General features: G+C 70.9%; 122 protein-coding genes, 2 other RNA genes and 1 pseudogene (2 of these 125 running past the window's edge). 72 read left to right on the forward strand and 53 right to left on the reverse strand.

Going from position 1 to position 107590, the window contains the following annotated elements:
• A protein-coding gene (locus tag GNT64_RS04165) for a type VI secretion system-associated FHA domain protein (RefSeq protein WP_156678367.1) crosses the window boundary here: on the forward strand, window positions 1–12 show its end. Its footprint begins 915 nt before the window's first position; only the last 12 of its 927 coding nucleotides appear in the window; its start codon lies beyond the left edge, outside the window; its stop codon occupies window positions 10–12.
• Between the two features lie 45 nt (window positions 13–57).
• On the opposite strand, the gene GNT64_RS04170 is transcribed toward GNT64_RS04165, so the two are convergent.
• Window positions 58–2058 (reverse strand): serine/threonine-protein kinase, encoded by a 2001-nt coding sequence (locus GNT64_RS04170; protein ID WP_156678368.1) that lies wholly within the window; start codon window positions 2056–2058, stop codon window positions 58–60.
• Window positions 2059–2196: 138 nt separating this feature from the next.
• Here GNT64_RS04170 and GNT64_RS04175 point away from each other — a divergent pair, with 138 nt between their 5' ends.
• Window positions 2197–3543, forward strand: a complete 1347-nt coding sequence (locus GNT64_RS04175; RefSeq protein ID WP_156678369.1) for a peptidoglycan DD-metalloendopeptidase family protein — start codon at window positions 2197–2199, stop codon at window positions 3541–3543.
• A 4-nt stretch (window positions 3544–3547) separates the two neighbouring features.
• Here GNT64_RS04175 and GNT64_RS04180 read toward each other — a convergent pair whose 3' ends face one another.
• Window positions 3548–3826, reverse strand: a complete 279-nt coding sequence (locus GNT64_RS04180) for a hypothetical protein (protein ID WP_156678370.1) — start codon at window positions 3824–3826, stop codon at window positions 3548–3550.
• A gap of 174 nt (window positions 3827–4000) precedes the next feature.
• Between GNT64_RS04180 and GNT64_RS04185 the strand changes: the two genes are divergently transcribed.
• Window positions 4001–5002, forward strand: coding sequence for an LLM class flavin-dependent oxidoreductase (locus tag GNT64_RS04185; protein ID WP_156678371.1), 1002 nt, complete (start codon window positions 4001–4003; stop codon window positions 5000–5002).
• A 225-nt stretch (window positions 5003–5227) separates the two neighbouring features.
• Here GNT64_RS04185 and GNT64_RS04190 read toward each other — a convergent pair whose 3' ends face one another.
• From GNT64_RS04190 to GNT64_RS04220, 7 genes are all read right to left on the reverse strand, one after another.
• Window positions 5228–5992, reverse strand: a complete 765-nt coding sequence (locus GNT64_RS04190; RefSeq protein WP_156681416.1) for an ATP12 family chaperone protein — start codon at window positions 5990–5992, stop codon at window positions 5228–5230.
• On the reverse strand, window positions 5989–6228 hold the full coding sequence (locus tag GNT64_RS04195) for a hypothetical protein (protein WP_231639248.1): 240 nt from the start codon (window positions 6226–6228) through the stop codon (window positions 5989–5991). The genes GNT64_RS04190 and GNT64_RS04195 overlap by 4 nt, the downstream gene beginning before the upstream one ends.
• On the reverse strand, window positions 6225–6899 hold the full coding sequence (locus tag GNT64_RS04200) for an HAD-IA family hydrolase (RefSeq protein ID WP_156678372.1): 675 nt from the start codon (window positions 6897–6899) through the stop codon (window positions 6225–6227). The genes GNT64_RS04195 and GNT64_RS04200 overlap by 4 nt, the downstream gene beginning before the upstream one ends.
• A gap of 163 nt (window positions 6900–7062) precedes the next feature.
• A complete protein-coding gene (locus GNT64_RS04205; RefSeq protein WP_156678373.1) occupies window positions 7063–7662 on the reverse strand; it encodes an FMN-binding negative transcriptional regulator in 600 nt (199 codons plus the stop codon).
• Window positions 7662–8786, reverse strand: coding sequence for an RluA family pseudouridine synthase (locus GNT64_RS04210; protein WP_156678374.1), 1125 nt, complete (start codon window positions 8784–8786; stop codon window positions 7662–7664). The genes GNT64_RS04205 and GNT64_RS04210 overlap by 1 nt, the downstream gene beginning before the upstream one ends.
• Window positions 8783–9160, reverse strand: a complete 378-nt coding sequence (gene crcB, locus GNT64_RS04215; RefSeq protein WP_156678375.1) for a fluoride efflux transporter CrcB — start codon at window positions 9158–9160, stop codon at window positions 8783–8785. Before crcB ends, GNT64_RS04210 begins: the two co-directional genes overlap by 4 nt.
• A 176-nt stretch (window positions 9161–9336) precedes the next feature.
• On the reverse strand, window positions 9337–11190 hold the full coding sequence (locus GNT64_RS04220; RefSeq protein WP_156678376.1) for a DUF885 domain-containing protein: 1854 nt from the start codon (window positions 11188–11190) through the stop codon (window positions 9337–9339).
• Between the two features lie 68 nt (window positions 11191–11258).
• Here GNT64_RS04220 and GNT64_RS04225 point away from each other — a divergent pair, with 68 nt between their 5' ends.
• The 6 genes and pseudogenes from GNT64_RS04225 (at window position 11259) to GNT64_RS04250 (ending at window position 17474) form a co-directional block, all read left to right on the forward strand.
• The gene (locus GNT64_RS04225) at window positions 11259–11999 is read left to right on the forward strand and encodes an enoyl-CoA hydratase/isomerase family protein (RefSeq protein ID WP_156678377.1); all 741 of its coding nucleotides are present in this window, start codon (window positions 11259–11261) and stop codon (window positions 11997–11999) included.
• Entirely contained in the window at window positions 11996–12721 is a 726-nt protein-coding gene (locus GNT64_RS04230; RefSeq protein ID WP_156678378.1) for an N-formylglutamate amidohydrolase, read from the forward strand. The genes GNT64_RS04225 and GNT64_RS04230 overlap by 4 nt, the downstream gene beginning before the upstream one ends.
• A 46-nt stretch (window positions 12722–12767) precedes the next feature.
• Window positions 12768–14489, forward strand: a complete 1722-nt coding sequence (gene ilvD, locus GNT64_RS04235) for a dihydroxy-acid dehydratase (RefSeq protein ID WP_156678379.1) — start codon at window positions 12768–12770, stop codon at window positions 14487–14489.
• A gap of 61 nt (window positions 14490–14550) precedes the next feature.
• On the forward strand, window positions 14551–14910 hold the full coding sequence (locus GNT64_RS04240; protein WP_338420409.1) for a hypothetical protein: 360 nt from the start codon (window positions 14551–14553) through the stop codon (window positions 14908–14910).
• Between the two features lie 44 nt (window positions 14911–14954).
• Window positions 14955–16278, forward strand: a pseudogene (locus tag GNT64_RS22265) (NAD(P)H-hydrate dehydratase).
• Window positions 16275–17474, forward strand: a complete 1200-nt coding sequence (locus GNT64_RS04250) for a class I SAM-dependent RNA methyltransferase (RefSeq protein ID WP_156678380.1) — start codon at window positions 16275–16277, stop codon at window positions 17472–17474. Before GNT64_RS22265 ends, GNT64_RS04250 begins: the two are co-directional and overlap by 4 nt.
• Here GNT64_RS04250 and GNT64_RS04255 read toward each other — a convergent pair.
• The 4 genes from GNT64_RS04255 to GNT64_RS04270 are packed head-to-tail and all read right to left on the reverse strand — an operon-like array spanning window position 17471 to window position 19415.
• On the reverse strand, window positions 17471–17830 hold the full coding sequence (locus tag GNT64_RS04255; protein WP_156678381.1) for a DsrE family protein: 360 nt from the start codon (window positions 17828–17830) through the stop codon (window positions 17471–17473). The two genes, GNT64_RS04250 and GNT64_RS04255, sit on opposite strands and share 4 nt — an antisense overlap.
• Window positions 17818–18570 (reverse strand): molybdopterin-synthase adenylyltransferase MoeB, encoded by a 753-nt coding sequence (moeB, locus tag GNT64_RS04260; protein WP_156678382.1) that lies wholly within the window; start codon window positions 18568–18570, stop codon window positions 17818–17820. Before moeB ends, GNT64_RS04255 begins: the two co-directional genes overlap by 13 nt.
• A gap of 27 nt (window positions 18571–18597) precedes the next feature.
• A complete protein-coding gene (dut, locus tag GNT64_RS04265) occupies window positions 18598–19080 on the reverse strand; it encodes a dUTP diphosphatase (protein ID WP_156678383.1) in 483 nt (160 codons plus the stop codon).
• A 2-nt stretch (window positions 19081–19082) separates the two neighbouring features.
• Entirely contained in the window at window positions 19083–19415 is a 333-nt protein-coding gene (locus GNT64_RS04270; protein WP_156678384.1) for a DUF6481 family protein, read from the reverse strand.
• Between the two features lie 166 nt (window positions 19416–19581).
• Here GNT64_RS04270 and GNT64_RS04275 point away from each other — a divergent pair, with 166 nt between their 5' ends.
• Window positions 19582–19797, forward strand: a complete 216-nt coding sequence (locus GNT64_RS04275) for a hypothetical protein (protein ID WP_156678385.1) — start codon at window positions 19582–19584, stop codon at window positions 19795–19797.
• On the opposite strand, the gene GNT64_RS04280 is transcribed toward GNT64_RS04275, so the two are convergent.
• On the reverse strand, window positions 19746–20591 hold the full coding sequence (locus GNT64_RS04280; RefSeq protein WP_156678386.1) for an N-formylglutamate amidohydrolase: 846 nt from the start codon (window positions 20589–20591) through the stop codon (window positions 19746–19748). The two genes, GNT64_RS04275 and GNT64_RS04280, sit on opposite strands and share 52 nt — an antisense overlap.
• A gap of 17 nt (window positions 20592–20608) precedes the next feature.
• Here GNT64_RS04280 and GNT64_RS04285 point away from each other — a divergent pair, with 17 nt between their 5' ends.
• From GNT64_RS04285 to GNT64_RS04300, 4 genes are read left to right on the forward strand one after another with little or no spacing between them, the layout of a single operon-like run.
• On the forward strand, window positions 20609–21538 hold the full coding sequence (locus GNT64_RS04285) for a transglutaminase family protein (protein ID WP_156678387.1): 930 nt from the start codon (window positions 20609–20611) through the stop codon (window positions 21536–21538).
• Window positions 21532–22347 (forward strand): transglutaminase-like domain-containing protein, encoded by an 816-nt coding sequence (locus tag GNT64_RS04290; protein ID WP_156678388.1) that lies wholly within the window; start codon window positions 21532–21534, stop codon window positions 22345–22347. Before GNT64_RS04285 ends, GNT64_RS04290 begins: the two co-directional genes overlap by 7 nt.
• 13 nt (window positions 22348–22360) lie before the next feature.
• Window positions 22361–24409 (forward strand): M3 family metallopeptidase, encoded by a 2049-nt coding sequence (locus tag GNT64_RS04295; protein WP_156678389.1) that lies wholly within the window; start codon window positions 22361–22363, stop codon window positions 24407–24409.
• Window positions 24410–24440: 31 nt separating this feature from the next.
• Window positions 24441–24776, forward strand: a complete 336-nt coding sequence (locus tag GNT64_RS04300; protein WP_156678390.1) for a phasin family protein — start codon at window positions 24441–24443, stop codon at window positions 24774–24776.
• A gap of 273 nt (window positions 24777–25049) precedes the next feature.
• On the opposite strand, the gene lexA is transcribed toward GNT64_RS04300, so the two are convergent.
• The 7 genes from lexA to GNT64_RS04335 form a co-directional block, all read right to left on the reverse strand.
• Window positions 25050–25712: a transcriptional repressor LexA gene (gene lexA / locus GNT64_RS04305; protein ID WP_156678391.1), complete on the reverse strand. Its 663-nt coding sequence runs from the start codon at window positions 25710–25712 to the stop codon at window positions 25050–25052.
• Between the two features lie 67 nt (window positions 25713–25779).
• A complete protein-coding gene (locus GNT64_RS04310; protein WP_156678392.1) occupies window positions 25780–26964 on the reverse strand; it encodes a molybdopterin molybdotransferase MoeA in 1185 nt (394 codons plus the stop codon).
• Window positions 26961–27431 carry a cyclic pyranopterin monophosphate synthase MoaC gene (gene moaC, locus GNT64_RS04315; RefSeq protein ID WP_156678393.1) on the reverse strand — a complete coding sequence of 157 codons (471 nt, stop codon included), beginning with the start codon at window positions 27429–27431 and terminating at the stop codon, window positions 26961–26963. The genes GNT64_RS04310 and moaC overlap by 4 nt, the downstream gene beginning before the upstream one ends.
• Entirely contained in the window at window positions 27428–28222 is a 795-nt protein-coding gene (gene trpC / locus GNT64_RS04320; protein WP_156681419.1) for an indole-3-glycerol phosphate synthase TrpC, read from the reverse strand. Before trpC ends, moaC begins: the two co-directional genes overlap by 4 nt.
• A 197-nt stretch (window positions 28223–28419) precedes the next feature.
• Window positions 28420–29181 carry a hypothetical protein gene (locus tag GNT64_RS04325; protein WP_156678394.1) on the reverse strand — a complete coding sequence of 254 codons (762 nt, stop codon included), beginning with the start codon at window positions 29179–29181 and terminating at the stop codon, window positions 28420–28422.
• Between the two features lies 1 nt (window position 29182).
• The gene (locus tag GNT64_RS04330; protein WP_156678395.1) at window positions 29183–29365 is read right to left on the reverse strand and encodes a hypothetical protein; all 183 of its coding nucleotides are present in this window, start codon (window positions 29363–29365) and stop codon (window positions 29183–29185) included.
• A gap of 87 nt (window positions 29366–29452) precedes the next feature.
• On the reverse strand, window positions 29453–30100 hold the full coding sequence (locus GNT64_RS04335) for an alpha/beta hydrolase (protein WP_156678396.1): 648 nt from the start codon (window positions 30098–30100) through the stop codon (window positions 29453–29455).
• Window positions 30101–30201: 101 nt separating this feature from the next.
• Here GNT64_RS04335 and GNT64_RS04340 point away from each other — a divergent pair, with 101 nt between their 5' ends.
• The 8 genes from GNT64_RS04340 (at window position 30202) to GNT64_RS04370 (ending at window position 35362) form a co-directional block, all read left to right on the forward strand.
• Window positions 30202–31269, forward strand: coding sequence for an aminotransferase class V-fold PLP-dependent enzyme (locus tag GNT64_RS04340; RefSeq protein WP_156678397.1), 1068 nt, complete (start codon window positions 30202–30204; stop codon window positions 31267–31269).
• Window positions 31266–32357 carry a cysteine desulfurase family protein gene (locus GNT64_RS04345; RefSeq protein WP_156678398.1) on the forward strand — a complete coding sequence of 364 codons (1092 nt, stop codon included), beginning with the start codon at window positions 31266–31268 and terminating at the stop codon, window positions 32355–32357. Before GNT64_RS04340 ends, GNT64_RS04345 begins: the two co-directional genes overlap by 4 nt.
• Window positions 32354–32689, forward strand: coding sequence for a 2Fe-2S iron-sulfur cluster-binding protein (locus tag GNT64_RS04350; RefSeq protein ID WP_156678399.1), 336 nt, complete (start codon window positions 32354–32356; stop codon window positions 32687–32689). Before GNT64_RS04345 ends, GNT64_RS04350 begins: the two co-directional genes overlap by 4 nt.
• A 31-nt stretch (window positions 32690–32720) precedes the next feature.
• Window positions 32721–32814, forward strand: an RNA gene (gene ffs / locus GNT64_RS04355) — signal recognition particle sRNA small type.
• Between the two features lie 45 nt (window positions 32815–32859).
• Window positions 32860–33102: a ribbon-helix-helix domain-containing protein gene (locus GNT64_RS21505; protein WP_197277279.1), complete on the forward strand. Its 243-nt coding sequence runs from the start codon at window positions 32860–32862 to the stop codon at window positions 33100–33102.
• Window positions 33083–33373 carry a type II toxin-antitoxin system RelE/ParE family toxin gene (locus GNT64_RS04360; RefSeq protein ID WP_197277280.1) on the forward strand — a complete coding sequence of 97 codons (291 nt, stop codon included), beginning with the start codon at window positions 33083–33085 and terminating at the stop codon, window positions 33371–33373. The genes GNT64_RS21505 and GNT64_RS04360 overlap by 20 nt, the downstream gene beginning before the upstream one ends.
• Window positions 33374–33416: 43 nt before the next feature.
• Window positions 33417–35042, forward strand: coding sequence for a DNA polymerase III subunit gamma/tau (locus tag GNT64_RS04365; RefSeq protein WP_231639250.1), 1626 nt, complete (start codon window positions 33417–33419; stop codon window positions 35040–35042).
• Entirely contained in the window at window positions 35039–35362 is a 324-nt protein-coding gene (locus GNT64_RS04370) for a YbaB/EbfC family nucleoid-associated protein (protein WP_156678402.1), read from the forward strand. Before GNT64_RS04365 ends, GNT64_RS04370 begins: the two co-directional genes overlap by 4 nt.
• Before the next feature lie 157 nt (window positions 35363–35519).
• Here GNT64_RS04370 and GNT64_RS04375 read toward each other — a convergent pair whose 3' ends face one another.
• Both GNT64_RS04375 and GNT64_RS04380 read right to left on the reverse strand, forming a co-directional pair.
• Complete coding sequence (locus GNT64_RS04375; RefSeq protein ID WP_156678403.1) at window positions 35520–36164, reverse strand: histidine phosphotransferase family protein; 645 nt, start codon at window positions 36162–36164, stop codon at window positions 35520–35522.
• 80 nt (window positions 36165–36244) lie between these two features.
• Window positions 36245–36643, reverse strand: a complete 399-nt coding sequence (locus GNT64_RS04380; RefSeq protein ID WP_156678404.1) for a M67 family metallopeptidase — start codon at window positions 36641–36643, stop codon at window positions 36245–36247.
• A 24-nt stretch (window positions 36644–36667) separates the two neighbouring features.
• Between GNT64_RS04380 and GNT64_RS04385 the strand changes: the two genes are divergently transcribed.
• Together GNT64_RS04385 and rpoH are read left to right on the forward strand one after the other, a co-directional pair.
• Window positions 36668–37624, forward strand: a complete 957-nt coding sequence (locus GNT64_RS04385; protein WP_156678405.1) for an RluA family pseudouridine synthase — start codon at window positions 36668–36670, stop codon at window positions 37622–37624.
• 93 nt (window positions 37625–37717) lie between these two features.
• Window positions 37718–38626 (forward strand): RNA polymerase sigma factor RpoH, encoded by a 909-nt coding sequence (gene rpoH / locus GNT64_RS04390; protein ID WP_156678406.1) that lies wholly within the window; start codon window positions 37718–37720, stop codon window positions 38624–38626.
• A 78-nt stretch (window positions 38627–38704) separates the two neighbouring features.
• Here the strand turns inward: rpoH and GNT64_RS04395 are convergent, their stop codons facing one another.
• Entirely contained in the window at window positions 38705–39526 is an 822-nt protein-coding gene (locus tag GNT64_RS04395) for a transporter (RefSeq protein WP_156678407.1), read from the reverse strand.
• Between the two features lie 60 nt (window positions 39527–39586).
• On the opposite strand from GNT64_RS04395, the gene mtgA reads away from it, so the two are divergent.
• The 12 genes from mtgA (at window position 39587) to GNT64_RS04455 (ending at window position 49114) form a co-directional block, all read left to right on the forward strand.
• Window positions 39587–40294, forward strand: a complete 708-nt coding sequence (gene mtgA, locus GNT64_RS04400) for a monofunctional biosynthetic peptidoglycan transglycosylase (protein ID WP_156678408.1) — start codon at window positions 39587–39589, stop codon at window positions 40292–40294.
• A gap of 98 nt (window positions 40295–40392) precedes the next feature.
• Window positions 40393–42729, forward strand: a complete 2337-nt coding sequence (locus tag GNT64_RS04405) for a chemotaxis protein CheA (protein ID WP_156678409.1) — start codon at window positions 40393–40395, stop codon at window positions 42727–42729.
• Window positions 42726–43160: a chemotaxis protein CheW gene (locus tag GNT64_RS04410; RefSeq protein WP_156678410.1), complete on the forward strand. Its 435-nt coding sequence runs from the start codon at window positions 42726–42728 to the stop codon at window positions 43158–43160. Before GNT64_RS04405 ends, GNT64_RS04410 begins: the two co-directional genes overlap by 4 nt.
• Before the next feature lie 112 nt (window positions 43161–43272).
• Window positions 43273–43638 (forward strand): response regulator, encoded by a 366-nt coding sequence (locus GNT64_RS04415; protein WP_156678411.1) that lies wholly within the window; start codon window positions 43273–43275, stop codon window positions 43636–43638.
• 68 nt (window positions 43639–43706) lie between these two features.
• Complete coding sequence (cheB, locus tag GNT64_RS04420; protein ID WP_156678412.1) at window positions 43707–44747, forward strand: chemotaxis-specific protein-glutamate methyltransferase CheB; 1041 nt, start codon at window positions 43707–43709, stop codon at window positions 44745–44747.
• Window positions 44738–45589: a CheR family methyltransferase gene (locus tag GNT64_RS04425; RefSeq protein WP_231639253.1), complete on the forward strand. Its 852-nt coding sequence runs from the start codon at window positions 44738–44740 to the stop codon at window positions 45587–45589. Before cheB ends, GNT64_RS04425 begins: the two co-directional genes overlap by 10 nt.
• A gap of 63 nt (window positions 45590–45652) precedes the next feature.
• Entirely contained in the window at window positions 45653–46546 is an 894-nt protein-coding gene (locus tag GNT64_RS04430; protein WP_156678413.1) for a DMT family transporter, read from the forward strand.
• Window positions 46543–47253 (forward strand): N-acetylmuramoyl-L-alanine amidase, encoded by a 711-nt coding sequence (locus tag GNT64_RS04435; protein ID WP_156678414.1) that lies wholly within the window; start codon window positions 46543–46545, stop codon window positions 47251–47253. Before GNT64_RS04430 ends, GNT64_RS04435 begins: the two co-directional genes overlap by 4 nt.
• Window positions 47254–47261: 8 nt before the next feature.
• An RNA gene (rnpB, locus tag GNT64_RS04440) (RNase P RNA component class A) lies at window positions 47262–47626 on the forward strand.
• 54 nt (window positions 47627–47680) lie between these two features.
• A complete protein-coding gene (locus tag GNT64_RS04445; RefSeq protein ID WP_156678415.1) occupies window positions 47681–48214 on the forward strand; it encodes a J domain-containing protein in 534 nt (177 codons plus the stop codon).
• A gap of 7 nt (window positions 48215–48221) precedes the next feature.
• Window positions 48222–48539, forward strand: coding sequence for a hypothetical protein (locus tag GNT64_RS04450; RefSeq protein ID WP_156678416.1), 318 nt, complete (start codon window positions 48222–48224; stop codon window positions 48537–48539).
• A 263-nt stretch (window positions 48540–48802) separates the two neighbouring features.
• The gene (locus GNT64_RS04455; RefSeq protein WP_156678417.1) at window positions 48803–49114 is read left to right on the forward strand and encodes a hypothetical protein; all 312 of its coding nucleotides are present in this window, start codon (window positions 48803–48805) and stop codon (window positions 49112–49114) included.
• Between the two features lie 25 nt (window positions 49115–49139).
• Here the strand turns inward: GNT64_RS04455 and GNT64_RS04460 are convergent, their stop codons facing one another.
• The 8 genes from GNT64_RS04460 to GNT64_RS04495 form a co-directional block, all read right to left on the reverse strand.
• Window positions 49140–49526, reverse strand: a complete 387-nt coding sequence (locus GNT64_RS04460; RefSeq protein WP_156678418.1) for a SecDF P1 head subdomain-containing protein — start codon at window positions 49524–49526, stop codon at window positions 49140–49142.
• Window positions 49526–49942, reverse strand: coding sequence for a SufE family protein (locus GNT64_RS04465; RefSeq protein WP_156678419.1), 417 nt, complete (start codon window positions 49940–49942; stop codon window positions 49526–49528). Before GNT64_RS04465 ends, GNT64_RS04460 begins: the two co-directional genes overlap by 1 nt.
• Before the next feature lie 80 nt (window positions 49943–50022).
• Window positions 50023–50256, reverse strand: coding sequence for a hypothetical protein (locus tag GNT64_RS04470; protein WP_156678420.1), 234 nt, complete (start codon window positions 50254–50256; stop codon window positions 50023–50025).
• 9 nt (window positions 50257–50265) lie between these two features.
• Window positions 50266–50520 carry a hypothetical protein gene (locus tag GNT64_RS04475; protein WP_156678421.1) on the reverse strand — a complete coding sequence of 85 codons (255 nt, stop codon included), beginning with the start codon at window positions 50518–50520 and terminating at the stop codon, window positions 50266–50268.
• Window positions 50521–50603: 83 nt separating this feature from the next.
• Window positions 50604–50987, reverse strand: a complete 384-nt coding sequence (gene pspC / locus GNT64_RS04480) for an envelope stress response membrane protein PspC (RefSeq protein ID WP_156678422.1) — start codon at window positions 50985–50987, stop codon at window positions 50604–50606.
• A gap of 28 nt (window positions 50988–51015) precedes the next feature.
• Window positions 51016–51291 carry an envelope stress response membrane protein PspB gene (gene pspB / locus GNT64_RS04485; RefSeq protein WP_156678423.1) on the reverse strand — a complete coding sequence of 92 codons (276 nt, stop codon included), beginning with the start codon at window positions 51289–51291 and terminating at the stop codon, window positions 51016–51018.
• 1 nt (window position 51292) lies between these two features.
• Window positions 51293–51964: a phage shock protein PspA gene (pspA, locus tag GNT64_RS04490; RefSeq protein WP_156678424.1), complete on the reverse strand. Its 672-nt coding sequence runs from the start codon at window positions 51962–51964 to the stop codon at window positions 51293–51295.
• A gap of 34 nt (window positions 51965–51998) precedes the next feature.
• A complete protein-coding gene (locus GNT64_RS04495; RefSeq protein ID WP_156678425.1) occupies window positions 51999–52520 on the reverse strand; it encodes a TonB family protein in 522 nt (173 codons plus the stop codon).
• A 182-nt stretch (window positions 52521–52702) separates the two neighbouring features.
• Between GNT64_RS04495 and pspF the strand changes: the two genes are divergently transcribed.
• Complete coding sequence (gene pspF / locus GNT64_RS04500) at window positions 52703–53731, forward strand: phage shock protein operon transcriptional activator (protein WP_156681421.1); 1029 nt, start codon at window positions 52703–52705, stop codon at window positions 53729–53731.
• A gap of 313 nt (window positions 53732–54044) precedes the next feature.
• The gene (locus GNT64_RS04505; protein ID WP_156678426.1) at window positions 54045–54671 is read left to right on the forward strand and encodes a superoxide dismutase; all 627 of its coding nucleotides are present in this window, start codon (window positions 54045–54047) and stop codon (window positions 54669–54671) included.
• A gap of 39 nt (window positions 54672–54710) precedes the next feature.
• Here the strand turns inward: GNT64_RS04505 and GNT64_RS04510 are convergent, their stop codons facing one another.
• Both GNT64_RS04510 and GNT64_RS04515 read right to left on the reverse strand, forming a co-directional pair.
• Window positions 54711–55979, reverse strand: a complete 1269-nt coding sequence (locus tag GNT64_RS04510; protein ID WP_231639255.1) for a polysaccharide biosynthesis/export family protein — start codon at window positions 55977–55979, stop codon at window positions 54711–54713.
• Between the two features lie 66 nt (window positions 55980–56045).
• Window positions 56046–56708, reverse strand: coding sequence for an ABC transporter ATP-binding protein (locus tag GNT64_RS04515; RefSeq protein WP_156678427.1), 663 nt, complete (start codon window positions 56706–56708; stop codon window positions 56046–56048).
• A gap of 134 nt (window positions 56709–56842) precedes the next feature.
• Between GNT64_RS04515 and GNT64_RS04520 the strand changes: the two genes are divergently transcribed.
• Window positions 56843–57976, forward strand: coding sequence for a glycosyltransferase family 4 protein (locus GNT64_RS04520; protein WP_156678428.1), 1134 nt, complete (start codon window positions 56843–56845; stop codon window positions 57974–57976).
• A 45-nt stretch (window positions 57977–58021) separates the two neighbouring features.
• On the opposite strand, the gene GNT64_RS04525 is transcribed toward GNT64_RS04520, so the two are convergent.
• The 6 genes from GNT64_RS04525 to GNT64_RS04550 all read right to left on the reverse strand — a co-directional run bounded on the left by GNT64_RS04525 (window position 58022) and on the right by GNT64_RS04550 (window position 65523).
• A complete protein-coding gene (locus GNT64_RS04525) occupies window positions 58022–59197 on the reverse strand; it encodes a KpsE/RkpR family capsule polysaccharide export protein (RefSeq protein ID WP_156678429.1) in 1176 nt (391 codons plus the stop codon).
• Window positions 59198–59270: 73 nt separating this feature from the next.
• Entirely contained in the window at window positions 59271–60086 is an 816-nt protein-coding gene (locus GNT64_RS04530) for an ABC transporter permease (protein WP_197277281.1), read from the reverse strand.
• A 3-nt stretch (window positions 60087–60089) separates the two neighbouring features.
• On the reverse strand, window positions 60090–61343 hold the full coding sequence (locus GNT64_RS04535) for a glycosyltransferase family 4 protein (protein WP_156678430.1): 1254 nt from the start codon (window positions 61341–61343) through the stop codon (window positions 60090–60092).
• Window positions 61340–62563, reverse strand: a complete 1224-nt coding sequence (locus tag GNT64_RS04540; RefSeq protein WP_231639256.1) for a capsule biosynthesis protein — start codon at window positions 62561–62563, stop codon at window positions 61340–61342. Before GNT64_RS04540 ends, GNT64_RS04535 begins: the two co-directional genes overlap by 4 nt.
• A gap of 65 nt (window positions 62564–62628) precedes the next feature.
• Window positions 62629–64350, reverse strand: a complete 1722-nt coding sequence (locus tag GNT64_RS04545; protein ID WP_231639257.1) for a capsular polysaccharide export protein, LipB/KpsS family — start codon at window positions 64348–64350, stop codon at window positions 62629–62631.
• A 153-nt stretch (window positions 64351–64503) separates the two neighbouring features.
• On the reverse strand, window positions 64504–65523 hold the full coding sequence (locus GNT64_RS04550; protein ID WP_156678432.1) for a phytanoyl-CoA dioxygenase family protein: 1020 nt from the start codon (window positions 65521–65523) through the stop codon (window positions 64504–64506).
• A 170-nt stretch (window positions 65524–65693) separates the two neighbouring features.
• Between GNT64_RS04550 and GNT64_RS04555 the strand changes: the two genes are divergently transcribed.
• The 5 genes from GNT64_RS04555 (at window position 65694) to GNT64_RS04570 (ending at window position 70150) form a co-directional block, all read left to right on the forward strand.
• Window positions 65694–66701 carry an SGNH/GDSL hydrolase family protein gene (locus GNT64_RS04555; RefSeq protein ID WP_156678433.1) on the forward strand — a complete coding sequence of 336 codons (1008 nt, stop codon included), beginning with the start codon at window positions 65694–65696 and terminating at the stop codon, window positions 66699–66701.
• Window positions 66698–67942 carry an SGNH/GDSL hydrolase family protein gene (locus tag GNT64_RS04560; RefSeq protein ID WP_231639258.1) on the forward strand — a complete coding sequence of 415 codons (1245 nt, stop codon included), beginning with the start codon at window positions 66698–66700 and terminating at the stop codon, window positions 67940–67942. Before GNT64_RS04555 ends, GNT64_RS04560 begins: the two co-directional genes overlap by 4 nt.
• Window positions 67906–68121 (forward strand): SGNH/GDSL hydrolase family protein, encoded by a 216-nt coding sequence (locus GNT64_RS21785; RefSeq protein ID WP_231639260.1) that lies wholly within the window; start codon window positions 67906–67908, stop codon window positions 68119–68121. The genes GNT64_RS04560 and GNT64_RS21785 overlap by 37 nt, the downstream gene beginning before the upstream one ends.
• 293 nt (window positions 68122–68414) lie before the next feature.
• Complete coding sequence (locus GNT64_RS04565) at window positions 68415–69812, forward strand: MBOAT family O-acyltransferase (RefSeq protein WP_156678434.1); 1398 nt, start codon at window positions 68415–68417, stop codon at window positions 69810–69812.
• Window positions 69813–69823: 11 nt separating this feature from the next.
• Entirely contained in the window at window positions 69824–70150 is a 327-nt protein-coding gene (locus GNT64_RS04570) for a hypothetical protein (protein WP_231639262.1), read from the forward strand.
• 121 nt (window positions 70151–70271) lie between these two features.
• Here GNT64_RS04570 and GNT64_RS04575 read toward each other — a convergent pair whose 3' ends face one another.
• Window positions 70272–71003 carry a fatty acid desaturase CarF family protein gene (locus GNT64_RS04575; protein ID WP_156678435.1) on the reverse strand — a complete coding sequence of 244 codons (732 nt, stop codon included), beginning with the start codon at window positions 71001–71003 and terminating at the stop codon, window positions 70272–70274.
• A 65-nt stretch (window positions 71004–71068) separates the two neighbouring features.
• Between GNT64_RS04575 and parC the strand changes: the two genes are divergently transcribed.
• Both parC and GNT64_RS04585 read left to right on the forward strand, forming a co-directional pair.
• A complete protein-coding gene (gene parC / locus GNT64_RS04580; protein ID WP_156678436.1) occupies window positions 71069–73318 on the forward strand; it encodes a DNA topoisomerase IV subunit A in 2250 nt (749 codons plus the stop codon).
• A gap of 71 nt (window positions 73319–73389) precedes the next feature.
• Entirely contained in the window at window positions 73390–75174 is a 1785-nt protein-coding gene (locus GNT64_RS04585; RefSeq protein WP_197277282.1) for a putative bifunctional diguanylate cyclase/phosphodiesterase, read from the forward strand.
• On the opposite strand, the gene GNT64_RS04590 is transcribed toward GNT64_RS04585, so the two are convergent.
• Genes GNT64_RS04590 through GNT64_RS04605 form a run of 4 tightly spaced genes read right to left on the reverse strand, consistent with a single transcriptional unit; the run spans window position 75150 to window position 78112 of the window.
• Entirely contained in the window at window positions 75150–76352 is a 1203-nt protein-coding gene (locus tag GNT64_RS04590) for a CCA tRNA nucleotidyltransferase (RefSeq protein WP_156678437.1), read from the reverse strand. The two genes, GNT64_RS04585 and GNT64_RS04590, sit on opposite strands and share 25 nt — an antisense overlap.
• The gene (locus GNT64_RS04595) at window positions 76349–76969 is read right to left on the reverse strand and encodes a CoA pyrophosphatase (RefSeq protein WP_156678438.1); all 621 of its coding nucleotides are present in this window, start codon (window positions 76967–76969) and stop codon (window positions 76349–76351) included. The genes GNT64_RS04590 and GNT64_RS04595 overlap by 4 nt, the downstream gene beginning before the upstream one ends.
• Window positions 76966–77538 (reverse strand): DUF1285 domain-containing protein, encoded by a 573-nt coding sequence (locus GNT64_RS04600; RefSeq protein WP_156678439.1) that lies wholly within the window; start codon window positions 77536–77538, stop codon window positions 76966–76968. Before GNT64_RS04600 ends, GNT64_RS04595 begins: the two co-directional genes overlap by 4 nt.
• A 55-nt stretch (window positions 77539–77593) precedes the next feature.
• Window positions 77594–78112: a GNAT family N-acetyltransferase gene (locus GNT64_RS04605; protein ID WP_422396617.1), complete on the reverse strand. Its 519-nt coding sequence runs from the start codon at window positions 78110–78112 to the stop codon at window positions 77594–77596.
• Window positions 78113–78465: 353 nt separating this feature from the next.
• On the opposite strand from GNT64_RS04605, the gene GNT64_RS04610 reads away from it, so the two are divergent.
• On the forward strand, window positions 78466–79257 hold the full coding sequence (locus GNT64_RS04610) for an SDR family NAD(P)-dependent oxidoreductase (protein WP_156678441.1): 792 nt from the start codon (window positions 78466–78468) through the stop codon (window positions 79255–79257).
• Entirely contained in the window at window positions 79254–79664 is a 411-nt protein-coding gene (locus GNT64_RS04615; protein WP_156678442.1) for a dihydroneopterin aldolase, read from the forward strand. Before GNT64_RS04610 ends, GNT64_RS04615 begins: the two co-directional genes overlap by 4 nt.
• Before the next feature lie 10 nt (window positions 79665–79674).
• Here GNT64_RS04615 and GNT64_RS04620 read toward each other — a convergent pair whose 3' ends face one another.
• On the reverse strand, window positions 79675–80520 hold the full coding sequence (locus tag GNT64_RS04620; RefSeq protein ID WP_231639264.1) for a hypothetical protein: 846 nt from the start codon (window positions 80518–80520) through the stop codon (window positions 79675–79677).
• A gap of 241 nt (window positions 80521–80761) precedes the next feature.
• On the opposite strand from GNT64_RS04620, the gene GNT64_RS04625 reads away from it, so the two are divergent.
• The 4 genes from GNT64_RS04625 (at window position 80762) to GNT64_RS04640 (ending at window position 83371) form a co-directional block, all read left to right on the forward strand.
• Window positions 80762–81427, forward strand: a complete 666-nt coding sequence (locus GNT64_RS04625; RefSeq protein WP_156678443.1) for an energy transducer TonB — start codon at window positions 80762–80764, stop codon at window positions 81425–81427.
• A 76-nt stretch (window positions 81428–81503) separates the two neighbouring features.
• Complete coding sequence (locus tag GNT64_RS04630) at window positions 81504–82262, forward strand: MotA/TolQ/ExbB proton channel family protein (protein ID WP_156678444.1); 759 nt, start codon at window positions 81504–81506, stop codon at window positions 82260–82262.
• Between the two features lie 138 nt (window positions 82263–82400).
• Window positions 82401–82883, forward strand: a complete 483-nt coding sequence (locus GNT64_RS04635) for an ExbD/TolR family protein (RefSeq protein WP_156678445.1) — start codon at window positions 82401–82403, stop codon at window positions 82881–82883.
• Window positions 82884–82942: 59 nt separating this feature from the next.
• Window positions 82943–83371, forward strand: a complete 429-nt coding sequence (locus tag GNT64_RS04640; protein ID WP_156678446.1) for an ExbD/TolR family protein — start codon at window positions 82943–82945, stop codon at window positions 83369–83371.
• A 262-nt stretch (window positions 83372–83633) separates the two neighbouring features.
• Here the strand turns inward: GNT64_RS04640 and GNT64_RS04645 are convergent, their stop codons facing one another.
• Window positions 83634–84452, reverse strand: a complete 819-nt coding sequence (locus tag GNT64_RS04645) for a glycosyltransferase (protein ID WP_156678447.1) — start codon at window positions 84450–84452, stop codon at window positions 83634–83636.
• 155 nt (window positions 84453–84607) lie between these two features.
• Between GNT64_RS04645 and GNT64_RS04650 the strand changes: the two genes are divergently transcribed.
• Window positions 84608–85216 carry a L,D-transpeptidase family protein gene (locus tag GNT64_RS04650; RefSeq protein WP_197277283.1) on the forward strand — a complete coding sequence of 203 codons (609 nt, stop codon included), beginning with the start codon at window positions 84608–84610 and terminating at the stop codon, window positions 85214–85216.
• Between the two features lie 47 nt (window positions 85217–85263).
• On the opposite strand, the gene GNT64_RS04655 is transcribed toward GNT64_RS04650, so the two are convergent.
• Window positions 85264–86583: a DEAD/DEAH box helicase gene (locus tag GNT64_RS04655; RefSeq protein WP_156678449.1), complete on the reverse strand. Its 1320-nt coding sequence runs from the start codon at window positions 86581–86583 to the stop codon at window positions 85264–85266.
• 201 nt (window positions 86584–86784) lie between these two features.
• The gene (locus tag GNT64_RS04660; protein WP_197277284.1) at window positions 86785–88269 is read right to left on the reverse strand and encodes a glycosyl transferase family 90; all 1485 of its coding nucleotides are present in this window, start codon (window positions 88267–88269) and stop codon (window positions 86785–86787) included.
• A 120-nt stretch (window positions 88270–88389) separates the two neighbouring features.
• Between GNT64_RS04660 and GNT64_RS04665 the strand changes: the two genes are divergently transcribed.
• From GNT64_RS04665 to GNT64_RS04720, 12 genes are all read left to right on the forward strand, one after another.
• Complete coding sequence (locus GNT64_RS04665) at window positions 88390–88956, forward strand: NifU family protein (RefSeq protein ID WP_156678451.1); 567 nt, start codon at window positions 88390–88392, stop codon at window positions 88954–88956.
• Between the two features lie 58 nt (window positions 88957–89014).
• Window positions 89015–89650, forward strand: coding sequence for a malonic semialdehyde reductase (locus GNT64_RS04670; RefSeq protein WP_156678452.1), 636 nt, complete (start codon window positions 89015–89017; stop codon window positions 89648–89650).
• A 6-nt stretch (window positions 89651–89656) separates the two neighbouring features.
• Complete coding sequence (gene tsaB, locus GNT64_RS04675; RefSeq protein WP_156678453.1) at window positions 89657–90283, forward strand: tRNA (adenosine(37)-N6)-threonylcarbamoyltransferase complex dimerization subunit type 1 TsaB; 627 nt, start codon at window positions 89657–89659, stop codon at window positions 90281–90283.
• Window positions 90280–90750, forward strand: coding sequence for a GNAT family N-acetyltransferase (locus GNT64_RS04680; protein WP_422396618.1), 471 nt, complete (start codon window positions 90280–90282; stop codon window positions 90748–90750). The genes tsaB and GNT64_RS04680 overlap by 4 nt, the downstream gene beginning before the upstream one ends.
• A 114-nt stretch (window positions 90751–90864) precedes the next feature.
• Entirely contained in the window at window positions 90865–91278 is a 414-nt protein-coding gene (locus GNT64_RS04685; protein ID WP_156678454.1) for a Ros/MucR family transcriptional regulator, read from the forward strand.
• A gap of 136 nt (window positions 91279–91414) precedes the next feature.
• Window positions 91415–91837, forward strand: a complete 423-nt coding sequence (locus GNT64_RS04690; protein WP_156678455.1) for a Fur family transcriptional regulator — start codon at window positions 91415–91417, stop codon at window positions 91835–91837.
• 31 nt (window positions 91838–91868) lie between these two features.
• Window positions 91869–92579: a lysophospholipid acyltransferase family protein gene (locus GNT64_RS04695; protein WP_231639266.1), complete on the forward strand. Its 711-nt coding sequence runs from the start codon at window positions 91869–91871 to the stop codon at window positions 92577–92579.
• Window positions 92576–93907 (forward strand): tRNA (N6-isopentenyl adenosine(37)-C2)-methylthiotransferase MiaB, encoded by a 1332-nt coding sequence (gene miaB, locus GNT64_RS04700; RefSeq protein WP_156678457.1) that lies wholly within the window; start codon window positions 92576–92578, stop codon window positions 93905–93907. Before GNT64_RS04695 ends, miaB begins: the two co-directional genes overlap by 4 nt.
• 103 nt (window positions 93908–94010) lie before the next feature.
• Entirely contained in the window at window positions 94011–95006 is a 996-nt protein-coding gene (locus GNT64_RS04705) for a PhoH family protein (protein ID WP_156678458.1), read from the forward strand.
• A gap of 156 nt (window positions 95007–95162) precedes the next feature.
• On the forward strand, window positions 95163–95675 hold the full coding sequence (ybeY, locus tag GNT64_RS04710) for an rRNA maturation RNase YbeY (RefSeq protein WP_156678459.1): 513 nt from the start codon (window positions 95163–95165) through the stop codon (window positions 95673–95675).
• Between the two features lie 62 nt (window positions 95676–95737).
• Window positions 95738–96634 (forward strand): hemolysin family protein, encoded by an 897-nt coding sequence (locus GNT64_RS04715; protein WP_156678460.1) that lies wholly within the window; start codon window positions 95738–95740, stop codon window positions 96632–96634.
• 10 nt (window positions 96635–96644) lie between these two features.
• Entirely contained in the window at window positions 96645–97967 is a 1323-nt protein-coding gene (locus GNT64_RS04720; protein WP_197277380.1) for a PQQ-dependent sugar dehydrogenase, read from the forward strand.
• A 12-nt stretch (window positions 97968–97979) separates the two neighbouring features.
• Here GNT64_RS04720 and GNT64_RS04725 read toward each other — a convergent pair whose 3' ends face one another.
• Window positions 97980–98405 (reverse strand): VOC family protein, encoded by a 426-nt coding sequence (locus GNT64_RS04725; RefSeq protein ID WP_156678462.1) that lies wholly within the window; start codon window positions 98403–98405, stop codon window positions 97980–97982.
• A gap of 39 nt (window positions 98406–98444) precedes the next feature.
• Between GNT64_RS04725 and GNT64_RS04730 the strand changes: the two genes are divergently transcribed.
• The 5 genes from GNT64_RS04730 (at window position 98445) to trmB (ending at window position 102803) form a co-directional block, all read left to right on the forward strand.
• Window positions 98445–98960: an acyl-CoA thioesterase gene (locus tag GNT64_RS04730; protein ID WP_231639268.1), complete on the forward strand. Its 516-nt coding sequence runs from the start codon at window positions 98445–98447 to the stop codon at window positions 98958–98960.
• Window positions 98960–100471, forward strand: a complete 1512-nt coding sequence (gene lnt, locus GNT64_RS04735) for an apolipoprotein N-acyltransferase (protein WP_156681429.1) — start codon at window positions 98960–98962, stop codon at window positions 100469–100471. The genes GNT64_RS04730 and lnt overlap by 1 nt, the downstream gene beginning before the upstream one ends.
• 73 nt (window positions 100472–100544) lie before the next feature.
• Complete coding sequence (metK, locus tag GNT64_RS04740) at window positions 100545–101750, forward strand: methionine adenosyltransferase (RefSeq protein ID WP_156678463.1); 1206 nt, start codon at window positions 100545–100547, stop codon at window positions 101748–101750.
• 60 nt (window positions 101751–101810) lie between these two features.
• The gene (locus GNT64_RS04745; protein WP_156678464.1) at window positions 101811–102008 is read left to right on the forward strand and encodes a hypothetical protein; all 198 of its coding nucleotides are present in this window, start codon (window positions 101811–101813) and stop codon (window positions 102006–102008) included.
• 102 nt (window positions 102009–102110) lie between these two features.
• Window positions 102111–102803: a tRNA (guanine(46)-N(7))-methyltransferase TrmB gene (trmB, locus tag GNT64_RS04750; RefSeq protein WP_156678465.1), complete on the forward strand. Its 693-nt coding sequence runs from the start codon at window positions 102111–102113 to the stop codon at window positions 102801–102803.
• A gap of 69 nt (window positions 102804–102872) precedes the next feature.
• Here trmB and GNT64_RS04755 read toward each other — a convergent pair whose 3' ends face one another.
• Both GNT64_RS04755 and ald read right to left on the reverse strand, forming a co-directional pair.
• On the reverse strand, window positions 102873–103511 hold the full coding sequence (locus GNT64_RS04755; RefSeq protein WP_156678466.1) for a glutathione S-transferase family protein: 639 nt from the start codon (window positions 103509–103511) through the stop codon (window positions 102873–102875).
• Between the two features lie 108 nt (window positions 103512–103619).
• On the reverse strand, window positions 103620–104708 hold the full coding sequence (ald, locus tag GNT64_RS04760) for an alanine dehydrogenase (RefSeq protein ID WP_156678467.1): 1089 nt from the start codon (window positions 104706–104708) through the stop codon (window positions 103620–103622).
• A gap of 127 nt (window positions 104709–104835) precedes the next feature.
• Here ald and GNT64_RS04765 point away from each other — a divergent pair, with 127 nt between their 5' ends.
• Window positions 104836–105282 carry an Lrp/AsnC family transcriptional regulator gene (locus tag GNT64_RS04765; RefSeq protein ID WP_197277285.1) on the forward strand — a complete coding sequence of 149 codons (447 nt, stop codon included), beginning with the start codon at window positions 104836–104838 and terminating at the stop codon, window positions 105280–105282.
• Window positions 105283–105362: 80 nt separating this feature from the next.
• On the forward strand, window positions 105363–106895 hold the full coding sequence (locus tag GNT64_RS04770; RefSeq protein ID WP_156678469.1) for a sensor domain-containing diguanylate cyclase: 1533 nt from the start codon (window positions 105363–105365) through the stop codon (window positions 106893–106895).
• A 105-nt stretch (window positions 106896–107000) separates the two neighbouring features.
• Here GNT64_RS04770 and epsC read toward each other — a convergent pair whose 3' ends face one another.
• Window positions 107001–107590 carry the 3' portion of a serine O-acetyltransferase EpsC gene (gene epsC, locus GNT64_RS04775; protein ID WP_156678470.1) on the reverse strand. The gene runs 361 nt beyond the window's last position, so the window shows 590 of its 951 coding nt (coding positions 362–951); the start codon falls outside the window, past its right edge; the stop codon is at window positions 107001–107003.

Below are 107590 nucleotides of genomic sequence, written 5' to 3' on the forward strand. Positions count from 1 at the left end.
AAGGCGCGGTGAGGCGCGCCCGGCGGGGCGTCACCGTCGTGCGGCTGCACCCGGGGTTCAGCCGTTCGGCACCTCGTCCACCATCTTGAACCACACCATCTCGGTCTGCCAGTCGTTGGTGGCGGCGACGGTGGCGAAGTTGCGCTGCCACTCGGCGGTGCGGGAGCCTGCGCCCGCCTCGAACAGCTTGCTCGGAAAGCCGCCCTTGCCGGTCAGCAGCAGCACGCCGGACCAGCCGGAATGGTTGATGTCCACCTGGATGCGATAGGTGTCGCCGCCGAGATCGGCGATCGGGCCGCCGCCGGTGACGAAGCTGGCAAACTCCGCGCGGTTGCCGGCGATCTTCGATATCTCGCCGTTCGGCTCGATGCCGTAGAGCGCGAAATCCTGCTTCGGATCGCCCATCGCCAGGTTGATGACGGCGCGGGCGCCGTTCTGGCCGGGATAGGCCGTTTCCGGACCGAGCGGCGCCATCTCGAACTTGCGCTGGGTGACGGTGAGGTGCTGGCGGCCGGTGGCGCGGATCAGGCGGAATGCGTCGATCGCGCCGCATTCCGATCCGCTGATCGGCGCGACGTCGGCGAAGTCGGTCGCGGCGACCGGCACGCCCGCATCGGCGGCGGCCCTGGCGACGGCGGCCTGCGCCTCGCCCGGCTTGCCGGCCACGCCGGTGAGGGCGAGGGTGACGCCGTCGCCCCCTTCCGCGACATTGGCGAGGTCGAGCCAGGTGCAGGCGATCGTCGGCAGCGCGGCGGCGACGGCGGCGCGGGCCTTGTCGGCGGGGCTGCCGGCCGTGGCCACGACGGCGGCGGACTTCGGGGCGGCGACCGGCGCGGCATCGTCGCCGCCGCCGAAGGCGAGGAAGGCACCGCCGGCCAGCAGCGCCACGAGCCCCGCGGCGAGACCGCCGAACAGCGGCAGACGGCTGCCGGAGGCGGGCTTCCGCTCGAACCGATCATTGGCCGCGGGCGCCGGGGCGGGGCGCCTAGCGGGCGCGGCGGCGGCCCTGGCGGCTCCCTCCGGCGCGGCCGGCGGCTGGGCGACCGCCACCGGCGCGGCCGGCGCATCCAGCGCGGCGAGCACCTCGTCCATTGAGCGGAGGCGCCGGGCGGGGTCCGCCCGCAGCATCTGCTCCAGGATCGGGCGCAGCTCGGCCGGCGCGTCGCTCAGGTCCGCGCCGGTGCGGCGCTTGTCGATCGCGCCGACGAAGGTGGTGCCCATGTCCACGTTGCGGCCCAGCGCCACCGCGAGGATGACGAGGCCGAGACTGTAGACATCGGACCACGGCCCCACCTCGCGATCGAAATCGCCGAGCTGCTCGGGCGCGACATAGCCGAGCTTGCCGGCGAAGCCGTCACCGATGATCGTCTTCTGGCCGGGATCGAGATCCTTGGCGATGCCGAAGTCGATGATCCGGGCGCGATCCAGCCGGCCATGCTCCAGCAGCACATTGTCAGGCGACATGTCGCGGTGAATGGCGCCGAGCGCGTGGGCGGCGCGCAGCCCCTCGGCCAGGCGGCGGGTGAGGCCGCGCAGGTCGGCGACGCCGGGGCTCAGCTCGCCGAGCACGTCGGAGAGGTTGCGGCCCTCGATGAACTCGGTGACGATGTAGAGCACGCCGAGCTGCGGCTCCTGCGCCAGCACGCGATACTGCACCAGCGCCGGGTGGGAGAGGCGGGTGAGCGTGCGCGCCTCCTTGCGGAACATCGCCTGCACGTTGGGATCGGCGGCCATCGCCGGCAGGATCACCTTGATCGCGACGGGCTCGTCCGAATTGACGTTCACGCCCTCGAACACCTCGCCCATGCCGCCGCGGGCGATGAAGCGCTTCACCTCGAAGATGTGGTTGAGCACGTCGCCGATCTGGATGCCGGCGCCGCCGGTACGCGGCGCCATCGGCGTAAAGGTGCCCGCCGGCATCGCCGTGCCCTGCGGCGGCGATGGTGGTGGAGGCGACGGCGGCGCGGAGGCGGGCGTCGCGGGCGGCACCGACGCGGGCGCACCCGGGCGGAACACGGTCCGATCCTCGTCCGGTGGCGTCTCGTCGCTGTCGCTCATCGCTTCATCCCGTTGCCCGTCCAGCAGTAGACCGTGATGCCGCCCGGCCGCAATCATCCGCTGCGCGGCGCCATCGCGCGAAAGCCGGTTCCACGCGCCGGGCGAGAACGCTAGACCGATCGCGCGGGAGGGCGGCACATGGCGGACGCGGGCGGCGCATCATTATCCTATGATCCGCGCACGTGGGTGCCGGCCGGGTCGGGCGCTGTCCCGATCGATGCCGGCGGGGCGCCGGCCGCCGCCGCGCCGCAGTGGCGAAAGCTCTCGCTGGCGATCGGCGTGGCGCTGCTGGTCGCCTTCGCCGGCTTCATCGCCTGGCGGCAGCGGACGGCGCCGGCTGGCGCGACCGGAAGCGGATCGGCGGCGAGCGCGGCCGAGCCCGGCGCATCGAAGACCCGCCAGACCAGGCGCACACTCGTACTGGCCGGCGCCAGCGAGTTGCGGGCGGCGCTGCTGGCCAATGGTGTGGGCGCGGCGGAAGCGGCGGCAGCGGCCCAGGCGACGCAAGGCGCGCTGAAGGCGGACAGCGAGGTGCGCGCCGTGCTGACCCTGGAGCCGGCCGCCGGCGGCTGCCGCCTGGCGCGGCTGGAGGCGTCAAACCCCGACAGTTCGGGCGCGGTCGCCACCCCGCGAGGCGACGGCGGGTTCGACGTGTCGAAGGTGGCGCCGCAGCTGCACGCCCGCATCGTCGTGAAGCGGGGGCGGATGGATGCGGACAGCTTCTACTCGTCGGCGGTGGCGGCCGGCATATCGGACAGCCTGATTCCCGAATTCGCCAAGGCGCTGGCCTTCGACTTCGATTTCCAGCGTGAGGTGAAGCTGGGCGACGCTTTCGAGGCGGCGTTCGAGCAGGAGATCAACGCCAGCGGCCAGCCCGTCGGCGCGCCGCGCCTGCTCTATGCCGAGCTCAACACCGCCAACAAGTCGAGCGCGGTCTACCGCTTCACGCCGCCGGGCGGCAAGCCGGACTGGTTCGATGCCAGCGGGCGCAGCATCGTCCGCGCGCTGATGCGCACGCCGGTGGATGGCGCGCGCGTCTCCTCCAAGTTCGGCTTCCGCCTCCATCCGGTGCTGGGCTTCATGAAGCTGCACAAGGGCACGGATTTCGCCGCGCCGATCGGCACGCCGATCTTCGCCGCCGGCAATGCGGTGGTGGAGTGGGCGGCGATGAAGGGGCCGAACGGCAACCTGACGATCCTGCGCCACGAAAATGGCTGGCAGACCTACTATCTCCACCAGAACCGCTTCATGCCGGGCATCGCCCCCGGCGCGCACGTGGCGCAGGGGCAGCAGATCGGCGAGATCGGCACCACCGGGCGTTCGACCGGGCCGCACCTGCACTATGAGGTGCATATCGCCGGCGAGGCGGTCGATCCGCTCGGCATCCAAACCGAGCAGGGCAGCACGCTGACCGGCCCGGCGCTGGTCGCCTTCGCAAAGGAACGGGACCGGATCGACGTGAGCCGGGCCGGTCAGGCCGGGTGACGGCTCAGCCCTTGCGGCCGCGATTGACGTAGAGCAGGGCGGCGGCGACCGCGGCGGAGCCGATGCCGATCGCCGCCCCCACGCCGACCCGCTGCCAAGTGAGGTTGCGTGCGGAGGCGTCCGCCTCGGCCGCCGGATCGTTGGCGGCCGGAAAGGGCGGCGTCGCCGGCGCGGGCGGCGGCGGTGTCAGCGGCGCGACGCCGGCGGAGGTGCCGCTGGCGGGTGGCGGCGGCGTGGGCCGGCCCGGCACGGCATCGGCGGGGAAAGTGGGTTCGTCGGTCATGGCTCCGCTCCGCTCAGCATCTGTTCGGGTCGGTAGCGGAACGAGCCGACCGGCCTTCGGTTGCGGACCGGCGGGCAAGTTTGCGCGCGGACGCGGCGGGTTGCGACGGAGCGGGCAGGCGTTGCCCTTCCATCCGGCGCGCGGCTTCCTAGATGATGAGTCAAGGAGACGCACATGGTAGCCGTTTCGATCCTCGATCTCGTCCGCGTGCCGGAGGGTGGCGACGTGAAGCTGGCGCTCGATCGCGCACGCGACCTGGCCGGCCACGCCGAGCGGCTGGGCTACACCCGCTTCTGGGTGGCCGAGCACCACAACATGCCGGGCATCGCCAGCGCCGCCACTTCGGTCGCGCTCGCCCATATCGGCAGCGGCACGCGCACGATCCGCATCGGCGCCGGCGGCATCATGCTGCCGAATCACGCCCCCTACATCATCGCCGAGCAGTTCGGCACGCTCGCCAGCCTCTATCCGGGCCGCGTCGACCTCGGCCTCGGCCGCGCGCCGGGCACGGACCAGATTGCCTCGCGGGCGATGCGGCGCGATCCGATGGCATCCCACCAGTTCCCGCAGGACGTGCAGGAGCTGCAGGCTTTCCTTGCGCCGGCCCAGCCGAACCAGCGCATACGCGCCGTACCGGGAATGGGGACGGAGGTGCCGCTATGGATCCTGGGGTCCAGCACGTTCGGCGCGCAGCTGGCGGCGGAGCTGGGGCTGCCCTATGCCTTCGCCTCTCACTTCGCGCCCGATGCGCTGCTGCCGGCGCTGGACCTGTACCGGCTCGGCTTCAAGCCGTCTGCCCAGTTGCAGGCGCCCTATGCGGCGATCGGCGTGAACATAATCGCCGCCGAGACGGACGCGGCGGCCAGGCGGCTGGCCACGACGCAGCAGATGTCGTTCGCCGACCTGCTGCGCAACGCGCGCGGCCTGAGCAAGCCGCCGATCGACGATATCGAGAGCTACTGGGCGCCCGCCGAGCGCGCGCAGGCGCAGCGGATGCTGGCGCGCAGCATCGTCGGCTCGCCGGCCACGGTGCGGGAGGGGATCGCCCGGCTGGTGGCGGAGACGCGGGCGGACGAGCTGATGATCGTCTGCGACGTATACGATCACGACGCGCGCAAGCGATCGCTGGAACTGATCGCCGATGCCGCCGGAGAGGGTGAGCGCGAGGCGGCTTAAGAAGGGCGGACGGACACTAGGCCGGATCGACCTTCAGCGAACCAAGTCGATTCGCTCGCATTTCATGCGCACCGCTCATCCTGAGGAGCCATTGAGCCTGTCGAAATGGCGTCTCGAGGGACTCGGGCCGTCCTTCGATACGGGTCTTCGCCTTCGCTCAACCACTCCTCAGCATGAGCGGACATGCAAAATGCTGAATGTCGATCCGGCTTAGCCCATCTGTCGTCATCCTGAACTTGTTTCAGGATCCATACGGGTCATAGCGGCCTGGTGCGATGTCGCGGGTAAGCGGCCTTGTTCGGCCGCCAGCGCCACGAAGCGCGCGGCGGCGAGGAAATCGCGTTCGCGGGCTGCGCGGGCATCCGCGGCCAGCGCGTCCTCGCCCCACTGTTCGACCTGCCAGAGTTCGTCGAGATGCGTGGTGGCGAAGGCGGCCTCCGCCGCGATCGCGCCTTCGATCAGCGCCAGCGCCGTCACCAGCGATCCGCCGATCGTCACCAGCGGCGACAGGCCGGCGAGGGCGAAGGCGTCGCGCGCCGCCACCGCCTCGGCCAGGCGGGCGACGGTGGCGGGCGGCTGCGGGCGGTGGATGATGCCGGTGACGATCGTGAAGGTGACGTCGTAGCGGTGCCGCGCCCAGTCCAGCAGCGCATCCCATTCCGCCGCCTGTCGCGCGACCAGCGACGCCGGGCTCTCCGCCCGGTAGCAGAGCAGGTCGGTCTCGGCATAGCCGGCCAGATCGCGGACGAAGGTGTCGCGCGCCGGCCCGACACGGTCGATCGCGGCATTGGCGAGGCCGGTCAGCGGCATGGCGCGCGGATCGATCACGTCCCCCTGCGCCCGCCACTCGCCGGCGATCGCCTCCGCCAGCGCGGCGGTGGGCAGCGCCAGCGGCGCGCGCGCCGGCGTCCTCACCGCGCGCCCGTCGAGGCGGATGGCGTGGCCGTCCGCCTCGCCTGCCACCGTCACTTCCGTGTAGAAGCGCTTCATTTCGGCGTCGACCATTGGCCGGCGAGGATCTTCGGCAGCACCAGCGCCTGGAACAGGCCGATCGCGAACACCGGCAGGCCGATCAGCACGTCGCCGCCCACGCGGACCAGATCGCCGAGCAGGATCCAGAGGCCGAAGCACATCAGCACGATGCCGCTGACCTTTGCGGAATTGAGGATGGCGAAGCGGACGCGGGCGAGCCGCTCCTGTTCGCTCGGCGGCAGGCCGGGTGTCATGGCAGGCGCTCCAGCAAGGCGGGAAGATCGGCGGCGTGATCGACGACATGGTCGGCGCCCTCGGCGAACAGCTCGGCCGGTGCATGATAGCCCCAGGCGACGCCCACGGCGACCGCGCCGGCGGCCTTCGCCATGGCGATATCGTAGCTGGTGTCGCCGATCATCACCGTCGTCTCGGGCGCGGCGCCGGCTTCGGCCATGGCCTGGAACAGCATCGCCGGGTGCGGCTTGGACGGGTGGCGATCGGCCGTCTGCAAGGTGACGAAGCGATCGGCGAGGCCGTGATGGGCGAGGCACAGGCCAAGACCGCGATCGGACTTGCCGGTGGCGACGCCCAGCAGCCAGCCGGCGGCGCATAGATCGGCGAGCGCCCGCGCCACGCCGGCGAACAGCGGCTCCGCGACCAGGCCGGCGCCGCGCCGGCGCTGGAAGGCGCGCTTATAGTCGCCGGCCATCGCGGCGTGCAGATCGGCGGTGCCGGCCGGATGCAGCATCGCCACCGCCTCGACCAAGCTGAGGCCGACGACGCGGCGCGTGGCCGCCGCGCCCGGATCGGGCAGGCCGGCGGCGACGAAGCAGTCCGCCATGGCGGCGCAGATCGCCGCCTGACTGTCGACGAGCGTGCCGTCGCAATCGAACACGGCGAGGCGGTTGGGACGGTCGGCTGTCATGCGGGCGATGCGTCCCGACGGGGGAGCGGCGATCGGCAATGCCGGCAAAGCGGCATGTCGGATGGGCGCGCGTGACGTGGGTTGGTGCGACGCCGCGCGCGCCCTCCACCACGCTGCGCGCGGTCCCCCTCCCTGTGCCGGGGAGTTATGAGGGTGGGCCGCTTCACCGATCGGCGCCGATCAGGGCTGCCATGTCTTCCCGGCCGATCGCCCGCAGGCCCGCGATCACGCCGGCGCGCTGGGTGGCGGACTTGTTCTGGGAGAGCTTGGCGGTGCCGCGCCACTCGGCGACGTCCAGCTCGAAGGTGGCGATAGCGCCGAGCATCGCGGCGAACCGGCCCGGCCCCATCTTGTGGCGCGTCCAGGCCGGCTTGGGCGCCAGCTTCACCTCGTGCGCGGCGCTGATCGCATCGAGCTGGCCGGGCAGCGCGTCGTCGGGCAGCCGGCGGATCGTGCCGTGCGCCTCCACCGCGACATAGTTCCACGTCGGCACCTGATCGGGCGCGTCGTACCAGTCCGGGCTGACATAGGCGTCCGGCCCGGCGATGCTGGCGATGCCGCGCGCCCCGTCCAGCCCGGCGAATGCGCGGTTACGGCGGGCGAGGTGGAAGCGCAGCCGGCCGTCCGCCGTCACCTCCACCGGCGCGTGGGCCACAATCGGTCCGTCGGCGGTGCAGGCGAAGATGTGGGCGAAGCCGCGATCGGCGGCGAAGGCGCGGCAGGCGGTCGCATCCCCGAGACGGAAGGCGGGATCGGGGTGCATCAGGCGCGACCCCGCCCGCGCCGCTCGCCCTTGCGCTCCTTGCGGCGAGCCTTGGCGGCCTGGCCGATCGCCCGCTTCCGTCCCTCGGCCGTCTCGGAAAATTTCGGCTCGTCCAGCGGCAGTTCGCCGCGCTTCGGATCGAAGCCGAGCAGCTTCACGCTCTCGGCGAAGTGGGCCGGCGGCTCGGCGGTCACGTCGATCTGGCCGCCATCGGGTGCATCGACCCGCAGGCGGCGGGCGTGCAGGTGCATCTTGCGGCTGACTCCGCCCGATAGGAACGCCTCCGGCCCGCCATATTTGCCATCGCCGACGATCGGGTGGCCGATCGCCGCCATGTGGACGCGCAGCTGGTGGGTGCGGCCGGTATGGGGTTGCAGCTCCACCCAGGCGGCGGTGTTGCCGGCCCGCTCGATCACGCGGTAGCGGGTGCGGGCGGGGCTGCCCTCCTTCTCGTCGACATGCATCTTCTCGCCGCCGGTGCCGGGCTGTTTGGCGATCGGCAGCTCGATCATGCCGTCCTCGATCGAGGGAACGCCGGCGATCAGCGCCCAGTAGACCTTGCGCGCGGTGCGGCTGCTGAACGCCTTGGCGAAATGGCCGGCGGCAAAGGCCGATCGGGCGACGAGCAGCACGCCGGAGGTGTCCTTGTCCAGCCGGTGAACCAGCTTGGGCCGGCCCGGCGCATCGAGGGTGAGCGCGTCGAGCAGGCCGTCGACATGGCGGTCCGTCTTGGTGCCGCCCTGCGTGGCGAGGCCGGGCGGCTTGTTGATGACGATGGCGTGGCGATCCTGGTGGATTACCAGATCGCGCATGAAGGCGGTGTCCTCGTCGGAGAGGGGCGGCCGCTCCTTCTTCGGGCGGGCGGTGGTGGTGGTGGCGGTGGCGGTGGCGATCACCTCCGCCGGTGGCACGCGGATGCTCTGGCCGGCGGCGAGCCGGTCTCCGGGCGCCGTCCGCGATCCGTCGACGCGCAGCTGGCCGGTGCGCGCCCAGCGCGAGACGATGTTGAAGCTGGTTTCCGGCAGGTGCCGCTTGAACCATCGATCGAGCCGGATGCCGTCATCCTCATAGCCCACGGTGAAGGTGCGGCCATCGTCGGCCCTGGTCGGAGAGTCCTCGGTCATCCGATCGCCCTAGCGAGTATCACGCCCAGCGCCAGCATCGCGATCGATCCGACGCCAGAGGCGAGGCCGTAACCGATCGCGAGCGCGACCTCGCCGCGCATCAGCATCGCGTAGCTTTCCAGGCTGAACGACGAGAAGGTGGTGAAGCCGCCGAGGATGCCGACGCCGACGAACAGGCGCAGCGGCTCCGCCGGCAAGGCGGCGCGGCCGAGGATGCCGGCGAGCAGCCCCATCAGCAGCCCGCCGATCAGGTTGACCGCGAAGGTGCCGGCGGGAAAGCCCGGGCCGAACGCGCGCAGCGCCACGGCGGCGGCGGCGTAGCGCAAGCCCGAGCCGATCGCACCGCCGGCCATGACGAGGAGGAGAGGGGGCATGGACGCTTCTACCGGGATGTTGAACCTCCGCCCATCCTGAGGAGCCGCTGAGCCTGCCGAAGTGGCGTCCCGCATGAACCTTCGAGACGGGACTTCGCCTGCGCCCAGCCCCTCCACGGGCCGGGCGGTCGTGGATCGGCCGGCAGAGTAGCCTCATCATGCGCGGACCGCCACCTTCAGCCGATCCGCCTGGCCACCAGATCGAGCGGCATCGGCCCTCGCGACAGCACCAGCGCGTGGAAATCCTGCCGGCGGAAGCGGCGCTTGCGGCGCGCCATCATCCGCCCGCGCAGCTCCAGCAGCCGCAGCTGGCCGAGCTTGTAGCCCAGCGCCTGCCCCGGCCACGCCATGTAGCGGCGCACCTCGGCGATCACGCGGCTCTCGGCCACGCCCGTCGCGTCGCGCATATAGGCGACGGCCCTCGCCTCGCTCCAGCGGTGGAAGTGGAGGCCGGTGTCGACGACGAGGCGGACGGCGCGGAACAGCTCGTCCTGCAGGCGGCCGAGATTGCCGAGCGGATCGGTGCGATAGCAGCCCATCTCGGCCGCCAGCCGCTCGCAGTAGAGCGCCCAGCCCTCCTGATAGGCGTTGAAGCTGGCGATGCGGATCAGCAGCGGCTGCTCGCCCAGGCCCAGCGCCACCGCATTTTGCGTGTGGTGGCCGGGCACGCCCTCATGATAGCTGAGCGTGGGCAGGCGGAAGCGGGCGACGGCGGCCATGTCGCGCAGGTTGATCCAGTAGGTGCCCGGCCGCGTGCCGTCGAGCGAGGGACCGTCATAATAGCCGCCGGGCGCGCCCGCCTCCGTCGCCACCGGCACGCGGCGAACCTGAAGGCGCTGGCGCGGGATCAGGGCCGGCGGCAGGATCTCGGGGTAGCGCGCCTCCATCTTCGCGACGAGGCCGCGCAGATAGTCGAGCAGTTCCTCGCGGCCTTCGTCGCTGTCGGCGAACAGGTGGCGCGGATCGTGCGCCAGCGCGTCCATCCGCGCGCCGACGCTGCCGCGGGAGAGGCCGCGCAGGCGCAGCAGCCGCTCCATCCGCGCGGTGATGCGCTGCACCTCGGCCAGGCCGATGCGGTGGATCTGCGCGGGGCCGAGCGCGGTATCGCCGAGCGAGCGGACGTTGGCGGCGTAGAACTCGTCGCCGCGCGGCTGCGCCCAGAGGCCGGCTTCGGCCCGGCCGCGCGGCACCATCGCCGTCACCCGGCCGAGCAGCGCCGCATAGGCCGGCCGGGCGCGCTGCTGCAGCGACACGGTCGCGCGTTCCAGCGCCTTGTCACGCAGGCGTGCATCGAGGCCGGCCGCCTGCATCCCCTCACGCAGGGCCAGCAGCAGCGGATGCCGCTCGGCCGGGCCGGCGAGGAAGGCGGCGATCACCTCGCGCGCACCCTCCAGCAGCACGCGCGGCGGGCGGCAGCCGGCCGCCTCGTCCGCCGCCAGCTTCGCCTCGACGCCGGCGAAGCCCGCGGGAAAGCCGTCGAGCTTGGCGATCCAGGCGTCCACCGCCGCCGGCGAGGAGACCGACTGCTGGCCCTGCATCGTGCCCGGCGTATCGATCATCGGGCCGGAGATCTGCGTGACCAGATAGGGCACGTGCCCGGAGAAGTTGAACGCGTTGATCCGCCCGTAGGGGATGTCGGCGGCGCGCACGGCATTGTCGATCACCGCGCCGGCCGTGGCGAGATCGAGCGCGGCATTGGCATCGCCGGCGCAGGCGATGCGCGTGAGATCGGCGCGGGCGCCAAGCAGCGCCGCGCGCCACATGGCCTCCCCCTCCGGCGAATAATCGTCCATCCGCCGGGCGAGCGGCCCGCCATCCAGCGCGGCGGGCACGCCGGCATAGACGCCCGCCTCCGGCGTCAGCGCCAGCAGCCGATTTGCGATAGCGTCCAGCGGCGTGCGGATCGGGCAGGGCGGCGGCGCGGCGGCGGGCGCGGGGCCGGGCGGCAGCAGCGCGGCGAGGCCGGCGCCGCCGATGGCGGCCACCGCCTCGCGTCTCGTGCTGCCGCCCGTGCCGGCCATGCTGCCCATGCGCCCCGTTTCCGTCTTTTTGTCCCCGCCGTCGTGACATCCGGCGCGCGCGGCGGCAACAGGGGGCGATGTTCGATCTGACGACAGACGGCCGCGTCGCCCGGCTGACGCTGAACCGCCCCGCCGCGCGCAACGCCATCCCGCAGGCTGGCTGGGCGGCGCTGACGGCGCGGCTCGGCGAGATCGGCGCGGCGCGGGTGCTGATCCTGGACGCGGCGGGCAGCGCCTTCTGCGCCGGCGCCGACCTGACCGATCTGGCGCGGCTGGCCGGCGACGCGGGCGCGGCCGGCCGCTTCCGCGCGACGATGGGCGCGGCCACGGCGGCGATCCGCGCCTTGCCGATCCCGGTGATCGCGGCGATCGACGGCGGCTGCTTCGGCGCCGGCGTTGCGCTGGCGATGGCCTGCGACATCCGCATCGCCGGCCGGGGCGCCGGCTTCGCCATCCCGCCGGCGCGGCTGGGCATCACCTATCCGTTCGGGGATGTGGCGCGGCTGGTGGCGCTGGTCGGGCCGGGGCAGGCGGCGCGGCTGCTGCACGGCGGCGGCACCATCGACGCGGACGAGGCGGCGCGGATCGGCCTGGTCGAGCAGGCGGTGGAGCATGCCGGCGAGGCGGCGGCCGCTTTGGCGCAGGCGATCGCGGCGAACGCGCCCGCCAGCGTTGCCGCGCTGAAGGGGATGATCGCGCGCGCCGGAGAGGCGGGCGACGCCGTCACCGACGCGCTGTTCGACGATTCGTTCGCCGGCCCCGCCTTTGCCGAGGGGATCGCGGCGATGCAGGGGCGGCGCCGGCCGGACTTCGCATGAGCCAGGCGATCGTCGCCATCCCCGGCGATGCGCGCAGCGGGCTGCTGCTGATCGGCGACCATGCCTCCGATCATGTGCCGCCCGACATCGATCTGGGCGTGCCGGCGGCGGTGATGCGCGCGCACGTGGCGGTGGATATCGGCGTGGCGCCGCTGGCGCGCGCGCTGTGCGCCACGCTCGGCTGCCCCGGCGTGCTCGGCGGCGTGTCCCGGCTGGTCATCGACCTTAATCGCGAGGAGGATGCGCCCGGCCTGATCCCGGCGGCGAGCGACGGCCATGTCGTCGCCGGCAATGCCGGTCTCGACGCGATAGCGCGGGCGGCGCGGATCGATCGCTTCTGGCGGCCCTATCACGCCCATCTTGCCGAAACGATCGCACGGACGCGGCCGGCGCTGCTGATCTCGCTCCACAGCTTCACGCCGCGCCTCGCCACCGCGCCCGAGCCGCGACCGTGGGAGATCGGCATCCTCTACAATCGCGACGAGCGCGCCGCGCGCATCGCCATCCCGCTGCTGGAGCAGGCGGGGATCGTGACCGGGGACAATCTGCCCTATTCGGGCAAGGTGCTGAACGCGACGATGAACGCGCATGGCGAGGCGGGCGGCATCCCCTATCTGGGCATCGAGGTGCGGCAGGATCTGATCGGCGACGCGGCCGGCGTGGCGCTGTGGGCGGAGCGGATCGCGCCGGTGATCGCCGCCACCCGCGATCGGTTGCGCTGAGCGCATCAGCGCGTAAAGACGCGGGGGCCGACCCGAGGAAAGCCCGATGACACGATCGTTCGACAAGTCCCGCCTGCCCAGCCGCCACGTCTCGGTCGGCCCGGAGCGGGCGCCGCACCGCAGCTATTATTATGCGATGGGGCTGACGGAGGAGGAGATCGCCCGGCCGTTCGTGGCGGTGGCCTCCGCCGGCAACGATTCCGCCCCGTGCAACACCACCCTGGACGCGCAGGCCGACGTCTGCCGCGAGGGCGTGATCGCCGGCGGCGGGATGCCGCGCCGGTTCAACACGATCACCGTGACGGACGGGATCGCGATGGGCCACCAGGGCATGAAGGCCTCGCTCGTCAGCCGCGAGGTGATCGCGGATTCGGTCGAGCTGTCGGTGCGCGGCCACTGCTACGACGCGCTGGTCGGCTTCGCCGGGTGCGACAAGAGTCTGCCGGGCATGATGATGGCGATGCTGCGGCTGAACGTGCCGGCGATCTTCGTCTACGGCGGATCGATCCTGCCCGGCCGCTACCAGGATCGCGACATCACCGTGGTGGACGTGTTCGAGGTGGTCGGCCGCTACTCGGCCGGCGCGTGCCCGATCGAGGAGGTCCACGCGATCGAGCGGGCGGCGTGCCCGGGCCACGGCGCATGCGGTGGCCAGTTCACCGCCAACACGATGGCCTGCGTGGGCGAGGCGATCGGATTGTCCCTGCCGAACAGCAACATGGCACCCGCTCCTTACACCACGCGCGACCAGATCGCGCATGCCGCCGGCGCGCAGGTGATGGAGCTGATCGGCCGCAACATCCGCCCTCGCGACATCTGCACGCGCGAGGCCTTCGTCAACGCCGCGCGCATCGTGGCGGCGACCGGCGGATCGACCAACGGCGCGCTGCACCTGCCGGCGATGGCGCATGAGGCGGGCATCGACTTCGACCTGTTCGACGTGGCCGAGGCTTTCAAGTCAACGCCTTACATCGCGGACCTGAAGCCGGGCGGCAAATATGTCGCGAAAGACATGTACGAGGCGGGCGGCATCTACATGCTGATGAAGACGCTGATGGCGGAGGGGCTGCTGTTCGGCGACTGCCTGACCGTCACCGGGCGCACCCTGGCCGAGAATATCGACGAGGTGACGTGGAACCCAGACCAGAAGGTGATCTACGACGCGAAGGCGCCGATCACGCCGACCGGCGGCGTCGTCGGCCTGCGCGGATCGCTGGCACCCGACGGCGCGATCGTGAAGGTGGCGGGCATGCACCGCCTGCAGTTCGAGGGGCCGGCGCGGGTGTTCGACTGCGAGGAGGATACGTTTGCCGCCGTGGAGGCGCGCGACATCGCGGAAGGAACGGTGATCGTCATCCGCTACGAGGGGCCGAAGGGCGGGCCGGGGATGCGCGAGATGCTCTCCACCACGGCCGCGCTCTACGGGCAGGGGATGGGCGAGAAGGTGGCGCTGATCACCGACGGCCGCTTCTCCGGCGCCACGCGCGGCTTCTGCATCGGCCATGTCGGGCCGGAGGCGGCGGACGGCGGGCCGATCGCACTGGTGGAGGATGGCGACATCATCGCCATCGACGCCGAGGCCGGCACGATCGACCTGAAGGTGGCGGATACCGTGCTGGCCGAGCGGCGGAAGGCGTGGACGCCGCGCGCGACCGACTATCAGTCCGGCGTGCTGTGGCGCTATGCCCGCAACGTCGGCCCGGCGTGGCGTGGCGCGGTGACGCACCCGGGCGGCGCGGCGGAGACGCACATGTATGCCGACATCTGAACATCGCTCCCGGATCGCGGCGGGCCTGTGGGGTGCGGGGCGTCGTCGCACCGTTCCACTGATGCTGCTGGCGGCCGGGCCTCTGCTGCTGCTCCCGGCCGGGTGCGGATCCAAACCGGCGGATCCGTTCGCCACGGCGGAGGCGGACAGGATCGAGTGCCGCATCGGCACTGCCACCGACTTCGACCGGACCTGCGCGGTCGAGCGAACGGCGGGGCCGGACGGGCTGATCCTGACGATCCGCCATCCGGACGGCGGCTTCCGCCGCCTGCTCGTGACCAGGGACGGACGCGGCGTGATCGCGGCCGACGGCGCCGAGCCGGCGACCGTATCGGTGGAGAGCGGCGACGGCATCCTCGTGAGCATCGGCGGGGACAATTACCGGCTGCCGGCCACGGTGAAGCCGGCCGCCGCCCGGTGAGCGACACGGCCCCGGCGTCGCGCCCGATCCTCACCGCCGCCGCGATGCGCGCGGCCGAGGAGCGGGTGATGGCGGCCGGCACCTCCGTGCACGTGCTGATGGAGCGGGCGGGCGCCGGCGTGGCGGAGGCGGCGTGGCGCTTCGCCGGAACGCCGCCGACGCTGATCCTGTGCGGGCCGGGCAATAATGGCGGCGACGGCTACGTCGCCGCGCGCCCTGGCGGCGCGCGGCGTGCCGGTGCGCGTGGCCGCGTCCGACGAGCCGCGCACCGAGGCGGCGCGGGTGGCGCGGGAGGGTTGGCACGGCCCGGTCGAGTCGCTGGCCGATGCCCGCCCGGCGGCACTGCTGATCGACTGCCTCTACGGCACCGGGCTGAAGCGCGGGCTGGAGGAGGCGGAGTGGGCGCGCCTGGGCGCGCTGGCCGGCGCGGCGCGGACGTGCATCGCCGTGGACCTGCCGAGCGGCGTGGCGAGCGACGACGGCGCGCTGCTGTCGCCGGTGCCCGATTACGCGATGACGGTGGCGCTGGGCGCGATGAAGCCGGCGCACCGGCTGCAACCGGCGGCGGCGCACTGCGGCCGGGTGGTGGTGGCGGGCATCGGCCTGGGCGCGATCGAGAGCGACCTCACGGAGATCGCCCGGCCGCATCTGCCGCCACCCGGGCCGGCCGATCACAAATATACGCGCGGGCTGGTGACGGTGGTGGGCGGTGCGATGCCGGGCGCGGCGCTGCTCTCGGCCGGGGCCGCGCAGCGCATCGCCGGCTATGTGGTGCTGACGGGCGGGCAGGGCGGTGGCGCGCTGGCGCTGGTCCACCGCGACGGGCTCGGCGACAGGAGGATCGGCGCGGTCGTCGTCGGCCCTGGTCTGGGGCGGGACGATGCCGCCGCGGCGCTGCTGGACGAGGCGCTTCGTTCCGGCCACCGGCTGCTGATCGATGCGGACGCGCTGATGCTGCTGGGCACGCCCGGCCGGCTGCGCGCGCTGGCGCAGGTGCCGGTGCTGACGCCGCACGAGGGCGAGTTCGGCAGCCTGTTCGGTGCTCTGCCCGGCGGCAAGCTGGAGCGGGCGCGCGCCGCCGCCGCGCAGGCCAACGCGGTGGTGGTGCTGAAAGGGGCGGACAGCGTGGTCGCTCATCCCGACGGGCGCGCCGCGATCGCGCCGCCGGCGCCCGGCTGGCTGGCGAGCGCGGGGACGGGCGACGTGCTGGCCGGCATCATCGCCGCCCTGATGGTGCGGCACGATCCGTTCGACGCGGCCTGCGCCGGCCTGTGGCTGCATGCCGAGGCGGCGCGCCGGGCGGGCGCGGGGCTGATCGCCGACGATCTGCTCGCGCATCTGCCGGCCGCGCTGGCGGCGTGCGGATGACCGCCGCCACGCCTGTGGTGCGGCTGGCCGGGCGCGGCGACGGCGTGACCGAGGACGGCCGCCACCTGCCGCTGACGGCGCCCGGCGACACGATCGACGATTACGGCGTCATCGCGCGCGGGCCGCACCACCGCGAACCGCCGTGCCGCCACTTCCCGCGCTGCGGCGGCTGCCAGCTCCAGCATGTCGACGACGCCGCTTACGGCGACTTCATCGCCGACCGCATCCTGGGCGCGTTGCGCGCGCAGGGGCTGGCGGATCCACCGCTGGCGCCGCCGCACCTCTCCGCCCCGCGCACCCGCCGCCGCGCCGCCTTCCGCGCCGAGAAGCAGGGCAGGCGCGTGATGATCGGCTTCAACGAGGAAGCGAGCCACCGCATCGTCGACATGGCCGAGTGCCACGTGATCGCGCCGGAGCTGTTCGCGCTGGTGGCGCCGCTGCGCGCGCTGCTCGCCACGCTGCTGCGCGACAGGCGCGCGGCCGGCGTGCAGATGACCGTGACCGACCAGGGCGTCGATTTGGCGCTGGACAAGGTGACGGCCGAGGGCCTGGCCGCCGACGAGGCGCTGACCGCCTTCGCGACCCGCCACTGCCTCGCCCGCCTGAGCCTGGACGACGGCTACGGTCCGCAGGCGCGATGGGAGCCGGAGCCGGTGACGGTGCGCTTCGGCGGCGTGGCGGTGGCGCTGCCGCCGGGCGGCTTCCTGCAGGCGACGGCGGACGGCGAGGCGGCGCTGCTGGCGGCGGTGCGCGACATCGTCGGCGAGGCGGGGGCGGTGGCCGATCTGTTCGCCGGCCTCGGCACCTTCGCGCTGCCGCTCTCCGCCGGCGCCCGGGTGCTGGCGGTGGAGGGCGCGCGCGATCCCGCCCTTGCGCTGAAGACGGCGGCGGCGCGCACGCAGCGGACCCTGCTGGTGGAGCATCGCGACCTGTTCCGCCGCCCGCTGGAAGGCAGGGAACTCGCCCGCTTCGACGCGGTGGTGCTCGATCCCCCTCGCGCCGGCGCGCGCGAGCAGATGACGGCGCTGGCGGCCTCGCCGGTGGCGCGCATCGCCTATGTCTCCTGCAACCCGGCCACGTTCGCGCGCGATGCGACGGCGCTGGTGGAAGGCGGCTACCGGCTGGAGCGGATCATGCCGGTCGGCCAGTTCCGCTGGTCGACCCATGTCGAGCTGGTGGGCGCGTTCGCGCGCTAGGCGCAGAGCAGCCGATCGTCGCCGAGGCCTTGCAGGAGGCTGACGAGGCCGCCCTGTTCGATGCGCGGATCGAGGCTGGCGGCGTCCAGCCCGGCGAGGTGCAGGCCGGACTGGCAGGCGACCAGCGTGACGCCGAGCGCGAGCGCCTCCTCCAGCAGCAGAGCGAGGGCGGGCAGGCCGGCGGCGGCGTGGGCGGCGTCTCCGGGCACCTCGCCTCCACGCAGCAGGGCGACGGCGGCGCCTTGCAGGAACAGGCGCGCGCCGCCGCCGAGCGCCGCCTGCGCCGCCGCAATCGAGAGGGCCGTGCGGAACCGCTCCGGCGCCGCGTCGGCGACGATGATCGTCAGACCGCGCATGTGGCGCAGCCGGGATCCTTCGGCAGCTTCAGCGTGCGGAAGCGCAGCGAGAGGGCGTCGATCAGCAGCAGCTTGCCGGCGCTGTCCTCCCCGAAGGGCACGATGGCGCGCAGCGTCTCCAGCGCGGCCAGGCTGCCGACGATGCCGGTCAGCGCGCCCAGCACGCCCTGGTCGGCGCAGCTCGCCTCCGCGCGATCCGGATCGTGGCCGACGAAGCAGCGGTAGCAGGGACGCCCGGCCTCCCACCCGCGATAGACGGCCAGCTGCCCCTCGAACGGCCCGACCGCCGCCGAGACCAGCGGGATGCGCAGCGCCAGCGCGGCATCGGCCACGGCCAGGCGGGTGGCGAAATTGTCCGATCCGTCGACGATCGCGTCGTGGTGGCCGAGCGCATCGGCGGCGGTGGCGGCATCGATGCGGATGGCGACGGATGTGACGGCGACGTCCGGGTTGATCCGGGCGATCGCGGCGGCGGCGGCATGCGCCTTGAGCCGGCCAACATCCTCCGTGGCGTAGATCGTCTGGCGCTGAAGGTTGGAGAGGGAGACGGCGTCGTCGTCGAACAGGGTGATGCGGCCGATGCCGGCGGCGGCGAGATACTGGAGCAGCGGCGAGCCGATGCCGCCCGCGCCGACCACCGCCACGGCGGCGCCGAGCAGCCGCGTCTGCCCCGCGCCGCCGATCTCGCGCAGCACGATGTGGCGGGCGTAGCGATCGAGCTGGTCGTCGGTCAGCGGCATGAGCCGGCCCTCAGCGGCGGACGCGGCTCAGCGATGGCCGGTCGAGCCGAAGCCGCCGAGGCCGCGCGCCGTCTCGACGGTGAACGTCTCGACCAGGGCGAAGTCCGGCCGGACGACCGGCACGAAGACGAGCTGGGCGATGCGATCGCCGGGTTCGATCGTCAGCGGGTCGCTGCCGGGCGGGGTGCGCAGCCATGCGCTGATGAAGATCTGGTCGGCATAGTCGGCGTCGATCGTGCCCACGGCCTGGCCCAGCACCAGCCCCTTCTTGTGCCCCATGCCCGACCGCGCGAGCAGGAAGGCGGCTAGGTGCGGATCGTTCATCAGCACGGCGATGCCGGATGGGATCAGCACCGCCGGCGCCTGCGGTTGCAGGGTGAGCGGCGCATCGATGCAGGCGTGCAGATCGATTCCGGCGGACATCGCCGTCTGGTAGCGCGGCAGCCCCCAATCGTGGAGGCGCGGATCGAGCACGCGCAGCTCGATCGTCGGCCGCAGCCGATCGGCCATGCCTATTTGCGCGCCTTGCGGGCGGCGTAGCGGGCATCCCGCGCGGCCTTCTGCTGGATCAGCCGCTCCTTCTCGGCCTCCTCGGCGGCGCGCGCCTCGGCCTCCTTGGCGGCGAGGGCGGCCAGCTTCTCCTCCTCGGCGGCGATCTTGGCCGCCTCGCGCGCGGCCCGGCGTTCCGCCTCGCGCGCGGCCTTGGCCTCCTCGGCGGCGCGGCGGGCGGCGATCGCCGCCTCGTCCGGCTGCGGCTTCGCCTTGAACCGCTCCAGCATGGCTTGCTTGGCGGCGGCGGCGGCGGCGGCGCGATCGGTGAAGCTGGGATCCTTGTGCTTGGCCATGGAGAGTCGACGTCGCTTTCTTGTGTCAAAGGGCTCTGACGCCCGCCTACGGAATAGATCGGGCCTGTGGCAACCTTTTCAAGCGCGCGCGGGCCTTTCGGCCCGCCACGGGAACGATCGCCGCCGATCGCGCGCTTTGCCGGCGGAACGCAGCGGGGCGCGCACGGTGACGGACAGAACCCTCGAAAAGATCGCGATCGTGGCGGCGGAGGGCGGCCGCGGCCACCAGATCGTACTGTGCTGGATAAGCGGCGATGGCGGTCGCGTGGCGGAGAAGCTGCCCGAGACGTTCGACAGCGAGGAGGCCGCGCGGGCACGCGCCACGGCTGACTATGGCATGGGGCCGGAGGCGGGCGCCTCGCCGATCGGCCGACGGCCCTGAACGGCGGCGAGCAGCGCGTCGGCGAAGCGATCGGCCCAGAGCGCCACGCCGCCGGGCGCGGCAAGGCGATCCTGACGGAACTCCACCTCCACATAGGGCAGGCCGCGCGGATAGGCGTGGCGCGGCACGCTGTGATCGGTGCCGTCCATGCGATAGGGCTCGTTGTCGCCGACGACGAAGCCGCCCTGGGCGATCAGCGCCGCCAGCGTGGCGCGAGCGAACGAGGGATCGCCGCCATCGTGCAGTATGCCGATCTCCCACGGGCGGGCCGAGCCGGCCATCACCGGCGTGAAGCTGTGCAGCGCGACGAGGATCGTCGCCTGACCGCGCGCCTGCCGCGCGTCGATCGTGGCGGCGATCGCATCCTGATAGGGCGCGTGGATCGCGGCGACGCGGGCGGCGCGATCGGCGGCGGAAAGCATGGCGTTCGCCGGAATGGCGGTGCCGTCCGACATCGCGGGGATGGCATCGGCCGCGTCGGGCCGGCGGTTGCAGTCGATCACCAGCCGAGAGTAGATCTGGTGGACGAAGGTGGCGTCGAGCAGCGCCGACAGCCGATCGCCCAGCGCGCGCACGCCGATGTCGCAGGCGATGTGGCGGGCATGGTCCGCCTCGTCGATGCCCAGCCGGCCCAGCGCGCGCGGCACCGCGACGCCGGCATGATCGCCGGTGAGAAGGAACGGCGAGCGGCCGCCCGAGTTGACTATGCCGACCGGAGGGGGGTCGCCCGACGCCAGCAGTCCGCCGATCGCGGTGGCGGCCGGCGATGTCGCGTTCGTCCCCGGATTGTTCATGTGCGGAACTCGCCTCGATGCCGGTGCTGACGATCAGCCATGTCACGCATTACAAATATCGCCAGCCGGTGGCGTTCGGCGAGCATCGCATCATGGTACGGCCGCGCGAGAGCTATGACCAGCGGCTGATCGAGGCGCGGCTGGACATCGATCCGCCGCCCGCCAACCTGCGCTGGCTGCACGACGTGTTCGGCAATTCGGTGGCGATCGCCCGGTTCGACCGGCGAGCCACGGCGCTGCGCTTCGCCAGCTTCGTCCGGCTGGAGCATTTTCCGGTGGCGCGCGAGCATGTGGACGTGGAGGCCTATGCCAGGCGCTATCCGTTCACCTACTCGTCGGAGGACATGCCGGACTTGCTCCGCTCGATCGAGCGGCAGCATCACGATCCTCATCGGGTGATCGACGGCTGGGCGCGCCGCTTCGTGGCGGAGAGCGGCGCGACCGATACGGTGGCGATGCTGAGCGACATGACGGCCACGATAAAGCGCGACTTCACCTACGTGCCGCGGCACGAGAAGGGCACGCAGACGCCCACCGAGACGCTGAAGAAGATGCAGGGCACCTGCCGCGACTTCGCCGTGCTGATGATCGAGGCGGTGCGCGCCCTGGGCTTCGCGGCGCGCTTCGTCTCCGGCTACGTCTACAATCCCTCGCGCGGCGAGGGGCGGGTGGGCGGCGGCAACACCCATGCCTGGGTGCGCGTGTTCCTGCCCGGATCGGGCTGGGTGGAGTTCGATCCGACCAACGGGATCGTCGGCAATCGCGGGCTGGTGCGCGTGGCGGTGGCGCGGGACCCCTATCAGGCGGTGCCGCTGTCCGGATCGTGGAGCGGCATGCCCTCCAGCGCCGCCGGCATGGACGTGAGCGTGGAGATCCACCTGGAAGACGCGCAAGACTTTGCAACGGCGGCGGTGCAGGCCGTCGCAGGAAGGGGCGACACATGCTGATCCGCGCCGGTTACGAGATTCGCTTCGACACCGAATATGAGACGCCGATGCTGGCGATGCTGAGCATCCACCCCTCGCGCAACAAGGATCTGCGCACGGCGCAGCGCATCGTCGCCGCGCCGGACGTGCCGATGTACGATTATTTCGACCCGTACGGGAATGTCTGCACCCGGCTCTCCGTGCCGCCGGGCGGGCTGACGCTCTCGGCCGATTTCACGATCGAGGATGACGGCCTGCCCGATGCGACGCCGCCGTGGGGGCCGCCGGTGCCGGTGGACGAACTGCCCGACGACATCCTGATGTACCTGCTCGGCAGCCGCTACTGCGAGACGGACCGGCTGATGGCGACGGCCTGGGGCCTGTTCGGCCACCTGCGCGACGGGCGGGAGAAGGCGGCGGCGATCGCCACCTTCGTCCACAACCATGTGCGCTTCGGCTACGAACATGCCCGCGCCGACCGCACCGGCTGGAACACCTATCAGGACCAGGCCGGCGTGGAGCGGGATTTCGCGCATCTGGCGATCACCCTCTGCCGCTGCATGAACATCCCGGCGCGCTACTGCACCGGCTATCTCGGCGATATCGGCGTGCCGCGCCGCGACGCGCCGATGGATTTTGGCGCGTGGTGCGAGGTGTATCTGGGCGAGGACTGGTACGTGCTCGATGCGCGGCACAACCGCCCGCGCATCGGCCGCATCGCCATGGCCTATGGCCGCGACGCCACCGACACCGCCCTCACCACCGCATTCGGCCCTGCCGCGCTCGCCGAGTTCGTGGTAACGACGGAGGAAGTGACCGACACGAACTGAACGGGAGGGGATCGTGGACAACAGGCTGCTCGCGCCATGGACGGCCCCGCTCGGCGCGCCGCCCTTCGCCGACATCGACCCGGCCGATTTCCTGCCCGCGCTGAGCGTGGCGATCGACGAGAACCGGCGCGAGATCGCCGCCATCGCCGACGATCCCGCGCCGGCCGACTTCGCCAACGTGATGGCGGCGCTGGAGCGATCGGGCGAGCGGCTGGGCCGCATCCGCCGCCTGTTCTGGACGCTTTCCAGCGCGCAGGCGAGCGACGGCATCCGCGCGATCGAGGCGGACGTATCGGCGCTGCTGACGGCGCACGGCACCGCCATCAGCCACGATCCCCGCCTGTTCGCGCGGGTGAAGGCGGTGTGGGAGACGCGCGACACGGCCGGCCTCACGCCCGAGCAGCGCCGGCTGGTGGAGACGAGCTACAAGGGCTTCGTGCGCGGCGGCGCCGGCCTGTCGCCGGCGGACAAGGCGCGGCTGGGCGCGATCGACCAGCGACTGGGCCTGCTCTCCGTGCGGTTCGGCCAGAACGTGCTGGCCGCCACCAACGCGTGGGAGATGCTGATCGACGAGGACGATCTGGCCGGCCTGCCGCTCTCCGCCCGCAGTTCCGCCGCCGCCAGGGCCGAGCGGCGCGGCGCGGCCGGGCGCTTCCTCTTCACGCTCGATCGCGGCGACTATGAGACGGTGCTGACCTATTCCGCCCGGCGCGACCTGCGCGAGCGGATGTGGCGCGGCTTCACGGGCCGCTGCTCCGGCGGCGAGCATGACAACGGGCCGCTGATCGCAGAGATCGTGGCGCTGCGGGCGGAGAGCGCGCGGCTGCTGGGCTATGCGACCTATGCCGACTACAAGCTGGACGACAGCATGGCCGCCCGGCCCGACGCCGCCGAGGCGCTGATGATGCGGGTGTGGGAACCGGCGCGCGCCCGCGCGCTGGACGAGGCGCGCGAGTTGCAGGCGCTGATCGACGCCGATCACGCGGAGGATGGCGACGGCTTCGCGCTGCAGCCGTGGGACTGGCGCTTCTATGCCGAGCGGGTGCGCTGCGAACGCTACGCCTTGGACGGCGCCGCCTTTGCCGAGCATCTGCGGCTGGGCGCGGTGCGACGGGCCGCCTTTGACGCGGCCGGCCGGCTCTACGGCCTCCGCTTCCGCGCGCGGCCGGACCTGCCGGTCTACCATCCGGACGTGGACGCATGGGACGTGGTGGATGCGGCCGGCGCCGACGTGGGCCTGCTCTACACCGACTATTTCGCCCGGCCCGAGAAGCATGGCGGCGCGTGGATGGGCAGCCTGCGCACCCAGGAGAAGCTGGACGGAAGCGTGCGGCCGATCGTCTACACCGTCGCCAACTATGCGAAGGGCGAGGGCGGCGACGCCCGCCTCTCGATCGACGAGGCGCGGACCCTGTTCCACGAGTTCGGCCACGCGCTGCACGGCCTGCTCTCCGACGTGACCTATCCCAGCCAGGCCGGCACGTGCGTGGCGCGCGACTTCGTGGAGTTTCCGAGCAAGTTCATGGAGCATTGGATCGTGGCGCCGGAGGTGCTGCGCGGCTTCGGCGTGCCGGACGGGCTGATCGCGGCGCTGGCCCGGGCCGACACCTACGGCCAGGGCTTCGCCACCGTGGAGTTCCTCGCCTCCGCCCTCGTCGATCTGGCGCTGCACCGCGATCCGCCGGCCGAGCTGGACGTGGCGGCGTTCGAGACGGCGATGCTCGACCGGCTCGGCTGCCCGCCGGCGATCGGCATGCGTCACCGGCTGCCTTATTTCACCCACGTGTTCGATGGCGGCTATGCGAGCGCCTATTACAGCTATCTCTGGTCGGAGGTGCTGGACGCCGACGCATTCGGCGCGTTCGAGGAGGAGGGCGGCATCTTCGACGCCGCGCTCGCCCGCCGCTTCCGCGAGGAGATACTGGCGCGGGGCGACAGCCGCGATCCGATGGATTCCTTCGTCGCGTTCCGCGGGCGCGGGCCGGACGAGGCGGCGCTGCTGCGCGCGCGCGGGCTGGACGGCGCCGAGTTGGCGATTGCGCCGGATCGGGCCGCGACCTAGACTGATCCGCACTCTGGCAAGGGGACGAGCGATGGCCGACGACAATCAGACGGGCGACATGAAGGACCGTATCGTGGAGCCGCTGAAGGCCGCCGGCGACGCGCTGCGCGGCGCGGGCGCCAAGGCCGCGGAGAACAGCTCCGCGATCAGCCTGACCGTCATCGACCATGCCGAGCAGAACACCCGCGAGGCGTTTGCCGCGCTGCGCGCCGCCGCCAAGGTGACGTCGGTGACGGACCTGATGAAGCTGCAGGGCGACTACGTGCGCGAGCAGAGCACGCGCAGCGTGGAGCAGGCCCGCCAGATCGGCGAGATGATCACCCGTTTCGGCCGCGACGTGATGTCGCCGCTGAACAAGAAGGACTGAGTCGGGGTGCGGTGCTGAGCGAGCGGTGCTGGGCGAGTGCCGCCCCGGCAGTCGGCCGCGTGCTGCGAACGGTAGCGGACGAACGCGGGGACTGCGGCGCTAGCCGAAGCTACGTCGAGCTTCAGACCGGCTCGACGGTCGAGCCTGTGCCGCGCGCCGGGATCTCCGTCGCAGCGAACACGCTCTCCAAAGCCTCATCCACCCTCTACGATCGACTTGTCCCAGAGCCGGCCGCGTCCCGCCGCCGATCGCCAGGTTCACGCTCCTCCGCCATCAGTAGCGGCGCAGCAGCCCGGCCAGGCGGCCCTGCACGCGCACCTGATCGGGCGCGTAGCGTTGCGGATCATAGGCGCGGTTGGCGGGATCGAGGCGGATCATGCTGCCCTCGCGGCGGAAATATTTGAGCGTGGCCTCGCTGTCCTCGATCAGGGCGACCACGATCTGGCCGTCGCGCGCCACCTCCGTCCGCAGGATAAGCGCATAGTCGCCATCCAGGATGCCGGCCTCGACCATCGAGTCGCCGGCGACCTCCAGCGCATAATGCTCGCCCGGGCCGAGCAGGGCGGCGGGCACCGAGAGCGAGGTCTGGCCCTCCATCGCCTCGATCGGCACGCCGGCGGCGATGCGGCCGTGCAGCGGCAGCTCGATCACGTCGTTGGCGGCGATCGGCAGCACGGCGGGCGCCTTGGCGATCGGCTTCACCACCGGCGCCTCGCGCGCGCGTTCCGGCATCTTGAGCACTTCCAGCGCGCGGGCGCGGTTCGGCAGGCGGCGGATGAAGCTGCGTTCCTCCAGCGCGCTGATGAGGCGGTGGACGCCGGACTTGGAGCGCAGGTCCAGCGCCTCCTTCATCTCCTCGAACGAGGGCGAGACGCCCGTCTCCCCCAAGCGATCGTGGATGAAGCAGAGCAGTTCATGTTGCTTGCGCGTGAGCATGGCGGGCTCCGGAACGGGAACGAACGGGGAACGTGTAAGAAGCCCGAATCGCCCTGTCAAGCGCATCTCACCCGATCGGCAGTATTTCCACCGCCGCGCCCGCCGGCAGTGCCGCCTGATGCGGCGCGCGGGCGATCAGCAGCTCGGCGGCGGAGAGGCTCGCCAGGGCCGCGCTGTCCTGCCCGGAGAGGGGCATCGCCCGCCCGCCATCCCACCGCCCGCGCAGATATTCGGCCCGCACGCCGGTGGCCGGCAGCGGGCCGGCGAGCGTGGCGGGCATAATGCGGGGCAGCGGATCGGCCGCGCCCTGCATGCCGCGCACCAGCGGCAGCAGGAACAGGTTGGCGGTGACGAAGGCGGATACCGGATTGCCGGGCAGGCCGACCATCACCGCATCGCCGAGCCGCCCGGCCATCAGCGGCTTGCCCGGCTTCATCGCGATGCGCCAGAAATCGATCGTCGCCCCCGCCGCCGCCAGCGCCGGGCGGACGAGATCGCGATCGCCGACGGACGCGCCGCCCGTGGTGACGACGATATCGGCATCGACCACCCGCGCGAAGGCGGCGGCGAGCGCATCCAGCCGATCGGGCACGATGCCGGCATCGATCACGTCCACCGCCAGCCCGCCTAGCAAGGCGGCCAGCATCGGCGCGTTGGACGAGGGCAGGCGCGTGCCCGATACCGGCTGCCCGGCGGGCACCAGCTCGTCGCCGGTGGAGATCAGGGCGACGCGCAGGCGGCGGCGCACGGGCAGGGTGCCGTGCCCGCCGACCGCCGCCAGCCCGATCCGCGCGGGGGTGATGAGGGCGCCGGCCGCAATCAGCGTGCCGCCGGCGATGAAATCGGTGCCCGCCGCCCGCACGTGCGCGCCCGTGCGCGGCGGCCCCTCGCCGGCCAGGATCAGCCTTGCCCCGTCCCGCTCCGCCTCCTCCTGCAGCAGCACCGTGTCCGCGCCCGCCGGCAGCGGCGCGCCGGTGAAGATCCGCGCCGCCTCGCCGGGCGCGAGGGGCGTGTCCAAGCCGGCGCCGGCGGCGCTCTCGCCCACCACGGTCCACGGGCCGGGCAGCTCGGCGAAGCGGAGCGCGTAACCGTCCATCGCCGACAGGTCGGCGGCCGGCTGTGTGCGCCGCGCCGTCACGTCGGCGGCGGCGAAGCGGCCGGCGGCGGCGTTCAGCGACACCGTCTCCGCCGCCACCGGCCGGCCGAGCGCGAGGATGCGGGCCTGCGCCTCGGCGACGGGCAGCAGGCTCATGCCGCGCGCCAGTCGCCCGAGCGGCCGCCGGACTTGGCGAGCAGGCGGACGCCCTCTATCCGCATACCGCGATCGAGCGCCTTGGCCATGTCGTAGATCGTCAGCAGCGCGACCGAGACGGCGGTCATCGCCTCCATCTCGATGCCGGTCGAGTAGCGGGTCGTCACCTCGGCGGTGCAGCGGATCGCGCCCTCCTCGAGCACGAGATCGAGCGAGACGGCGGCGATCGGCAGCGGATGGCAGAGCGGGATCAGCTCGGCCGTCTTCTTGGCGGCCATGATGCCGGCGACGCGGGCCACGGCGAGCACGTCGCCCTTCTTCACGCTGCCGGCGCGGATCGCCGCCAGCGCCTCGACCGAGAGGAGGATGCGGCCCTCGGCGGTGGCGGTGCGCGCCGTTTCCGGCTTGGCCGATACGTCGACCATGCGCGCGGCGCCGGCCGCGTCGAGGTGGGTCAGCCCGGTCATGCGCCTTCCAGCAGCCGGCGGGTCGCGGCCTCGACATCCGCCTGCCGCATCAGCGATTCGCCGACGAGGAAGCAGGAGACGCCGTGCGCCGCCATCGCATCCAGATCCGCGCGGGTGGCAAGGCCGCTCTCGGCGACGAAGGTGCAGCCGGCGGGCGCGCGGCCGGCCAGTTCGTAGGTGCGGGCGAAATCGACCGAGAAATCGCGCAGGTCGCGATTGTTGACGCCGATGAGGCGGGAGGAGAGACGCAGCGCGCGATCGAGTTCGGCGGCGTCGTGCACCTCCACCAGCGCATCCATGCCGTGCTCGGTCGCGGCGGCCTCGATCTCGGCCATGGCTCTGTCGTCCAGCGCGGCGACGATGATGAGGATGGCATCGGCGCCGAGCGCGCGGGCCTCTGTCACCTGCCAGGGATCGACGATGAAATCCTTGCGCAGGCACGGCAGCGGCACGGCGGCGCGGGCGGCGACCAGATAGGCGTCGGCGCCCTGGAAATAGCTCTCGTCGGTCAGCACCGAGAGGCAGGCGGCGCCGGCGGCGGCGTAGGCGCGGGCGTGGGCCGGCGGATCGAAATCGGCGCGGATCAGGCCCTTGGAGGGGGAGGCCTTCTTGATCTCGGCGATCAGGCCGAAGCCGCCGGCCGCCACCCGCGCATCCAGCGCGGCGCGGAAGCCGCGCGGGGCCGGGGCGGCGGCGGCGCGGGCGGCGAGATCGGCGAACGGCACGGCGGCGCGGCGGGCGGCCACCTCCGCGTGTTTGGTTTCGAGGATGGCGGTGAGGCGGTTGGACATCGTCGCCAGACCCATGCCGCAGGACACGCAGATTGCAAGCCGGATCGGACCAGAGGCGGGGCGGGGATTGTTGGGGAGGGTAAGCCTTACAGCTTCCGCCTCCGTCATCAGGATGACGATCGCTTCGCAACGATGATGATCGCCCCGAAGCGAGGACGATCGCCGTGGAGCGAGCAGGCCGTCTGCATGGATCGCGTTCAGGGTGACGACGGCATGTGACCGGCCGGCGGCCCGGCGGCGTCGACGATCACCTCCAGCGCGACGTTCACGAAGTTGGCGGCGGTCAGCTGGATCAGGGGGATCGGCGCGTGGACGGTGTCGATGCGTTGCACGTTATGGCGGGTGATGCGGACGAGGAAGCGATCGCAGCTGCTGAGCACTAGCATCCTTATCGCGCGATCGTCGTCCAGTGCGATATTCTCGACGATGCCTTCGTAGGCGACGTTCGCGCCGTCATGCTCCAGCGTCGTCACGACATAGGCGATGATGACGCTGTTGGCCGGCCGCGCGAGATCGACCCAGCGCTTCAGCCAGCCGAAGGTGGCGGCCTCGCGCATGTCGCGCACCGCGCGCCAGCCGCTGGCGCGATAGGCCGCCAGCCCCACGATCAGCGCCGGCAGCAGCAGCGAGACGAACCACGAGAGGAACGCCGCGTCGCTCACCACGCCGGCGGAGCGGCCGCCGGTGAGGATGACGCGGTAGATGTTCGGATCGAACGGAAGGACGATGCACCGCCCGCTCCAGCCGCAGACGCCGGCCTGCACCGCCAGCAGCGCGGAGAGGAGGATGTGCCCGGCCAGCGCGCCGAACACGATGACGAGCAGGCTGAAGGTGGAGCCCGGCTTCTCCGCCGCCTGCGAGATCAGGTCGGATCGTTCGCCCGCGCGCAGGCCGGCCCACAGACCCAGACCCGGCGCGAGCAGCAGCAGCGCCAGGAACAGGGTGTAGCTGAAGCTCACCCTAGATCGAGTTCGGCTTGGCCTCTAGGTCCGCCCCGTCGGCATCGGCGCCACCGTCCGCGCCCTCGCGAACGACGAACTTGCCGTCCACATAATCCGCCGCGTTCCGGGCCGCCTTCCAGCTGCCGAAGCGGGCGTGGACCCTGATCCCGGTCTCGATCGATTCGGCGGTGTTGACGCGCATGCAGCCTCCAAACGCAAATATAAGCGAGGGGCGGCCCGGCGGCAATGGCCGGGGTGCCGATCCGGTCAGGCGGCTATGCGGAAGCCGCTATCGATCCCCGGCCAGCCGCATGTCGAGATAATTGTCCACCGAGCGCATGAGGTCCGGCATCTCATGCTCGAAGAAGTGGTTGGCCTTCGGGATCGTATCGTGGTGGATCGTGATGTGCTTCTGCGTGCGCAGCTTGTCCACCAGCTTCTGCGTGGCGCTGGGCGTCACCACCTCGTCGCCGTCGCCCTGAATGATGATGCCGCTGGACGGGCAGGGGGCGAGAAAGGTGAAGTCGTACATGTTGGCTGGCGGCGCGATCGAGATGAAACCCTTGATCTCCGGCCGGCGCATCAGCAGCTGCATGCCGATCCACGCGCCGAACGAGAAGCCGGCGATCCACGTCGTCTGCGCCTCCGGGTGGATCGACTGCACCCAGTCCAGCGCGGAGGCGGCATCGGAGAGTTCGCCGACGCCGTTGTCGAACACGCCCTGGCTCTTGCCCACACCGCGGAAGTTGAAGCGCAGGGTGGCGAAGCCGCGCCGCACGAACGTCTGATACAGGGCCTGCACGATGCGATTGTTCATCGTACCGCCGCCCTGCGGGTGCGGGTGCAGGATCATCGCCACCGGCGCGCGCGGGCGCGGGCCGGGGTTGAACCGGCCCTCCAGCCGTCCTTCGGGACCGGGGAAGATGACTTCTGGCATCGCAACCTGCTTGACTATCGGTAAGCGTCGCAGAGGATGCGGCGCCGGGCGGCCTATATATAAGGCGATGGCTTTTCCGCAATCATCACCGGAGCGAGGCTGTGGCGACGCGCATCTATCTCGATCATGCCGCCACCACGCCTGTCGCCACGGCGGCGCGCGAGGCGATGGCGGTGGCGCTGGGCAGCTGGGCCAATCCGTCCTCCCCGCACGCGGAAGGGCGCGCCGCGCGCGCGGCGCTGGAGGAGGCGCGCGGGCGCATCGCGGCGGCGCTCGGCTGGGGCGGCACGCTGATCCTCACCAGCGGCGCGACGGAGGCGATCGCGCTGGCGGCGGGCAACGCCAAGGCCGGCGCGCGGCTGGCCTGCGCGGTGGAGCATGATGCCGTGCGCCGCGTCGCCGCGCCGACGATCGCCTGCGACGAGGGCGGACGGATCGACCTAGCGTCGCTGGCGACGGCGCTCTCCGCCGCCGGGCCGGCGCCGCTGGTGATCGCCCAGTCGGTGAACAACGAGACGGGGGTGATCCAGCCGCTGGCGGACGTGGCGGCGGCGGTGCGCGCGGCGGGCGGCCTGCTGCTGGCGGATTGCGCGCAGTCGGCCGGCAAGCTGCCGCTGCCGGAGGCCGACTTCATCGCGATCTCCGCGCACAAGCTGGGCGGGCCGCCGGGGATCGGCGCGCTGCTGGTGCGCGATCCCGCCACCTTGGATGCGATCGGCGGGCAGGAGAAGGGCTATCGACCGGGAACGGAGAATGTGCCCGCCGCGATCGGCTTCGCCGCCGCGCTGGCCGGACGGCGGGCGTGGATGGAGCGGGCGGCCGAGTTCCGCCAGCAGCTCGATCGCACGATCGCCGCCGCCGGCGGCGAGCTGGTGGCGGCAGAGGTGGCGCGGCTGCCGACGATCGCCAGCTACCGGATGCCAGGCGTGCCGGCGGCGGCGCAGCTGATTCAGTTCGACCTGGCCGGCATCGCCGTGTCGGCGGGCTCCGCCTGCTCGTCCGGCAGCGTCAGCCCCAGCCACGTGCTGGCGGCGATGGGGTGGGACGAGGCGCACGCCCGCGAGGTGATCCGCATCAGCTTCGGCCCCGCCACCAGTCGCACCGACGTGTATCGCTGCGGCGAGGTGTGGACGAAGCTGGCGGCGGATGCGAAACGCCGGGCGGCATGATCTACCTCGACTATCAGGCGACGACGCCGCTGGCGCCGGAGGCGCTGGACGCGATGCTGCCGTGGCTGGACGAGAAGTTCGGCAATCCGCACTCGCCCCACCGCATGGGCCGGGAAGCGGCGGCGGCGGTGGAGGTGGCGCGCGAGCGGGTAGCGGCGATGCTGCCGCCGGGCGGGCGCACGGCCTTTACCTCCGGCGCGACGGAGGCCCTCAATTGGGCGATAAAGGGCCTGCCGCCGGGTGGCATCGTGACGATCGCCACCGAGCATGCCGCCGTGCTGGACACGGTGGCGGCGCTCGCCCGGCACGGTCGGCCGGTGACGGTGCTGCCGGTCAACCGCGACGGCATCGTCGATCCGGAAGCCGCAGCCCGCGCCATCGTGCCGGGCACGAGCGCGGTGGTGGCCATGCTGGTGAACAACGAGATCGGCGTCATCGGGCCGGTCGCCGCTCTGGCGGAGCGGGCCCATGCGGCGGGCGCGCTGCTGCTCTGCGATGCGGTGCAGGGTTACGGCCGCGTCGCGATCCCCGAGGCATGCGATCTCGTCGCCATCTCTGCGCACAAGGTTCATGGGCCGAAGGGGATCGGCGCGTTGTGGATCCGCGACGGCGTGACGCTGGAGCCGTTGCTGCACGGAGGCGGACAGGAGGCGGGCGGTCGATCGGGCACGCTGAGCCCGGCTTTGTGTGCCGGCTTCGGCGCCGCGGCATCCGTGGCTGCCGCTCGGATGGAGGTGGATGCCGACCATGTCCTCGCGCTTTTCGGCGAGGCTCATACGATGCTGGGCGGCTGGACGGTGAACGGCGCCCTCGATCATCGCTGGTTCGGCAACCTGAACGTCCGCCGTGCCGGGCTTGATGCCGGGCGGCTCATCTCGGAACTGCGCGGGGTCGCCTTTTCGGCGGGATCGGCATGCGCCAGCGGATCGGGACGGCCGAGCCATGTTCTGCGAGCGCTGGGCCTGAGCGATGCCGAGGCCCGATCGAGCATCCGTCTGGGCTTCGGCCGTTATACGACGCGTGAGGAGCTGACCCAGGCGATCGCGCTCGTCAACGAAGCCGCCGATCGCCAGATGGCGTTCGCATGACGATCGTCCGCTTCGTCTCCGCCGACGGGCGCGACACCAGCGAGGTGGAGGCGGCGAAGGGATCGCGCCTGCTCGACGTGGCGCAGGCGGACGGCCAGCCGCTGGAGGGGACGTGCGAGGGGCAGATGGCCTGCTCCACCTGCCACGTGATCGTGGACGCCGGCGACTTCGCCGCGCTGCCGCCGCCGAGCGAGATGGAGGAGGATCTGCTCGATCTGGCCGCCGGGGTGACGCGTCATTCCCGGCTGGCCTGCCAGATCTGGCTGGAGCCGGGCCTCGCCTCCCTGACGGTGCGGATGCCGGCCACGAGCCGGGACATGCAGGGGCGTTGATAAAGCGCCCGGCTTGCGCCATATGCGCCCGTGGAAGTCGGGCGGACGGTGCCGTCGCCAACTTGGTCAGGTCCGGAAGGAAGCAGCCACAACGATTTCGTACCGGGTCGTTCCGGCTTCCACCGGCCGCTGCGGTTGACAAGGCCGGCCCGCGGCGGCGAGAAAGCGTCATGGAACATGTCGCCATCCCACTCACTGACACGTTGCTCGATCACATGCGCGCGCGCGTAGCGCGTGATGGCTTTCGTGACGCGGGCGAGTATCTCCGCTCGCTTGTGTCACTCGACCTGGATCGCGCGGAGCGGTTGCGCACCGCCATTCAAGAAGGGCTGGATAGCGGGATCAGCAAACGCAGTGTCGACGAAATTTTCGAAGACGCGATGCGACGACACCTTGAAGCTGGTTCTCAGTAATCTCGCGGATGCCGACATCAACGGCATCGCGGAATATAGTCTAAGACAATGGGGTGTTGCTCAAGCGAGACACTATTCTGCGGGGCTGACCGCGTTTCTTGAAGACTTGCGAAACGGGACCGTTACCGGGAGCGTGACGCTCGATACGCCTTCCGAGGTTCGTCGCGGCAAATATCGCTCCCACTTCATCTTCTTCCGGCGATCGGCTACGGATCTGTTGATCGTCCGCGTCCTTCACGAGCGTATGGACCACCTTCGACACCTTCGCTGACAGGCGGATGACGTTCGCCCGACCGGCCGCTACATCTTCTCCCATGTCCGAATCGCCGACCCCCTATCGCGTGCTCGCGCGCAAATATCGTCCGCAGCGTTTTTCCGAGCTGATCGGGCAGGATGCGATGGTGACGACGCTGGGCAACGCCATCCGGCGCGACCGGCTGGCGCATGCCTTCCTGCTCACCGGCGTGCGGGGCGTGGGCAAGACCTCCACCGCACGGCTGATCGCCAAGGCGCTGAACTGCATCGGCGTGGACGGGCTGGGCGGGCCGACGATCGATCCGTGCGGGGTGTGCGAGCCGTGCGTCGCCATCGCCGAGGGGCGGCATATCGACGTGGTGGAGATGGACGCGGCCAGCCACACCGGCGTGGACGACGTGCGCGAGATCATCGAGGCGGTGCGCTACTCGGCCGTGTCGGCGCGGTACAAGGTGTATATCGTCGACGAGGTCCACATGCTCAGCAAGAACGCGTTCAACGCGCTGCTGAAGACGCTGGAGGAGCCGCCGGCGCACGTGAAGTTCCTGTTCGCCACCACCGAGGTGAACAAGGTGCCGGTGACGGTGCTGTCGCGCTGCCAGCGGTTCGACCTGCGGCGCATCCCGGCGGAGACGCTGGCGGCCCACTTCGCCCATGTCGTGGCGGCGGAGGCGGTGGAGGCGGAGCCGGACGCGCTGGCGCTGATCGCGCGGGCGGCGGAAGGGTCCGCGCGCGACGGCCTGTCGATCCTGGATCAGGCGATCGCGCATGGCACGGGTATCGTCACGGCGGCGCAGGTTCGCGACATGCTCGGCCTGTCCGATCGCGGGGCAATACGGGCGCTGTTCGGCGATCTGCTGCGCGGCGAAGCGCGGGCGGTGCTGGCGGGCGTGCGCGCGCAGCACGATCTGGGGGTGGAGCCGGCGGCGCTGCTGCACGGCCTGCTGGAGACCGTCCACGCCGTCACCCGCGCCAAGGTGGGCGGCGGCGAGGATGCGGCGCTCTCGGTGGAGGAGCGCGAGGCGTTCGCCGACTGGGCCAGCCGGCTGGGCTTCGCCACCCTGCACCGGCTGTGGCAGCTGCTGCTGAAGGGGCATGGCGAGGTGCAGTCCGCCGCGCTGCCGATCGAGGCGGCGGAGATGGCGCTGCTGCGCGTCGTCCACGCCAGCACCCTGCCCGATCCGGGCGAGCTGGCGCGGCGCATCGCCGGCGGCGAGGTGGCGGTGGCGGGCGCCGCCGCAGCGCCGGCCCCGGCCGGGGAGGGACAGGCGCCGCTGCTGGGGCTGCCGGCCGATATCGCCGGCGTGGAGGTGCTGCTGACGGCCGGCAGCGAGCATCTGCTGGCCCAGCAGCTGCACGATTACGGCCGCGTCGTGCGTTTCGCCGCGCCCGATGTGGTGATCGCCGCCGACCGTCGCTTCGACGAGGATTTCGCCAAGCGCGCGGCGGCCGTGCTGAGGGCGGCGACGGGCGCGCGCTGGACGATCGCCTTCGCCGAGGCGCCCGACCCGGCCGTGGCGGAGCCGAGCCTGCTGGAGCGGCAGATAGCGGGCAAGCAGGCGCGGGATGCGGCGGTGATGGCGCTGCCGGTGGTGCGCGCCGCCTTCGATGCCTTTCCCGATGCGGTGCTGGAGGGCTATAGCCTGCCGCAGGACATGAACCCCGGGCGGAGCGCGCGCGCATGAAGAATCTCGACGACATCCTGAACATGGCCAAGAACGTGCAGGACGAGCTGACCAAGGCCCAGGCCAACCTCGATGCGATCGAGGTGGAGGGTGTTTCCGGCGGCGGGCTGGTGAAGATCAAGGCGAGCGCCAAGGGCCGCATCATCGCGGTGGCGATCGACGATTCGCTGATGAACCCGTCCGAGAAGCAGATGCTTGAGGACCTGATCGCCGCCGCGCTGAACGATGCGCGCGGCAAGGCCGATGCGGCATCGGGCACGGAGATGGGCAAGATGACGGCGGGCCTGCAACTGCCGCCTGGCTTCAAGCTGCCGTTCTGACGCTTCTCTTACGTTTCCCTTGTGTCGAGCGCAGTCGAGACACGTTTCGCGTAGGTCGCCGGCTCTGGCACCGCGCCGCCGGTCCCTCGACTTCGCTCGGGACAGGGGTGTCTGGGAAGGGACTCGCTGGTAGAAGGCGCCGGCGAGTGGAGCGGCGTCAGAGCGGGGTGCGGCCCGCCATTGGCAGGTTGGCGCCGAACAGCAGCACGCCGGGCTCCGGCTGGTCGACCATCACTTGGCCGCCGGCCTCCGTCACCAGGCTGTGGACCAGCCAGGCGGCGGCGGCGCGCGGGGTGAGGGCGGCGGGTGCCGTCTCGCCCAGCAGGGCCGTGCGCAGCTCCGCATCGATCACCAGCCGCGGTCCCTCGGCACGGACGACGATCTCGCCGCCCTCGGCGCCCACGTCCAGCCGGCCGCCGCGCACCAGCGCGTCGCCGGCGATCAGCGCCAGATTCAGCAGCACCTTGATCGCCGTCTTGGGCAGCGACGCCTCGGCGACCATCCAGCCGACCTGGATGCGGCTCTCCGGCCGGAACAGGCCCTCGATCGCGGCCTTGGCCTCGCGCGTGTCCACCGCCTCGCCGAAGCCGCCGGCGGCGCCGAATGCCAGGCGGAAGAATTTGAGCTTGTTGGCCGATGCGGTGGCGCTTTCGGACAGGAGTTCCAGCACGCGGGCGCGCATGTCGGGATCATGCTCGTCGGCCATCAGCTCGATGCCGTTGTTGAGCGCGCCGACCGGACTCAGCAGATCGTGGCAGAGGCGCGAACACAGCAGGCTGGCGAAATCGACGGCGCTCGTCATCGGGGAAACGTCATCGGGGAAACTACCTCAGGCCGGGATTGGCGCCTTTCTGGAGGCACGGCGCGGCAGTTGCAAGCCGCTCACGCGGTGACGGCGAGCGGCACGGCCGCGAACGCGCCGTGGATCGGCCCGCCGGCTACCGCGCGGAAGGCGGCGGCGTGGCGGCCGGCGACGATCAGCCACAGCCGTCCCGGCTCCGCGGCGGCGGCGTCGCAGGCGGACGGCGCCGCCTCGCCCGAGGGGTGGGAGTGATAGTGGCCGATCAGGCGCGGGCCGCCATCGCGCTCCGCCCGGATCGCGGCGAACAGCGCCTGCGGATCGATCTCGAAGCGGCGGGCGGGTTCGGCCGCCACGTTCGCCGCCGGGCTGGCCGAGCGGATCGCCCGATCGTCGCCGAACAGCAGGCCGCAGACCTCCCGGTCCGGCGCGGCGGCGGCGTAAGCGAGGATCCGTTCCAGCGTGGCGGTTGCAATTTCCATTCCGATCCCCACATCGCGTAGCGAATGGACGCGGGGGTGTCGACTTTTCGGGCGATCGTGCCGGCGGACGCGGCCGGCTGGCGGCTGGACCGGGCGCTGGCCGTCGCCATCCCGACCCTGTCGCGCGAGCGGCTGAAGGGCCTGATCTCCGCCGGCAAGGTGATCGCCGAGGGCGGGCGGGCGCTGCGCGATCCGGCCACCAAGGTGTCCGGCGGCGCGACCTTCGACGTGGAGGTGCCCAAGCCCGCGCCGGCGCACAACGAGGCGCAGGACATACCGCTGACGATCGCGTTTGAGGACGAGCATCTGATCGTGGTGGACAAGCCGGCCGGGCTGGTGGTGCATCCGGCGGCCGGTAATCTGGACGGGACGCTGGTGAACGCGCTGCTGCATCATTGCGGCGGCAGCCTATCCGGCATCGGCGGGGTGGCGCGGCCAGGCATCGTCCACCGCATCGACAAGGATACGTCGGGGCTGATCGTGGCGGCCAAGACGGACCGGGCGCACGAGGGGCTCGCCAGGCAGTTCGCCCTTCACACGATCGATCGCCGCTACAGCGCGATCGTGGCGGGGGTGCCGAACGTCGGCGACGGGCGGATCGAGGCGTCGCTCGCGCGATCGACGGCCAACCGCCAGAAGATGGCGATCGTCGAGGCGGGGCGCGGCAAGCATGCGATTACCCACTGGCGGCTGGTGACGCCGCTGAGGCGTGCCGCGCTGGTGGAGTGCCGGCTGGAGACGGGGCGGACGCATCAGGTGCGCGTGCACATGGCCTCGATCGGCCACCCGCTGCTCGGCGACCCGGCCTACGGGCGGACGCGGCCGGAACATCGCGAGGTGCTGGATCGTTTGGGTTTTCGGCGACAGGCGCTGCATGCGGCGCATCTGGGCTTCGTCCATCCGATCACAAGCGCCACTATGGCGTTCGAAAGTTATATTCCGGCGGACATGCAGACGCTGTTCACCCAGCTTGCAGTATGATCGGCGCAAACGGGCAACGGAAACATCCGCCCCATCATTCAAGTGGATCCATCCCCGGCTTCGCGCCGCGCGTGGATCGAGGGAGCAAGACCAATGGCTGGTGGCAAGAACGTGCCCGCGACGATCCCCGCTCTGGGCGGCGAACAGAGCCTGAACCGCTATCTTTCGGAGATCCGGAAGTTCCCCCTGCTCGCGCCGGAGGAGGAGTATATGCTCGCCAAGCGCTTTCAGGAGCATCAGGATCCGGAGGCGGCGGCCAAGCTCGTCACCTCGCACCTGCGCCTCGTCGCGAAGATCGCGATGGGCTATCGCGGCTACGGTCTGCCCACGTCGGAACTGATCTCCGAGGGTAATATCGGGCTGATGCAGGGCGTGAAGAAGTTCGAGGCCGATCGCGGCTTCCGCCTGGCCACCTATGCGATGTGGTGGATCCGCGCCTCGATCCAGGAATATATCCTGCGGTCTTGGAGCCTCGTGAAGATGGGCACCACGGCGGCGCAGAAGAAGCTGTTCTTCAACCTGCGGCGGATGAAGTCGAAGCTCGACGCGTTCGAGGACGGCGACCTGAAGCCCGAGGATCTGGCGAAGATCGCGACCGACCTGGGCGTTTCGCAGGACGACGTGATCTCGATGAACCGGCGCATGGCGATGGGCGGCGACACCTCGCTGAACGTCGCGATGCGCGAGGATGGCGAGGGCCAGTGGCAGGACTGGCTGGTCGATACGGATCCGCTGCAGGACGAGCGTCTGGCCGAGTCGGAAGAGAAGGACGTGCGCCACGGCATGCTGCTGGAGGCGATGACCGCGCTCAACGATCGCGAGAAGCACATCCTGGCGGAGCGCCGGCTGGCCGAGGATCCGAAGACGCTGGAGGAACTGAGCCAGGTCTACGGCGTCAGCCGCGAGCGGGTGCGCCAGATCGAGGTGCGCGCCTTCGACAAGCTGCAGAAGGCGATGATGCGGATCGCCGGGGAAAAACGGCTGCTGCCATCGCTCGCCTGAGCTTCGGATAAAGGTTGAGGGGCCGGTCCGCCGCAGGGTGGGCCGGCCCTCTTCGTTCGTCCCCGCGTCGGGAAGGTTTCAGAATTTGCGGGTGAGGCCGAAATAGACTTCCACGTCGGCGGCGGCGTGGTTCAGCCTCAGATTGGTGCCGACATCGAGCTGGAACTGCTTGCGCGCCAGCCACGCCGCCGACAGGCCGACCAGCTGCGGCGTCCGGTGTCCGCCCGGGTCGCGATCGCGCAACGCCTGATATTCTAGCGTGGCGGAGACGGCGTCGCTCACCTTGTCGGTCGCGCCGATCACGCCGCTGAAGGCCAGGTGGCGGCCGTTCCCGTCCTCGTCCACGGCGGCGTCGATCTCGGGCGTGAACTGGATCTGGATCGCGTCGCTCACCTCGTAGCTGACCGGCAGCAGGAAGCCGGCGCCCCAATCCCCCGCACCCACCGGCGCGCGGCCGACCGGCACCGTGACGAAGGGCAGGGCGGCGACCGAGAAGCCCGACCCGTCCGGACTGGCGAGGCTCTGCTTCAGCGCCAGCAGCACGTCGCCGGTGCGCGCGCGGCGGCGGACGTCGCCGGTGGCGCGATCCCGTTCGCGCACATGGCCGAAGGCGGTCCAGCCCACCTGTGCCTCCAGCGACCCGGTGAGGCCGTAGCGGGCGAGGACGTCCCCGGCCAGGATCGTGTCGGTGCGCGTGTCGGGCTGGCGATCCAGCGTCCAGTCGCCGAGGCCGAGTTCGATCTGGAGGTGGCCGGCGTCCACCGTGCAGGGGGCGGTGCCGAGGCCGGGCCGCTGGGCGCAGAGATCGCGCAACTCCTGCGCGCCGGCGGCGCCGGCGGGGGCGACGCCGGCGAGAATGGTGAGGACGGCGGCGGTGAGGGGGCGGAGAGCCCGGTTCATGCATGTTCCCCGTTGCGGGCGAAGGGTGACGAACGCCGTTCTGCGGGCTAATCCGCCCGGATGCCAGCCAAACCGCCACGCACCGCCACGCGAACCTACCGCATCGGCTGGTGGATCGGCCGGGCGATCGTGATCTTCGTCGCCGGATCGGTGCTGTGGGTGCTGGCCTACCGCTTCGTGCCGCCGCCGGTGACGATCACGATGCTCGGCGATCTCGCCGGCGGGCGCGGCATCACGAAGGACTGGATGAGCCTTTCCGCGATGGACCCGGCAATGGCGCGGGCGGCGATCGCGGCGGAGGACGGCAATTTCTGTACCCACCACGGCTTCGACTTCACCGCGATCGAGAAGGCGATGCGGCGCAACGCATCCGGCAACCGCATCCGCGGCGGATCGACGATCAGCCAGCAGACGGCGAAGAACGCCTTCCTGTGGCAGGGCCGATCCTGGCTGCGCAAGGGGCTGGAGGTGTGGTTCACCACGCTGATCGAGGCGATGTGGCCCAAGCGGCGGATCATGGAGGTGTATCTGAACATCGCCGAAACCGGGATCGGCACCTATGGCGCCAATGCGGCGGCGATCCGCTACTTCAACCATGACGCCTCGCGCCTCTCGGCCACGGAGGCGGCGCGGATCGCGGCGATCCTGCCGCTGCCCAAGCGGCGCGGCGCGGTGGCGCCGCGCGGCTTCACCCGGCGGTACGGCAATGCCATCGTCCGCCGCGTCGCCATCGTGCGCGGCGGCGGGCTGGATGCCTGCCTGCGCTGATCGGCCGCCGGAAAGGGTTCCTCACCGATCGCGGTGAACGACTTGTTAAAGCCTCCGGTGGCATCGCAGGCGCCGACAGCTTGGCGCGAACGGGTGCGATGGACGATCTTCTCCAGGACTTCATCGGCGAGACGCGCGAGATGCTCGCCGCGATCGCCGGCGAGATCGTCGCGTGGGAGGCCGATCCGTCCGACCGCGCGAAGCTGGACGAGATATTCCGCTTCGTTCACACGGTGAAGGGCAGCTGCGGCTTCCTCGATCTGCCGCGCCTGGCCCGGCTGAGCCACGCCGCCGAGGACGTGCTGGGCGAGCTGCGATCCGGCACGCGTCAGCCGGACGTGGCGCTGGTGAGCGCCGTGCTGGGCATCGTCGACCGCATCGGCGAGCTGGCCGAGGCGATCGAGACGGGGGCCAGCCTGTCCGACGAGGACGACCACCGCCTGATCGCCGCGCTGACCGCTTCGCCGGGGGAGATTGCGGCGGAGACGCCTGCCGTCGCCCACCGCGAGCCGGGCGCGCGCGCCGTATCGCGCACCGTGCGCCTGCCGGTCGAACTGCTCGATCGCATGATGGGCGGCGTCTCGGACATGGTGCTGGCGCGCAACGAGCTGGCCCGCGCGCTGCGCGAGACGGACGCCGACCGGGCGATCGACATGGCGTTCGCCCGTCTTTCCGCCTGCGTGGCGGAGATGCGCGACGCGATCACTCGCACCCGCATGCAGCGCATCGACAATGCCTTCGCCACCCTGCCGCGGCTGGTGCGCGATCTCTCGGCCGAGCTCGGCAAGCCGATGACGATCGACATCGCCGGCGGCGACGTGGAGCTGGATCGCGAGATGATCGAGATGATCCGCGATCCGCTGACCCATATCGTACGCAACGCGATCGACCACGGCATCGAGTCGCCGGAGGCGCGGCGCGCGGCCGGCAAGCCGATCGCCGGGCGACTGGCGGTGACTGCGCGGCAGGCGGGCAACCAGATCCTGATCGAGGTGACGGACGACGGGCGCGGCATCGACGGCGACAAGGTGGCGGCGCGCGCCGTGGCCGCCGGCATCGTTGCCGCCGACGTGGCGCAGCGCCTGTCGTGGGCGCAGAAGGTGGAGCTGGTGTTCGCCCCCGGCCTTTCCACCGCCGACCAGGTGACGACGATCTCCGGCCGTGGCGTGGGCATGGACGTGGTGCGGGCGAATGTGGAGCGGATCGGCGGCGTCGTCGATGTCGAGAGCCGCGCCGGCATCGGTCTGCGCGTATCGATGCGGGTGCCGCTGACCTTGACGATCATCTCCGCCCTGACCGTCGCCGCCGGGCCGCACCGCTTCGCGATCCCACGCGCCGCGATCGACGAGATCGTGCGGGCGTGCGGCGATCATGTGCGGATCGATCGGCTGGGCGGGGCGGAGCTGGCGACGGTGCGCGGGCGGCGGATGCCCCTGGTGCGGCTGGCGGATCTGCTCGGCACCGGCGACGCGCCGGCCGCCGCGCCGATCCTGCTGGTGCTGCGCCCGGCCGGCGGCGCCGTCTACGCGCTGGCGCTGGATGCGGTGCACGACCATGAGGAACTGGTGATCAAGCCGGCCGCGCCGGCAATCATGGCGGCGGGCCTCTATGCCGGCACCACCCTGCCGGACGATGGCCGGCCGATGCTGCTGCTCGATCCCGCGGGCATTGCGGAAGCGGCGGCGGTGCCGCTGCTGGAGATCGCGGCGGAGCCGGCCGAGGCGGCAGAGGTCGCGCCCACCGTGCCGACCCTACTGTTCACCGATCTGGACGGGCGCGCCCGGGCCGTGCGCCTGGCCGTGGTCGAGCGGATCGACGAGGTGCCCGCCGAGGCCATCGTCCACGCCGCCGGGCGCATGCGGCTGGTGCAGGACGGCCGCATCGCCCCGCTGCTCGCCTGCCGCGACGGGATGCCGGCGGGCCGGGTGACGGTGCTGCGGCTGAACGACGGCGCGACGACCTTGGGCTACGCGATCGGCGGCGTCAGCGACATTCGCGACATCCCCTGGTCGCTGGCGCCGGCGGAGCAAGCGGGGCCGATCGCCGGCGTGATGCTGGTGGACGGGCGGCAGACCGAGGTGCTCGATCCCTACTGGCTGTTCGCCGAGGCGGCCCGCGCCGGCGGCCCCGCGCCGGCGGCGACCCGGCCGCTGGCGGTGCTGGGCGACAGCGACGATCCGTGGGTGCGGGACATATTGCGGCCGCTGGTGGAGCAGGCCGGCTATCGCGTCGGCCCGCCCTCGGCGGACGACCGCGCCGATATCCTCATTCACGCCGGGCCGGGCGCCGGGCCGCCGGCGGTGGCGGGGGGCGCCGCGATCCTGCGCCTGCGCACCCATCCCGAACCCGATCCGGCGGCCGACAGCATCTACCGCTACGACAGCGCCGGGCTGATCGCGGCGCTGCGGCGACACGCCGGGGGGATCGGCCGATGACGCTCTATCTGATCGCGACGATCGCCGGGCAGCGCGTCGCGCTCGCCGCCGCGCCGATCGAATCGGCGGTGGAGATCGCCGCGATCACGCCGGTGCCGCGCGCGCCGCCGCACGTCGCCGGGCTGGCGGCGCTGCGCAGCCGCGTGCTGACTATCGTCGACTGCACGTGCAGCCTGGCGCTGGGCCGGCACCCGGCCGAGACACGCGGCCGCGCCGTGATCGTGACGGTGGACGCCCACCAGTACGGCCTGCTGGTGGACGACGTGCTGGACGCCGTGACCATAACGGAGCCGCCCCGGCCAGCGCCGCTCGCCCTCGCGCCCGGCTGGGCGAAGGCCACGGCCGGCGTGGTGGAGCATGACGGCGCGCTGCTGCTGCTGCTGGACCCTGCCCAGCTGGTGGATGGCCCACCCGAACGCGCGGCCGCCTGAGCCGCCGCGCCTGCCACGCGGTCGCGTTAACGCGACGCTTACCCCCTTCGGCTATGCCTTCGGACGGACCAGAGCCGACTGCAACACGGGGGTGTTCGAAGGGCGCCAAGCAATGAAGACCTGTCTCGTCGTCGATGATTCCAAGGTGATCCGGAAGGTCGCGCGGCACATATTGGAAACGCTCCACTTCACGGTGGAGGAGGCGGCGGACGGGCGCGAGGCGCTCACCCGCTGCGAGGCCGCGTCGCCTGACGTCGTGCTGCTCGACTGGAACATGCCGGTGATGAGCGGCATCGAGTTCCTGCGCGCCATGGGCCAGAGCAACCTGCCGCACCGGCCGAAGATCGTGTTCTGCACGACGGAGAACGGCACCGCCCACATCCGCGCCGCGATCGACGCCGGTGCCGACGAATATGTCATGAAGCCGTTCGATCGCGACACGCTGCACAGCAAGCTGATGCTCGTCGGCATGGCGTGACCGGCGCCGCGCCGCGCAGACGTCCGGCCACGCCGGCGGAGACCGCATCCGCCGCGCCGATCCGGCTGATGATCGTGGACGACTCGCTCGTCGCCCGCACGGTCATGAGCCGCATCTTCGCCGGCCGGACGGACTTCACGGTCGTGGCCGCCGCCGCCAACGTGGCGCAGGCGCTGCACCTGCTGGCCGCCACCACCGTCGATATCATCCTGCTCGACGTGCAGATGCCGGGCACGGACGGCCTGTCGGCGCTGCCCGAACTGCTCGCCCGCAGCCGCGGCGCGCGCGTGCTCGTCGTCTCGTCGAGCACCGGCGCGGGGGCGGGTGCGAGCGTGCGCGCGCTGACCCTGGGCGCCGCCGACACGCTGCTGAAGCCCGACACGGTCGATTTCGCCGGCCGCTTCGCCGAGGCGCTGGTGGAGCGGCTGCTGCGCATCGGCCGCGCGCCGCGCTCCGTGGCAGAGGGTGGCGATCCCGTTGCCGAGGCGCCGGCGGGGAGGGCGGCGGCCGCGCCGCTGGAATGCATCGCGATCGGCGCGTCCACCGGCGGGCCGCACGCGCTCTCCACCTTGCTGGCGGCGCTGCCCGCGGCGATGGGTGTGCCGATCCTGGTGACGCAGCATTTGCCGGCGGCGTTCATGCCGCATTTCGCCCAGCAACTCGCGCAGATCTCCGGCCGGCCGGCGCGGGTGGCGGAGGACGGGGATGCTCCCCGCGCCGGTGCGATCCTGCTGGCGCCGGGCGACGGCCACCTGCGCCTGGCCCGTACGGCGGACGGGCTGCGGGTGCGGATCGATCGATCGGCGAGCGCATCGGGTTGCACGCCCTCGGTCGATCCGATGCTGGCCGGGCTGGCGGCGGCGGTGGGGCCGGCGGGGCTGGCGGTGGTGCTGAGCGGCATGGGGCGGGACGGGCTGGCCGGCGCCGGCCTGGTCGCCGCGCAGGGTGGGGAGATCGTGGTGCAGGATGCGGCGACATCGGTGGTGTGGGGCATGCCGGGGGCGATCGCCCGGGCGGGCCTGGCCGCCGCGATGCTGCCCCCGGCGGCGATCGCGCGACGCATCGCCGAGCGCGCCCGGCGGACCGGGGGCGTGCCCGCGTGGAGGTGAGCGCCGGCGCCATGCGGCTGTTCGCCGACCTGCTGCGCGAGCGGACGGGGCAGGATCTCGCGCTCGGCCGCCGCTGGCGGATCGAGACGGCGCTGCGGCCGCTGCTGAAGGCGCTCGGCATCGCCTCGCTCGATCGGCTGGCCGCGATGATCGGCGACGACGAGGCGCTGGCGGTGGCGACGGTGGACGCGCTGCTGAACAACGAGACCTATTTCTTCCGCGATCCCGCCGCCTTCCGCGCGCTGCTGGATGATGCGATCGCCCCGGCGGCGCTGGCGCGCGCGGCAAGCCGGCGGCTGCGCATCTGGTGCGCCGGCTGCTCCACCGGGCAGGAGGTCTATTCGATCGCGATGATGCTGGCGGCGGAGCCTGCGCGCTGGGCCGGCTGGACGATCGAGCTGACCGGCACCGACATCTGCGCCACGGCGATCGCCCAGGCGCGGGAGGGCAGCTATTCCGGCTTCGAGATCCAGCGCGGCCTGCCGGTGCGCGAGATGATGCGCTGGTTCGAGGCCGACGGCGAACGCTGGCGGGCACGGCCGGAGCTGCGCGCGCGGGTGCGTTTCGCGGTGTGCAACCTGCTCGATCCGTGGCCGCTGGCCGGGCGGTTCGATATCGTCCTGTGCCGCAACCTGCTGCTCTATCTGGCGCCGGCCCGTCGGCGGCAGGCCTTCGCCCGGCTGGCTGAACGGCTGTGCCCCGACGGCCGCCTGATGCTGGGCGCGGGCGAGACGGTGCTGGGCCAGACCGCGCTGTTCGCGCCCGACCCGCTGGCGCGCGGGCTCTATCGGCCGCTGGACGCGGCCACCGGCACGGCGCCGCCGGGCAGCGCCGCGGCCTGAACCGCGCCGCCCGCTGCAGCGAGGCGCTTCCACGCCGGCCGATCAGGCTCTAGGGACCGGGGCATGTCCGCCGAGCGACCCGCACCGCTGGCACCCCGCGATCTGATCGTGGCGGCCATCGTGAACCTCGTCTGGGGCCTCAACATCATCGCGGTGAAGATGTCGGTGGAGGCGGTGCCGCCACTGGCGGCGGGCGGCCTGCGGCTGCTGGTGGTGCTGCTCGTCTGCATCTCCTGGCTGCGCGTGGTGCCCGGGCGGATGCGCCTGCTGGTGACGCTGGGCCTGCTCAACGGCGCCCTGTTCCTGATCTTCGTCAACCTCTCCCTCCGGGTGAGCGACAATGTGAGCGCGCTGGCGATCGCCGGGCAGCTGGGCGTGCCCTTCTCGCTGATCCTCGGCGTCGTCTTCCTGAAGGAGCGGATCGCGCTGCCGCGGCTGATCGGCATCGCCATGTCGTTCGGCGGCGTGGTGCTGCTGGTGTTCGATCCGGCGGTGGTGGGGGAGGTGGCCGGGCTGCTGCTCACCACCTTGGGCACGCTCGCCTTCGCGATCGGCTCGCTGCTCCAGCGGCGGCTGGCGGGGGTGCCGGTGCTGACGCTCTACGCGTGGATCGGGCTGATCGGCGCGGCGGTGCTGTTCGCCATGAGCGCGGTGATGGAGCCGGGCGCCATCGCCCGACTGCCCGATCTGCGGCTCGGCGATTTCGGCTGGATCCTGTTCTCGGCATTGGGCTCCACGATGATGGGGCAGGTGGGCATGGCGTGGCTGCTGCAGCGCCACCCGATCGCCACCGTGATGCCGCTGACGCTGGGCTCGCCGGTGATCGCGGTGCTCGCCTCGTCGCTGGCGTTCGGAACCGTCTTGACGCCGCTGATGATCGTGGGCGGTATGATCACCATGACGGGCGTCGCCATCATCACCCTGCGCAGCGCGCGCCCCGCCCGGCCGGTGCCATGAGCGACGGCGAGGCGAACGCGCCGATCGACTGCCCCTCGCCCAATTTCGACGAGCGGGCGCTGCCGGTGAGCATCCTGGTGCTGCATTATACCGGCATGCGCGACGCGGCCGAGGCGATCGGCTGGCTGGCCAACCCCGCATCCAAGGTCTCCTCCCACTATGTCGTGACGGAGGACGGGCAGGTGCTGCGGCTGGTGGCGGAGGACAAGCGGGCCTGGCATGCCGGCCGCTCGCACTGGCGCGGCACCACCGACGTCAATTCGGCGAGTATCGGCATCGAGATCGTCAATCCCGGCCACGAATGGGGCTATCGCCCGTTCCCGGAGGAGCAGATGGCCGCCCTGCTGCCGCTGGCGGCGGCGATCGTCGAGCGCCACGGCATCGCGCCGGCCAACGTCGTCGGCCATTCCGACATCGCGCCCGCGCGCAAGCTGGATCCGGGCGAGCTGTTCGATTGGGAGCGGCTGGCGCGGCATCGGCTGGCGCTGGCGCGGCCGCGCAAGGGGCTGGCCGATCCGCACTGGACGCCCGGCGGCTTCCTCGTCGCGCTCGAACGCTTCGGCTACGACGTGGCGGACGGGCCGGCGGCGGTGCGCGCCTTCCAGCGCCGCTTCCGCCCGGAGACGATCGACGGCATCGCCGATGGCGAATGTCGCGCGATCCTGCTGTCGCTGCTCTTGGATCGGGAGCGCGGAGTCGCTAGATAGCGCCCGTGTCAGAGGGCCGGGCGGCCGCCGGCGTGCAAGCGCGGGAGGAAAGTCCGGGCTCCGAGGAGCAGCGGTGCCGGGTAACGCCCGGCGGGGGCGACCCCAGGGAAAGTGCCACAGAAATCAGACCGCCGCGCTTCGGTGCGGTAAGGGCGAAACGGTGCGGCAAGAGCGCACCGCGGCTCCGGCAACGGAGACGGCACGGCAAACCCCACCGGGAGCAAGACCGAATAGGGACGGCATATGGGCTGGCTCCGCCCCGTCGTCCGGGTTGGTTGCTTGAGGCCGGCGGCGACGCCGGCCCTAGAGGAATGGTCGCCCATCCGCGCGCGAGCGCGGTGGACAGAACCCGGCTTACAGGCCCTCTGACACCTTTTGCCGCGTGGGCGGTTCCAGTTTGTCCGCAATCGATCTAGGGTGGTCGCTTATGGCTCGTTCATCGCGATCGCAGGATTGGGGCTTCCCCCGCTGGCGCGGCTATGGCGCGGCGAGCGCCGCCACGCAGGTGCGGATGTGCGATCGCCACGGGTGCGACCAGCCCGGCGACCGGCCGGCGCCCAAATCGCCCAACAGCCGCGAACGCTGGTATTTCTGCGAGACGCACGCAGGCGAGTACAACCGCAACTGGAACTATTTCGAGGGCCTTTCCGCCGAGGAGGCGGCCGCGCGCGAGGCGAGCGAGCGGCGCGACGCCGGCGGCTTCGCCCAGTCAGCCCACAACAGCTGGGCCGGCCCCGGCGACGGCACCCGCTCCCGCGACGAGATGCGCGCGCTGGATGCGCTGGGGCTGGAGCCGGATGCCGACTTCGAGGCGGTGAAGCTCGCCTGGCGCCGGTTGGCGAAGGCCAGCCACCCCGACGTGAAGCCCGGCGACGCCGAGGCGGCGACCCGCTTCCAGACGGTGCAGGCCGCCTACGAGGTTCTCCGCGCGGCCGAGGAACGCCGGATGGGCCTGGGCTGAGCCCCGCGTGAAGCAGGTTCGCGCGAACTGGCGCACGACGATCCTCGTCTGCCGCAAATGCTCGAAGAAGATCGGCGGCGGCTTCGGGCCGAAGGGCAGGACGTCGCTGGTGAAGGCGCTGCGCCGCGAGGCGCGGCTGGCGAAGGGCCGCAAGGCGGCGGCCGGCATCGTCGAGGTGCCGTGCCTCAAGGTGTGCCCGCGCTACGCGGTGACGGTGGTGGACGGCGCCCACCCCGACGCGTGGCTGGTGGTGGAGGCGGGCACGCCGATCGACGGCGTGGCGGCGCGACTGGGGCTGGTGGCGGACGTGGACCCAGTGGCCTGAGAAGCTGCCGGGCGGTGCTTGTTTCAGCATCCGTCTGGTTCGGCCCGACCTGAAGCGGGCGGCGGACATCGCGTTCGAACATGTCCAGGATGACGATCGCGTGACGAGGGGTGGCCGTCCACATTCTCGGACGTTCCGCGAAGCAGGGCGCCGTGCCGAATCCGCAAGCAACGCGGCCGATGAAACGACATTGTCACTCGCGGATTATAGGCTCGCCGGGCGGGCCGATATGCGTGTCCGCACCCGGCCGGAGGCGGACTGCGATGGCGCATGCGAGCGAGATCGTCCACTGCGACGGACCGGACGCGCCGCACGCGTTCGACATCATCCCGCTCCAGCCGCGCAACGGCACGCTGGATGCGCCCTGCCCGATCTGCAAGGGGCACGGCCAGTGGAACAGCGAGATCGACCTGATCAGCTTCCGCTGCAAGCGCACGATCTGCGATTGTTGCTACGGTTCCGGCTGGGTGGAGACCGGCGACGATCTGGTCGCCCAGATCGATATCGTGCGCGGGCCGGGCGGCGAGGCGATGTGGGTGACGCGCTACATCCCGAAGCGGGTGGCGGAAGGCTGACCTGCGCGTCGGCCGGCGGCCGCGCTCACTGATCCAGCGAGTCGGGCAGCGGATCCTTGCCGGAGATGCGCTTGGCCAGCGCCTCCGCATCGGCCAGCGGCATGTGCACGCTCACCTCGATCACGCCGCCCTCGATCGGCGCATCGACCACCGGCTCCACCAGCACCGCGCCATCCAGCGCCATCGGCAGCGGCTTGCCGACGCGAGTTCGGGTCAACGCCAGCAGCCGGCGCGCGGCCGGCGGCGTGAAGGTGAGCATGATGCCGGCGGTGCCGTCCATGTCCGGCATGGCGCGCGCATCCAGTATGTCGCCCTGGGCGAACCCCTCGCCGGCGATGGTGAGGCCGGCCGGCGCGGCCGCCGTGGCGGGCGCGGCCAGCAGGAGCAGCAGAGCGGCGAGGATGCGGCGCATCACGCCTGATACCGCTCCGCCGTGGCGCGGATCAAGGCGATCATGTTCGGTATGCCCTGCGTGCGGTTGGAGCTGAGCTGGTTCTTCAGATCGAACGGCGCGAGCGCGGCCGCCACGTCCATGCCCGCGATCGCATCCGGCGCGCGATCCTGCACGGCGAGCAGTACGAGGGCGATGATGCCCTTGGTGATCGCGGCGTTCGAATCGGCGAGGAAGTGAAGGCGCCCGTCGGGCAGCCGCGTGGGATAGACCCAGACGGCGGCGGAACAGCCGCGGACCAGCGTCGCATCCGTCTTCAGCGCATCCGGCATCGGTTCCAGCGCGCGACCGAGATCGATCAGCAGGCGGTAGCGGTCGTCGGGCTCGAGCAGATCATATTCGTCGAGCGTGTCGGAGAGTGTGTCGGGGGCGGCCATGCCGCAGCGGATAGAGCAGGTCGCGGGGAATTGGTATCGGCTTGCGCCGCCCGTTTCACGCCCGACCGGCCGCTGCCGCGCTACAGGTCCACCCCGGCGGCGATCGCCTCCAGCTTGCGCACGCGCTCGCGCAGGTCGGCCAGCTCGATGCGGGCGGCGGGGCCGGGGGGCGTGGCGGCGGCGTGGTGGCGGTCAAGCTCGGCGTGGCGCAGCGCCAGCCAGCCGTTCCAGCCCTTCAGCGCTGCGTGGGCCGCGATGGCGAGGCCGATCAGGCCGGCCGCCGCCATGATCATCCAGAATATCGGGTCGATCATGGGAGCCTCCTACTCGCGCGAGCGCAGGGCTTCGATCTGGCGTTCCAGCGAGGCGCTGCCCTCGCCATCGGTGGCGATCCGCTCCAGCACCGCGACCCGCTCCTTCAGCGCGCGCAGCTCCTCGCGCATCCGGTCCGTGTCGGGATCGGCCATGGGCATGGTCTGGTCGCGGCCGCGATGGCGGCGGATACCGTATTTCGCCCGGAAGATGCTGGCGACCGCACTGATGGCGACGATCAGCACGACCATTTCGAACGGGTTCATCAGTCAGATTCCTCTGTCGACCGGATGGGGAGGAAGCGGTGGCCGGCGCTGCGCCTTTTCGACGAACCGCCGACCGGCTTCGATCAGCGCAGCGCCTCGATCTCGCGGGCGAGACGGCTGTTGTGGCTGGTGACGTGCGTCTCGACATCCGCCAGGCGGCGATCGATGTCGCGGAAGCGGGAGCGCACGTCGCGGATCGAGCGGCCCGGCTTGGCGCGCACGCCCTGCCAGAACTTCTGCTCCTCGGGGTCGCTGTCGCGGAACTCGCCGGGCTTGTCGCCGGCGACCCAGCCGGTGACGAAATAGGCGATCACCGTCCACGGGAAGCCGCCGAGCAGGGTGAGCAGCACGGCGCCGACGCGCACCCAGGTGGCGTCGATGCCGGTATAGTCGGCGATGCCGGCGCAGACGCCCATCATCTTGCCGTTGCGCTTGTCGAGGTAGAATTTGGTGCGGCGGGCAGTCATCGGTCGGTCCTTTCCTGTCTGGCGGCGCTCAACGGTCGGTGCCGGTGCGCCATTCGGTGGGGGCGGCGGGGGCGATGCCCAGGCCGGTCGCGAGATGCGGATCGTCGGCGGCGACGATGCGCTCGATCGAGCGCAGGCGATCGTCCAGCCGGCGGGCGGTGTCGTGCAGTTCGTCGAGGAGGTTCTCGTCCTCGATGCTCAGGCCGCCGGCCCGCTTCCACTGGGTGATGTAGTGGAAGACCAGCCACGGCAGCCCGAGAAAGAGCATGCCGCAGATGATGATCGGCAGGAACACATCCTCCATCTCATCCCTCCCGGCCGGCCGCGCGGGCCTTCATCGCGGCGAGCTCCGCATCCACCTTCTCGGAGGCGCGCAGCTCGGCGATCTCCTCCTCCAGGCTCTTGGGCGCGGCGCCCATGCCGGCGGCGTCGGCGCGGCCCTCGGCATAGTCCACCCGCCGCTCCAGGATCTCGAAGCGGGAAAAGGCCTCGTCCACCTTCGGGCCGGCGTACATCTCCCGCATGCGGGTGCGGTTGTTGGCCGAATCGAGCCGCGCGGCCAGGCTGTTCTGGCGGGCGCGGGCCTCGCGCAGCTTGGCCTGCAGCTTGGCGATGTCCGCTTCGGACGCGCGCAGCGATTCGTCGAGAATCTCGATCTGCTCGTTCAGCTCGGCCGCCAAATCGCCCGCCTTCTGCTTCTCGACCAGCGCGGCCTTGGCGAGATCCTCGCGACCCTTGGAGAGCGCCAGTTCGGCCTTCTCGGTCCAGCTCGACTGGACAGTCTCCAGCTTGCCGATCTGGCGGCGCATCTCCTTCTGATCGGCGATGACGCGGGCGGCGGAGGCGCGCACCTCGACCAGCGTCTCCTCCATCTCGAGGATGATCATGCGGATCATCTTGGCCGGATCTTCCGCCTTGTCGAGCAGGTCGGTTACGTTGGCGGCGATGATGTCGCGAGTGCGGGAGAAGATTCCCATCGTTCGATACTCCTGGTTACGCGTGGATTGCGGGTCAGCCGCTCGGCAGCGCCGCCGTCTGGACGGCATCATGCTTCGCGGAAGGGCGGGTGGCGAGGGCCTCGATCGCGGCCTCGTGGCGGGCGGCTTCCTCCGGGGTGGCGGCCAGGCCGAAATAGGCCTGCATCGACACCGTCTGCGGCCGGCCGCGATAGCCTTCCGGCAGCGGCGGATAGGCGATCCGCTCGGCCACGCGGACGACGCTGCGATCGACCGAGGAGACCCCGCTCGACCTGGCGATCCGCGCGCCGGCGAAGCCGCCGTCGCGATCGAACGACACGTCGACGGTGGCGATCAGCTGACTGCGGTGGGCGAAGGCCGACGCCGGCACGGCGAGCTGCGCGTCGAGCTGCCGGCCGACATCGTCCTGCCAGTCGGCCACGGTGAGCGGGGCGTTCGGCAAGGTCGGCGCCGCCGCGCGGGCGGTGCCGACGGCGCCGGCGACGCAGGTGGCCGAGAGGAGCAGGGCGCCGAGCGTGGCGACGGCGACGCGGCGGACATCGGTGATGGCGATCATGGCGATAATCCCTGTGCTTGGCGGTGTAACTCTGGCCCGCCGTGGCGGCGGGATACTCGGAGGTTTGCAGGAGGCGTGCCAACTGCAGAACCGCGCGGAAATCGGCCGTTTCCTCGCGGCGACACGCAGCCCGTCCTCTTTCCGTCTTGCCGAGAGTTGGTGAAATGCGCCAACTTGTCGGTATGGAGCGCGACAGCCAGTTCATCGGTCAATCCGGTGCCTTCCTCGATTCGGTCGAGCGGGCGAGCCGGGCGGCGGCGCTCAACCGCCCGGTGTTGGTGATCGGCGAGCGCGGCACCGGCAAGGAGCTTGTCGCCGAGCGGCTGCACCGGCTGAGCCCGCGCTGGTCCCAGCCGATCGTCACGATGAACTGCGCCGCCCTGCCGGAGACGCTGATCGAGGCCGAGCTGTTCGGCCACGAGGCGGGAGCCTTCACCGGCGCCACGCGGGCGCGACCCGGACGCTTCGAGGAGGCGCACGGCGGCACCCTGTTCCTCGACGAGCTGGCCACGCTCTCCGCCGGCGCGCAGGAGCGGCTGCTGCGCGCGACCGAATATGGCGAGGTGACGCGCATCGGATCGAGCAAGGCGATCCGCGTCGACGTGCGGATCGTGGCGGCCACCAACGAGCATCTGCCCGGCCTGGTGGAGCGCGGCCGCTTCCGCGCCGACCTGCTCGATCGGCTGAGCTTCGAGGTGATCACGCTGCCGCCGCTCCGTGCGCGGGAGGGCGACGTGCCGGTACTGGCGGATCATTTCGGCAGGCGCATGGCGGCGGAGCTCGAATGGGTGCGCTGGCCCGGCTTCTCCGCCGAGGCGGCCGAGACGCTGGCGCGGCACGACTGGCCGGGCAACGTGCGCGAGCTGCGCAACGTGGTGGAGCGCGCGGTCTATCGCTGGGACGATCCCGAGCGGCCGATCGCGCAGATCGAGTTCGATCCGTTCGCCTCGCCGTGGCGGCCGCGCCCGGCGGCCGGCGCCGCGGTGGCCGTGGTGGAGGTGGCACCCGCAGGGGCGGCGCCCGCATTGGCCGCGCCGTCCGACTGCGACGATCTGCGCGCCGCCTGCCACGCCTACGAGCGCGCGCTGCTGGAGGCGGCGCTCGCCCGCTGCCGGTTCAACCAGCGGCAGACGGCGGCGGCGCTGAAGCTGACCTACGACCAGCTGCGCCACGCCCTGCGGCGCCACGATCTGCTGGAACGGGCAGGGTAGGCCGATCGACATTCGGCGAATCAAGTCGGTTCACTTGCATCTTATGCACACCGCTCATCCTGAGGAGCCATTGAGCCTGTCGAAATGGCGTCTCGAAGGACACGGGCCGTCCTTCGAGACGGGTCTTCGCCTCCGCTCAGCCCGTCCTCGGGATGACCGGACATGCAAGAAGCTGGATGTCGATACGGCCCAGGCCGCTCCCCGCCGCCATGGCGAGGGCCTATCGCTAACGTCTCGCAACAAGCGATTTGCGGTCACATTTCGGGGCGAGAGGCGTTACGGCCACGACGTCATTCCTGCCAGGAGAACCGAGATGGCCTTCGAACTGCCACCCCTGCCCTTCGACAAGTCCGCGCTCGAGCCGCACATGTCGGCCGAGACCTTCGACTATCATCATGGCAAGCATCACAAGGCCTATGTCGACAAGACCAACGGCTGGATCGACGAGAAGGGCCTCGCCGGTCTCTCGCTGGTCGAGGTGATCAACAAGGCCAAGCAGACGGGCGACAAGGGCCTGTTCAACAATTCGGCGCAGATCTGGAACCACACCTTCTTCTGGAACTGCCTCGCCCCCGCCGGTCAGAAGCCGGAAGGCAAGCTCGCCTCGCTGATCGAGGAGGGCTACGGCTCCACCGACGAGCTGCTCAAGAAGCTGGCGGCCGAAGCGGTGAACCATTTCGCCAGCGGCTGGGCGTGGCTGGTGCTGGACGAGAGCGGCAAGCTGGACGTCACCTCCTACCACGATGCCGACACGCCGGTGGTGTACGACGTCAAGCCGCTGCTCACGCTCGACGTGTGGGAGCATGCTTACTATATCGACTATCGCAACGCCCGGCCGAAGTTCGCCGAGACGGTGCTCGGCAACATCATCAACTGGGAGTTCGTCGCCCAGAATCTGGACGGCGAGGGCGTGAGCCGCGCCGACCAGCAGCAGGCCTGAACCGGTTCCCCCCTCCCGCGAGCGGGAGGGGGGCCATTGTCAGTTGCGCGAGAGCGCGCGGGCCGTGAGGAACGGCGAGAAGAGCTGGTTGATGATGCCCACCAGCTTGCCCGGCTGGTTCGCCGCGGCATTGGCGATGTAGATCACATCCTTGTCGCGCATCGGGAAACGCTGGGCCAGGAAGTAGCTGGCGGGCTTCATCATATTCAGCCGGTAGATCACCGGCACCTCGCCCGCCGCCACCTTGCTGTCCGGATAGTAGCGGAACAGGAAGACGGCGCTGGCATCCGCCTGATTGTCGTTCGGCCCGCCGATGCGCGCGACCGCCTCCGCCAGCGACAGGCTCGGCTGATCGAACGACACCTGCGAGACCTTGGTGGTGGCACCGAACACGGTGAAGGTGCGCGGCCGGCGGATCACCTCGATCCGGTCGCCGGCCAGCAGCGGAATATCGTCGGTGGTGCCGCTGCGGATGTCGCTCAGCCGCTGCTCCACGACGCGGCCGCCGCGGGTGAAGCGGACGATCGAATCGTCGGACGTGCCGGCCGTGGTGCCGGTGTTGCCCGCGCGCGCGGCAGGCCCGCCGGCGCTGGCGATCGCATCCAGCAGCCGTTCGCGTCCCAGGGTCAGCTCCAGCCGGCCCGGCTTGTTGACGTCGCCGGAGACGTAGACGGTGTTGGCGATATTGTCCCGAACGGACACCACCGCCTGCGGTGCCTGCGACTTGCCGCGCAGGCTCTGCTCGATCATCGTCTGGATCTCGGACGGCGTGCGCCCGGCGACGGGCAGGCGGCCGATATAGGGCAGCTTGATCGTGCCGTCGCGATCGACCGTGATCGCCTCGAACCGCTCACCACGGGCCGAGGGATCGAAGCCGTCGGCACCGCCGCGGGAGGCCCCGCCGCCGGAGAACAGCGTCGCGCCGACCTCGTAGATGCCGATCTGGAGGACGTCGCCCGGGCCGACCGTGTCGTTGTCGCCCTGCGCGGCGAGATCGGCCATGCGCGGCGCGGCGGACTGCACCGCATTGTCATAGCCCCTGAGCTCGCCGAGCACGTTCGCATCGACGTCCACGATGCGAAAGCCGATCGTGTTCTCCTTGCGCGCGAGCACGCGGCCGGCCGTGGGGCCGCTCGACGGCAGGGTGGAGCAGCCGCCCAGCGCGATGGCGACGAGCGATGTCGCGAGGGTGAGGCGGAGCCGGGCGGGGCGCGTGGGGAACATCGGAAGGATCACCTTGATCGAAGCGGCCGGATCGGCGGAGCGGGCGACGCAGCGCGCGGCGCGCCGGGAGCGGGAAAGCATCATCGGCCATCCGCTACCATCGCGGCATGAAAATTCCAGCGGGAACTCGTCGCAAGCGGAACGGAGGCGTCAGGCCGCGCGCGATTGCAGGCGGTGATGCACCTCGGTCGCCTCCTCCACGGTATCGTAGAAGGTGAGGGTGCCGCCGTAGAGCACCGCCCCGCGATCGCAATAATGCTGCAGCGTGGCGGGTTCGTGCGAAACCATCACCAGCGATCCGTTGGACCGGCGGTGCTGCAGCGCCTCCGCGCAACGCCGGCGGAAGCGATCGTCGCCGGCGCCGGTGATCTCGTCGACCAGGTAGCAGTCGAAATTGATCGCCAGCGACACGCCGAACGCCAGTCGCGCGCCCATGCCGGCCGAGTAGCTGAAGACCGGCTGGTGGAAATACGGGCCTAGCTGGGCGAAATCCTCGACATAGTCGCAGAGCTCCTCCGGATCCTGGCCGTAGATGCGGGCGATGAAGCGGGCATTGTCGGCGCCGGTGAGGGTCGACTGGAAGCAGTTCGAATAGCCGATCGGCCACGAGGTGCTCATCGAACGCGTGATCTTGCCGGCGGTCGGCATCTCAACCCCGGCGATCAGCCGCATCAGGGTGGATTTGCCGGCGCCGTTCGCGCCGCATATGCCAAGGCTCTCGCCGCGGTTGATCGTGAAGCTGAGATCACCGAAGACCTGCTTCTCGAACTTGCGGATATGGTAGGTCTTGGACACTTTCTCGAAGACGATCATCGCATTGCCTCGTACGCCTGCGCTGGCCGGCCGGACTGCCCCCGCATCACGGCTTTTCCATGGCGCAGCGCACAAGAGCAGCCACGCCTCACGCGCCGCCCCCTCCACCATCGCAGATGAACGGGGGCTTTAGCGTGACACGCATCGCCATGGACGCGCGCATGCTGGGGGAGGGAGGCACCGGCGTCTCCACCTATGCGCGCTCGTTGGCGGCGGCGCTGGTGCGGATCGCCGATGCGCCACTGGTGGTGCGCAGCGATGGCGCCCGCAGGGCGCGACTGCTGCGCGCGCTGCCGCCGGGCGCGCGCCGGCTGGTGCCGGGCGGGGGCCATGGCGGGATTTCCGAAGGTCTGGTGGGGCGCGACATCTTCCGCGTGGCGCAGGTGCACTTCGATCTGTACGGCCGGCCGCTGCCGCTGCGGGCGCCCGGACCGCCCGGCATCATGCACTGGACCTATCCGGTGCCGCTGCGGCTGCTCGGCTGGCGCAACGTCTATACCGTGCACGATGCCATTCCCCTCGACCAGCCGGACCTGACACCGATAAACGTCCGGCGCCACGCCCGGTTGCTGCGCGCGATCATGCGCGATGCCGCCGCAATCGTGACCGTTTCGGATGATGCGCGCGGCGCCATCGCGGCGGCGACGGGATGCGATCCCGCCTTCGTCGCCAACTGCGCGCAGCCGGTGATCCTGCCGTGCGAACCGCCGCCGCCGCCGGCCGAGTTCGCGCCCGGCAGTTACTTCCTGTTCTGCGGATCGATCGAGCCGCGCAAGAATCTCGCCCGGCTGGCGGCGGCGCATCGGGCGAGCGGCACGGCGCTGCCGCTGCTGATCGCCGGACCGGACGGGTGGCGGGCGGAGGAGGTGACGGCGGCGATCGCCGCCGGTGGCGGCCATGTCGTGCGGTTGCCCTATCAGGGTCGCGACGCGCTGATCGGCCTCGTCGCACATGCGCGGGCGCTGCTGTTCCCGTCGCTGGCGGAGGGGTTCGGGCTGCCGGTGGCGGAGGCGATGGCGCTCGGCACGGCGGTGATGACCTCGGCCGGCGGCGCGCTGGCCGAGACCGCCGGGGGCGCCGCGCTGCTGGTGGACCCGCAGGATATCGCCGCGATGGCCGGTGCGATCGCCGATCTCGGGCGGAACGATGCGCTGGTCGCCGATCTGGCCGAACGCGGGCGGGTGCGTGCGGCGGACTTCTCGCTCGATCGCTTTGCCGCGCGCCTGCGCCGCTTCTACGATGGCCTGCCGGCGCCGCGCGCCACCTGAGCGGCGGCGGCGCCTGTCAGCGCCGCCGCCGCTCCCTTCCCCGCGTCAGGCCGCGTGCTCGCGCACGCCGGCGATGATGAGCCAGCCGATCGCATAGACCAGCAGCAGGCCGAGGATGACGGTGAGGACGATGCGTCCCCGCTCCGGATAGAGCGACTTCACCGGCATGTTCGCATCGACGATGCGGACGACGTAGAGCTGCTGCTTCTGCGCCTGCTCACGCGCCTTCTCGAAGCTGGCGGCCGCCGTTTCGTAGCGCTTGGCGGCGAACTCCTGGCGGATGCGCAGATCCTCATAGTCGCCGAGATCGGCGGCGATCGCGGTGCCGCCGCCGGCGAGCCGGCCGGACTGCGCGGCCACTTGCGCCTCCAGCGCACGGACGCGGCGCGAGGTGGCGATATATTGCGGGCTGTCCGGCCGGATCACGCCCGTCATCGCGCTCAGCTGCGCGCGGGCGGCGGAGAGATTCTGGGTGAGGGTGGAGACGAGCCCGATCTGCGCCTGGCCGGAACCCTGCGGGTCGATGTCGCCGCGGCTCTGGCGGAAGCGGGTGAGCGCCACCTGGCTACGGGCGACGCCCTCCTCCGCCTCGCGCAGCTGCCGGCGGGCGAGCGCCAGCGCATCGTTGTAGCTGCGCACGTTGAGCGCGTTCACCCGCTGCTCGCCGAGCGCCAGCAGCGTGCGGGCGATGTCGTAGCTGTCCTGCGGGCGGAAGGAGCGCACCTCAAGCGTGGTGATCCCGTCGTCGCTGCGATAGCGCACCTTCACCTGCTTGCTGTAGAATTTCAGCAGCTTCTCAGGCGTCACCGGATCGCCGTGCAGACGGCTGAAGAAATCCGCCTCGGGCCGGCGGAAGCGGCCGACGAGATCCAGCTTCTCCTGCAGCGACTGCACGATATCGTGCGAGGTCATGTAGTCGGCGACGCTCATCGCCTCCGTCTGCGACTGGGAGGGGCCGGCGGCGGCGGACAGCACCTGGCCCAGGCCGGTGCCGGCGACGGGCGTGCTCTCCGCCGCGCGCACCATGAAATGCGCCTCGGACTCATACTGGTCCGACGCGATCAGGTAATAATAGCCGGCTACGAGCAGGCTGGGCAGGACGACCAGCAGCAGGAACATGCGCTTCTGACGCGCCCAGGCGAGCGCGCGCGCCACCGGCCGCCGCCGCCGTCGCAGCATTTCGCGATCGGGCGCGGGGGTGATGATACCGTGCATGTTCATGGCCGGCCTTTCTGGCGCAGGGCGGAATTGACGAGTGGATCGGGATCAAGGTTAACGCGGATGTCGCCCGCGCTCAACTCAGGTGCACCTTGTTGCGCACGATCCGCAGCGAGAGCATGCCGAGCAGCATCAGGATCAGGCACGAGCAGGTGAGATAGGACAGATCGAAGTATGTCGTGATGCCGGAGCGGAAATAGCCGTAGCGCACCAGCTCGAAGATCTGCGTCATCGGCCACCACCAGAGCCAGTCCTGATAGGGCTTGGGGATCCACTTCATCTGATAGAAGGCGCCGGAGATCGGCATCATGATGTAGGTGAACGGATGGACGAAGCGGCCGAGCAGGCGGTTGTCGTGCGTTCCCGCCACGATCAGCAGCGAGGCGGAGAAGGAGAACCAGATCATGAAGAAGACGCCGAGCAGCAGGTAGAGCGGCCGTTCCGGCGGCTGGGAGAAGCCGAGCGACGTCATCAGCGACATGATGATGACCAGGCAGACGAAGGTGCCGCAGCCCTCCAGCAGCGTGCGGGAGAGCATGATGTCGAAGACGGTGACCATCTTGTGGTACAGCAGCGGCATGTTCGCTTCCAGCGCGCCCTCGGCGCGGTTGAAGATGCCGCGGAAGATGATGAACACGCAGTAGCCGAGCGTCGCGAAGGGCAGCGCGTTCATGCCGCCGCTATACTCGGTGGTGTGGCCCGAATGGAGGATGGCGATGGCGCCGGCGAACGTCAGCGGTTCGCCGATCATCCACAGATAGCCGATATTCTCGCGGCCGTAGCGGGTGTGCAGCTCGCGCATCAGCAGCGCGCCGACGACGTTCGCCTGCACGCGGAGCCCGCGCAGAAAGCCGCCGCGTACCGCGGGCCCGGGTGCGGGTTGCGTAGCCATGCCTCAAACCCTCTCGATCAGATCCAGCAGTACGGCGATGTGATCGCCCCAGCGCGGCGCCTGCCAGCGCGCCAGCCGCCCGACCTGCGCGGCGCGGCGCGGCGACGCGGGGCGGGCATAATCCTCGATCGCCGCGATCCAGGCGCGGCCGTCCAGCGGATCGAGATAGTCGGGCACCGGGCCGCCGGCCTCGCGCAGCGCCGGCAGATCGCTGCACACCACCGGCACGCCGGCGCCCAGCGCCTCGGTAACGGGCATGCCGAACCCTTCGGCGAAGGATGGCAGCAGCAGCGCGCGGGCGCCGGCCAGCAGCGTGGCCATCGCGCGATCGGGCAGGCCGGCATGTTCCTCGACATGGTCGCGCAGCGCCGGGCAGCGTTCGAGCATGTCGATGATCTGCTCATTCTCCCAGCCGCGGCGGCCGACCAGCACCAGCTTGGGCACCGCCGCCGGGCCGCGATCCTCGACCATGCGGCGCCAGATGTTCAGCAGCAGCAGGTGGTTCTTGCGCGGCTCGATCGTGCCGACGCAGATGAAATAGGGTTCGGCACCGCGCGCCGGCGCGGGGACGGGCGCTGGGGCGACCGGATGGGTGCCGAGATGCGCGACGTGGATCAGCGGCTGGTGGCCGCTGCGCTCCAGATGGCGACGCAGCGATGCGCGCGTCGCCTCCGAATTGGTCACGAGGCCGTCGGCCAGCGCCTCCAGCGTCGCCATGCGGGCCAGGTGCAGCGCGGCGCCGTTCGGCCGGGCGAACTCCGGATATTCGATCGGGATCAGATCGTGGACGAGGCCGATCAGCTTCGCCCCTTCACGCCGCAGGATGGCCGCGACGCGATCGCGCCGTTCCAGATGGTGCGGCGATCCCTGCACGTAGACGCGGGCGCGCCCCCGGCGCGGCGGCGGCACCATGCGCGGCCGCAGCGCCACGCAGGCCCGCACGGCGTCGATCCGCCGGTGCCAGCGGCCGGTGCGGCTCTCATCGTCCCAGCGCGCCTCCGTCGCGTCCAGGAAGGCGAGCACGGCCCGACGATCCAGCCGGCCGTAGAGGCCGCAGGGGTGCAGCGCGGCGAAGGCCAGCCGATCGGGGATCGCCGCCAGCAGACCGCGCGCATAGGCCATCTCGACCCGATCGACCCCGGTCGGCGTCGGATGCAGCACGCGCGAGAGGAGGCGCGAGAGATCGAGGACGACCTCCGGCCCGGCGTCGCCGCGTGCGGCGTCGCCCACGAACATCTCGCCCGGGAGCGGTTTCATCCCCGGGCGATCCGCACCGATCGCGGCGGGGAGGCCGAGAGATCGACATGTTCGAGTACCCTGTCGTCCTCGCCGCTGCGGCGCGGATCGGCGAGCCGGCGCACGGCGCCCTCGACCAGCAGCTCCAGCCCCTCCTCGCTGGAGAAGCCGCCGCGGATCAGGCAGCGATCGTAGAGCACGCGGCAGAACGCATCCCAGATCCGCGCCTCCGGCACCGGCCGCTCCTGCCAGAAGGCGTCGAGCGAGCCCTGGTGGGTGATGCCGGCGATATCGTAGACGGCCTGCCCCAGCACCGCCACGGGCACGCCGCCGCCCAGCGCCAGGGTGCCGGTGGTGCTGTTGACCGTGACGACGCCCTGCGCGTCGGCGACGATCTTGGCGATATCCCCCTCCTCGATGAAGAGGACGCGATCGGCGACGCCGTGCTCGGCGGCGCGCACTCGCGCCAGCCGCCGCCAGTTGGTCAGCCCGTTGTCCAGCGGATGCTGCTTAATCACCAGCACCATGTCCCTTGGCGCCGATCGGGCGAAGCTCTCGATCACATAGGCCATCGCCACCTTCATGTTGCCGAAGGGCGAGTGGGTGCGGATCTGGTGATCGGAATTGAGCTGGAGCGGCAGCACGAAATAGGGCGTGCCGCTGATCCGGGCGAGTATGTCCTCGGTCCGCTCGCGCGCCTTGGTCTGGCCGGAGAGCCGCCGCAGCCAGCCCAGCCCCTCGATGATCGGGGAGATCGGCCGGTGCGGACGGTAATAGGGAAAGCTCGCCACCTGGATCACGTTGTTGGTGAAGTAGGCGAGCGCATCGTCCGCCCGCCGCTTGAAGCTGGAGGCGACCGGCGGGCTCGTCGGCAGCGCCGGCAGGTCGCGCGCGGCGGCCAGATACCAGTCGGGATCGCGCGACAGGGTGGAGTGGCCGTTCACCCCGTCCATCTCAAGCGTGACCCAGTCGGGCCGGATATAGCCTTCCTCCAGCACGTGGATGCGCAGCCGGCGCAGCACGGCCAGGCCGTGGGCGGCGCGGTGCAGCGGGCGGCAATCGCCGAACAGCACCAGATCCGTCACCCGGTGGGAGCGGACGAAGCTGTCGAAGAAATGCGGCCAATCGGCCAGCGGGCCGCGATAGTCGGTCGCCGGGCCATTCCATGACCAGCGATCGCCGCCGCAGAAGTTGATCCGGTGCACGACATGGCCGCTGCCCGCAAGGGCGGCGCCCAGCATCGTGAAGAAAGGTCCGGGAGGGCCTTGCAGGAACAGGAAAGTCTTCCGATTCAATGCCCGGTGCTTCATGCCAGCCTTCCTATAGGACTGTGAGCGCGCCGCAACCATCCCTGTAGCCGGCGCGCCCGAATCAGCGCGGTCTCCCGTGGGCGCGCTTGGCTTGCGAGGCGATGAACAAGAGTCTCTGGCGGGCACGGCAGGCCGGTGACGGGATCCAGGTAGCGCGGATAGAGGATCAGCGCGGCGGCGGTCAGCTGGTCGATCGTCAGCGTGCGGGTGCGGCGCGGCAGCGCCGGGCCGAGATCGCGGGTCAGGCCCCAGCCGGCGTAGAAGGGGCTGCCGTGAACGGTCACGTCGCGCCCGCGCAGCAGCGCCTCGTAACCCGCCAGCGAGGTGAGCACATGGATGCCGTCCACCGCATCGAGCAGCGCCGCCATCGGCACGTCGCGCACGACGCGATCGGCGAAGCGCAGCGCATCCGCATCGTCGATCCGTCCGGCGCGGTGGCCGGCATCGACATCCGGGTGCGGCTTGAACAGGATGAACGCGTCCGGCTCCGCCGCGCGGGCGCGGGCGAGCAGATCGCGATTGCCGGCCACGTCGCCGCCGCCGAGACGCACGGAGAGATCGTCCTCCACCTGCCCGGCGACGAGCACCGTGCGGGCGGCGGGCGAGTCGATGCGGAACGCGCCGCCGCCGCCCGAATATTTGCTGATGCCCGCGCGCACGATCGTGTCGGCCAGGCGGCGGGCGCGATCGAGCAGCGGCGCGTCGAACGGATGCTCGGCGAGCAGGGTCTCCAGATCGCTGGGCGCTGAGGGATCGTAGTAGATGCCGCGCGCATCGGCGACGATCGAGAGCGGCGGGTGCAGGTTGCTGCCGAGGCCGACCGAGCGGATGAAGCCATCCTCCACGCGGCGCAGCGGCACGCCGGCGGCGGCGGCCTCCGCGGCAAGGTCCGCCGGCACGCGCGAGGGCCAGGCGGCGATGGCTCCGCCGGCGCCCGCAGCGGCGCGCACCGCCCGCTTCGTGCTGCGGGCGAAGCGCAGCGGCGTGCTGCCGTTCCACAGCAGTTGCGCCACCTCCCGCCGCTTCCACACGGCGATGCCGGCGCCGATCGCGATCGCGCGGTTGGCGTCGATCAGCCGGCGCCAATCGGCAAGACGGGCGATCGCGGCGTGGATGTCGCTTGGCTCGCCGGTGAAGCAGTCGCGATAGCGCACCGCGCCGAGCAGCGCCGCGCCGGCGACGGCGGCGAGCGATGCCGGGCGCTTGGCCGCAATCCCGGCCGCATCCTCGGTAAGGCCGTGGCCGGCGAAACGGCCGTCGTCGGTGCAGCGCACGGTGATGCCGGCGATGAGCCCGAGCAGGGCGAGCTCGTCGTCGCCCGGCACCTCGATGCGGGCGGCGCGATCGAGCAGCGACCACGGATCGAACGCGCCGGCCACCGTCGGGATGCCGGCATCGTGCAGCAGCGCCGCCGCCTTGGCCGACCAGTGCGCCACCGGCAGCAGCGCGACGATCCCGCGCTCTCCGCCGCGCGCGGCCAGGGCGCGGGCCTGCCGCGCGCCGCCCACGCGCACGGCGGTGCAGCCGGCGGCGAAATCGGGCGCGACGGCCCAGAAGCTGCCGCCAACGCGCGCGGTGCGAATGGCGTCGAGCATGCCCGCCACGTCGGTGCGATCGTCGATCGGCTGGGGCGGGCGGGGCGCGCTGATCGCGCCGATCGCCTTGGGCACGCCGGGGAACGGCGGCGTGCGCAGCAGCGGCGGGCACGCGATCCTCACCGCGCGCCGCCGATCGCGCCGGGCGCGACAACAGGAGGCGTACTGCCGCGTGAAGACATGAACCGCCTCATGATGCGGCGCAACATAGCCTAGTTTCTACCAAAACGGTAGACCATTGATGACAGCGCCGTCTCCCCGGCGCGCGGGTGTGGCTCAAGAGTCGCAGGGTCGCTTGCGGCCGACGTCGCGCCAGGGCTGGCCCACCATCCGCTCCAGCACGTCGCGCGCCTGCCACAGCAGCGGCACGCGCCGCTCGGCGATGCCGGGCGCGCCGAGCAGGTCCAGCCCGGTCCACGGCAGGAACGGGTTGCGCCGGCCATAGGCCCAGATCTCCACGCGGGTGGATGGCCGGGTGGCGCGCTGGCGGGCGTGGAAGCCGAACGTGTCCGCCACCACCAGGGTGTTGGCCGGCGTGGCGAAGCTTCGCGCGGGCGGCAGGCCCATGCCGGCGAGCGCCGCTTCCGCCACCCGGAACGAGCCGCGCGACGAGAGGCGATCGACACCGTGCGGCGCGGCCAGGCTCGTCTCCCGCTCGAAGGCCAGCCGGCCCGGCGTCAGGCGGTGCGATCCCGGCACGTAGCGGAAGGGGCCGTCCTCCTCTGCCACGTCGGTCAGGAACAGCCACGCCTTCACCGTCGGATGGAAGGTATCGGCGTGCAGATCGGTCTGCGGATCGGGCGCGGCATCGTGGCGGCGGGCGAGGATCGTCTGCACATAGGCCAGCGGTTCGGCATCGAAGCTGCCGGCGTAGCGGATCGCCCCGCGCCACAGCGGGTGGCGCAGCAGCGCCCGCGCTTCGGGCACGGCGGCGAGGAAGGCGGGATCGAGGGCGATGCGGCGGGTAATCGTATCCCCCTGCACCATCTCCCGCGCGGGAGACTGGCGGGCGAACACGGCGTCGCGCAGCGCGGCGAACGCGTCGGCCGGCAGGAAGTCGCGCTTCAGGAGGAAGCCGTCGCGATCGAAGGCGGCGCGGTCGGCCGGATCGATCAGGTGCGCCAGCCGCGCCCGCCGCCGTTCCGCCAGCGCATGCGCCAGCCGCACGCGCGACACGTGCAGCCCGCGCGCGTTCAGCCGGCGGGAGCCGATCAGCGGATTGTCGCGGAAGGATTTCGCGCCCGTCGCCAGTTGCGCCGCCCACCAGGGCGCCAGAAGATAATGCGCGATCGTCATTGCTCAGGCACGCCGGCTCCGGCTCGGGATGAGGGCGGCGGCTAGCAGAATGTGCCGGCCCCGTCGATAACGCCCGCATCCGGCGCACGGCCCGCCGCGTTCGACGCTCGACAGGCGCGGCGGCGCCGCGTTAAGGCCCGCGCTTTCGGCGGTGGGATGCGACATACCGGATGAGGACGCTGTTGACCGTCGCCGATCGCACGGCGGTGCTGTTCCTGGGCGTGGCGGCGGGCGTGGCGATCGGCTACGCCTTCGGCGCGAGCCGGACGGCGCCCGTGCCGCCGGCGATCGCGGTCGCCACCCCCGGCACCGCGCCTCCGCCGCCTTCCACCGGCACGGGCACAAGTGCCGCACCCGCGCCGCAGGTCGCGAGCAACGGTCGGCCCGCTCCGCCCGCTGCCCCGGTGCCGCTGCCGGAACAGAGTGCGACGACCTTTCCGCCGCACCTGATCCGCAGCATCGCCGAGGGACGCAAGGTGCGCGTCGGCGTGTTCGGCGACAGCTATGGCGACGGCATCTGGTCCGCTTTGTACCACCTGCTCTCCGCCAAGGACGGCTATGAGGTCGCCAAGTTCAGCCAGCAGTCGACCGGCTTCACCCGCTATGCGAGCCTGAACCTGGAGGAGCATGCGCGCGAGCAGCTTTCCGGCAATCCGGTGGATGTCGCGGTGATCTCGTTCGGCGCCAACGACACGCAGGGCGTGCTTTCCGGCCGCCACGCCGCCGCCCTGCTGAGCCCCGAGTGGCAGGAGATCATCGGCAGGCGGGTGGACGGGTTCGTCGCCGAGCTGCGTGCGCAGGGCGCGACCGTCTACTGGGTCGGCCTGCCCAAGATGCGCAAGCCAGAGTTCGACGCCGACATCGCCGGCATGAACGCCTTCTACGAGCGCAAGATGCGCGAGCTGGGCGTGCCGTGGATCGAGACGGCATCGATGACGGTGGACGAGAACGGCCAGTTCTCCCCCTATCTGGCCGACGGGCCGGACGGCGAGCGCAAGCTGATGCGGGCGAACGACGGCATCCACATGTCCTATGCCGGCTATGTCCGCATCACCCGCGGGCTGGTGGCGCGGATCAACGCCTATGTGGCGGCGGCGCGGCGCATGGCGGCCGCCTCCGCCCCCCCGCCGCGCCCGGCGGATGCGGCGCCGGCGCCTGCGTCGGGAGCGGCCTCTTGATCGCCGCCGTCGCCGCCGCCGCCTTGCTGGCCGCCGGCGGGTGCGGCGATACCCTGTGCAATGCGCGCGTGCTGGACCCGTTCTTCGCCAAGCTGTCGCAGGCGGGCGATCGCACGCGCGGCCGGCGGCCCGTCCACATCCTCCAGATCGGCGACAGCCACACCGCCGGCGACACGATCACCGGCGGCTGGCGGGACATTTTGCAGGGCCGCTACGGCAGCGGCGGGCGCGGCGTGCTGCCGCCGGGGCGGCCCTATCAGGGCTATCTGACGCGCTGGGCGACGGCGGAGATGTCGCCCGGCTGGCGGGTCTCCTCGCTGTTCGGCGCCGGCTCCGCGCCCCCGCGGCCGATGATGGGCCTGGCCGGCTTCAGCATCACCTCCACGGCGCCGGGCGCGCGCATCGCGTTGACGGCGGACGCCAACGAGGTGTTCGATCGCTTCACCCTGTGCGCCGCCTCCGAACCCGACGCCGGCACGCTGACGATCGCGATCGGCGGCCGCACGGAGCGGATGGTGCTCGATTCGCCGAGCGCCCGGCCCGAGTGCAAGACGATCGTCGCCGACCAGCCGCAGACCCGCGTGGAGGTGACGGCCGATGACGGCCCGGTGACGATCACCTCCTGGGCCACCTTCCGCGATTCGGGCGGGGTGGTGCTGTCCAACGTGGGGGTCGTCGGCTCGCAGCTGGTCCACTTCGCGCGCAGCGACGATGCCGTGCTGGCGGAGGAGCTGCGCAGCTACCGGCCGGACCTGATCGTGGTGGAGTTCGGCACCAACGAGGGCTTCTCGCCCATCTTTCGCCCGCAGGAATATGAGATCACGCTGCGCACCCAGATCGGCCGGCTGCGGCGCATCGCCGGCAACGTGCCGATCCTGCTGTTCGGCGCGCCCGATGCGATGACGCGGCGGCGCGAGCTGCTGGCGAACGCCCCGGGGCCGACGCCCGCATTCTGCGCCGAGCCGGCCGCGACGCCGGCGCCGCCGCCGGTGGCGGTCGCGGCCGTGCCGCCGCAGCCGCGCCCGTCGCTGGAGGGTGTCGCCGGCGTGATGGCCTCCCTGCGCGCGAGCGAGGGTCTGCCCGACGCGGCGACGGACGCGGCGCCCGTAGCGGCGGTGGTCGCGCCGCCGGCGGCGGCGCGCGCGCCGCCGCGTGGGCCGTGCGCGCGGGCAGCCCGCTATTCCCGCCGGCCGGTCTCGCCGCCGTGCGGGAGGTGCAGCGCCGCGTCGCCGCATCGCTGAACGTGGCCTTCTGGGACTGGGAGGCGCGGATGGGCGGGGCCTGCGCGGCGGTGAAATTCGTGAAGGGCGCGCCGCCGATGATGCGCGGCGACTATGTCCACTTCAACTCGGCCGGCGGCCGCGAGATCGCCAACCGCCTGACCGCCGACCTGGACCGCGCGATGGCGGCCCGGCGGTGAGTGCCGCCCGCACCCGCGACGCCGCCCGCATCGGCGACGCCGCCCGCACCCGCGACGCCGCGCTTTCCCCGAGCGCAGTCGAGGGGCCGGCGGCGCGTGTCTCGACTTCGCTCGACACATGGTGGGGCGATGTCTCGACTGCGATCGACAGATGGGCGGGCGGTGTCTCGACTTCGCTCGACACATGGGCGAGCGGTGTCTCGACTTCGCTCGACACGGGGCGGGGTGGGCGGCCGAACAGGGTCCTAGTGTCGGCCACGGCAGGCGGTGTCCGCACGCGGGCCAACGCCTGAATGCTGTTCCCCACGCTCACCTTCGGGCTGTTCTTCCTCCTCGTCTACGCCGTCGTGTGGGGCGTGGCGCGGGACAACGAGTGGCGCAAGATCCTGCTGCTGCTGGCGAGCTGGGTGTTCTACGGCGCGTGGGACTGGCGCTTCGTCGCGCTGCTGATCCTCTCCGCCTTCGTCAACTGGGGCACGGCGGCGGCGATCGCGCGCAGCGACGGGGAGGGCAGACGCAAGCTGCTGGTGACGATCGGCGTGATCGCCAATCTCGCCATCCTCGGCTTCTTCAAATATTTCGACTTCTTTCTGGAGCAGGTGGGGCTGGTGCTGCGCGGCGTCGGCTTCGAGCGGGATCTGCCGCTGCTCTCGATCATCCTGCCGGTCGGCGTCTCCTTCTTCACCTTCCAGGGCATGTCCTATCTGGTGGACGTGTACCGCCGGCGGGTGCCGGCGGCGTCGCTGCTCGACATGACGCTGCTGATGAGCTTCTTCCCGCATCTGGTGGCCGGGCCGATCGTGCGCGCGTCGGACCTGATCCCGCAGTTCGCCGCGCGGCCAAGGCTCGATCGCGGCATGGCGACGATGGGGCTGCTGCTGATCGTGTGGGGGCTGTTCAAGAAGGCGGTCGTCGCCTCCGAACTGTCGGTCGGCCTCGTCGATCCGGTGTTCTTCGATCCCGCCGCCCATTCCAGCCTGGATCTGATCGCCGCCGCCTACGGCTATGCGGTGCAGATCTACTGCGACTTCTCCGCCTATTCGGACATGGCGATCGGGCTGGCGGCGCTGCTGGGCTACCGCTTCCCGCACAACTTCAACCAGCCGTACCGGGCGGCCTCGCTGCAGGATTTCTGGCGGCGCTGGCACATCAGCCTCTCCAGCTGGCTGCGCGACTATCTCTACATCTCGCTCGGCGGCAGCCGGAAGGGGCTGGCGCGGCAGTGCGCCAACCTGATGACGACGATGCTGCTCGGCGGCCTGTGGCATGGCGCGAAGTGGACGTTTATCATCTGGGGCGGGCTGCACGGCGCGGTGCAGGTGATCGAGACGCTGTGGCGCAAGGCCGGCCTGCCGGGGCTGCCCCGGCCGCTGGCGATCCTGGTGACGTTCCACATCGTGACGCTGGGCTGGATCTTCTTCCGCGCCGACAGCTTCGACGGCGCGATCGCCTATCTCGGCGGCATCGGGCGGGGCGACTGGACGAACACGATGACGACGCCGCTGGCGCTGGCGCTGATGATCTTCGGCATGGGCATCCACTTCGGCCCGCACCATCTGGCGCAGGGCATCGCCATCCGCGCGCGGCGGGTGCCGGCCTGGGCGCTGGGCCTGGCCTTGGGTGCGACGGTGCTGCTGATCGACGCGATGCGGTTCGAGGGCGTCGCGCCCTTCATCTACTATCAGTTCTGAGGGAGGCGACGGTGGCGGACGAACCCAGACTGATGCACGGCGACGAGACGATGTCGCCGGTCGACCTGCCCGGCAGCACGCTGATCGGCGGGCGGCCGCTGCTGTGGACCACCACTGCCATCTACCTCGCCGCCGCCTTCCTGCTGCTGACGAACGCGAGCGCGATCAACGGCTGGGCGGTGGAACTGCCGCCCACGGCGACGACGGCGCGGCTGGTGGCGATCACCGAGGGGTGGCAGGCGACGACCGACCGGCTGGGGCTGGGCGCGCCGCGCGCGCTGGTGAACGGCTGGTGGAAGCGGGCGCAGGCCGCGCGCTTCGGCAGCGAGCGGCCGTAGGTTCCTCCCCGGAACGGGAAGAGGGACCATCCGCAGAATGGTGGAGCGGGAGCGCGGCAGACCCTGCCACCGCTAGCGCCATGATCCGTCTTCCCCCCGTCACGGGGGAGGACGGGAACGATCAGGCGCCCGGTTCCAGCCCGCGCCGGTCCATGCCGCCGCGCCGCTGGAGGTGGTTGAACAGGCGGTTCAGCACCGGGTTGGACCAGCCGCAGTTCGTGCTGAAATCCCGCGCCAGCGTGTCGTGGTGGATCTGGTGGGCCTGCGGCGTCATCAGCAGCCCCGTCCGCCGCATGGCGCGGACGAACCACGGATTGTGCGGCCGGTGCAGCGTGCCGTGGAAATATTGCGCGAAGGTGCCGCCGATCAGGAAGCTGATCGCCCCGCCGACGAGCCAGCCCGGCACGGCCAGCCCCAGCCCCGGCGCGGCGAGGCACAGCAGGTTCAGCAGCAGCGAGGCGGGCAGCGTGGCGATGATGACGGTGGAGCCGATCTGCCGCCACAGCCGCCGCCGGCCGAGCGCATCGGGCCGGGGATGGTGGTTCTTGAAATCGAACACCAGCCGCTCGATCGGGCCGATGCGGCGCATGGTCCGGCGGAACAGCGCCTGATAATCGTCCGATTCGCGCGATCCTTCGTAGAAATAGAGGCGATCGAGGCCCACGCCGGGGCGGCACGGCCGATAATCCATGTACATGTGGATCGCGCCGGACATCATGTCCGCCAGATACCAGCCGGCCAGCATCGCCGGGATCAGCGCCCAGCCGGGCCGCCCGACGAACCACAGGTTCGCCGCGATCGAGAGAGCCAGGGCGGCGTAGGCGATGCGGGCGAGGATGCCGTTATCCTTCATGGCCGCCCCATAGCCCAGCCGGCCCGCGGTTTCCATGGGGCCGAGCCCCTGCTATCGGCCGCGCGATGACCGAGCCCGCCGATCCGTTCGACAGCATCGTCGATGCGCCCTTCGACAGCGCGCTCAGCGAGCGGTATCTCGTCTACGCGCTCTCGACCATCACCGCGCGATCGCTGCCGGACGTGCGCGACGGCCTGAAGCCCGTCCACCGCCGGCTGCTGTGGGCGATGCGGCTGCTGCGGCTGGATCCGGCCGCCGGCTACAAGAAGTGCGCCCGCGTGGTGGGCGACGTGATCGGCAAATACCATCCGCACGGCGACCAGTCCGTCTACGATGCGATGGTGCGCCTGGCACAGACCTTCTCGCTGCGCTACCCGCTGGTCGACGGGCAGGGCAATTTCGGCAACATCGACGGCGATAACGCCGCCGCCATGCGCTACACCGAGGCGAAGCTGACCCTTGCCGCCGGCGACCTGATGGCCGGGCTGGACGAGGGCACGGTCGACTTCCGCCCGACCTACAATGGCGAGGAGGAGGAGCCGGAAGTCTTCCCCGGCCTGTTCCCCAACCTGCTGGCCAATGGCGCGAGCGGGATCGCCGTCGGCATGGCGACGGCGATCCCGCCGCACAACGTGGCCGAGCTGATCGACGCCGCGACCCACCTGATCGACACGCCCGACGCCGATCCGCGCATGCTGACCCAGTTCGTGCGCGGGCCGGACCTGCCGACCGGCGGCGCGATCGTGGATCCGGCGGCGTCGATCACGGAGGCCTATGCCACCGGCCGCGGCGCCTTCCGCGTGCGGGCGCGCTACCATGAGGAGAAGGAGAAGGGCGGCGGCTGGTCGATCGTCGTCACCGAGATCCCGTATCAGGTCGGCAAGTCCAAGCTGATCGAGGATATCGCGGCGCTGATCAACGAGCGCAAGCTGCCGATCCTGGCCGACGTGCGCGACGAATCCGACGCCGAGATCCGCATCGTGCTGGAGCCGCGCAGCCGCACCGTCGATCCGTCCGTGCTGATGGACGGCCTGTTCCGCATGACGGAGCTGGAGACGCGCATCCCGCTGAACCTGAACGTGCTGGATGCCCAGCGCACGCCGCGGGTGATGAGCCTGAAGGAGGCGCTGGCCGCCTGGATCGAGCATCAGTTCGAGGTGATGCTGCGCCGCGCCCGCCACCGGCTGGCGCGCATCGACGAGCGGATCGAGCTGCTCGACGGCTATCTGATCGCCTATCTGAACCTGGATCGCGTGATCCAGATCATCCGCCAGGAGGATGAGCCGAAGCCGGTGCTGATGGCCGAGTTCGCCCTGAGCGACCGGCAGGCCGAGGCCATCCTGAACATGCGCCTGCGATCGCTGCGCAAGCTGGAGGAGATGGAGATTCGCGGCGAGCGCGAGAAGCTGGACAAGGAGCGCAAGACGCTGGCCGAGCTCATCGATTCGCCGCTAAAGCAGCGCAACCGGCTGAAGCGCGATCTGGCGAAGCTGCGCGAGCGCTACGGCCCGGAAACGCCGCTCGGCCGGCGGCGGACGCTGATCGAGGAGGCGGCGCCCACCCGCGATATCCCGCTGGAGGCGATGATCGATCGCGAGCCGATCACCGTGATCCTCTCCCAGCGCGGCTGGATCCGCGCGATGAAGGGCCATGTCGCGCTCGATCAGGCGGAGGCGGCGAAGTTCAAGGAGGGCGACGGGCCGCTGTTCGCCTTCCACGCGCAGACCACCGACAAGCTGCTGCTCGCCACCGACAATGGTCGCTTTCATACACTGGGCGCCGATCGCCTGCCGGGCGGACGCGGTTTCGGCGAGCCGGTGCGGCTGATGGTGGATCTGGAGGGCGACGCGGCGCCGGTCGCCCTGTTCGCCGCGCAGCCCGCGGCCCGGCTGCTGCTGGTCTCCTCCGACGGACGCGGCTTCGTGGCGCGGAGCAGCGAGCTGCTCGCCGAGACGCGCAAGGGCAAGCAGGTGGTGAACGTCCGGGCGGACGCGAAGCTGAAGATCGTGCGGCCGATCGCCGGCGACGAGGATTATGTCGCGATCGTCGGCGACAATCGCAAGCTGGTGGTGTTCCCGCTGGACGAGCTGCCGGAGATGGCGCGCGGGCAGGGCGTGCAGCTGCAGAAGTATCGCGAGGGCGGCATGGCCGACGCGCTGACCTTCCGCTTCGAGCGCGGGCTGAGCTGGGCGATGGGCGGCGAGAGCGGGAGAGTTCGCACCGAAGCGGACCTGACTCCGTGGCGCGTGGCGCGCGGCGCCACCGGGCGCATGCCGCCGGTCGGCTTTCCGCGGAGCAATCGCTTCGCCGGCTGAGCGGCGAGGTTCCTCGCGAACGGGTTCAATGCCAACAAACAATTAACCGCAATGACGTATCGCCCGACATCATGCACCGCGGCAGGCCAGGACTGAACGAGATCGGTTCGCCGGCGCACCCGTCCTTTGCCGCCGGCGCGACGGTGCCGATGGACGCCATCGCCCAGATGATCATATCCGCGCGCCAGGATTATCTGAACGCGCTGCCGATCGCGGCCGCGATCGTCGTGGATCTCGAAGGCGCGCCGATGATCGTCGCCGCCAACGAGCAGTATGACCTGCTGGACAGCGCCGCCGTAACCCCGCCGCGCGGCGCGCGACCGGATGCCGTGGCCGACCTGCGCCCGCTGATCGAGCGCGAGCCGTTGCGCAGCAGCGTGCGCGCCTTCCTGCTCACCGATCACGCCGCCACCCAGTTCGACTGGCACGATGGCGGGCCGATCGGCGGGCACCATTTCGTCGTGCGCCTCGCCCGGCTGACGACGTCCGCCGATCAGGAGCGCCGCTGCATCCTCTCGCTCGTCGATCGCACGGCGGAGGTGGAGAATGCGCGGTCGCTGCGCGCCGGCATGCTGCACGACAGCCTGACCGGGCTGCCGAACCGGGTGGCCTTCAACGAGGCGGTGGAGCAGGCGATCGCGGAGGCGGACGGCACCCCCCGCATCGCGGTTCTGGTGATCGATCTCACCCGCTTCAGCCGCATCAACGAGAGCATGGGCTCGCTCGCGGGCGACGAGCTGATCATCACGGTCGCCCGCCGCCTGCTCAGGACGCTGCGCGGCGGCGACGTGCTGGCGCGTACCGGCGGCGACGAGTTCGCCATCCTCTTCCGCCTGAGCGATAGCGGCGGCGACGACGCGCTGGTCGCGGCGGGGCGATTGCAGGCGACGATGGCGGCGCCGTTCCGCCTCTCCGATCTGGAGATCCGCATCGATTGCGCGGTGGGCTGCGCGCTGGTGAACGAGCTGGTGGCGGATGCGGAGGATCTGATCCGCAACGCCCAGCTGGCGCTGAAGCGAGCCAAGCAATCCGGCCGGATCGAGATCTACCGCCATGGCGAGGTGAGCGCGGCGCGGCGCCGACTGAGCCTTGAGACGGAGCTGCGCCGCGCGATCGAGAATGGCGATCTGAGCCTCGCCTTCCAGCCGCTGATCGATCTGGGTAGCGGCCGGGTATCGAGCTTCGAGGCGCTGGCGCGCTGGGAGCATCCGACGCGCGGCGCGATCTCCCCGGTGGAGTTCATCCCGGTGGCGGAGGAATCGGGCCTGATCATCCCGCTCGGCCGGTGGGCGCTGGACGCGGCGGTGCGGACCCTGACGGACTGGGACGATGCGACCGCCACGTCGCTGAACGCCCATGTCGCGGTGAACGTCTCCGCCATCCAGCTGGCGCGCGACGATGTGGTGGCGGCGGTCAAGGCCGTGCTGGCGCGGCCGGGCATCGGCGGCGAGCGGCTGACGCTGGAGCTGACCGAGAGCGCGATCATCGGCGATCCGGAAAATGCGACGCGGACGCTGCAGGGGCTGAAGGATCTCGCCGCGACGATCGCGATGGACGATTTCGGCACCGGCTACTCCTCGCTCGCCTACTTGCAGAAGCTGCCGATCGACATGCTGAAGATCGACCGCAGCTTCGTCAGCGGCATGCTGGCGGATCGCGATTCGGTGGCGATCGTGCGCGCGGTGCTGAGCCTGGCCGATGCGCTGGGCATGGCGACGACGGCCGAGGGGGTGGAGACGGCCGAGCTGGCGCAGACGCTGGCGGCGCTCGGCTGCACGATGGGGCAAGGCTATTATTTCGCCCGCCCGCTGAGCGCGGACGCCGCGCTGGCCTACTGGCTCTCGCGCAACAGCTGATCCACCGCCGCGCGGGCGCGATCGGATTGCCAGCCCTCGCCGGGGAAGCCGGCCTCCAGCCACTCCCGCTCGATCGCCTGGAGGGTGGCGGCGACGATGGGGCCGCGCGGCAGGCCGAGCGCGATCAGATCGCCGCCGCCGATCGCCAGGCGCGGCCGCCGCCAGCCGGCGAGCGGCGCCAGCGTCGCCGCCTCGCCGGCGGTGAGCGCCCAGTCGGCGGCGGCATCCGCACCGATCCGGTAGGCGAGCTGGGGCAGGCGATCGGTGCGGGCGTCGGCCGGCGCGGCGGCATCGGCCAGCCGCGCCTGCGCCGCCCGGGAGAGCTTGAGCCGCTCGGCCACGGCGCGCGCGATCGCCGGATCGGGGGGTAGCAGCGCGCCCAGCCGGCGCAGCGCGGCGGGCGCGATGCCGAGCGCGGCCTCCCGTCGCACCAGCCGGGCCAGGCGATCGACGCCGGTCCGGTCGATCTCCGGCAGCACCGCGTTCAGGATGCGGTGCGTCACCATCAGCGCCAGCGTGGGCGCGGGATCGTGGCCGGCGAGCAGCTTGAGCAATTCGTCGGCGATCCGCTCGCGTGAGAGGGCCATCAGGTCGTTGGCGCGCGCGGCGCAGGCGGTCAGCCCGGCGGCATCGGGCGACCCCGCGCCGAAGCGCGCGTGGAAGCGGAAGAAGCGGAGGATGCGCAGGTGATCCTCGGCGATGCGACGCAGCGGATCGCCGATGAAGGCGACGCGGCCGGCGGCGAGATCGTCCAGGCCGCCGAAATAGTCGAAGATCGCGCCGCTCGCCGGATCGGCCGAGAGGGCGTTGATCGCGAAATCCCGCCGCGCCGCATCCTCGCGCCAGTCGTCGGTGAAGGCCACGGTGGCGCGCCGCCCGTCGGTGGAGACGTCGCGGCGGAGCGTGGTGATCTCCACCGGGCCTTTCGGCAGCACCGCCGTGACCGTGCCGTGAGCGATGCCGGTGGGCACCGCGCGGAAGCCGGCGGCGGCGATGCGATCGGCCACGGCGGCGGGCGGCAGCACCGTGGCGCAATCGATGTCGATCACCTCCCGCCCGGCCAGCGTGTCGCGCACCGCCCCGCCGACATAGCGGGTGAGGCCCGCGCCGGCACCCAGCGCGTCCAGCAGCGCGGGCAGCCCCTCGCGCGTGCGCCACGCGGCGTCGGGCAGGATCATGCCGGCAGCGCCAGCCGGCGAGCGAGATTGACGATCATCGCCGCCGTGGCGCCCCAGATGCGGCGATCGTGCCAGCGAATCTCGAAATAATGCCGCTCGCTGCCCTGCCACTCCACCGCCTGGCGCAGCTGGTTGGCGGGCTCGAGCAGGAAGGCGAGCGGCACCTCGAAGATATCGGCCACCTCCGCCACATGGGGGGTGAGCGGGATATCGGGGGCGATCACGCCGATCACCGGCGTCACCTCGTAGCCGGTGATCGTGCGGTAGCGATCGGCCGTGCCGATCACCTCCACCCGCCCGCGCGGCAGGCCGATCTCCTCCTCCGCCTCGCGCAGCGCCGCCGCCACCGGGCCGTCATCCTCCGGATCGACGCGGCCGCCGGGAAAGGCGATCTGGCCGGCATGCTTGCGCAGCGATGCGTTGCGCAAGGTCAGCAGCACGCCTGGATCGGGCCGATCGACCACCGCCACCAGCACCGCCGCCGGCACCCACACCGGCGCGCGCGTCAGATCCGCGTCGCGCACGTCGCCCTGCAGCAGCGTGGCGTCGCGCCGCGATCCCTCCGCCAGCGCGGTGCGCAGGCGATCCGCCAGCAGCCCTTCGTCCGCTGGCTTCATCCGTCCATGTCGAACGCGAAGAAGGCGCCGTCGCTCCACAGCCCGGCAGGCTCCGCGCCCTCGTCCAGCGCGTGCTCGGCCAGTTCGTAGTAGACGGCGCGGGCCAGCCGCGCCTCCAGCCCGGCGCGCACGTGCAGATAGGGCAGGGTGCCGTCTCCGCTGGGCACGAAGCGCAGCGCGTGGGCCGGGCCGGCGATCACCACCTCGTCCGTGTTCAGGCGGAAGGCCAGGCGGCGCGTCGGGCCGACGCCCTCGGTCTTCACCTCCACGGCGACGAACGGCACGTCCTCCACGACGATGGCCAGCCGCTCGACCGGGGTGACGAGGGCGTAGCCGCCATCCGCCTCGCGCCGCAGGATCGAGGAGAAGAGTCGCACCATCGCCGGACGCTGGATCGGTGCGCCCTCGTGATGCCAGCCACCGTCGCGGTCGATCCGCATGGCGCTGTCCGCCACCCGCTCGGGATGCCACTGGTCGACCGGCGGCAGGCGCCGCTCGGCCGCCGCCTGGGCGATCTCGGCCAGCGACAGGGTGGTCAGATCGGACGGCAGGCGCTGGCTCTCGGGCATGGCCACCGCTTAGCCAGACCCGGCCGGCGGGACAAGCCGATGCGGGCGGCGACGCTCAGCCGGCTGCCGCCAGCGCCGGCGGCAGTGGCGGGCCGAGCGCCGCCACGACGGGCCAGTCGGACGCGCCGGGCCGCAGCCGCGCCAGCAGCCGGTGCCGCTCGACCGGGCCGGGCACGGACCAGCCGCCCGTCGCATCGGCGGTGAAGCCGAAGAAGCGCCCATAATATTCGGGATCGCCGATCAGCACCAAATCGGCGCGATCGCCGGCGGCATCGAGCATCGCCTGCATCAGCCGCCGGCCGAGCCCGTCCCGCTGGCGCCCCGGCTGCACCGCGACCGGGCCGACGAGGTTGATCGGCCGCGGGGGGCCGGCGGCCGGCGACAAGGCGATCGGCCAGCACTGGATCGTGCCGACCAGCCCGCCATCCTCGATCGCGGCGAAAGAGAGCGCGGGGAGCCACGCGACGCCCTGCCGCAGGCGGTAGGCGGTGCGGCGGTGCCGGTCCGCACCGAACGCCTCGTCCAGCAGGGTCTCCACGGCCGCGGGATCGGCCTGCCCGAGCGGGACGATCATAGGCAAGGCGGTCTCCGGAGCGATGGCGCACCAGACGCCGAACGCCCGCGCCTCTAGAGCGGTTTTGAGGCGGGTGGAACACCCGTCGCCGCGGAAAGTGCAACAAACAAACTGAGGCGGGAGCGGCGATCCGGTGCGACCGGATCAAACGCTGCGGCAGCGGCCGTAAGGCGGAAGGCAAACGGTGTGGCGGCTGCGGCGATGGTTCCGGCGCGACGCGGACGGGCGAGCGGGCTTATCCCCGCCGGCTGGGGAGAAGCTGTGGATAAGCGCGGGAAAAGCGATCGGCGCCCACGCGCCTCTCCCGTTCGGCTCGGCTTGCCCGTTTTTCGGGCAGCGGCTAGGGGCGGACGATGACCCCGGAATTCGGCTCCCCCCGTACCGCGCCCCGGACCGCGATCGTCACCGGCGGCGCGCGCCGCATCGGCGGCGCCATCGTGCGGGCGCTGGCCGAGGACGGCTGGCACGTGCTGATCCACTGCCGGCGATCCGAGCATGAGGCAGAGGCGCTGGCCGCCGAGCTTCCCGCCGCGCGGGTGATCGAGGCCGAACTCGCCGATCCGGGCGCCGCCGAAGCGATCCTGGCGGCTGCCGCCGGCATGCCGCCGCCGGGGCTGCTGGTGAACAATGCGAGCGCGTTCGAGGCCGATTCCTTCGGCGATCTGGATGCCGCGCGGTGGGACATGCACATGGCGGTGAACCTGCGCGCGCCGGCACTGCTGACCCAGGCCTTTGCGGCGGCCGTGCCGGCGGGGGCGGCGGGCCTCGTCGTCAATCTGCTCGATGCCAAGCTGGCGTCGCCGAACACCGATTTCTTCAGCTACACCGTCGCCAAGATGGGCCTCGCCGGCGTGACCGAGCTGGCCGCCCGCGCGCTGGCCGGCCGCGGCATCCGCGTGTGCGCGGTAGCGCCCGCCGTCACGCTCGTCTCCGGCCCGCAGAGCGAGAGCAATTTCGCCGCCGTCCACGCGCTGAACCCGCTGGGCCGCGGCGTGGAGATCGCCGATATCGTGCGCGCGCTGCGCTTCATCGTGGCCTCGCCGGTGCTGACCGGGCAGACGATCACGCTCGATGCCGGCCAACGCTTCCTCGCGCTGCCGCGCGACGTCCAGTTCCTGACGATTCCCGAGAAGGCAGACCGATGACCACGCCAAGCGAAACCCCGCCGCTGGACGGCATGGTGCCGGATCGGCTCCGCCCGGCCACCCACCGCATCTTCCTGACCGACTTCGACCTGCCGGTGGATATCGGCTTCCACGATTTCGAGGTCGGCCGGCCGCAGCGGCTGCTCGTTTCGGTGGAGGTGTGGGTGGACGATCACGCCTTCGCCTCTGAAGACACGGCGGCGGCGGCGTGGAACTATGATTTCCTGCGGACGGAGATCGGACGCATGGTGCAGGGCCGCCGCTTCAACCTGCAGGAGACGCTGGTGCGCGAGATCTACGCGCTGATCGCGGCGCGCGCCGGCGTGGTGCGGCTGCGCGTCTCCGCCCGCAAGCCGGACGTCTATCCGGACTGCGCCGCCGTGGGCGTGGAGATAGCGTCCTTCTAGGCCCTGCCGCTCAGCCGGCCGCATAGTTGCGCGCGCAGGCGCCGAGGGCGGTGACCACGAACGCATAATCCTCCCGCGCGGCATCGGCGTCGGCGGGCGACAGCTCGGCGGTGGCGCTGTCCGGTAGGGTGCCGGGCAGGAAGCAGGCGAGGCGATACCAGAGCAGGGTGTCGCGCGCGGGCGGCCCGGCCGCCTCGTCCACGATCTCGCCGAGCGCCACCGCCCAGCGCGGCTGCTCCCCGGGGCGGCGCAGCACGTTGAGCGAGATCGGCCGATTGTCTCGCGTCTTCAGGAATATCTGCGTCTCGCTCTCGCCGGGCAGGGCGCCGGGCACGTGGAAGGCGTTGCCGATGCCGGTGACGCGCGGCGGCGCATCGGCGGCGGTGAGGCCGGTGAGGATGGCGCGCAGCCGCTGGTCCAGCTCCGGCGTCCAGGCGAACTGGGCGTAGGGGGCGGCGAGGCGGAGCTCGCCCGGACGCGCGCCGGCCGTGGTCGCCAGCAGCAGCAGCCGCGCCTTCTTCGGCAGCTTCGGCACGCGCCCGCGCGCATCGAGCGGCAGATCGACCAGCCAGCTGACCTGGCCCGGCAGCCCCTGCGCGCCGCGCACCAGCGACTGCACCGCCGCCTCCACGTAGAAGCGCACGCGGCCGGGCGCCACGCCCGCCGCCTGATCGCCCTTGATGCGGGTCGCGCGCGTCACCAGCACGTCCGCCACCACCGGCGACGCGGCGGCAAGATCGGTGAGGTCGGCGTAGGTGAAGGGCGGGGCGGCGGCCGGCGGCGGCACCGGCGCGGCCGCGAGCGCCGGCGGCGCCATCAGCGCCGCGAGGCTCGGCAGGAACAGGCGATGGCGCATGGGAGGGCTCCGTTGGCCGGAAGGGAAGGGGGAGGCGGCGACCGCGTCAACCTAGCTCTTGGCATGGGGTAAACGCCTTATTCAAGTCGCTGACAAAGCAATTGCGTCCTCCGGGGGCTCGCGATAGAAACTGGCCTCGACCCGCTGAAACCATAGCAAAACGGGTCGCACGGATTTTTAGCTGATGACCCGCCAGTCATCGAAATCTAGGGCTTGCGGAACGGAGGGAGTGTCTTCCTGAATGTCATACGCTGATCAACCTGCGATGAGCACCCGCAAGATGGTGTCGATAGGGCTCGTCGTCCTGTTGCACGCTCTGCTGGGCTACGCGTTCATCACGGGCCTTGCGTACAACGTGATCAAGAAGGTCGCGACGGATACCAAGGTCTTCGACGTGGCGGAGGAGCCGCCACCCCCCGAGGAGAAGCCGCCACCCCCGCCGCCTGAGACGAAGGTGGAGCCGCCGCCCATGGTGGCCCCGCCGCCGATCGTCAGCGCGCCGACGGTGAGCACGCCGACCATCGTGACGGTGCCGCAGGCGCCGGCCGCCCCGGTCATCACGCCCACGGCGCCCCCCGCGCCGCCGCCGCCGCCGAAGCCCGCCCTTCAGGCGCGTGCCCAGGAGCGTGGCAACAGTTCCAGCTGGGTGACGACCGAGGATTATCCGTCCCGCGCGTTGCGTGAGGGTACGGAGGGCGTCTCCGGCGTCGCATGGGATGTCGATGCGACCGGCAAGGTGGTGAACTGCCACGTGACCGCGTCGAGCGGCTCTCCCGAGCTTGACGACGCCGCCTGCAAGAACATCACGCGTCGCGGCCGTTACAAGCCGGCGCTTGACTCGGCGGGCACCGCGATCGCGTCCAGCGGCTTCAGCCGCCGGGTACGCTGGCAGATCCCGAAGGAATGATCCCGGAGGCCGGCGCTGCCGCAAGGTGGCCCGGCCTTCTTCTCACCGCACCGATTAAGAAGAGGACTTCCCCCAAATGGCTACCCCCGCAGCACCGGCCGGCGACAACCCGTATGGCCTGATGGCCGCTCTCGAGCAGGGCGGCACCATCGCCTGGACCGTGTTCATCATCCTGGTGATCATGTCCGCGGCGTCCTGGTACATCATGTTCACCAAGCTGATCGAGCAGCAGAAGATCCTCAACCAGGCCAAGCGCGCGCGCACCCAGTTCTGGGGTACGCCGACCCTCAAGGAGGGCGCCGCCAAGCTCGAGAAGAACTCGGCCTACCGCCAGATCGTCGACGACGGCCTGCGCGCCCAGGACGAGCACACCAAGCTGCTCGACCCGGTCGACCAGCATGACTGGCTGCTGACCTCGCTGAACCGCAGCCAGGGCCTGGTGAACTCCCGCCTCGGCAACGGCCTGGCCGTGCTCGCCACGGTCGGCTCGACCTCGCCGTTCGTCGGCCTGTTCGGCACCGTGATCGGCATCTACCGCGCGCTCATCAAGATCGGTTCGGCCGGTCAGGCGTCGATCGACGCCGTCGCCGGCCCGGTCGGCGAGGCGCTGATCATGACCGCGCTCGGCCTGGCCGTGGCGGTGCCCGCGGTGCTCGGCTACAACTGGCTGATCCGCCGCAACAAGGTGGTGGCCGAGCAGCTGGCCGCCTTCTCGAACGACCTGCACGGCTACATGGTCTCGGGCGGCGCGCTGAAGCCGGTCGTCGCCGGCCGCGCGCCGGCTCCGGCGCTGAAGACCGGCTCGGCCGCCATCGCGCCGAACCCGAAGCCCTAAGCCATGACGGCCGGGGGGGCGGCGCTGCGCCGCCCCCCCGGCATCATCGACCCGGCCCGGGCTGGCCATCCAAGCCGCAGACCGGACCGCCAAGTCGCAGACCGTACTGGTTTCAGCGCACAGATAGGATCTTACCCCATGGCAATGAGTGCGGGACCGGGAGAAGACGGCGCACCGATGTCGGACATCAACACGACGCCGCTCGTCGACGTCATGTTGGTGCTCCTCATCATCTTCCTGATCACGGTGCCCGTCGTCATCCAGACGGTCCCGATGGAAATTCCGAAGGTCGCGTTCGAGCCGACCACGACCAAGCCCGAGAACGTCTCGCTCTCGATCAAGGCGAGCCCGAGCGGCGAGTGCGAGGTCTACTGGGGCCTGACGCGGGTGAACGCGCAGGAACTGCTGGATCGCGCGGTGGCCAAGCTGCGGCTGGAGATCGACAAGCAGGGTGGCCCGACGGCCGCCGGCATCGAGCTGCCCGAGGCACATATCCGCGGCGACGTGAAGACGCCCTATCGCTGCATCGGCGGCGCGGTGTTCACGATGCAGCGCGCCGGCTTCGCCCGCGTGGGCTTCATTTCGGAACCGCCGGCCGGCTATCGTACCGAGCGTCTGTGATCGACTGCGTCGCCTGGCGCGGCCATCGTCCGACGCGATCTGTTTGAGGAGTAATCATCATGGCAATGGCAGCGAGCACCACCGAAGGTGAGCCGATGATGGACATCAACACGACGCCGTTGATCGACGTCATGCTGGTGCTCCTGATCATGTTCATCATCACCATCCCGGTGCAGACCCACGCGGTGAAGCTGGATCTGCCGGTGAACGACCAGAACAACACCACGCCGCCGCCGATCGATCCGGTGAAGAACAAGGTCACGATCGATCCGGCCGGCACCGTCTTCTGGAACGGCACGCCCGTCCAGCTGACGACGCTGAAGCAGTATCTCGACCTCACCCAGTCGATGAACCCCGTGCCGGAGCTGCATCTGCAGCCTGATCCGCAGGCGCGCTACGACGTGGTGGACAATGTCCTCGCCGTTACCAAGCGTGCGCAGGTCGAGAAGATGGGCTTCATCGGCAACGAGGCCTACGGCAACTTCTGATCGCTTCGGTCGGATGTTGAACGGCGCCGGCAGCGATGCCGGCGCCGTTCGCGTGTCAGGCGGTGCCTGTAGCGAGGCCTGTATCGGGCGTCGTTCGTTTCTCGGGCGCCGTTCGCGTATCGGAGATCGCTTAATCACAGGCGCACTCCGGCCTGCGCGGTGTGATCGGAGCGGCGTTCGCGCCTCACCCGCGATTGTCATAGCAGCGATCGGATCCGGCAGCACGAAACGGTGGCTCATCCGCGCCGAGGTGCGACCGCTCTCAGCCCCGAACGAAGCGCATCGTCGTCGCGAGGGGGGGCGCGGCCGGGTTCAGGCCGTGCCGCAGGGGGCGGGCGACGCCGCCGTCGCGCGGCGGCAGACCGAGCGCGCGGCGGAGCAGGTAGGCGAGGTAGATGCGGTCGCCCAGCAGGCGCCGGTGCGGCATGGTGGCGATGGGCCGGGTCATCGGCTCATAGTTGATCATCCCGTTCGAGAGCATGATCGTCCAGCTGTCTGCGGGGAACAGGGCGTCGTGCCGATCGTCGTCGCGCTCGGCGAGCAGCGCGATCATGTCCTGCCAAGGTAGCGGCATGATCGCGGCGGTAGGCAGAAGCAAGGCGTGGCCGCCATGGGCGGCGATGGCCGCCTCCATCTGCACGGAGGCGAGATCCAGCCAGCGGAACGGCGCCCCCTGCCGGATGCGGGCGGCGACACGGGCGTAATGATCGCGCGCCACCCGGTCGCCCATGCGGGCGGCCATGAAGTTGCAGCTCATATAACCCTGCGGCTCGCGATAGCCGACGAAGCCGTGCACCGCCGCCATGTCCAGCAGCGGGCCGAGCGGACGCAGCAGGATGCAGTCCACATCGAGGTAGAGGCCGCCGTGAAAGGTCAGCAGATAGGCGCGGACATAATCGGAGAGGTGGTTGAGCGAGAGGCCGTCGATCGGCAGGTCGCGGTCGTGGCGGCGCAGACGCTCGAAACCGGCGCGATCCAGCAGTACCGCGTCCGGGTGGTGGCGGCGGATCGTCTCGATGCACAGATCGATGAACGGGGGGCGCGGCCCTTCCCAGAACAGCCAGATCGTGCGGTCGGTCATCGGCGGCGGGCACCAGCGGAGCGGGTGATCTGCCTAGCCATTCCCGCCGCCTTTGTCACCGTCGGCGCGCGCGGCGCCGCACACGGGCATCGCATTGACAGGAGGAGCGGACGCGTCCGTAAATGAAGCCGGTCGCGACTCCAGTGGAGGCAGCCATGCAACGCTCGATCTTCGTCGATCTCGCCAAGTTCCGCATCGACATCTTCGAATATGACGCGGTGGTGCGCACCATCACCAACTTCGCGATCGGGCGGCAGGGGCACAGGACACCCATGTTCGAGGACGGGTCGATTTCACCGACCAAGCGCTGTCGCGATTATGTAAGCCATAGTTACCCGAAACCGCATGGCGGCGCGAAGATGCCGTTCGCTCTGTTCTTCAAGCAGGACGAGGCCTGCGCGTTCCACGAGGGCAGCGCCGCGGTGCCGTCGCACGGGTGCATCCACCTTGAGCCGCCTGATGCGCGATGGCTGTTCGCATGGGCCGGCTCCGCTCCGATCGGGCTGACGATCCGCGGGCCGTATCCAGCCTCTTCGGTGCCGCCGCAGAGGCTCTACCGCTTCGGCGCGGGGAACATGCTGGTCGCGGTCGTCCGCCAGATCCAGCAGGCGCTGGCCGCAGCCGGCCTCGATCCCGGCCAGATCGACGGCGAGTTCCGCGACAAGACGGACGAGGCGGTCCGCGCCTTCCAGGCGCGGCACGGGCTGGTCGAGGACGGCATCGTCGGCCGCGATACGGCGACGGCGCTCGGCATCGCCTGGTAGTCCGCCGGTCCGGCGCGGGTGTGCGCCCGCGACGGACCGGCATGCCCTCAGCGGCTGCCCGTCTTGCGGACGGCGCCGGCGTGGCGGCCTACGCTGCCGCGGCGGCGCGGCGCATAGGTGCGCTCGCCGGGTGCGGCGCGATCGCCCGCGCCGCGATGGCCGCCACGGTCGTCAGGCCGGCGGGCGGGGCGCTCGTCGGAAGCGGCGGGCTTGGGCAGCTTGGCCTTTTCCGCGAGGAAATTGTCCGGCAGCGGCACCACGGCCAGCTTCACTCGAGTCAGCTTCTCGATGCCGCGCAGATACGCCTTCTCGTCGTCAGCCACGAAGGCGATGGCGATGCCGCTGGCGCCGGCGCGCGCGGTGCGGCCGATGCGGTGGACATATTGCTCGGCCACGTTCGGCAGTTCGAAGTTGAACACGTGGCTCACGCCGCCGATGTCGATGCCGCGCGCGGCGATGTCGGTGGCGACGAGGATCTTGATCTCGCCCGTGCGGAACATGCCGAGCGCCCGCTCGCGCTGCGGCTGGCTCTTGTTGCCGTGGATCGCCATCGCGGCGATGCCGGCGGCGTTCAGATGCTTCACGATCCGATCCGCGCCATGCTTGGTGCGGGAGAAGATCAGCGCCCGGTCGATCGGCTCGGACCGCAGCTTCATCGTCAGCAGCGCCTGCTTCTCGCCGGCATTGCAGAAGGTGACGAACTGCTCGACGCGCTCCGCCGTGGTCGATTGCGGCGCGACCGAGACCTTGACCGGATCGCTGAGGAAGCGATCGCCGAGGTCCGCGATCGTCTTGGGCATGGTGGCGGAGAAGAACAGGCTCTGGCGCTTCTTCGGCAGCATCGTATCGATCCGCTTCAGCGCGTGGATGAAGCCCAGGTCGAGCATCTGGTCCGCCTCGTCGAGCACGAAGATCTCGACATATTTGAGGCTGAGCGCGCGCTGGTCGATCAGGTCGAGCAGGCGGCCGGGCGTCGCGACGAGGATGTCCACGCCGCCCGCCAGTTGACGGATCTGCTTGCCGATCGGCACGCCGCCGAACACCGTCGCCACCGACAGGCGCAGGAACTTGCCATATTCGGTGAACGACTGGGCGATCTGGCTCGCCAGTTCCCGCGTGGGCGAGAGCACCAGCATCCGACAGCCGCCAGGCGGCCGGTGCTTGAGGTTGTTCGCGAGATAATCGAGCGAGGGCAGCGCGAAGGCGGCGGTCTTGCCGGTGCCGGTCTGGGCGATGCCGCACAGATCGCGGCCTTCCAGCAGCGGCGGGATTGCCTGCACCTGGATCGGCGTCGGCACGTCATAGCCCTTTGCGGCAAGCGCGCGCTGGAGCGGCTCGGACAAGCCGAGGTCGGTGAATCTGGTCATGAAAGATCTTTCGCAAATCTGCGCAGCGCCGCCCCGGAAAAGGATGTCGGCGCAAGCGGGTTCGTAAGTGACGACCCGCGTGAAAGGGGAAGCCCTGGGCTGGTTGCGTCCGAGGGGCAGAGCCGGCCCGCCATGTGGAGGCGACGGGAGATCACGCTGCTCAGGTCCGGATGGAGCGATATCGCACCACCGACGCGTGGGTCAGATAGCGCGCTTGCGCCGCCAGGGCAAGGCCCCGTCCAGCATGCCGGCGATGCCGCGGCGCGGCGCGGCGGGCGTGGTGCGGAGGAGGAAGCCGGTCAGCGGCGCATCCCGCGCGATCGTCTGTCCCAGTGGCACCTCCTCGCTTTCGAACCCGTCGGCGAAGCGCGCCTTGTAGACGATGTCGTGAGACGCCGTGTTTTTCGCCGCACGGCCGCCGCGATCGATATGGATGCCGAACAGCGGGCGACTCTGACCGCAGGTGCCGCAGAACTGCTCGGTGACGCAGGGCGCCGTGGCGCTGCCGTCGGCGTAGAGGCCGTGGTAGCGCAAGTCTCCGCTGGTGCCATGTTGCGGCACGATGGCGAAGCCCTCGATCCACCCGCCGCCGGCCCAGTCGCCCGGCGTGGTCCAGGCCGTGCCGGTGCCGCCCAGATGGGTATAGCTGTCATAAGCCAGGTCCAGTTCGGCGACCTGCGTGCGCGTGCCGTCCCCGAACATGCACACATATTCGGCCAGCAGCCGGGCGGTGTAGCAGAGCAGGCTGAGGCGGGAGAGATGGCGCCGCGCGAAGGCCTTGGATTGCACGGCGATGTCGGCGAACAGCGCCTCGTGGCGATCCTGATTGTCGATCAGGTCCAGTATGTCCTCGTCCCGCGCGACCGGCACATAGTGCCGCCACGGCACCAGCCCACGGAAATAATGGAGCTGATAGGGCGAGGCATATTTCAGCAGAACGGAATTGCTGTTGAGCGACAGGTAGACGCGCGAGCAGGTGGCGCCGTTGCCGTCGACGGAGATCAGGAAGCGATGCTCATACTGGCCATGCCAGTCGAGCGGGCTGCCCTTCACATCCAGCGCCTCGACCATCGCCACCGTCTCGGGCGAATCGCACTGGACGATCTGCGGCAGGTGGAACGTGATCCGCGGGTGATCGCGAAAACGCACCGCCGCGCGCAGGCGGGGCGTGCGCAGTTCGCGCACATGCTCGGCCGTCAGATAGTCGCCCGTGGTCGAGCCGACGAAGATGGCCGACCGCTGCTTCGCGGCGAACGGGCGGCCGTCGAAATATTTCGCCCGCTCGTCCGAGTAGAAGAGATGTTGCGGGAAATCGATGTCGGGCAGCAGGATGTAACGGGAGCCGAGCTTCTGCTGGTAGCAGAATAGCGGCAGATCGGTCTTGCCCGGAAAGGCATCGTGCATGGAGACGGCGAAGGTCGCCGATCCGCCCACGCCGAAGAAGCGGACGGCATCGCGGAACATGCGCAGATATTGATGCGCGCGTATGTCCAGGCCCAGGCTGGAGACGTGGCGCGTGGCGTCGGTCTCGGCGCGGGGCAGCATGGCGACGTCGCCGTCGGCGACGCGGAAGAGAAAGACGGATGCGTCCTGAAGGCTGAGCTCGCCAAGCTCCGCCTCTATCTGATCGCGATCCCGGCTGAAGCCCCGCCATGCGGCGAACTCGGCCTCCACCCATTCCTTCATCGGCTGCCCTTCCGCTCGGCGCTCCCTTGGCCGCCTTGGCCGGGGCGTGTCAACAATCCGCCCCATGGGCGCGGCGATGCGGGCCTTGCGCTCGGCGCGCGCGCGCGCCACATGCATCTCATGCTGATCGAGACAGAAACGACGCCCAATCCGGCGACCCTGAAGTTCCTTCCCGGCCAGCCGGTGATGAGCGGCGGCACGCGCGATTTCGCCGATCCGGAGGAGGCGGCGCTCTCCCCGCTGGCATCGGCGCTGTTCAGCCTGGGCGACGTGACGGGCGTGTTCTTCGGGTCCGACTTCGTCTCGGTCACGGTCGCGCCGGGGGCGGATTGGCGCGATGCCAAGCCGCAGGTGCTCGGCGTGCTGCTCGATCATTTCGCCAGCGGCGCGCCGCTGTTCGCGGGCGGCAGCGCGGCGGGGATCGCCATCGACGACGACTTTTCCGACGATCCGGCGGATGCCGACATCGTCGACCAGATCAAGGATCTGATCGAGACGCGGGTGCGCCCGGCGGTGGCGCGCGACGGCGGCGATATCGTCTACCGTGGCTTTGACAAGGGCACCGTTTATCTGGCGATGCACGGCGCCTGCTCCGGCTGCCCGTCCTCCTCCGCCACGCTGAAGCAGGGTATCGAGACGCTGCTGAAGCATTATGTGCCCGAGGTGACGGAGGTTCGCGCGGCCTGATCGCCGCCGGTAACGGGCCACGAGGATCGACGTGGGGGAATGTGCGATGGCCGCAGACATGGAAACCGCATCCGCCGACCCCGCACCGGCGGACGGCGTGCTGACCGACGCGGCGCTGGACCGCATCTTCCGGGCGGCGCGATCCTATAACGGCTATCTCGATCGCCCGGTGCCGGAGGCGCAGCTGCGGGCGATATGGGATCTGATGAAGTGGGGGCCGACATCGGCCAACATGATGCCGGCGCGGATCATCTGGTGCACCACGCCCGACAGCAAGGCGCGGCTGGCGAAACTGTCTTCCGGCACGAACGGGCCGAAGATCCTGGCGGCGCCGGTCACGGCGATCGTGGCGATGGACATGGCCTTCTACGACATGCTGCCCAAGACCTTCCCGCACGCCGATGCGCGCAGCTGGTTCATGGCGGCGGACGGCACGCTCGACGCGGCGATGGTGGAGGATGCGGCTTTCCGCAACAGCAGCCTGCAGGGCGCGTACTTCGTCATCGCGGCACGCGCGCTGGGGCTGGATACCGGGCCGATGTCCGGCATCGACAAGGCGGCGATCGACGCGGAGTTCCTGGGCGGCACCGGCTGGCGGACGAACTTCGTCGCGACCCTCGGCCACGGCGATCCGGCGACGATCTTCGGGCGGCTGCCACGGCTCGAGTTCGACGAGGCGAACCGGATCGTCTGAGGCGTCGTGGACCTCGTGATCGATACCGCGACGGCGGCATGCTCCGTCGCCCTGCTGCATGACGGCACGATCCTGGCCGAGCGGCACGAGATCGTCGGGCGCGGCCACGCCGAGCGGCTGGTGCCGCAGATCGCCGAGCTGCTGGCCGAACAGCCGATGCCCTGCGCCGCCATCCGCGTGGATTGCGGCCCCGGCAGCTTCACCGGCGTGCGGGTGGGGCTGGCGGCGGCGCGTGCGCTGGGGCTGGGCTGGGGCGTGCCGGTGCACGGTTACGGCGCGATGGCGGTGATCGCGGCGGCCGCCTTCGCCGAGGATGAGGCGTCGGACGGCCTGTGCGTGGCGCTGACCGGCGGCCACGGCGAGATCTTCGTCCGGCGCTTCGCGGCGCATCCGTTCCGCGCGACGGGCGACCTCATGTCGCTGGCGCCGGAAGCGGCGGGGGCGATGATCGCGGACCGGATCGTCGTCGGGTCGGGCGCCGCCGCCCTCGTCGGCGCGCGCGGTGCGGGCCAGGCGCGGGACCGGCTGCCGCGCGCGGCGGACGCCCGCCTGCTGCCGCCCGAGTGGACGACGCTGACGCCGAGCCCCGTCTACGGCCGCCCGCCCGACGCCCGCCCGCAGGTGGCGGCGTGAGCGATCCGCTGACGATCGAGACGGCCGCCGCCGGCGACATTGCGGCGGTGATGACGGTGATGACGGAGGCGTTCGATCCGGCGTTCGGCGAGGCGTGGAACGCGAACCAGTGTCTCGGCATCCTCGGCCTGCCCGGCGTGTGGATGCTGCTGGCGCGGCGCGCGGCCGAGCCGCTGGGCTTCGCGCTCGCCCGCATCGTGATGGACGAGGCGGAGCTGCTGCTACTGGGCGTGCGCCCGGCCCATCGCCGCCACGGCGTCGGCTCGAAACTGCTGGAGCGGGTGACGGCGGAGGCCGAAGCGCGCGGCGCGGCGCGCCTGCACCTGGAGGTGCGCGACGGCAATCCGGCACTAGAACTCTATCGCGCGCGGGGGTTCAGTCAGACGGGCTGCCGGCCGGATTATTATCGCGGCGCGGACGGCAAGTCGTTCGACGCGCTGAGCCTGACCACCGTCGTCAAAAAATAGACAGTTGCGCCCATTTGTAACTAAAAGCTTGATAAACCAAAATGGACCGAACATGATCCTTTATGGCGCTATCAACAGATCGCGCCATAAAATGACGATCAAGGGTTCGCCACCATGAATGAAGCATCCGAAGGCCCCGAAAACCTCATCGCGCTGACCGCCGATATTGTCTCGGCGCATGTCAGCAACAATCGCGTTCCCGTCACGGATCTGCCGTCGCTGATCCAGAACGTGCACGAGGCCCTCAACAGCCTGAACGAGGATGCCGTGGCGCCCGCCGCCAAGCAGGAACCGGCCGTGTCGATCCGCGCATCGGTGAAGCCGGAATATATCGTCTGCCTGGAAGATGGCAAGAAACTGAAGATGCTGAAGCGCCACCTGATGACGCACTACCAGATGACGCCGGAGCAATATCGCCAGAAGTGGCACCTGCCGGCCGACTACCCCATGGTGGCGCCGAACTATGCCGAGCAGCGCCGTGCGCTCGCCAAGCGGATCGGCCTCGGCACGCAGCCGCGCCGCCACTGAGCGGAGGCGCCGGAGGGCGGCAGGCGCCGGCGCCTCCTCGACGGAATTGCGTGACGGACCCCTTTTTCCGGACGGCGAAAGCCACTAGGTCTAGCGGCGTAGCGCATCGCGCCTCGCTATCTGAACAAGGGACACCATGCCGCGCAAGATCGACGTCGAGGCGCTGTGCGCCGAAAAGGGCCTGCGCATCACGGAGCAGCGCCGCGTGATCGCGCGCGTGCTGTCCGACGCGGAGGATCATCCCGACGTGGAGGCCCTGCACGCCCGCGCGTCGGCGATCGACACGGGCATCTCGATCGCCACGGTGTATCGCACGGTGCGTCTGTTCGAGGAGGCGGGCATCCTGGAACGCCATGATTTCGGCGACGGGCGCGCGCGCTACGAGGCGGCGGCCGAGACCCATCACGATCATCTGATCGACGTCGAGACCGGGCGCGTGATCGAGTTCGTCGATCCGGAGCTGGAGGAGCTGCAGCGCCGCATCGCCGCGAAGCTGGGCTTCCGCCTCGTCGATCACCGGATGGAACTGTACGGGGTATCGATCGATCGGCCTCACTGACGCGCTGCGGCTGGGGCTGCGCGCGGCGCGCGTGGCGGCGGCCTTCGTCGGCAACCTGCCGGGCCATCTCGTCGCGCGGCGGCGGCCGGCGGCATCGCCGCATATCCGGCATTTCCTGACGGCGGCGGGCCGCGCCTTCGGCCTGCGGGTGACGATCGCCGGCACGCCGCTGCCGCGGGACGTGCTGTTCGTGGCCAACCACGTCTCCTGGCTCGACATTCTCGCGCTGGGCGGGGCGACCGGCACCGCCTTCGTCTCCAAGGACGATGTCGCCGGCTGGCCGCTGGTCGGCTGGATGGCGCGGGAGGCGGGCACGATCTTCATCCGCCGCCAGCGCCACGCCGTGCGCGGGCAGGCGGACGAGCTGGGTCGCGCGCTGGCGGCCGGCCGCGCGGTGGCGCTGTTCCCGGAAGGGACGACCGGGCGCGGCGACGCGCTGCTGCCGTTCCGCGCTGCGCTGCTGGCGGCGGTGGCGGATGCGCCGGCGGGGGTGCGCGTGCAGCCGGTGGCGATCGACTATGGCGCGGCCGCGCGCGATATCGCCTGGACGAACAACGAGGGCACGATCGGCAATGTGCGGCGGGTGGGCGGGCGGGCCGACCGCCTGCGCGTAACCCTGCGCTTTCTGCCACCGATCGATCCCGCCGGCATGGACCGCAAGGCGATCGCGGCGGCGGCGCGCGAGGCGATCGGGCGGGCGCTTTCGGAGAGCGGCACGATCGCCTATGAGGCGGCGCCATGACGCGCACCCCACCCAAGAGCTTCCACATCAAGTCGTTCGGCTGCCAGATGAACGCCTATGACGGCGCCCGCATGGCCGAGCTGCTGGAGACGCAGGGGCTGGCGGCGGCCGACCGCGCCGAGGCCGCCGATCTGGTCGTGCTCAACACCTGCCACATCCGCGAGAAGGCGGCCGAGAAGGTCTATTCCGATATCGGCCGGCTGAAGCGGGCGGACGGCAGCCGCCCGATGATCGCGGTGGCCGGCTGCGTTGCACAGGCCGAGGGCGAGGAGATCACCCGCCGCGCCAAGTCTGTCGACATCGTCGTCGGCCCGCAGGCCTATCACAATCTGCCGGCGCTGGTGGCGGAGGCGACGCGCGGAGGGCGAGCCCTCGACACCGACATGCCGGTCGTGTCCAAGTTCGAGAGCCTCCCGCGCAGGCGGGCGCAGGGGCCGAGCGCCTTCCTGACGGTGCAGGAGGGGTGCGACAAATTCTGCACCTACTGCGTCGTGCCCTATACGCGCGGCGCCGAGGTGTCGCGGCCGTGGCGCGCGGTGATGGACGAGGCGCGGGCGCTGGCGGATGCCGGCGCGTGCGAGATCAGCCTGCTGGGCCAGAACGTGAATGCGTGGCGGGGCGAGGACGAGGCAGGGCGGCCGCAGGGGCTGGACGGCCTGATCCGCGCGATCGACCGGATCCCCGGCGTGCGCCGCATCCGCTACACCACCAGCCACCCGAACGACATGACCGACGGGCTGATCGCCGCCCATGCCGAGGTGGCGGGGCTGATGCCCTTCCTCCATCTGCCGGTGCAGGCGGGCAGCGACCGCATCCTGAAGGCGATGAACCGCAGCCACACGACCGCGAGCTACCTGCGCGTGATCGAGCGGGTGCGGGCGGCACGGCCGGACATAGCCATATCTGGCGATTTCATCGTCGGCTTCCCCGGCGAGACGGAGGCGGATTTCGCCGCCACCCTGGCGCTGGTGGCGGAGATCGGGCACGCGCAGGCATTCAGCTTCAAATATTCGCCGCGCCCCGGCACGCCGGCCGCGACGATGGCGGATCAGGTGCCGGCGGAGGTGATGCACGCCCGGCTCCTCCGGTTGCAGGCGCTGATCGCGGCGCAGGCGCACGCCTTCAACCGCGCGAGCGAGGGGCTGGTTATGCCGGTGCTGCTGGAGCGGAACGGCAAGAAGCCGGGCCAGCGGCTCGGCAAGTCGCCCTATCTCCAGTCCGTGCTGGTCGACAGCGAGCTGCCGATCGGCAGCCTGGTGGATGTCGCGATCGTGGCGGGCGGGCCGAACAGCCTGCAGGGCATCGTGCATGCGCGTGCGGCGGCCTGATTCGCGCTGTTGCGCACCGCCCGGATATGCGGGCAGGCTGCGTATCGGGAGTCCCGCCCGTTCCGGGACCGGTGGAGCCCATCGCCTATGATTATCGGCCTTCATGTCGCGTAAGCCGGTTCCCGCGCAGGCCGGCGAGCGCGCCCGGCTGGAGATCCTGTTCGACAAGCCGCAGCTGCTGGGGCGATTGTTCGGCGAATATGATCGCAACCTCGTCGCGATCGAGAACCGCCTCGGCGTCTACATCGCCGCGCGAGGCAACAAGATCCAGATCGAAGGTATCGCCGAGCAGGCCGGCCGCGCGCGCGAGGTGCTGACCGGCCTCTACAACCGGCTGGTGCAGGGGCAGGAGCTGGATACCGGCGCGGTGGAGGCGGTGATCGCCATGTCGGCCGAGCCGGTGCTGGACGGCATCATCCGCGCCGATGTGAGCCAGCCGCCGGCAGTGATGATCCGCACCCGCAAGAAGACGATCGTGCCGCGATCGAACACCCAGATCCGCTACATGGAGGCGCTGGCGAGCGCCGACATCATCTTCGCGCTCGGCCCGGCGGGCACCGGCAAGACCTATCTGGCGGTGGCGCAGGCGGTGCAGATGCTGATCCAGGGGCAGGTGGATCGCCTGATCCTCAGCCGCCCGGCGGTGGAGGCGGGCGAGCGGCTGGGCTTCCTGCCGGGCGACATGAAGGAGAAGGTCGATCCCTATCTCCGCCCGCTCTACGACGCGCTCTACGACATGCTGCCGGCCGAGCAGGTGGAGCGGCGCATCACCAGTGGCGAGATCGAGATCGCGCCACTGGCCTTCATGCGCGGGCGCACGCTGGGCGATGCCTTCATCATCCTGGACGAGGCGCAGAACACCACGACGGCGCAGATGAAGATGTTCCTCACCCGCTTCGGCATGAACAGCCGGATGGTGGTGTGCGGCGATCCCCGGCAGGTGGATCTGCCGGGGCCGGGCGTGTCCGGCCTCGCCGATGCGGTGAACCGGCTGGAGGGCGTGGAGGGCATGGCGACGATCCGCTTCAACGCGGCGGACGTTGTGCGCCACCCCATCGTCGGCCGGATCGTGGAAGCCTATGAGGGGCCGGATGCCTGATCGCTGGATGACGGCCCTCCCGTTCGCGAGGGAGATCGGGGTGGATGAGGCCGGCATGGGGACGGGTGTCGGTGGCGCGTGCCGGCCGTGCGGGACGCTCGCTGCGCTCGCGACCCACCCCCAACCCCCTCCCTTGAAAGGGAGGGGGCGCGCGCGATGATCGTCGTCGCATCGCAGATCGAGCCGGCGTGGCCGGGCGACGTGGCGGCGTGGGAGGCGCTGGCGGCCGAGGCGGTGGTCGCCGCGGTGCGCCACACGCCCTACTGCCCGCTGATCGACGATCCGGTGGAGATCGAGGTCTCCGTGCGCTTCGCCGACGATGCGGAGGTGCGCGGGCTGAACGCCGCCTATCGCGCGAAAGACAGGCCGACCAACGTGCTGTCGTTCCCGATGGTGCAGCGCGACCTGCTCGACGGCATCGCCAATACCGACGATGGCGAGGTGCTGCTCGGCGACATCATCCTCGCTTACGGCGTGTGCGCGCGCGAAGCGGCGGAGAAGGGCGTCTCGACCGAGACCCACGCGACCCACCTCGTCGTCCACGGCACGCTCCACCTGCTCGGCTTCGATCATGAGAGCGACGCGGAGGCTGAGGGGATGGAGGCGATCGAGCGATCCGTGCTCGCCTCCCTCGGCATCGCCGACCCGTATGTCGTGGAGGAAGCCTGAGTCTCTCGACTCGGGCAGGTCGCGCCGCGTAATGTGGGCACGGGCAACAGAAACAGGGCGATATGCCGGACGACCATAGTAGCGAGGACAGCGGCGGCCGATTGTGGCGCGGCCTGAGGGGGCTGCTGTTCGGCGAGGAGAGCGAGCCGACCCTCCGCGACCAGATCGAGGAGGCGATCGAGGAGCATGAGGGGGAGGCGCCGTCGCAGGGCGACCTCTCGCCGGTCGAGCGGCAGATGCTGCGCAACCTGCTCCACTTCGGCGAGCGCACCGTGGGCGATATCGGCGTGCCGCGCGCCGACATCATCGCCGTGGAGGAGGCGACGAGCTTCCCCGATCTGGTCGCCGCCTTCGCCGATGCCGGCCACAGCCGCCTGCCGGTCTATCGCGACAGCCTGGACGGCGTGATCGGCATGATCCACGTCAAGGACGTGTTCGCCATCCTGGCCGGCGGCGGGCCGCACCCGGAGACGCTGGAGGCGTTGATCCGCCAGCCGCGCTACGTGCCCGAATCGATGGGCGTGCTGGACCTGCTGGCCGAGATGCGCGCCAGCCGCACCCATCTGGCGATCGTGCTGGACGAATATTCCGGCACCGAGGGGCTGGTGACGATCGAGGATCTGATGGAGGAGATCGTCGGCGAGATCGAGGACGAGCATGACGAGGAGGCGCTGGCGCTGCTCGTGGCGATCGACGGGGGCATGTGGGAGGCAGATGCCCGCGCCGAGCTGGAGGACGTGGCCGAGACGATCGATCCGCGGCTGGCCGAGATCGAGGAGGATGTCGATACGCTCGGCGGTCTCGCCTCGGTGCTGGCCGGCCATGTGCCGCAGATCGGCGAAGTGGTGGAACATGCCAGCGGCTGGCGACTTGAGGTGACTGACGGCGATGCCAAGCGGGTGACGCGCCTGCGCCTGCATCCGCCGGTGCCGATCGCGGCGGAACTGTCCGAGGAGTGAGGCTGCCGTGCTGAAGAAGCGCATCGTTTTCCCGCTGATCCTGCTGCTGCTGGGCGTGGCGGCAGTGGTGTTCGTGCGGTCGAGCGGCCGGGCGGCGCTGCCGGTGGAGGCGATGATGGGGCCGATCCGCCAGCTGCCGGAACCGAACCCGCCGCTGATCACCACGCTGAACGTGGCGCCGGCGATCGGCTGGAAGGCGGGCGAGCGGCCGACGGTGCCGCAGGGGCTGAAGGTGAATGCGTTCGCGGCGGGGCTGAACCACCCGCGCTGGCTGCTGCCGCTGCCCAACGGCGACGTGCTGGTGGCCGAATCGAACGCGCCGCCGAAGCCCGGCGAGAAGAAAGGCCTGTTCGCCTGGGTGCAGTCGCTGGTGATGAAGCGGGCGGGGGCGGGCGTGAAGAGCCCGAACCTGATCGTGCTGCTGCGCGACGCGAACGGCGACGGCGTGGCGGAGGCGCGCACCGTGCTGGCCCAGGGCCTCGTCTCGCCCTACGGCATGGCGCTGGTGGGCGATCAGCTCTACGTCGCGGAGGCCGACAAGCTGGTGCGCTTCGCCTTCCGGCCGGGCCAGACGACGGTGGCGAACCCGGTGAAGGTGACGGACCTGCCGGGCGGCCCGATCAACCATCACTGGACCAAGAACGTCATCGCCAGCGCCGACGGCAGCAAGCTGTACGTCACTGTCGGATCGAACTCGAACATCGGCGACAACGGCATGGCGGCGGAGGAAGGCCGCGCCGCCATCTGGGAGGTGGATGCGAAGACTGGCGGGCACCGCATCTACGCCTACGGCCTGCGCAACCCGAACGGCCTGGCCTTCGAGCCCACCTCCAAGATGCTGTGGACGGTGGTGAACGAGCGCGACGGGCTCGGCTCCGACATCGTGCCGGACTATCTGACCTCGGTGGATTTCGGCGGCTTCTACGGTTGGCCGTGGTATTATTGGGGCGGCTACATCGACAAGCGCGTCGATGGCCGTGACGACATGCAGCAGCAATATGTCGAGCGGCCGGATTATGCACTGGGCGCCCACACCGCCTCGCTCGGGCTCGCCTTCGCGTCCGGTGCCAAGCTGGGGCCGCGCTTTGCCGAGGGCGCCTTCGTCGGCCAGCACGGATCGTGGAACCGCAAGCCGAAGGCCGGCTACAAGGTGATCTTCGTGCCGTTCGCCAAGGGTCGGCCAGCCGGCAAGCCGGTGGACGTGCTGACCGGCTTCCTGAACAAGGACGAGAAGGCGCGCGGCCGCCCGGTCGGCGTGGCGATCGATCGCGCCGGCGCGCTGCTGGTGGCGGACGATGTGGGCAATGCGGTATGGCGGGTGACGGCGGGCTGAGCCCGCGCCACCTCAGGTGGCGAACAGTTGCGCGGGATCCGCAAAGGCCTTGAACTCCAGCGCGTTGCCGGAAGGGTCGCGGAAAAACATCGTCGCCTGCTCGCCCGGCAGGCCCTTGAAGCGGATGTGCGGGGCGATGCCGAAGGGGATGCCGGCGGCCTCGACCCGCGCCGCGAGCGCCTTCCACTCGGCCATCGCCAGCACCACGCCGAAGTGCGGCACCGGCACGTCATGCCCGTCCACCGCGTTCGACACGGCCACCGGCGGCGGCATCGCGGGATCGAGGTGGGCGACGATCTGGTGGCCGAACAGATCGAAATCGATCCACCCGGCCGCGCTCCGCCCCTCCGCGCAGCCGAGCACGCCGCCGTAGAAGGCGCGCGCCGCCGCCAGATCGTGGACCGGAAAGGCGAGGTGGAACGGGCGGAGAGGGGCCATGCCCCGCCTGTAGCGCCCCGCCGCCGCTGGCGGTAGCGCATGATGCGGCCGCCGCCGCGCTTGCGGATCACCGGCCCAGCGCCTAGTCGCCACCCCGACGGCAACAGCGGCCGGGGTGGAGGCGAGATGGCGCGATCCGATTTCCGTTTCCACGTGCCCAAACGCGTCCGCTATTCCGAGATCGACGCGCAGGCCGTTGTCTTCAACGCGCGCTACCTCGACTATCTCGATATCGCGATGTCGGAGTATTTCCGCACGCTGCGTGTCCCCGGCGGCAAGGACGGCCTGCACTTCCAGTTCGCCCGCACCACGCTGAACTACCGCAAGCCGATCCGCTTCGACGAGATGATCGATCTCTGCGTGCGCTGCGCAAGGATCGGCACGGCATCGATCACCCTGGCTTTCGAATATCACGGGGCCGGTGGCGAGGATCTGCGCTGCGAGGGCGAGAGCGTGATCGTCAACCTGGCCGGGATTGGCGCGGGATCGGCGCCCGTGCCGCCAGCGATCGTCGCCTTGTTCGAGGCGCATGAGGGGCGGAGCCTGCGCGCGTGATGCGGGGCCGCGCGATGCTGCCGTGGCTGGCCGGCAAGCTGCGCTGGAGCGTGCTCGGCGCCGCCGCGGCGATGGGCTTCGCGCCGCTCGATCTGTGGCCGGTCGCGCTGGCGGCGCTGGCGCTGCTGATGATCGGCATCGCCCGCGCCGAGCGGCTGCGCACCGCGCTGGCGATCGGCTGGTGGTTCGGCCTCGGCCACTTCGTGCTGGGGCTAGACTGGATCGCCGAGGCGTTCACCTTCCAGGCGGCGATGCCGGCGTGGCTGGGCGTGGTGGCGGTGGTGCTGCTCTCGCTCTATCTGGCGGTCTATCCGGCGGTGGCGGTGGGCCTGGCCTGGCGCTGGGGGCGGCAGGACCGGTTGCGGCTGGTGCTCGTCTTCGCCGCCGCCTGGATCGTGACCGAGTGGTTGCGCGCGACCCTGTTCACCGGCTTCGCGTGGAACCCGCTGGGCGTGCTGTGGGTGCCGCTGCTGCCGATCGCGGGTGCTGCGAAGTGGATCGGCACCTATGGTCTTGGCGGCCTGGCGATCCTTGCCGCCGGGTTGCCGCTGATGCTGGTGCAGCGCCGCTGGATCGCCGCCGCCGCGCTTGCCGCCGGGCTGGCGCTGGCGCCGCTGCCGCTGCTGCTGGCGCCCGGCCATGCCGATGGCGCCGGCGATCGCGTCCACATCGTCCAGCCGAACATCGTCCAGCAGGACAAGTGGGCCAAGGGGTTCGAGGCGCGTAACTTCGCCCGCCTCGTGCGCCTGACCGGCCGGCCGGAGGCGGAGCCGCGCCTGATCCTGTGGCCGGAGGCGGCGGTGCCCGACTATCTCGAGGACGAGCCCTGGGCGGCCCGGCGCATCGCCCGCCTGCTCGGCCCGCGCGACCTGCTGATGACGGGCGGCGTCGCGATCGAGTGGGACAGGGACGGCAACGCCATCGGCGCGCGCAACAGCATGTTCGTCGTCGATCCGCGGGCGCGGCTGCTGGGCCGCTACGACAAGGCGCATCTGGTGCCCTATGGCGAGTATCTGCCGATGCGGCCGATCCTCTCGGCGATCGGCCTGTCCCGCCTGGCGCCCGGCGACCTCGATTTCTGGCCGGGGCCGGGGCCGCGCAGCTTCGATCTGCCGGGCTTCGGCGTGGTCGGCGTGCAGGTGTGCTACGAGATCATCTTCTCCGGCCAGGTGATCGATCGGGCGAACCGGCCGACCTTCCTGTTCAACCCTTCGAACGATGCGTGGTTCGGCGCGTCCGGCCCGCCGCAGCATCTGGCGCAGGCGCGGCTGCGCGCGATCGAGGAGGGGATCGCCGTGGTGCGCGCCACGCCCACCGGCATCTCCGCCGTGATCGATCCGGACGGGCGGCTGCTCGCCAGCCTGGACTGGCGCACGGCGGGCGCGATCGAACTGCGGCTGCCGTCGCCGGTGCCGCCGACGCCGTTCGCGCGCGGCGGCAACATCCTGCCCTTCCTGTTCGCCGGGCTGCTGCTGATCGCGGCATTTGCGCATCGCCGGTTCGCCCGCTAAGGCACATAAGGAAAGCTTTATATCCGCCCGCGGCCGACGCGCGGCCGCCCTGTTCCGAAAGGCACGAACTGCGATGCGTCAGGATTATCTCTTCACGTCCGAGTCGGTTTCGGAGGGGCATCCGGACAAGGTGGCCGACCAGATTTCCGACGCGATCGTCGACCTGTTCCTCTCCAAGGATCCGGAGGCGCGGATCGCCTGCGAGACGCTGACGACCACCCAGCTGGTGGTGCTGGCGGGCGAGATCCGCTGCAAGGGCGTGTATGAGGACGGCCGCTGGGCACCGGGCGCCGAGGAGGAGATCGAGCGCACCGTGCGCGAGACGGTGAAGCGCATCGGCTACGAGCAGGAGGGCTTCCACTGGCGGACCTTCCGCTTCGAGAACAACCTGCACGCCCAGTCCGCCCACATCGCGCAAGGGGTGGACGCCAGCGGCAACAAGGACGAGGGTGCCGGCGACCAGGGCATCATGTTCGGATTCGCCTGCGACGAGACGCCGGACCTGATGCCGGCGACACTCTACTACAGCCACAAGATCCTGGAGCGTATGGCCGCCGACCGCCATTCCGGCGCGGCCCCGTTTCTGGAGCCGGACGCCAAGAGCCAGGTGACGCTGCGCTTCGCCGGCGGCGTGCCGGTGGCGGCGACCGCGATCGTCGTCTCCACCCAGCATGCCAAGGGCTATGACGAGGGCGAGAAGGAGGCCGCGCTGCACGCCTATGTGAAGGCGGTGGTGGCGGACATCCTGCCGGCGCCGCTGCTGTCCGACGCGACCGAGTATCACATCAACCCCACCGGCAGCTTCGAGATCGGCGGGCCCGACGGCGACGCCGGCCTCACCGGCCGCAAGATCATCGTCGATACCTATGGTGGCGCGTCGCCCCACGGCGGCGGGGCGTTCAGCGGCAAGGATCCCACCAAGGTCGATCGCTCGGCCGCCTACATCACCCGCTATCTCGCCAAGAACATCGTCGCCGCCGGGCTGGCGCGCCGCTGCACGATCCAGCTGGCCTATGCGATCGGCGTGTCCAGGCCGCTGTCGCTGTACGTCGATACGCACGGCACCGGCACGGTGGACGATGCCGCGATCGAACAGGCGATCATGGGCCTCTCGGCGCTCGGCGGGCTCACCCCGCGCGCGATCCGCGAGCATCTCGGCCTGAACCGGCCGATCTACCAGAAGTCCGCCGCCTACGGCCATTTCGGCCGCACGCCGGAGGGCGATTTCTTCCCGTGGGAGAAGACCGATCTGGCCGGGGCGCTGAAGGCGGCACTCTGACGCGAAGTTCATTTGTGCGGGCGGCGGCGCGGGCATAGAGTAGCGGCCGAGGAGAATGCGATGCGTCACCTTTTGATCCCGGCGGCCGTGGCGATCGGCCTGGCCGGCATCGCGGCGCCGGCGCTGGCGGCGCCGTGCAAGGATGCCAAGGGCAAGTTCGTCAAATGCCCGCAGGCGGCGGCCAAGCCGGCGCAGCGGTGCAAGAACGCCAAGGGCCATTTCGCCAAGTGCGGCACGCCGGGCGCCAAGCCCGTCTGACCGCCCGTATCAGCCATCCCTAGAACTCGGCCGTCCCGCAAGGGGCGGCCTTTTGTTTGGGGGCGGTTCCATCGCGGGCGATACCCCTCTAAGCGGCACGCCATGTCCGATGCGCCGCACGATCCCAGCACCATACGCCGGCTCTACGGCCGCCGGCAGGGGCACAAGCTGCGGCAGGGGCAGGCCGCGCTGGTGGAGGATCTGCTGCCGGCGCTGGCCGTGCCGGAGGAGGGGCCGCTGGACGCCGCGCGCCTGTTCGGCGGCGAGCGGCCGCTGGAGCTGGAGATCGGCTTCGGCGCCGGCGAGCATCTGGCGGCGCAGGCGGCGATGCGGCCCGGCCATGGCTTCATCGGCTGCGAGCCGTTCCTCAACGGCGTGGTCGGCGCGCTGGGCCATATCGAGCGGGATGGGCTGAAGAATGTCCGCCTGCACATGGGCGACGCGCTGGAGGTGCTGGACCGGCTGGCCGACGCCTCGCTGGAGCGGGTCTATCTGCTCCATCCCGATCCCTGGCCCAAGGCGCGCCACGCCAAGCGCCGCTTCATGAACCCCGGCCCGATCGCCCGCATCGCCGCCAAGCTGCGACCCGGCGGCGAGTTCCGCTTCGGCACCGACCACCCGGTCTACTGCCGCTGGGCGATGATGGTGATGGGCGCGCGACCGGACTTCACCTGGACGGCCGAGCGCCCGGCCGATTTCCTGATTCGACCGGACGACTGGCCCGACAGCCGCTACGCCGCCAAGGCCCGGCGCGAGGGCCGCGAGGTCTGGTACTTCCGATACGTGCGGACATAGCCGCGCCGGCACACGATCCGTATCGGCCGGGTCCGTGCAAGAGCCTCGCAGTCGATGCTCAGCGCCGGCTCAGGCTTCGCCCCATGCCGCGCGGACCGTCTGCACCGCCGGGCGGGCGAGCATGCGATCGAAGTGGCGCTGCAGGTTCGCCGGCAGCGCGATATCCTGCTGCGGCGCCCAACGCTCGACGTAGAACAGCGCGAAATCCGCGATGGTCAGCGTGTCGCCGACCGCGAAATCGTGTCCGGCAAGCTGTGGATCGAGGATGGCGAAGCCTTGCTCGACCATCTCGCGCCCCTGCCTGCGCACCGATCCGCTGCCGAGGCCGGTCGCCTGATGCACGACATCCTGCGGCTCGAACTTGCCGGGCGCGAAGATCCGGCCGAAGCCCTGACCGTGGATCGTGCCTTCCACATAGCCGAGCATCTCGACCATGCGGCCCTCCGCATCGGCATCCTCGGGGATCAGCCCCGCCTCCGGGCTGGTGCGGGCCAGCCAGGTCGCGATGGCGCCGAACTCGGTCAGCACGCTGCCATCGTCGCGCACGAGGGTGGGCACCTTGCCCTTCGGGTTGATGGCGAGAAAGGCCGGCGCGTGGGTGGCGCCGCCGGCCACGTCTAGCTTCTCGGTCTCGTAGGGCCGGCCGAGTTCCTCCAGCAGGATGTGGATGCCGATCGCACAGGTGTGCGGACCCCAGTACAGCTTCATCGCTCGCTCTCCAGCCGTTCGTCGTGACGATGGAGAGGAAACCCCGAAGGCGACCCGGCGGGTCCACGCATGATCGGCCGCCTCGCCCAGGGCGGCCGGTGGCCTTCGTCAGTTCAGGCCCAGCGCCTCCTGCACGGCCGGGTGCGTGATCCTGCCGTTCGCGACGTTCAGGCCGTTGGCGAGGTGGGCATCCTGCTCCATCGCCCGTTCGGCGCCCAGGTTCGCCAGCTTCAGCACGAACGGCAAAGTCGCGTTGTTGAGCGCGAAGGCGCTGGTGCGCGCGACGGCGCCCGGCATGTTGGCGACGCAATAGTGGATCACGCCATCCACTTCGAACACCGGATTCTCATGGGTGGTCGGGTGGCTCGTCTCAAAGCAGCCGCCCTGATCGATCGCGATGTCGACGAGCACGGAGCCGCGCTTCATCGTCCTCACCATCTCGCGGGTGACGAGCTTGGGGGCGGCCGCGCCCGGGATCAGCACCGCGCCGATAACCAGCGACGCGCTCTTCACCGCGGCCGCGATCGCCGCACGGGAGGCGTAGGCCGTCTTGATCTGGCTGGAGAAGAACATGTCCAATTCCGCCAGCCGATCGTTGCTGATGTCGTAGATCGTCACGTCGGCGCGCATGCCGACGGCCATCTGCGCGGCGTTCACGCCCGAGATGCCGCCGCCGAGGATGGCGACCTTCGCCGGCGCCACCCCCGGCACGCCGCCCAGCAGCACGCCGCGACCGCCCTGTTCCTTCTCCAGATAATGCGCGCCGACCTGAACCGACATGCGCCCGGCCACCTCGCTCATCGGCTTGAGCAGCGGCAGGCCGCCCTTGGCCGCGGTGACGGTCTCGTAGGCGATGCAGGTGGCGCCGGATGCCATCAGCCCTTCCGCCTGCGGCCGGTCTGCGGCGAGGTGCAGGTAGGTGAACAGCAGGTGGCGCGGCTCCAGCATGGCGATCTCGCCGGCCTGCGGCTCCTTGACCTTCACGATCATGTCCGCTGCGGCGAAGGTGGATCGGGCATCGGGCAGGATGGTCGCGCCCGCCGCCTGATAGTCGGCATCGTCGAAGTCGATGCCGTTGCCGGCCTTCGTCTCGACGAACACCTCGTGGCCGGCACTCACCAGTTCCGCCACGGAGGGCGGCGTGAGGCCGACGCGATATTCGTGGTTCTTGATCTCCTTGGGGATGCCGACGCGCATTCGAAACTCTCCACCGTTTGAGGAACGGAATATAGTCGCTGAGCGCTGCCATGTTTTCCGATATATCCGCCGCTGGGCGAGGTTGCCGCAAAGATCGTGCGCGATGGTTCGCTAAACCGGGATATCCATGCACATTGACGCTCTCGACGAAAAGATCCTGCGACATCTCAGGCGGGATTCGTCGCTGACCAGCGAGGCGCTGGGCGAGGCGATCGGGCTGTCGCCATCGGCCACGCACCGGCGGGTGAAGGCGCTGGAGCGGGACGGCATGATCCTGGGCTACTCGGCGCGCCTGTCCCGCCTGGCGGAGGGCAATCCTTCCACCGTGTTCGTGCAGGTCACGCTGGTGGATCAGCGCCGCGCGACCATGGAGGCGTTCGAAGGCGCGCTGGCGCGGACGAGCCAGGTGCACGAAGCGCATCTGATGAGCGGTGAATCCGACTATCTGCTGAAGGTACTGGTGCCGGAGAGCGACAGCTACGAACGCATCCACCGCGAGATCCTTGCCGGTCTGCCCGGCGTGCACCGGCTGGTGACGCAGTTCACGATCCGTACGTTGGCGGTCGGCCGTTAGGCCGCGGCGGCCCGTATGTGCGACCGATCGAACCGGCCGTTAGAGCTAATTTAACCGCGATTGCCGACAAGTCAGCCTCTATGGAACCGACCCCTCGTCTCTCCGCCGAAGCGGCCGAGCACCTGCGACTGCAGCGGCTGTCCGAGCTGGCTATCGTTGATACGCCGAGCGAGGCGGAGTTCGACACGATCGTGGAGCTGGCGCATCGCCTGTTCGACTGCCCGATCGCGCTGGTGTCGCTGGTGGACGGTCACCGCCAGTGGTTCAAGGCGCGGTGTGGGCTGGAGGCCGAGGGCACCGCGCGGGAACACGCATTCTGCGCCCACTCGATCATGCACGACGAGATCATGGTGGTGGAGGATGCGACGAAGGACGCGCGCTTCGCCGACAATCCGCTCGTCATCGGGCCGCCGCACATCCGCTTCTACGCCGGCGCGCCGCTGCGGCCGGCCGGGGACGGAGCCTATGGCGATCTGCCCGCGATCGGCACCCTCTGCGTGATCGCGACGGAGCCGCGCACGCTGGCGCCGGAGGACCGGCAGATGCTGCGCCGCCTGGCCGACATGGTGGAGGGGCTGATCGCCGCGCGCGCCGCCACGGCGGCGGCGATCAGGATATCGGATCAGCTGCGGCGGCAGGCCCAGCTGCTGGAGCGGGCGAACAAGCAGCTGCGGCAGGCCGAGAAGATGGCCAATATCGGCTCCTGGCGGATCGATGTCGCGACCGGCGCGATCACCTGGTCCGACGAAGTCTATGCGATCCACGGGCTCGATGTCGTCACGCCGCCGCCGGTCGCGACCGCCGTCAGCTTCTATCCCGATCCCGACCGCGATCGGCTGAGGGCGGCGATCGCGCATGCTTCCGCGACGGGGGAGGGGTTCGATCTCGAAGCGGACTTCCGCACCGCCGCCGGCGCGATGCGCCGCGTCCGCTCGCTGGGCGAGGTCGAGCTGGCGGAGGGCAGGCCCGTGGCGATCATCGGCCTGTTCCAGGACATCACCGACCGCCACCTGCACGAGCAGGAGCTGCACCGCACCGCCAACACGGACAGCCTGACCGGCCTGCCCAACCGCAAGATGTTCGAGGATCGGCTGGCGCGGGAAACCAGCCCCGAAGCGCAGGAGCCCGGCCCCTATGCGATCCTGCTGATCGATCTCGACGGGTTCAAATCCGTGAATGACACGCTGGGCCACCAGGCCGGCGACGAGGTGCTGCGGAACATCGGAGAGCGGCTGCGCGGGCCGATATTCTCCCACGCCTTCGCCGCGCGGCTGGGCGGCGACGAGTTCGTGATACTGATCACCCGCCCACGCGACTGCGCGAAACTGCCCCAGCTGATCCAGGCGGTGCTGCGCGAGTTGCGCCACATGGTGGAGCGGAGCGGCGTGCGGCGCGCGATCACGGCGACGGTGGGCGCGGCGCTGAGCGAGGATGGAAGCGACACGCCGCACGAGATGCTGCGGCGGGCCGATCTCGCCCTCTACGCCGCCAAGCGGGCGGAGCGGGGATCCGGCAGCATCTACGGCGCCGGCGACAAGATCGGCCCATGGTCGATCTTCCCGGGGCGGCCGAAATCCCTCCTCGACGACGGGCGAACTTCGGCCGCCGCCTGAGCGCCCACGGCGGGGAAGGGGAGGCGCCTACTTCCTCCACAGGCCTGTGCGCGTCGCTCGTCTCGCGTAAGTCAAGGAACGGCAGCGGCGGAACGGCGCCCGCCGTCAGGCGCTGGGCGCAGGCGCCGCCAGCGGCTCCCGCCGGGTATCGGCCTGACGGATGTCGCTGAGCGGCGGCACGCTCTCGGTAAGCCACACATTGCCGCCGATCGTGGAGCCTCGCCCGATCGTGACCCGGCCGAGGATGGTCGCGCCGGCGTAGATCACCACATCGTCCTCCACGATCGGGTGGCGGGCATGGCCCTTCTTCAGCGCGCCGTCGGCATCCGCCGGAAAGCTGCGGGCGCCCAGGGTGACGGCCTGGTACAGCCGCACGCGCGCGCCGATCACCGCCGTCTCGCCGATCACCACGCCGGTGCCGTGATCGATGAAGAAGCTCTCGCCGATCGAGGCGCCGGGGTGGATGTCGATGCCGGTGCGCGAATTGGCGATCTCCGAGACGATGCGGGCGATCAGCGGCGCGCCCAGGCCGTGCAGCAGGTGGGCCAGGCGGTGGTGGATGATCGCCAGCACGCACGGATAGCAGAGCAGCACCTCGTCGACGCTGCGCGCCGCCGGATCGCCGGCATAGGCCGCCTCCACGTCGGTATCCAGCAGCACCCGCAGGCGGGGCAGGGCGGCGGCGAAGTGGCGGA

The organism is Sphingomonas profundi (assembly GCF_009739515.1).
Lineage (GTDB): Bacteria > Pseudomonadota > Alphaproteobacteria > Sphingomonadales > Sphingomonadaceae > Alterirhizorhabdus > Alterirhizorhabdus profundi.

Coding starts and splice junctions, on each gene's coding strand:
- GNT64_RS04170 (WP_156678368.1), bottom strand. CDS start 2,058: ATGAGCGACAGCGACGAGACGCCACCGGACGAGGATCGGACCGTGTTC.
- GNT64_RS04175 (WP_156678369.1), top strand. CDS start 2,197: ATGGCGGACGCGGGCGGCGCATCATTATCCTATGATCCGCGCACGTGG.
- GNT64_RS04180 (WP_156678370.1), bottom strand. CDS start 3,826: ATGACCGACGAACCCACTTTCCCCGCCGATGCCGTGCCGGGCCGGCCC.
- GNT64_RS04185 (WP_156678371.1), top strand. CDS start 4,001: ATGGTAGCCGTTTCGATCCTCGATCTCGTCCGCGTGCCGGAGGGTGGC.
- GNT64_RS04190 (WP_156681416.1), bottom strand. CDS start 5,992: ATGAAGCGCTTCTACACGGAAGTGACGGTGGCAGGCGAGGCGGACGGC.
- GNT64_RS04195 (WP_231639248.1), bottom strand. CDS start 6,228: ATGACACCCGGCCTGCCGCCGAGCGAACAGGAGCGGCTCGCCCGCGTC.
- GNT64_RS04200 (WP_156678372.1), bottom strand. CDS start 6,899: ATGACAGCCGACCGTCCCAACCGCCTCGCCGTGTTCGATTGCGACGGC.
- GNT64_RS04205 (WP_156678373.1), bottom strand. CDS start 7,662: ATGCACCCCGATCCCGCCTTCCGTCTCGGGGATGCGACCGCCTGCCGC.
- GNT64_RS04210 (WP_156678374.1), bottom strand. CDS start 8,786: ATGACCGAGGACTCTCCGACCAGGGCCGACGATGGCCGCACCTTCACC.
- crcB (WP_156678375.1), bottom strand. CDS start 9,160: ATGCCCCCTCTCCTCCTCGTCATGGCCGGCGGTGCGATCGGCTCGGGC.
- GNT64_RS04220 (WP_156678376.1), bottom strand. CDS start 11,190: ATGGGCAGCATGGCCGGCACGGGCGGCAGCACGAGACGCGAGGCGGTG.
- GNT64_RS04225 (WP_156678377.1), top strand. CDS start 11,259: ATGTTCGATCTGACGACAGACGGCCGCGTCGCCCGGCTGACGCTGAAC.
- GNT64_RS04230 (WP_156678378.1), top strand. CDS start 11,996: ATGAGCCAGGCGATCGTCGCCATCCCCGGCGATGCGCGCAGCGGGCTG.
- ilvD (WP_156678379.1), top strand. CDS start 12,768: ATGACACGATCGTTCGACAAGTCCCGCCTGCCCAGCCGCCACGTCTCG.
- GNT64_RS04240 (WP_338420409.1), top strand. CDS start 14,551: ATGCTGCTGGCGGCCGGGCCTCTGCTGCTGCTCCCGGCCGGGTGCGGA.
- GNT64_RS04250 (WP_156678380.1), top strand. CDS start 16,275: ATGACCGCCGCCACGCCTGTGGTGCGGCTGGCCGGGCGCGGCGACGGC.
- GNT64_RS04255 (WP_156678381.1), bottom strand. CDS start 17,830: ATGCGCGGTCTGACGATCATCGTCGCCGACGCGGCGCCGGAGCGGTTC.
- moeB (WP_156678382.1), bottom strand. CDS start 18,570: ATGCCGCTGACCGACGACCAGCTCGATCGCTACGCCCGCCACATCGTG.
- dut (WP_156678383.1), bottom strand. CDS start 19,080: ATGGCCGATCGGCTGCGGCCGACGATCGAGCTGCGCGTGCTCGATCCG.
- GNT64_RS04270 (WP_156678384.1), bottom strand. CDS start 19,415: ATGGCCAAGCACAAGGATCCCAGCTTCACCGATCGCGCCGCCGCCGCC.
- GNT64_RS04280 (WP_156678386.1), bottom strand. CDS start 20,591: ATGAACAATCCGGGGACGAACGCGACATCGCCGGCCGCCACCGCGATC.
- GNT64_RS04285 (WP_156678387.1), top strand. CDS start 20,609: ATGCCGGTGCTGACGATCAGCCATGTCACGCATTACAAATATCGCCAG.
- GNT64_RS04290 (WP_156678388.1), top strand. CDS start 21,532: ATGCTGATCCGCGCCGGTTACGAGATTCGCTTCGACACCGAATATGAG.
- GNT64_RS04300 (WP_156678390.1), top strand. CDS start 24,441: ATGGCCGACGACAATCAGACGGGCGACATGAAGGACCGTATCGTGGAG.
- lexA (WP_156678391.1), bottom strand. CDS start 25,712: ATGCTCACGCGCAAGCAACATGAACTGCTCTGCTTCATCCACGATCGC.
- GNT64_RS04310 (WP_156678392.1), bottom strand. CDS start 26,964: ATGAGCCTGCTGCCCGTCGCCGAGGCGCAGGCCCGCATCCTCGCGCTC.
- moaC (WP_156678393.1), bottom strand. CDS start 27,431: ATGACCGGGCTGACCCACCTCGACGCGGCCGGCGCCGCGCGCATGGTC.
- trpC (WP_156681419.1), bottom strand. CDS start 28,222: ATGTCCAACCGCCTCACCGCCATCCTCGAAACCAAACACGCGGAGGTG.
- GNT64_RS04330 (WP_156678395.1), bottom strand. CDS start 29,365: ATGCGCGTCAACACCGCCGAATCGATCGAGACCGGGATCAGGGTCCAC.
- GNT64_RS04335 (WP_156678396.1), bottom strand. CDS start 30,100: ATGCCAGAAGTCATCTTCCCCGGTCCCGAAGGACGGCTGGAGGGCCGG.
- GNT64_RS04345 (WP_156678398.1), top strand. CDS start 31,266: ATGATCTACCTCGACTATCAGGCGACGACGCCGCTGGCGCCGGAGGCG.
- GNT64_RS04350 (WP_156678399.1), top strand. CDS start 32,354: ATGACGATCGTCCGCTTCGTCTCCGCCGACGGGCGCGACACCAGCGAG.
- GNT64_RS21505 (WP_197277279.1), top strand. CDS start 32,860: ATGGAACATGTCGCCATCCCACTCACTGACACGTTGCTCGATCACATG.
- GNT64_RS04365 (WP_231639250.1), top strand. CDS start 33,417: ATGTCCGAATCGCCGACCCCCTATCGCGTGCTCGCGCGCAAATATCGT.
- GNT64_RS04370 (WP_156678402.1), top strand. CDS start 35,039: ATGAAGAATCTCGACGACATCCTGAACATGGCCAAGAACGTGCAGGAC.
- GNT64_RS04375 (WP_156678403.1), bottom strand. CDS start 36,164: ATGACGAGCGCCGTCGATTTCGCCAGCCTGCTGTGTTCGCGCCTCTGC.
- GNT64_RS04380 (WP_156678404.1), bottom strand. CDS start 36,643: ATGGAAATTGCAACCGCCACGCTGGAACGGATCCTCGCTTACGCCGCC.
- GNT64_RS04385 (WP_156678405.1), top strand. CDS start 36,668: ATGGACGCGGGGGTGTCGACTTTTCGGGCGATCGTGCCGGCGGACGCG.
- rpoH (WP_156678406.1), top strand. CDS start 37,718: ATGGCTGGTGGCAAGAACGTGCCCGCGACGATCCCCGCTCTGGGCGGC.
- GNT64_RS04395 (WP_156678407.1), bottom strand. CDS start 39,526: ATGAACCGGGCTCTCCGCCCCCTCACCGCCGCCGTCCTCACCATTCTC.
- mtgA (WP_156678408.1), top strand. CDS start 39,587: ATGCCAGCCAAACCGCCACGCACCGCCACGCGAACCTACCGCATCGGC.
- GNT64_RS04405 (WP_156678409.1), top strand. CDS start 40,393: ATGGACGATCTTCTCCAGGACTTCATCGGCGAGACGCGCGAGATGCTC.
- GNT64_RS04410 (WP_156678410.1), top strand. CDS start 42,726: ATGACGCTCTATCTGATCGCGACGATCGCCGGGCAGCGCGTCGCGCTC.
- GNT64_RS04415 (WP_156678411.1), top strand. CDS start 43,273: ATGAAGACCTGTCTCGTCGTCGATGATTCCAAGGTGATCCGGAAGGTC.
- cheB (WP_156678412.1), top strand. CDS start 43,707: ATGATCGTGGACGACTCGCTCGTCGCCCGCACGGTCATGAGCCGCATC.
- GNT64_RS04430 (WP_156678413.1), top strand. CDS start 45,653: ATGTCCGCCGAGCGACCCGCACCGCTGGCACCCCGCGATCTGATCGTG.
- GNT64_RS04435 (WP_156678414.1), top strand. CDS start 46,543: ATGAGCGACGGCGAGGCGAACGCGCCGATCGACTGCCCCTCGCCCAAT.
- GNT64_RS04445 (WP_156678415.1), top strand. CDS start 47,681: ATGGCTCGTTCATCGCGATCGCAGGATTGGGGCTTCCCCCGCTGGCGC.
- GNT64_RS04455 (WP_156678417.1), top strand. CDS start 48,803: ATGGCGCATGCGAGCGAGATCGTCCACTGCGACGGACCGGACGCGCCG.
- GNT64_RS04460 (WP_156678418.1), bottom strand. CDS start 49,526: ATGCGCCGCATCCTCGCCGCTCTGCTGCTCCTGCTGGCCGCGCCCGCC.
- GNT64_RS04465 (WP_156678419.1), bottom strand. CDS start 49,942: ATGGCCGCCCCCGACACACTCTCCGACACGCTCGACGAATATGATCTG.
- GNT64_RS04470 (WP_156678420.1), bottom strand. CDS start 50,256: ATGATCGACCCGATATTCTGGATGATCATGGCGGCGGCCGGCCTGATC.
- GNT64_RS04475 (WP_156678421.1), bottom strand. CDS start 50,520: ATGAACCCGTTCGAAATGGTCGTGCTGATCGTCGCCATCAGTGCGGTC.
- pspC (WP_156678422.1), bottom strand. CDS start 50,987: ATGACTGCCCGCCGCACCAAATTCTACCTCGACAAGCGCAACGGCAAG.
- pspB (WP_156678423.1), bottom strand. CDS start 51,291: ATGGAGGATGTGTTCCTGCCGATCATCATCTGCGGCATGCTCTTTCTC.
- pspA (WP_156678424.1), bottom strand. CDS start 51,964: ATGGGAATCTTCTCCCGCACTCGCGACATCATCGCCGCCAACGTAACC.
- GNT64_RS04495 (WP_156678425.1), bottom strand. CDS start 52,520: ATGATCGCCATCACCGATGTCCGCCGCGTCGCCGTCGCCACGCTCGGC.
- pspF (WP_156681421.1), top strand. CDS start 52,703: ATGGAGCGCGACAGCCAGTTCATCGGTCAATCCGGTGCCTTCCTCGAT.
- GNT64_RS04505 (WP_156678426.1), top strand. CDS start 54,045: ATGGCCTTCGAACTGCCACCCCTGCCCTTCGACAAGTCCGCGCTCGAG.
- GNT64_RS04510 (WP_231639255.1), bottom strand. CDS start 55,979: ATGATGCTTTCCCGCTCCCGGCGCGCCGCGCGCTGCGTCGCCCGCTCC.
- GNT64_RS04515 (WP_156678427.1), bottom strand. CDS start 56,708: ATGATCGTCTTCGAGAAAGTGTCCAAGACCTACCATATCCGCAAGTTC.
- GNT64_RS04525 (WP_156678429.1), bottom strand. CDS start 59,197: ATGAACATGCACGGTATCATCACCCCCGCGCCCGATCGCGAAATGCTG.
- GNT64_RS04530 (WP_197277281.1), bottom strand. CDS start 60,086: ATGGCTACGCAACCCGCACCCGGGCCCGCGGTACGCGGCGGCTTTCTG.
- GNT64_RS04535 (WP_156678430.1), bottom strand. CDS start 61,343: ATGAAACCGCTCCCGGGCGAGATGTTCGTGGGCGACGCCGCACGCGGC.
- GNT64_RS04540 (WP_231639256.1), bottom strand. CDS start 62,563: ATGCTGGGCGCCGCCCTTGCGGGCAGCGGCCATGTCGTGCACCGGATC.
- GNT64_RS04550 (WP_156678432.1), bottom strand. CDS start 65,523: ATGACGATCGCGCATTATCTTCTGGCGCCCTGGTGGGCGGCGCAACTG.
- GNT64_RS04555 (WP_156678433.1), top strand. CDS start 65,694: ATGAGGACGCTGTTGACCGTCGCCGATCGCACGGCGGTGCTGTTCCTG.
- GNT64_RS04565 (WP_156678434.1), top strand. CDS start 68,415: ATGCTGTTCCCCACGCTCACCTTCGGGCTGTTCTTCCTCCTCGTCTAC.
- GNT64_RS04575 (WP_156678435.1), bottom strand. CDS start 71,003: ATGAAGGATAACGGCATCCTCGCCCGCATCGCCTACGCCGCCCTGGCT.
- parC (WP_156678436.1), top strand. CDS start 71,069: ATGACCGAGCCCGCCGATCCGTTCGACAGCATCGTCGATGCGCCCTTC.
- GNT64_RS04585 (WP_197277282.1), top strand. CDS start 73,390: ATGCACCGCGGCAGGCCAGGACTGAACGAGATCGGTTCGCCGGCGCAC.
- GNT64_RS04590 (WP_156678437.1), bottom strand. CDS start 76,352: ATGATCCTGCCCGACGCCGCGTGGCGCACGCGCGAGGGGCTGCCCGCG.
- GNT64_RS04595 (WP_156678438.1), bottom strand. CDS start 76,969: ATGAAGCCAGCGGACGAAGGGCTGCTGGCGGATCGCCTGCGCACCGCG.
- GNT64_RS04600 (WP_156678439.1), bottom strand. CDS start 77,538: ATGCCCGAGAGCCAGCGCCTGCCGTCCGATCTGACCACCCTGTCGCTG.
- GNT64_RS04605 (WP_422396617.1), bottom strand. CDS start 78,112: ATGATCGTCCCGCTCGGGCAGGCCGATCCCGCGGCCGTGGAGACCCTG.
- GNT64_RS04610 (WP_156678441.1), top strand. CDS start 78,466: ATGACCCCGGAATTCGGCTCCCCCCGTACCGCGCCCCGGACCGCGATC.
- GNT64_RS04615 (WP_156678442.1), top strand. CDS start 79,254: ATGACCACGCCAAGCGAAACCCCGCCGCTGGACGGCATGGTGCCGGAT.
- GNT64_RS04620 (WP_231639264.1), bottom strand. CDS start 80,520: ATGCGCCATCGCCTGTTCCTGCCGAGCCTCGCGGCGCTGATGGCGCCG.
- GNT64_RS04625 (WP_156678443.1), top strand. CDS start 80,762: ATGTCATACGCTGATCAACCTGCGATGAGCACCCGCAAGATGGTGTCG.
- GNT64_RS04630 (WP_156678444.1), top strand. CDS start 81,504: ATGGCTACCCCCGCAGCACCGGCCGGCGACAACCCGTATGGCCTGATG.
- GNT64_RS04635 (WP_156678445.1), top strand. CDS start 82,401: ATGGCAATGAGTGCGGGACCGGGAGAAGACGGCGCACCGATGTCGGAC.
- GNT64_RS04640 (WP_156678446.1), top strand. CDS start 82,943: ATGGCAATGGCAGCGAGCACCACCGAAGGTGAGCCGATGATGGACATC.
- GNT64_RS04645 (WP_156678447.1), bottom strand. CDS start 84,452: ATGACCGACCGCACGATCTGGCTGTTCTGGGAAGGGCCGCGCCCCCCG.
- GNT64_RS04650 (WP_197277283.1), top strand. CDS start 84,608: ATGCAACGCTCGATCTTCGTCGATCTCGCCAAGTTCCGCATCGACATC.
- GNT64_RS04655 (WP_156678449.1), bottom strand. CDS start 86,583: ATGACCAGATTCACCGACCTCGGCTTGTCCGAGCCGCTCCAGCGCGCG.
- GNT64_RS04660 (WP_197277284.1), bottom strand. CDS start 88,269: ATGAAGGAATGGGTGGAGGCCGAGTTCGCCGCATGGCGGGGCTTCAGC.
- GNT64_RS04665 (WP_156678451.1), top strand. CDS start 88,390: ATGCTGATCGAGACAGAAACGACGCCCAATCCGGCGACCCTGAAGTTC.
- GNT64_RS04670 (WP_156678452.1), top strand. CDS start 89,015: ATGGAAACCGCATCCGCCGACCCCGCACCGGCGGACGGCGTGCTGACC.
- GNT64_RS04685 (WP_156678454.1), top strand. CDS start 90,865: ATGAATGAAGCATCCGAAGGCCCCGAAAACCTCATCGCGCTGACCGCC.
- GNT64_RS04690 (WP_156678455.1), top strand. CDS start 91,415: ATGCCGCGCAAGATCGACGTCGAGGCGCTGTGCGCCGAAAAGGGCCTG.
- miaB (WP_156678457.1), top strand. CDS start 92,576: ATGACGCGCACCCCACCCAAGAGCTTCCACATCAAGTCGTTCGGCTGC.
- GNT64_RS04705 (WP_156678458.1), top strand. CDS start 94,011: ATGTCGCGTAAGCCGGTTCCCGCGCAGGCCGGCGAGCGCGCCCGGCTG.
- ybeY (WP_156678459.1), top strand. CDS start 95,163: ATGATCGTCGTCGCATCGCAGATCGAGCCGGCGTGGCCGGGCGACGTG.
- GNT64_RS04715 (WP_156678460.1), top strand. CDS start 95,738: ATGCCGGACGACCATAGTAGCGAGGACAGCGGCGGCCGATTGTGGCGC.
- GNT64_RS04725 (WP_156678462.1), bottom strand. CDS start 98,405: ATGGCCCCTCTCCGCCCGTTCCACCTCGCCTTTCCGGTCCACGATCTG.
- GNT64_RS04730 (WP_231639268.1), top strand. CDS start 98,445: ATGATGCGGCCGCCGCCGCGCTTGCGGATCACCGGCCCAGCGCCTAGT.
- lnt (WP_156681429.1), top strand. CDS start 98,960: ATGCGGGGCCGCGCGATGCTGCCGTGGCTGGCCGGCAAGCTGCGCTGG.
- metK (WP_156678463.1), top strand. CDS start 100,545: ATGCGTCAGGATTATCTCTTCACGTCCGAGTCGGTTTCGGAGGGGCAT.
- GNT64_RS04745 (WP_156678464.1), top strand. CDS start 101,811: ATGCGTCACCTTTTGATCCCGGCGGCCGTGGCGATCGGCCTGGCCGGC.
- trmB (WP_156678465.1), top strand. CDS start 102,111: ATGTCCGATGCGCCGCACGATCCCAGCACCATACGCCGGCTCTACGGC.
- GNT64_RS04755 (WP_156678466.1), bottom strand. CDS start 103,511: ATGAAGCTGTACTGGGGTCCGCACACCTGTGCGATCGGCATCCACATC.
- ald (WP_156678467.1), bottom strand. CDS start 104,708: ATGCGCGTCGGCATCCCCAAGGAGATCAAGAACCACGAATATCGCGTC.
- GNT64_RS04765 (WP_197277285.1), top strand. CDS start 104,836: ATGCACATTGACGCTCTCGACGAAAAGATCCTGCGACATCTCAGGCGG.
- GNT64_RS04770 (WP_156678469.1), top strand. CDS start 105,363: ATGGAACCGACCCCTCGTCTCTCCGCCGAAGCGGCCGAGCACCTGCGA.